At 61.4% G+C, this 113,254-nt stretch carries 105 protein-coding genes (1 of these 105 cut by a window edge); 60 read left to right on the plus strand and 45 right to left on the minus strand.

What is annotated here, in order from left to right:
• Positions 1-203 precede the first annotated feature (203 nt).
• Both rhtA and AC1RR7_RS24760 read left to right on the plus strand, forming a co-directional pair.
• Positions 204-1,091: a threonine/homoserine exporter RhtA gene (gene rhtA / locus AC1RR7_RS24755; RefSeq protein ID WP_102620395.1), complete on the plus strand. Its 888-nt coding sequence runs from the start codon at positions 204-206 to the stop codon at positions 1,089-1,091.
• Positions 1,092-1,259: 168 nt separating this feature from the next.
• On the plus strand, positions 1,260-1,541 hold the full coding sequence (locus AC1RR7_RS24760) for a hypothetical protein (RefSeq protein WP_096821152.1): 282 nt from the start codon (positions 1,260-1,262) through the stop codon (positions 1,539-1,541).
• 10 nt (positions 1,542-1,551) lie between these two features.
• Here AC1RR7_RS24760 and AC1RR7_RS24765 read toward each other — a convergent pair whose 3' ends face one another.
• A complete protein-coding gene (locus tag AC1RR7_RS24765; RefSeq protein ID WP_096821145.1) occupies positions 1,552-2,121 on the minus strand; it encodes a TetR/AcrR family transcriptional regulator in 570 nt (189 codons plus the stop codon).
• A gap of 92 nt (positions 2,122-2,213) precedes the next feature.
• Here AC1RR7_RS24765 and AC1RR7_RS24770 point away from each other — a divergent pair, with 92 nt between their 5' ends.
• Together AC1RR7_RS24770 and AC1RR7_RS24775 are read left to right on the plus strand one after the other, a co-directional pair.
• Positions 2,214-2,942 carry an SDR family oxidoreductase gene (locus AC1RR7_RS24770; protein WP_493158635.1) on the plus strand — a complete coding sequence of 243 codons (729 nt, stop codon included), beginning with the start codon at positions 2,214-2,216 and terminating at the stop codon, positions 2,940-2,942.
• Between the two features lie 33 nt (positions 2,943-2,975).
• A complete protein-coding gene (locus AC1RR7_RS24775) occupies positions 2,976-3,566 on the plus strand; it encodes a 2-hydroxychromene-2-carboxylate isomerase (RefSeq protein ID WP_493158636.1) in 591 nt (196 codons plus the stop codon).
• On the opposite strand, the gene AC1RR7_RS24780 is transcribed toward AC1RR7_RS24775, so the two are convergent.
• On the minus strand, positions 3,563-4,561 hold the full coding sequence (locus tag AC1RR7_RS24780; protein WP_493158637.1) for a zinc-dependent alcohol dehydrogenase family protein: 999 nt from the start codon (positions 4,559-4,561) through the stop codon (positions 3,563-3,565). The genes AC1RR7_RS24775 and AC1RR7_RS24780 overlap by 4 nt on opposite strands.
• A gap of 112 nt (positions 4,562-4,673) precedes the next feature.
• On the opposite strand from AC1RR7_RS24780, the gene AC1RR7_RS24785 reads away from it, so the two are divergent.
• The gene (locus AC1RR7_RS24785; protein ID WP_493158638.1) at positions 4,674-5,582 is read left to right on the plus strand and encodes a LysR family transcriptional regulator; all 909 of its coding nucleotides are present in this window, start codon (positions 4,674-4,676) and stop codon (positions 5,580-5,582) included.
• Here AC1RR7_RS24785 and AC1RR7_RS24790 read toward each other — a convergent pair.
• From AC1RR7_RS24790 to AC1RR7_RS24805, 4 genes are all read right to left on the minus strand, one after another.
• A complete protein-coding gene (locus AC1RR7_RS24790; protein ID WP_273539447.1) occupies positions 5,575-7,383 on the minus strand; it encodes an aminopeptidase P family protein in 1,809 nt (602 codons plus the stop codon). The two genes, AC1RR7_RS24785 and AC1RR7_RS24790, sit on opposite strands and share 8 nt — an antisense overlap.
• A 57-nt stretch (positions 7,384-7,440) precedes the next feature.
• A complete protein-coding gene (locus tag AC1RR7_RS24795) occupies positions 7,441-8,607 on the minus strand; it encodes an aminotransferase class V-fold PLP-dependent enzyme (RefSeq protein WP_493158639.1) in 1,167 nt (388 codons plus the stop codon).
• Between the two features lie 205 nt (positions 8,608-8,812).
• A complete protein-coding gene (locus AC1RR7_RS24800; protein WP_085710685.1) occupies positions 8,813-9,427 on the minus strand; it encodes a LysE family translocator in 615 nt (204 codons plus the stop codon).
• 101 nt (positions 9,428-9,528) lie between these two features.
• Complete coding sequence (locus AC1RR7_RS24805) at positions 9,529-9,798, minus strand: hypothetical protein (RefSeq protein ID WP_102620403.1); 270 nt, start codon at positions 9,796-9,798, stop codon at positions 9,529-9,531.
• Positions 9,799-10,186: 388 nt separating this feature from the next.
• Between AC1RR7_RS24805 and msuE the strand changes: the two genes are divergently transcribed.
• Genes msuE through AC1RR7_RS24825 form a run of 4 tightly spaced genes read left to right on the plus strand, consistent with a single transcriptional unit; the run spans position 10,187 to position 14,231 of the window.
• A complete protein-coding gene (gene msuE / locus AC1RR7_RS24810) occupies positions 10,187-10,750 on the plus strand; it encodes an FMN reductase (RefSeq protein WP_096821151.1) in 564 nt (187 codons plus the stop codon).
• Between the two features lie 10 nt (positions 10,751-10,760).
• Positions 10,761-11,906: an FMNH2-dependent alkanesulfonate monooxygenase gene (ssuD, locus tag AC1RR7_RS24815; protein WP_007955828.1), complete on the plus strand. Its 1,146-nt coding sequence runs from the start codon at positions 10,761-10,763 to the stop codon at positions 11,904-11,906.
• Between the two features lie 10 nt (positions 11,907-11,916).
• Positions 11,917-13,104 (plus strand): acyl-CoA dehydrogenase family protein, encoded by a 1,188-nt coding sequence (locus AC1RR7_RS24820; protein WP_493158640.1) that lies wholly within the window; start codon positions 11,917-11,919, stop codon positions 13,102-13,104.
• Positions 13,105-13,127: 23 nt separating this feature from the next.
• Positions 13,128-14,231: a sigma-54 interaction domain-containing protein gene (locus AC1RR7_RS24825; protein ID WP_096821136.1), complete on the plus strand. Its 1,104-nt coding sequence runs from the start codon at positions 13,128-13,130 to the stop codon at positions 14,229-14,231.
• Here the strand turns inward: AC1RR7_RS24825 and AC1RR7_RS24830 are convergent.
• A complete protein-coding gene (locus tag AC1RR7_RS24830) occupies positions 14,228-14,593 on the minus strand; it encodes an antibiotic biosynthesis monooxygenase (RefSeq protein ID WP_102620404.1) in 366 nt (121 codons plus the stop codon). The two genes, AC1RR7_RS24825 and AC1RR7_RS24830, sit on opposite strands and share 4 nt — an antisense overlap.
• Positions 14,594-14,683: 90 nt before the next feature.
• On the opposite strand from AC1RR7_RS24830, the gene soxR reads away from it, so the two are divergent.
• Positions 14,684-15,142 carry a redox-sensitive transcriptional activator SoxR gene (gene soxR / locus AC1RR7_RS24835; protein WP_493066416.1) on the plus strand — a complete coding sequence of 153 codons (459 nt, stop codon included), beginning with the start codon at positions 14,684-14,686 and terminating at the stop codon, positions 15,140-15,142.
• 36 nt (positions 15,143-15,178) lie between these two features.
• Here the strand turns inward: soxR and AC1RR7_RS24840 are convergent, their stop codons facing one another.
• The 3 genes from AC1RR7_RS24840 to AC1RR7_RS24850 form a co-directional block, all read right to left on the minus strand.
• On the minus strand, positions 15,179-15,949 hold the full coding sequence (locus AC1RR7_RS24840) for a MetQ/NlpA family ABC transporter substrate-binding protein (RefSeq protein WP_493158641.1): 771 nt from the start codon (positions 15,947-15,949) through the stop codon (positions 15,179-15,181).
• Positions 15,950-16,022: 73 nt separating this feature from the next.
• Positions 16,023-16,688 (minus strand): methionine ABC transporter permease, encoded by a 666-nt coding sequence (locus AC1RR7_RS24845; protein ID WP_493158642.1) that lies wholly within the window; start codon positions 16,686-16,688, stop codon positions 16,023-16,025.
• Between the two features lie 2 nt (positions 16,689-16,690).
• Complete coding sequence (locus AC1RR7_RS24850; protein ID WP_493158643.1) at positions 16,691-17,905, minus strand: SfnB family sulfur acquisition oxidoreductase; 1,215 nt, start codon at positions 17,903-17,905, stop codon at positions 16,691-16,693.
• Positions 17,906-18,177: 272 nt separating this feature from the next.
• Here AC1RR7_RS24850 and AC1RR7_RS24855 point away from each other — a divergent pair, with 272 nt between their 5' ends.
• The 10 genes from AC1RR7_RS24855 (at position 18,178) to AC1RR7_RS24900 (ending at position 26,020) form a co-directional block, all read left to right on the plus strand.
• Positions 18,178-18,636 (plus strand): VOC family protein, encoded by a 459-nt coding sequence (locus tag AC1RR7_RS24855; protein ID WP_096821131.1) that lies wholly within the window; start codon positions 18,178-18,180, stop codon positions 18,634-18,636.
• Positions 18,637-18,779: 143 nt separating this feature from the next.
• The gene (locus AC1RR7_RS24860) at positions 18,780-19,655 is read left to right on the plus strand and encodes an alpha/beta fold hydrolase (protein ID WP_493158644.1); all 876 of its coding nucleotides are present in this window, start codon (positions 18,780-18,782) and stop codon (positions 19,653-19,655) included.
• A 224-nt stretch (positions 19,656-19,879) separates the two neighbouring features.
• Positions 19,880-21,079, plus strand: coding sequence for a PepSY-associated TM helix domain-containing protein (locus tag AC1RR7_RS24865; RefSeq protein WP_096821129.1), 1,200 nt, complete (start codon positions 19,880-19,882; stop codon positions 21,077-21,079).
• Positions 21,080-21,093: 14 nt separating this feature from the next.
• Positions 21,094-21,618 carry a PA2404 family protein gene (locus AC1RR7_RS24870; protein ID WP_493158718.1) on the plus strand — a complete coding sequence of 175 codons (525 nt, stop codon included), beginning with the start codon at positions 21,094-21,096 and terminating at the stop codon, positions 21,616-21,618.
• Complete coding sequence (locus tag AC1RR7_RS24875) at positions 21,615-21,947, plus strand: hypothetical protein (RefSeq protein ID WP_096821127.1); 333 nt, start codon at positions 21,615-21,617, stop codon at positions 21,945-21,947. Before AC1RR7_RS24870 ends, AC1RR7_RS24875 begins: the two co-directional genes overlap by 4 nt.
• Positions 21,944-22,510, plus strand: coding sequence for a DUF6162 family protein (locus tag AC1RR7_RS24880; RefSeq protein WP_273540245.1), 567 nt, complete (start codon positions 21,944-21,946; stop codon positions 22,508-22,510). Before AC1RR7_RS24875 ends, AC1RR7_RS24880 begins: the two co-directional genes overlap by 4 nt.
• Before the next feature lie 35 nt (positions 22,511-22,545).
• On the plus strand, positions 22,546-23,475 hold the full coding sequence (locus AC1RR7_RS24885; RefSeq protein WP_102620413.1) for a metal ABC transporter substrate-binding protein: 930 nt from the start codon (positions 22,546-22,548) through the stop codon (positions 23,473-23,475).
• Complete coding sequence (locus AC1RR7_RS24890) at positions 23,472-24,215, plus strand: metal ABC transporter ATP-binding protein (protein WP_273540246.1); 744 nt, start codon at positions 23,472-23,474, stop codon at positions 24,213-24,215. The genes AC1RR7_RS24885 and AC1RR7_RS24890 overlap by 4 nt, the downstream gene beginning before the upstream one ends.
• A complete protein-coding gene (locus AC1RR7_RS24895) occupies positions 24,215-25,114 on the plus strand; it encodes a metal ABC transporter permease (RefSeq protein ID WP_096821123.1) in 900 nt (299 codons plus the stop codon). Before AC1RR7_RS24890 ends, AC1RR7_RS24895 begins: the two co-directional genes overlap by 1 nt.
• Positions 25,115-26,020, plus strand: coding sequence for a metal ABC transporter substrate-binding protein (locus AC1RR7_RS24900; protein WP_493158645.1), 906 nt, complete (start codon positions 25,115-25,117; stop codon positions 26,018-26,020).
• A 72-nt stretch (positions 26,021-26,092) separates the two neighbouring features.
• On the opposite strand, the gene AC1RR7_RS24905 is transcribed toward AC1RR7_RS24900, so the two are convergent.
• From AC1RR7_RS24905 to AC1RR7_RS24925, 5 genes are all read right to left on the minus strand, one after another.
• Complete coding sequence (locus AC1RR7_RS24905) at positions 26,093-26,317, minus strand: MbtH family protein (protein ID WP_192558608.1); 225 nt, start codon at positions 26,315-26,317, stop codon at positions 26,093-26,095.
• 83 nt (positions 26,318-26,400) lie between these two features.
• Entirely contained in the window at positions 26,401-27,813 is a 1,413-nt protein-coding gene (locus AC1RR7_RS24910; RefSeq protein ID WP_192552118.1) for an aspartate aminotransferase family protein, read from the minus strand.
• Positions 27,814-27,956: 143 nt separating this feature from the next.
• On the minus strand, positions 27,957-28,442 hold the full coding sequence (locus AC1RR7_RS24915; protein WP_102620418.1) for a GNAT family N-acetyltransferase: 486 nt from the start codon (positions 28,440-28,442) through the stop codon (positions 27,957-27,959).
• A gap of 100 nt (positions 28,443-28,542) precedes the next feature.
• Entirely contained in the window at positions 28,543-29,865 is a 1,323-nt protein-coding gene (locus tag AC1RR7_RS24920; protein WP_493158646.1) for an ATP-binding protein, read from the minus strand.
• A complete protein-coding gene (locus AC1RR7_RS24925; protein ID WP_085607085.1) occupies positions 29,865-30,545 on the minus strand; it encodes a response regulator in 681 nt (226 codons plus the stop codon). Before AC1RR7_RS24925 ends, AC1RR7_RS24920 begins: the two co-directional genes overlap by 1 nt.
• 153 nt (positions 30,546-30,698) lie before the next feature.
• Here AC1RR7_RS24925 and dsbD point away from each other — a divergent pair, with 153 nt between their 5' ends.
• The 3 genes from dsbD to dsbG are packed head-to-tail and all read left to right on the plus strand — an operon-like array spanning position 30,699 to position 34,053.
• On the plus strand, positions 30,699-32,432 hold the full coding sequence (gene dsbD, locus AC1RR7_RS24930) for a protein-disulfide reductase DsbD (RefSeq protein WP_493158647.1): 1,734 nt from the start codon (positions 30,699-30,701) through the stop codon (positions 32,430-32,432).
• A complete protein-coding gene (locus AC1RR7_RS24935; RefSeq protein WP_102620420.1) occupies positions 32,432-33,307 on the plus strand; it encodes a TlpA disulfide reductase family protein in 876 nt (291 codons plus the stop codon). Before dsbD ends, AC1RR7_RS24935 begins: the two co-directional genes overlap by 1 nt.
• Positions 33,283-34,053, plus strand: coding sequence for a thiol:disulfide interchange protein DsbG (gene dsbG, locus AC1RR7_RS24940; protein WP_096821115.1), 771 nt, complete (start codon positions 33,283-33,285; stop codon positions 34,051-34,053). The genes AC1RR7_RS24935 and dsbG overlap by 25 nt, the downstream gene beginning before the upstream one ends.
• 80 nt (positions 34,054-34,133) lie before the next feature.
• On the opposite strand, the gene AC1RR7_RS24945 is transcribed toward dsbG, so the two are convergent.
• Positions 34,134-34,946 (minus strand): alpha/beta fold hydrolase, encoded by an 813-nt coding sequence (locus AC1RR7_RS24945; protein ID WP_096821114.1) that lies wholly within the window; start codon positions 34,944-34,946, stop codon positions 34,134-34,136.
• A 122-nt stretch (positions 34,947-35,068) separates the two neighbouring features.
• Entirely contained in the window at positions 35,069-48,067 is a 12,999-nt protein-coding gene (locus tag AC1RR7_RS24950) for a non-ribosomal peptide synthetase (protein WP_493158648.1), read from the minus strand.
• A gap of 380 nt (positions 48,068-48,447) precedes the next feature.
• Between AC1RR7_RS24950 and AC1RR7_RS24955 the strand changes: the two genes are divergently transcribed.
• Positions 48,448-49,002, plus strand: coding sequence for an RNA polymerase factor sigma-70 (locus tag AC1RR7_RS24955; RefSeq protein WP_096821112.1), 555 nt, complete (start codon positions 48,448-48,450; stop codon positions 49,000-49,002).
• Between the two features lie 71 nt (positions 49,003-49,073).
• Here AC1RR7_RS24955 and AC1RR7_RS24960 read toward each other — a convergent pair whose 3' ends face one another.
• From AC1RR7_RS24960 to AC1RR7_RS24970, 3 genes are all read right to left on the minus strand, one after another.
• Positions 49,074-50,087 carry a GNAT family N-acetyltransferase gene (locus AC1RR7_RS24960; protein ID WP_493158649.1) on the minus strand — a complete coding sequence of 338 codons (1,014 nt, stop codon included), beginning with the start codon at positions 50,085-50,087 and terminating at the stop codon, positions 49,074-49,076.
• 87 nt (positions 50,088-50,174) lie between these two features.
• On the minus strand, positions 50,175-50,972 hold the full coding sequence (locus AC1RR7_RS24965; protein WP_096821110.1) for a substrate-binding periplasmic protein: 798 nt from the start codon (positions 50,970-50,972) through the stop codon (positions 50,175-50,177).
• A gap of 91 nt (positions 50,973-51,063) precedes the next feature.
• Complete coding sequence (locus AC1RR7_RS24970; RefSeq protein WP_096821109.1) at positions 51,064-51,687, minus strand: TetR/AcrR family transcriptional regulator; 624 nt, start codon at positions 51,685-51,687, stop codon at positions 51,064-51,066.
• 187 nt (positions 51,688-51,874) lie between these two features.
• Between AC1RR7_RS24970 and AC1RR7_RS24975 the strand changes: the two genes are divergently transcribed.
• From AC1RR7_RS24975 to ppnP, 8 genes are all read left to right on the plus strand, one after another.
• A complete protein-coding gene (locus AC1RR7_RS24975) occupies positions 51,875-53,665 on the plus strand; it encodes an acyclic terpene utilization AtuA family protein (protein WP_493158650.1) in 1,791 nt (596 codons plus the stop codon).
• Between the two features lie 10 nt (positions 53,666-53,675).
• Positions 53,676-54,545 carry an SDR family oxidoreductase gene (locus AC1RR7_RS24980; protein ID WP_102620426.1) on the plus strand — a complete coding sequence of 290 codons (870 nt, stop codon included), beginning with the start codon at positions 53,676-53,678 and terminating at the stop codon, positions 54,543-54,545.
• Positions 54,546-54,548: 3 nt separating this feature from the next.
• Entirely contained in the window at positions 54,549-56,165 is a 1,617-nt protein-coding gene (gene atuC / locus AC1RR7_RS24985) for a geranyl-CoA carboxylase subunit beta (protein ID WP_493158651.1), read from the plus strand.
• 29 nt (positions 56,166-56,194) lie between these two features.
• Entirely contained in the window at positions 56,195-57,352 is a 1,158-nt protein-coding gene (gene atuD / locus AC1RR7_RS24990) for a citronellyl-CoA dehydrogenase (protein ID WP_096821105.1), read from the plus strand.
• Positions 57,349-58,146 carry an enoyl-CoA hydratase-related protein gene (locus AC1RR7_RS24995; protein WP_273535389.1) on the plus strand — a complete coding sequence of 266 codons (798 nt, stop codon included), beginning with the start codon at positions 57,349-57,351 and terminating at the stop codon, positions 58,144-58,146. The genes atuD and AC1RR7_RS24995 overlap by 4 nt, the downstream gene beginning before the upstream one ends.
• Positions 58,147-58,210: 64 nt before the next feature.
• Positions 58,211-60,172, plus strand: a complete 1,962-nt coding sequence (locus tag AC1RR7_RS25000) for an acetyl/propionyl/methylcrotonyl-CoA carboxylase subunit alpha (RefSeq protein ID WP_493158652.1) — start codon at positions 58,211-58,213, stop codon at positions 60,170-60,172.
• 69 nt (positions 60,173-60,241) lie between these two features.
• A complete protein-coding gene (locus AC1RR7_RS25005) occupies positions 60,242-60,784 on the plus strand; it encodes a 3'-5' exonuclease (protein ID WP_493158653.1) in 543 nt (180 codons plus the stop codon).
• A gap of 81 nt (positions 60,785-60,865) precedes the next feature.
• The gene (ppnP, locus tag AC1RR7_RS25010; protein ID WP_007940055.1) at positions 60,866-61,150 is read left to right on the plus strand and encodes a pyrimidine/purine nucleoside phosphorylase; all 285 of its coding nucleotides are present in this window, start codon (positions 60,866-60,868) and stop codon (positions 61,148-61,150) included.
• Positions 61,151-61,221: 71 nt separating this feature from the next.
• On the opposite strand, the gene AC1RR7_RS25015 is transcribed toward ppnP, so the two are convergent.
• Positions 61,222-62,028, minus strand: a complete 807-nt coding sequence (locus AC1RR7_RS25015) for an MOSC domain-containing protein (protein ID WP_102620430.1) — start codon at positions 62,026-62,028, stop codon at positions 61,222-61,224.
• A gap of 112 nt (positions 62,029-62,140) precedes the next feature.
• Positions 62,141-63,076, minus strand: coding sequence for a chemotaxis protein CheV (locus tag AC1RR7_RS25020; protein WP_034155209.1), 936 nt, complete (start codon positions 63,074-63,076; stop codon positions 62,141-62,143).
• A 455-nt stretch (positions 63,077-63,531) separates the two neighbouring features.
• On the opposite strand from AC1RR7_RS25020, the gene AC1RR7_RS25025 reads away from it, so the two are divergent.
• From AC1RR7_RS25025 to AC1RR7_RS25035, 3 genes are all read left to right on the plus strand, one after another.
• Positions 63,532-64,002, plus strand: coding sequence for a hypothetical protein (locus AC1RR7_RS25025; RefSeq protein ID WP_096821100.1), 471 nt, complete (start codon positions 63,532-63,534; stop codon positions 64,000-64,002).
• Between the two features lie 490 nt (positions 64,003-64,492).
• Complete coding sequence (locus tag AC1RR7_RS25030) at positions 64,493-65,386, plus strand: sensor histidine kinase (RefSeq protein ID WP_096821099.1); 894 nt, start codon at positions 64,493-64,495, stop codon at positions 65,384-65,386.
• Complete coding sequence (locus tag AC1RR7_RS25035; protein ID WP_096821098.1) at positions 65,383-66,042, plus strand: response regulator; 660 nt, start codon at positions 65,383-65,385, stop codon at positions 66,040-66,042. Before AC1RR7_RS25030 ends, AC1RR7_RS25035 begins: the two co-directional genes overlap by 4 nt.
• On the opposite strand, the gene yegS is transcribed toward AC1RR7_RS25035, so the two are convergent.
• Positions 66,026-66,943, minus strand: coding sequence for a lipid kinase YegS (yegS, locus tag AC1RR7_RS25040; protein WP_096821097.1), 918 nt, complete (start codon positions 66,941-66,943; stop codon positions 66,026-66,028). The genes AC1RR7_RS25035 and yegS overlap by 17 nt on opposite strands.
• Before the next feature lie 314 nt (positions 66,944-67,257).
• On the opposite strand from yegS, the gene AC1RR7_RS25045 reads away from it, so the two are divergent.
• On the plus strand, positions 67,258-67,566 hold the full coding sequence (locus AC1RR7_RS25045; RefSeq protein WP_173861321.1) for a hypothetical protein: 309 nt from the start codon (positions 67,258-67,260) through the stop codon (positions 67,564-67,566).
• Between the two features lie 41 nt (positions 67,567-67,607).
• On the opposite strand, the gene AC1RR7_RS25050 is transcribed toward AC1RR7_RS25045, so the two are convergent.
• A complete protein-coding gene (locus tag AC1RR7_RS25050) occupies positions 67,608-68,834 on the minus strand; it encodes a molybdopterin molybdotransferase MoeA (RefSeq protein ID WP_102620433.1) in 1,227 nt (408 codons plus the stop codon).
• Positions 68,818-69,357 (minus strand): molybdenum cofactor biosynthesis protein B, encoded by a 540-nt coding sequence (gene moaB, locus AC1RR7_RS25055; protein ID WP_096821094.1) that lies wholly within the window; start codon positions 69,355-69,357, stop codon positions 68,818-68,820. The genes AC1RR7_RS25050 and moaB overlap by 17 nt, the downstream gene beginning before the upstream one ends.
• Before the next feature lie 81 nt (positions 69,358-69,438).
• Between moaB and mobA the strand changes: the two genes are divergently transcribed.
• Complete coding sequence (gene mobA / locus AC1RR7_RS25060) at positions 69,439-70,041, plus strand: molybdenum cofactor guanylyltransferase MobA (RefSeq protein ID WP_102620434.1); 603 nt, start codon at positions 69,439-69,441, stop codon at positions 70,039-70,041.
• 78 nt (positions 70,042-70,119) lie between these two features.
• Complete coding sequence (locus AC1RR7_RS25065) at positions 70,120-70,341, plus strand: YgdI/YgdR family lipoprotein (protein WP_085710733.1); 222 nt, start codon at positions 70,120-70,122, stop codon at positions 70,339-70,341.
• Between the two features lie 74 nt (positions 70,342-70,415).
• Here the strand turns inward: AC1RR7_RS25065 and AC1RR7_RS25070 are convergent, their stop codons facing one another.
• The 3 genes from AC1RR7_RS25070 to AC1RR7_RS25080 all read right to left on the minus strand — a co-directional run bounded on the left by AC1RR7_RS25070 (position 70,416) and on the right by AC1RR7_RS25080 (position 72,105).
• Entirely contained in the window at positions 70,416-71,309 is an 894-nt protein-coding gene (locus AC1RR7_RS25070; RefSeq protein ID WP_102620435.1) for a pseudouridine synthase, read from the minus strand.
• A gap of 69 nt (positions 71,310-71,378) precedes the next feature.
• A complete protein-coding gene (locus AC1RR7_RS25075; RefSeq protein ID WP_085730606.1) occupies positions 71,379-71,696 on the minus strand; it encodes a transcriptional regulator in 318 nt (105 codons plus the stop codon).
• A 172-nt stretch (positions 71,697-71,868) separates the two neighbouring features.
• On the minus strand, positions 71,869-72,105 hold the full coding sequence (locus AC1RR7_RS25080; RefSeq protein WP_007955734.1) for a glutaredoxin family protein: 237 nt from the start codon (positions 72,103-72,105) through the stop codon (positions 71,869-71,871).
• Positions 72,106-72,307: 202 nt separating this feature from the next.
• Between AC1RR7_RS25080 and AC1RR7_RS25085 the strand changes: the two genes are divergently transcribed.
• On the plus strand, positions 72,308-74,020 hold the full coding sequence (locus tag AC1RR7_RS25085) for a cation:proton antiporter (RefSeq protein ID WP_493158654.1): 1,713 nt from the start codon (positions 72,308-72,310) through the stop codon (positions 74,018-74,020).
• Here AC1RR7_RS25085 and AC1RR7_RS25090 read toward each other — a convergent pair.
• Positions 74,017-75,225: an ammonium transporter gene (locus AC1RR7_RS25090; protein WP_096821150.1), complete on the minus strand. Its 1,209-nt coding sequence runs from the start codon at positions 75,223-75,225 to the stop codon at positions 74,017-74,019. The genes AC1RR7_RS25085 and AC1RR7_RS25090 overlap by 4 nt on opposite strands.
• Positions 75,226-75,541: 316 nt before the next feature.
• On the opposite strand from AC1RR7_RS25090, the gene AC1RR7_RS25095 reads away from it, so the two are divergent.
• The 8 genes from AC1RR7_RS25095 to AC1RR7_RS25130 all read left to right on the plus strand — a co-directional run bounded on the left by AC1RR7_RS25095 (position 75,542) and on the right by AC1RR7_RS25130 (position 86,932).
• A complete protein-coding gene (locus AC1RR7_RS25095) occupies positions 75,542-75,856 on the plus strand; it encodes an ElaB/YgaM/YqjD family protein (RefSeq protein ID WP_085710739.1) in 315 nt (104 codons plus the stop codon).
• Between the two features lie 2 nt (positions 75,857-75,858).
• Positions 75,859-76,245: a phage holin family protein gene (locus tag AC1RR7_RS25100; protein WP_096821090.1), complete on the plus strand. Its 387-nt coding sequence runs from the start codon at positions 75,859-75,861 to the stop codon at positions 76,243-76,245.
• Entirely contained in the window at positions 76,242-76,580 is a 339-nt protein-coding gene (locus AC1RR7_RS25105; RefSeq protein WP_096821089.1) for a hypothetical protein, read from the plus strand. Before AC1RR7_RS25100 ends, AC1RR7_RS25105 begins: the two co-directional genes overlap by 4 nt.
• 124 nt (positions 76,581-76,704) lie before the next feature.
• Positions 76,705-77,868, plus strand: coding sequence for an EAL domain-containing protein (locus AC1RR7_RS25110; RefSeq protein WP_493158655.1), 1,164 nt, complete (start codon positions 76,705-76,707; stop codon positions 77,866-77,868).
• A 68-nt stretch (positions 77,869-77,936) separates the two neighbouring features.
• Entirely contained in the window at positions 77,937-79,265 is a 1,329-nt protein-coding gene (locus tag AC1RR7_RS25115) for a deoxyguanosinetriphosphate triphosphohydrolase (protein ID WP_102620437.1), read from the plus strand.
• Positions 79,266-79,658: 393 nt separating this feature from the next.
• The gene (locus tag AC1RR7_RS25120) at positions 79,659-80,285 is read left to right on the plus strand and encodes a response regulator transcription factor (RefSeq protein ID WP_096821086.1); all 627 of its coding nucleotides are present in this window, start codon (positions 79,659-79,661) and stop codon (positions 80,283-80,285) included.
• Positions 80,286-80,293: 8 nt separating this feature from the next.
• Entirely contained in the window at positions 80,294-83,938 is a 3,645-nt protein-coding gene (locus AC1RR7_RS25125; RefSeq protein WP_493158656.1) for a transporter substrate-binding domain-containing protein, read from the plus strand.
• 48 nt (positions 83,939-83,986) lie between these two features.
• Positions 83,987-86,932, plus strand: coding sequence for an HD domain-containing phosphohydrolase (locus AC1RR7_RS25130; protein WP_493158657.1), 2,946 nt, complete (start codon positions 83,987-83,989; stop codon positions 86,930-86,932).
• Here AC1RR7_RS25130 and AC1RR7_RS25135 read toward each other — a convergent pair whose 3' ends face one another.
• Positions 86,933-87,415 carry a GAF domain-containing protein gene (locus AC1RR7_RS25135; RefSeq protein WP_085710746.1) on the minus strand — a complete coding sequence of 161 codons (483 nt, stop codon included), beginning with the start codon at positions 87,413-87,415 and terminating at the stop codon, positions 86,933-86,935.
• Entirely contained in the window at positions 87,412-88,302 is an 891-nt protein-coding gene (locus tag AC1RR7_RS25140) for an ATP-binding protein (protein ID WP_096821083.1), read from the minus strand. The genes AC1RR7_RS25135 and AC1RR7_RS25140 overlap by 4 nt, the downstream gene beginning before the upstream one ends.
• 166 nt (positions 88,303-88,468) lie before the next feature.
• On the opposite strand from AC1RR7_RS25140, the gene AC1RR7_RS25145 reads away from it, so the two are divergent.
• On the plus strand, positions 88,469-90,790 hold the full coding sequence (locus AC1RR7_RS25145; protein WP_096821082.1) for a hybrid sensor histidine kinase/response regulator: 2,322 nt from the start codon (positions 88,469-88,471) through the stop codon (positions 90,788-90,790).
• Here the strand turns inward: AC1RR7_RS25145 and AC1RR7_RS25150 are convergent.
• The 3 genes from AC1RR7_RS25150 to msrB all read right to left on the minus strand — a co-directional run bounded on the left by AC1RR7_RS25150 (position 90,774) and on the right by msrB (position 92,214).
• Positions 90,774-91,235, minus strand: a complete 462-nt coding sequence (locus tag AC1RR7_RS25150) for a MarR family winged helix-turn-helix transcriptional regulator (protein WP_192558630.1) — start codon at positions 91,233-91,235, stop codon at positions 90,774-90,776. The two genes, AC1RR7_RS25145 and AC1RR7_RS25150, sit on opposite strands and share 17 nt — an antisense overlap.
• Positions 91,232-91,717, minus strand: a complete 486-nt coding sequence (locus tag AC1RR7_RS25155) for a glutathione peroxidase (protein WP_085730592.1) — start codon at positions 91,715-91,717, stop codon at positions 91,232-91,234. Before AC1RR7_RS25155 ends, AC1RR7_RS25150 begins: the two co-directional genes overlap by 4 nt.
• 101 nt (positions 91,718-91,818) lie before the next feature.
• Positions 91,819-92,214, minus strand: a complete 396-nt coding sequence (msrB, locus tag AC1RR7_RS25160) for a peptide-methionine (R)-S-oxide reductase MsrB (protein WP_096821149.1) — start codon at positions 92,212-92,214, stop codon at positions 91,819-91,821.
• A gap of 225 nt (positions 92,215-92,439) precedes the next feature.
• On the opposite strand from msrB, the gene AC1RR7_RS25165 reads away from it, so the two are divergent.
• Positions 92,440-93,651 carry a pyridoxal phosphate-dependent aminotransferase gene (locus AC1RR7_RS25165; RefSeq protein ID WP_085710751.1) on the plus strand — a complete coding sequence of 404 codons (1,212 nt, stop codon included), beginning with the start codon at positions 92,440-92,442 and terminating at the stop codon, positions 93,649-93,651.
• A 304-nt stretch (positions 93,652-93,955) separates the two neighbouring features.
• Entirely contained in the window at positions 93,956-94,843 is an 888-nt protein-coding gene (htpX, locus tag AC1RR7_RS25170; protein WP_102620441.1) for a protease HtpX, read from the plus strand.
• A gap of 52 nt (positions 94,844-94,895) precedes the next feature.
• On the opposite strand, the gene AC1RR7_RS25175 is transcribed toward htpX, so the two are convergent.
• The gene (locus AC1RR7_RS25175) at positions 94,896-95,552 is read right to left on the minus strand and encodes a thiopurine S-methyltransferase (RefSeq protein WP_493158658.1); all 657 of its coding nucleotides are present in this window, start codon (positions 95,550-95,552) and stop codon (positions 94,896-94,898) included.
• Between the two features lie 102 nt (positions 95,553-95,654).
• On the opposite strand from AC1RR7_RS25175, the gene AC1RR7_RS25180 reads away from it, so the two are divergent.
• Positions 95,655-96,422: a DODA-type extradiol aromatic ring-opening family dioxygenase gene (locus AC1RR7_RS25180; RefSeq protein ID WP_493158659.1), complete on the plus strand. Its 768-nt coding sequence runs from the start codon at positions 95,655-95,657 to the stop codon at positions 96,420-96,422.
• A gap of 90 nt (positions 96,423-96,512) precedes the next feature.
• On the opposite strand, the gene AC1RR7_RS25185 is transcribed toward AC1RR7_RS25180, so the two are convergent.
• Positions 96,513-98,186, minus strand: coding sequence for a DEAD/DEAH box helicase (locus AC1RR7_RS25185; protein WP_007955707.1), 1,674 nt, complete (start codon positions 98,184-98,186; stop codon positions 96,513-96,515).
• Between the two features lie 422 nt (positions 98,187-98,608).
• Between AC1RR7_RS25185 and AC1RR7_RS25190 the strand changes: the two genes are divergently transcribed.
• Entirely contained in the window at positions 98,609-99,400 is a 792-nt protein-coding gene (locus tag AC1RR7_RS25190; RefSeq protein WP_493158660.1) for a crotonase/enoyl-CoA hydratase family protein, read from the plus strand.
• A gap of 3 nt (positions 99,401-99,403) precedes the next feature.
• On the opposite strand, the gene AC1RR7_RS25195 is transcribed toward AC1RR7_RS25190, so the two are convergent.
• A complete protein-coding gene (locus tag AC1RR7_RS25195; protein ID WP_096821076.1) occupies positions 99,404-100,159 on the minus strand; it encodes a spermidine synthase in 756 nt (251 codons plus the stop codon).
• Positions 100,160-100,309: 150 nt separating this feature from the next.
• Between AC1RR7_RS25195 and AC1RR7_RS25200 the strand changes: the two genes are divergently transcribed.
• Positions 100,310-101,656: a class II 3-deoxy-7-phosphoheptulonate synthase gene (locus AC1RR7_RS25200; protein ID WP_493158661.1), complete on the plus strand. Its 1,347-nt coding sequence runs from the start codon at positions 100,310-100,312 to the stop codon at positions 101,654-101,656.
• Here the strand turns inward: AC1RR7_RS25200 and AC1RR7_RS25205 are convergent.
• Both AC1RR7_RS25205 and AC1RR7_RS25210 read right to left on the minus strand, forming a co-directional pair.
• Entirely contained in the window at positions 101,653-102,900 is a 1,248-nt protein-coding gene (locus tag AC1RR7_RS25205; RefSeq protein ID WP_493158662.1) for a winged helix-turn-helix domain-containing protein, read from the minus strand. The two genes, AC1RR7_RS25200 and AC1RR7_RS25205, sit on opposite strands and share 4 nt — an antisense overlap.
• 64 nt (positions 102,901-102,964) lie before the next feature.
• The gene (locus AC1RR7_RS25210) at positions 102,965-103,180 is read right to left on the minus strand and encodes a DUF1127 domain-containing protein (protein ID WP_192558634.1); all 216 of its coding nucleotides are present in this window, start codon (positions 103,178-103,180) and stop codon (positions 102,965-102,967) included.
• Between the two features lie 97 nt (positions 103,181-103,277).
• Between AC1RR7_RS25210 and AC1RR7_RS25215 the strand changes: the two genes are divergently transcribed.
• Complete coding sequence (locus AC1RR7_RS25215) at positions 103,278-104,132, plus strand: LysR substrate-binding domain-containing protein (RefSeq protein WP_007955701.1); 855 nt, start codon at positions 103,278-103,280, stop codon at positions 104,130-104,132.
• On the opposite strand, the gene AC1RR7_RS25220 is transcribed toward AC1RR7_RS25215, so the two are convergent.
• A complete protein-coding gene (locus tag AC1RR7_RS25220) occupies positions 104,122-104,871 on the minus strand; it encodes a sulfite exporter TauE/SafE family protein (protein WP_493158663.1) in 750 nt (249 codons plus the stop codon). The genes AC1RR7_RS25215 and AC1RR7_RS25220 overlap by 11 nt on opposite strands.
• 112 nt (positions 104,872-104,983) lie before the next feature.
• On the opposite strand from AC1RR7_RS25220, the gene AC1RR7_RS25225 reads away from it, so the two are divergent.
• From AC1RR7_RS25225 to AC1RR7_RS25240, 4 genes are all read left to right on the plus strand, one after another.
• Entirely contained in the window at positions 104,984-105,940 is a 957-nt protein-coding gene (locus AC1RR7_RS25225; protein ID WP_096821073.1) for a LysR family transcriptional regulator, read from the plus strand.
• An 83-nt stretch (positions 105,941-106,023) separates the two neighbouring features.
• Complete coding sequence (locus AC1RR7_RS25230; protein ID WP_102620446.1) at positions 106,024-106,488, plus strand: MarR family winged helix-turn-helix transcriptional regulator; 465 nt, start codon at positions 106,024-106,026, stop codon at positions 106,486-106,488.
• A gap of 282 nt (positions 106,489-106,770) precedes the next feature.
• Positions 106,771-107,190, plus strand: coding sequence for an organic hydroperoxide resistance protein (locus AC1RR7_RS25235; RefSeq protein WP_041069547.1), 420 nt, complete (start codon positions 106,771-106,773; stop codon positions 107,188-107,190).
• A 33-nt stretch (positions 107,191-107,223) separates the two neighbouring features.
• Entirely contained in the window at positions 107,224-108,237 is a 1,014-nt protein-coding gene (locus tag AC1RR7_RS25240; RefSeq protein WP_096821071.1) for an alpha/beta hydrolase, read from the plus strand.
• Between the two features lie 65 nt (positions 108,238-108,302).
• On the opposite strand, the gene AC1RR7_RS25245 is transcribed toward AC1RR7_RS25240, so the two are convergent.
• The gene (locus tag AC1RR7_RS25245; RefSeq protein ID WP_096821070.1) at positions 108,303-108,872 is read right to left on the minus strand and encodes an elongation factor P; all 570 of its coding nucleotides are present in this window, start codon (positions 108,870-108,872) and stop codon (positions 108,303-108,305) included.
• A 48-nt stretch (positions 108,873-108,920) separates the two neighbouring features.
• Complete coding sequence (earP, locus tag AC1RR7_RS25250; RefSeq protein ID WP_493158664.1) at positions 108,921-110,063, minus strand: elongation factor P maturation arginine rhamnosyltransferase EarP; 1,143 nt, start codon at positions 110,061-110,063, stop codon at positions 108,921-108,923.
• Positions 110,064-110,187: 124 nt separating this feature from the next.
• Here earP and AC1RR7_RS25255 point away from each other — a divergent pair, with 124 nt between their 5' ends.
• Both AC1RR7_RS25255 and AC1RR7_RS25260 read left to right on the plus strand, forming a co-directional pair.
• A complete protein-coding gene (locus tag AC1RR7_RS25255; RefSeq protein ID WP_102620449.1) occupies positions 110,188-110,595 on the plus strand; it encodes a hypothetical protein in 408 nt (135 codons plus the stop codon).
• 2 nt (positions 110,596-110,597) lie between these two features.
• Entirely contained in the window at positions 110,598-111,080 is a 483-nt protein-coding gene (locus AC1RR7_RS25260) for a GreA/GreB family elongation factor (RefSeq protein ID WP_096821067.1), read from the plus strand.
• Between the two features lie 8 nt (positions 111,081-111,088).
• On the opposite strand, the gene cysB is transcribed toward AC1RR7_RS25260, so the two are convergent.
• From cysB to AC1RR7_RS25275, 3 genes are all read right to left on the minus strand, one after another.
• The gene (cysB, locus tag AC1RR7_RS25265; RefSeq protein WP_007955684.1) at positions 111,089-112,063 is read right to left on the minus strand and encodes an HTH-type transcriptional regulator CysB; all 975 of its coding nucleotides are present in this window, start codon (positions 112,061-112,063) and stop codon (positions 111,089-111,091) included.
• Between the two features lie 113 nt (positions 112,064-112,176).
• Entirely contained in the window at positions 112,177-112,680 is a 504-nt protein-coding gene (locus AC1RR7_RS25270) for a universal stress protein (RefSeq protein ID WP_085730577.1), read from the minus strand.
• 98 nt (positions 112,681-112,778) lie between these two features.
• Positions 112,779-113,254, minus strand: partial view of a 5'-nucleotidase gene (locus AC1RR7_RS25275; RefSeq protein ID WP_096821066.1) — the 3' portion only. It continues 430 nt past the right edge of the window; only the last 476 of its 906 coding nucleotides appear in the window; its start codon lies off the right edge, out of view — the gene reads right to left on this strand; it ends in the stop codon at positions 112,779-112,781.

Below are 113,254 nucleotides of genomic sequence, written 5' to 3' on the forward strand. Positions count from 1 at the left end.
AAGGAGTTTTCCGTTTCGACTGCGCCGGAAGTGGGGCGAATTATAGGCCTCCAGAATCTGCCGTCAACCCCTAATTTGATTTTTCTATCAGTCGACTCAAAAAGCCCGCTTATATATAGACGCAACACAAGCGAATGCGCAGTATATTGCCCATCACTCAGTTAGTGCCTTCTACTGCCTTTACTATCGGACGATGCCGCGCAATGAACGACCAACCCCGCAGTCTTGTATCCATCCTGTTTCCGGTTGGCCTGATATTGATCGCCATGGCATCGATCCAGTCTGGCGCTTCTCTGGCCAAAAGCATGTTCCCCATCGTGGGCGCCCAAGGCACAACGACGCTACGTCTGATGTTCGCCAGCGTGATCATGCTGCTATTGCTGAGACCCTGGAGGGCAAAGCTGACGGCCAAATCGCTGCGCACCGTGATCGTGTACGGGATGGCGTTGGGCGGCATGAACTTCCTCTTCTATATGTCCTTGCGCACCGTGCCGCTCGGCATTGCGGTGGCGCTGGAGTTCACCGGGCCGCTGGCCGTCGCCATCTACGCTTCCCGTCGTGCAATCGACTTCCTCTGGATTGCCCTCGCGGCCGTCGGATTGCTGCTATTGATACCTACAGGTGCAGCGACAGCGGGTCTAGACCTTACCGGTGTGGCCTATGCGCTTGGTGCGGGTGTTTGCTGGGCGCTTTACATTCTCTTCGGCCAGAAAGCTGGCGCTGACAACGGCGTGACGACTGCAGCTCTGGGAGTGATGATCGCAGCCCTGTTCGTTGCGCCCATCGGGATCGTCCACGCCGGCGCCGCATTGCTGACGCCGTCATTGATCCCGATAGCGATTGGTGTCGCGATTCTTTCCACAGCTCTGCCCTATACCCTGGAAATGGTCGCCCTCACCCGCATGCCCGCTCGTACTTTCGGTACGCTGATGAGCATTGAGCCGGCATTTGGTGCGCTATCGGGGCTGCTGTTCCTGCAGGAATATCTCTCCTTGTCACAATGGATGGCCATCCTGTGCATTATTCTGGCTTCCGTCGGAGCAACGATGACCATGGGCAGCCATGCCAAGCCCGTGATTGCGGCGGATTGAAAGCGGTTGTAACGAAGGTCTGGCATTTGCCGCTCATTTAGGCCATGTTTAGCCTCGCAACTCAGTGCCAGATATGGACTTTTTCGGATAGGGACATCGGAACGCGTCAAGCGAGAGCGAATGCAGGCAGACCCGAGCGCCAGACTCGAGGCCGCCATAAGGACGGTAATGAAACGAATTTTGATACTGATCGCCGTACTCGCCATTTCGGGATGCGCGGCGACCTCCAAGGCTCAGGTAAAGCACGGCAAAAAAGGGCTGCACATCAACTGTTCAGGGCTCTCCTCCTCCTGGGACAAGTGCTACACCAGTGCCGCCAACTCCTGTGCGCCAAAGGGTTATAAAGTCATCGCCAAGTCCGGGGATGCGGTGGAAGAGCCGGGTGATTATCCCTTCGGTCTCAACCCCGCCGGCTATACCAGCCGAAGCATGATCGTCATCTGCAAATAAACCGCCGCCGCTATTGTGCTCGCTGAACGGCGAGCTGGCGGCCGATCTCTTCGTGACTGGACTCCAGCACCCGTTGCTGGATCTGCGGGGACGCCAACATCCGCGCCACCACCAACGCCCCGACACATTGCGACAGAATGGCCCAGGCCAGGCTGTCGCTCTCCAGAATCTGCGCCCAACTTTCCTGAAGCCGACAAATCCACAGTTCGGCCTGTTCCCGCACGACGACATCCGACCGAGCAATCTCAGCGCCCAGCGCAGGTAACGCGCAACCCAGCTCAGGCTGCTCGACATGAGCCATGTTCAGATAGAGTTTCAGGCATCGCTCCAAACGTTCACGATCCTGCTCACCGCGCCCACCCAACCGCTCCAGGCTCTGACACAACTCGCGCTCGACGATAGCCGCGAACAAGGCGTCCTTGGACGAGAAATGACTGTAGAACGCCGCGCCACTCAGGCCGATCGTCTTCATCAGGCCATCGACACCCATCGTTGAAAATCCGCTTTTTTTCGCAGACAGCGAGCTGCTTTGCAGCAGCTTTTCTTTGGTTTCAAGCTTGTGACCGGCGGAGTACCGCATGCATTCATCCTCGCAATTGACTGCCTTGACGCTGAGCAAATCCTAGCATAACGTTCGTTCACTTAACGATCGTTTACTAAAGGGATCCACCCATGAATAACAAGAAGGTCGTATTGATTGTCGGTGCAGGTGATGCCACAGGCGGCGCCATCGCCAGGCGGTTCGCCAAGGAAGGTTTCATCGCTTGCGTCACACGGCGCAGCGCCGACAAATTGCAACCGTTGGTGGAAGCCATCCAGGCAGACGGCGGCGAAGCCCACGGTTTTGCCTGCGATGCGCGCAAGGAAGAAGACGTCATTGCGCTGATCGAAGATATCGAAACCCGTCTCGGGCCAATCGAAGCGTTCGTTTTCAACATCGGCGCCAACGTGCCTTGCAGCATTCTCGAAGAAACGGCGCGCAAGTATTTCAAGATCTGGGAAATGGCCTGTTTCTCAGGGTTTCTCAATGCCCGCGAAGTGGCCAAGCGCATGGTGACCCGCCAACGTGGCACCATTCTGTTCACCGGCGCTACCGCCGGGCTGCGCGGCGCCTCCGGTTTCGCCGCATTCGCCGGGGCCAAGCACGGCATCCGCGCACTGGCGCAAAGCATGGCCAGGGAACTCGGCCCGATGAACATTCACGTTGCCCACATCGTGGTCGACGGCGCCATCGATACCGACTTCATCCGCAGCAACTTCCCCGACAAATACGCAACCAAGGATCAGGACGGTATTCTCAATCCCGAGCATATCGCCGAGAACTATTGGTACCTGCACAGCCAGCCAAGGGACGCCTGGACCTTCGAGCTGGATCTGCGCCCCTGGAACGAACGCTGGTAATCCCTTCCAATAACAACAACGAGTGCAGCGACCATGAGCAAAACCGTGGAGTTCTACTTCGACCTCGGCAGCCCCGCCACCTATCTGGCCTACACCCAACTGCCAGGAATCTGCGCCGAGACCGGCAGCCAGCTGATCTATATCCCGATGTTGCTGGGCGGCGTATTCAAAGCCACCGACAATGCTTCACCGGCGATGATCCCGGCCAAGGGCCGCTACATGTTTCAGGATCTGGACCGCTACGCCAAACGCTACGGCGTGCCCCTTAAATTCAATCCGCACTTCCCGATCAATACCCTGATGTTGATGCGCGCTGTCACAGGTATTCAACTGCGTCATCCAGAACGCTTCCTGGCGTTCATCGACTGCCTGTTCAAAGCGCTGTGGGTTGAGGGTCGTAGCCTCGATGAACCGGCAACGGTGGCAGCCGTGCTGACCGAACATGGCTTCAATCCTGAACAGGTACTGGCACTGACCAATGATGAAGCGGTCAAGGCTGCCCTCAAGGACAACACCGAGACGGCCGTGAAGCGTGGCGTCTTCGGCGCGCCGAGCATGTTCATCGGCAACCAGTTGTTCTTCGGTCAGGATCGGCTCGACTTCGTTGAAGAAGCCCTGCGTTAGATCTCTACTACAAGACGTCCCCGGGCTGCTTTCGATGAAAGCAGCTCATGGGCCTCGCCAGCTGACTCAAGCGTGAACCGACGCGCATCGAGCAGTGGCTTCACCTCTCCAGCTTCGATCAACAAGGCAACCTGGCGCAGGATCTCGCCATGATGCTCGCCACCCTTTCCAGTCAGCAGCGGCAACAAGGTAAACACGCCAGAGTAGGTCGCCCCCCTGAAGGACAGCGGCGCCAGACTATGCTGCCCCCAGCCCAGGCAACTCAAGACATGGCCGTGATAGATCCGTGCAGCCTTGAAGGACGCATCCAGCGTTTCACCGCCAACCGTGTCATAAACGATATCGAACCCCTCCCCCGCCGTGTATTGGCTGACATAGTCCTCGACCGACATTTCACGGTAATCAATGAACGTCGCGCCATAACCCTCAATAATTCCGCGCTTCCCCGCAGACCCCGTCGCAAAAACCTCGGCACCGAACGCGCGGGCAATTTGCACCGCCACATGCCCAACGCCACCCGCACCGCCGTGAATCAATACTTTTTGCCCGGCACTCACCCGAGCCCGATCCACCAGGCCTTCCCAGGCAGTAATCAGCACCAGCGGTAAACCTGCGGCCTCACGCATGCTCAGGTTGACCGGTTTACGCGCCAGAAGCCGCGCATCAACCACCGCAAATTCGGCCAGCGAACCCTGCACGCCGCCAATGCCGGTTGCCAACGCATAAACTTCATCGCCCGGCGCCCAGCCCTGCACGCCCTCACCCACCATCTCGATCACCCCCGCCAGATCCAGCCCCAACACCGCCGGCAACGGCTGTCGGGCATGAGCAGCCTGCCCCGCACGGATTTTAAGATCCAGCGGATTCACTCCACTGGCCTTGATCCGCACCAACACCTGCCCGACCCCGGCCGCGGGGCGTTCAAGGGAAACCAAGCGTAGCGGACCGTTAGCGGTGTCCACCATCAGCGCGCGCATGTGCAGTGAGTCAGTCATTTCGGTCATTCCTGTGGGAGAAAGTGAAGCCATGTTCTCCCAACCGACTCATGCCGATAAGACGCCGAATGACTATAGTGATCATGCCAAACCAGCATGAATGAGGCGCTCCGTGGACAAGCTCAACGCAATGGCAATCTTCGTCCGGGTGGTCGAGCGCGGCAGTTTTTCCGCCGTGGCCCGGGAGCTGCAGACCACCCAACCCACCATCAGCAAGGTTCTGCGCGCCCTTGAAATCCAGTTGGGCGGCAAGCTGATTGCCCGCAGTACACGCAAGTTGTCGCTGACCGATGAAGGTCAGCGGTACTACAACGAATGCCGAAATATCCTCGCAGCCGTGGATGCTGCCGAACACAGCTTCCAGTCCGGCAGAGAAACGGTGGCCGGGTCGCTGCGGATCGGCTCCTCGGTCAGCTTCGGTCGGCTACAGATCGCCTCGCGTCTGCCCGGTTTTCTTGAGCGCTACCCGCAAGTGCAGATTGACCTGCATCTGAACGACCAGAACCTGGATCTGGTCAGCGAAGGCCTGGATGTCAGCCTGCGCATCGGCGAGTTGAACGACAGCGGCATGATCGCCCGTCGAATCGGCACCACCCATCGCGTCACCGTCGCGGCACCTGCCTATCTGCAACGCCATGAACATCCGCAATCACCACAGGATCTTGTGCTGCACAACTGTCTGCAATTCAACCTGCTCGAATCGCAGAATCTGTGGACTTACGAAAAGAACGGACAACGCTACGAGGTGCGCATCAAAGGCAATGCACAGAGCAACAACTCCGAGGCAATCCGTGAAATGGTCTTGGAAGGGTTGGGTATTTCGCTGTCGCCGATCTGGCTGTTCAGCGAGGATTTGAAGGCCGGTCGAGTGGTCGCCCTGTTGCAGGACTACCAGACCCGATCACTGCCGATACACGCGGTGTCCCCGGCGAACCGTCGCCAGTCCGCCAGGGTCAACGCGTTTGTCGAGTACATGACTCAGGCGCTGGCAGCAGCGCCCGAGCTTCAACCTCTTAAATAGCGGCCGTGCGCGTGTTTAACCACGCCAGCGACTCACCACTGAGCAACGGGCTCAAACGCTCGCGCACTTCGGCGTGATAGGCGTTGAACCACTGCTTCTCTTCCTGCGTCAGCAAGGACGGTTCCAGGCAACGGGTATCGATCGGGCACAGGGTCAGGGTTTCGAACTTGAGGAATTCGCCGAACTCGCTGCTTCCAGCCAGAACGTTCATCGCCAGGTTCTCGATGCGCACACCCCAGCGGCCCGGACGGTAAGTGCCCGGCTCGATGGAGGTGATCATTCCAGGTTGCATGGCGGTTTGCGGCGCTGGCGCAGCCTGATAGGCGATCACCTGCGGACCTTCGTGCACATTGAGGAAATAACCCACGCCGTGACCGGTGCCATGGCCGTAATCCACGTTTTCGGCCCAGATCGGCGCACGGGCAATCGCATCCAGCAGTGGCGACAGAATGCCTTTCGGAAAATGCGCACGGGACAAGGCGATCACGCCCTTCAACACTCGGGTGCAATCGCGTTTCTGTTCTGCGCTCGGCGTGCCGACCGCCACCATACGAGTGATGTCAGTGGTACCGCCCAGGTATTGGCCGCCGGAATCGATCAGCAGCAAGCCGTCGCCCTCGATCACCGCGTGCTCTTCCGGGGTGGCGTGGTAATGCGGCATCGCGCCGTTGGCGTTGTACGCAGCGATGGTGTTGAAACTCAGCGACACATAATCCGGGCGACGCTCACGGGCCGCCGTGAGTTTCTCGTCGATGGTCAGCTCGGTAATGCGCTCGCGGCCCCAGGCCGATTCCAGCCAGGTGAAAAACTCGCACAGCGCCGCGCCGTCCTGTTCCATCGCCTGACGGATGTGCTCGGCATCCGCCGGGCTCTTTTGTGATTTGGCGAGGGTGGTCGGGTTCAGGCCTTCGACCAGTTTCACGCCACTGTCGAGGTTGCCCAGCAGGCCGCTGGTCACCCGTGCCGGGTCCACCAGCAGGCTCGCGCCGTTCGGGATCGCACGCAAGGCGTCAGCAATTTCGCTGTAGTCGCGCAGGGTCACGCCATCCTTTTCCAGGACTGCGCGCAGATCAGTGTCGACCTTGCTCAAGGCCACAAACAGCGTGGCTTGTTGCTGACCGATCAAGGCAAAAGAAACGAACACCGGGTTGAACGACACATCGCCGCCGCGCAGGTTGAACAGCCAGGCGATGTCGTCGAGGGTGGCGATGAAGTGCCAATCGGCGCCGCGTTCCTGCAGGGTTTCACGCAGTTGGGCGAGTTTCTCGCCACGGCTGACGGTCGCCTGCGGCGGCAAGTGTTGATAGATCGGCGCGTTCGGTAGGCCCGGACGGTCGCTCCAGACTTCGTTCAACAGGTCGAGGTCGGTCCGCAGGCTGGCGCCGCGCGCTTCGAGCTTGCTGCCCAGGGTCCGCGCCGACGCCACGGCCATTACCGCGCCATCGACCGCGACCACGCCACCTTCCGGCGTCTGCTCGGCCAGCCAGTCCAGCGGGCTCGGCTGGCCCGGTTGCAACTTGACCAGCTCGATGCCGCTGCCCTTGAGCTCCTTGGTCGCCTGTTCCCAGTAACGACTGTCGGCCCAGACCCCGGCGAAATCAGTGGTGACAATCAATGTCCCCACCGAGCCATGGAAACCCGACAACCACTGCCGCCCCTGCCAGTAACCCGGCAGGTATTCCGACAGGTGCGGGTCGGCGGACGGCACCAGCAGTGCGTGGATGCCTTCGCGACGCATCAGTTCGCGGGTGTGCGCCAGGCGCTGGGGAACCGTTCCTTCGGTCAAAGTCTGGGTACTCATCGTGTCTCCTGCCAATCACTTCATCGTTATTGTTCGGTGCCGTTCGAAGTCGGCTCGTTAAAGCCCTGTCGCCCAGAATGCCGGAGCACTGGCGCAGGCGGTCTTGATCAGATCTACAGCCTTGTCGATGTCCTCGGCGGTGGTGAAACGACCGAGGCTCAGACGAATGGTACGGCCGGCCAGATGCGCATCGTGCCCCAATGCCAGCAGTACGTGGGACGGTGTGTTGCTGGCAGAGTTGCAGGCCGAAGTCGCAGAGAACGCGATCGAATGGCTCAGCGCCGCCGGGTTGAACTCGCCTTCGCTGAAGGTCAGGCTCAGGGTATGCGGGATACGTTGGCTGGCGCTGCCGTTGAGGCGTACGCCGGGCAGGCTCAACAGTTGTTCGAGCAGTCGCTCGCGCAGCGCGACGATGGTTTTTTTCTCGTCATCAAAAGCCGCAGCAGCCAGGGCAAAGGCCGAGCCCATGGCGGCGATCTGGTGAGTGGCCAACGTCCCGGAACGCAATCCGCCCTCGTGGCCGCCACCGTGAATCTGCGCCTGCAAGCGCTGTTGCGCACGTGGGCCGACGTACAGCGCGCCGATGCCTTTGGGGCCGTAGAGTTTGTGCGCCGAGAACGACATCAGGTCCACTGGCCACTGCGCCAGATCGATCGCGACCTTGCCGGCGCCCTGTGCAGCATCAACATGGAACAGCGCTTCGCGCCCGCGCACCACTTCGCCGATGGCCGGGATGTCGTTGACGGTGCCGAGTTCGTTGTTGACCAGCATCAACGACACCAGAAAGGTGTCGTCGCGCATCGCTTCGCTGACCGCTTGCGCAGTAATCAGACCTTCCGCGTCCGGCACCAGATAGGTCACGGCGACACCGGCGTCCTGCAATTGCCGGGCAGTGTCGAGGATGGCCTTGTGTTCGATCTGACTGGTGATGATGTGACCGCCGGACACGCCACGGGCCTGGGCCACGCCTTTGAGAGCAAGGTTGTTGGATTCGGTGGCGCCAGAGGTCCAGACGATCTGTTGCGCCTGGGCGCCGACCAGTTCGGCCACCTGTCGGCGGGCGTTCTCGACGGTTTTTCGGGCCTGCTGGCCAAAGGCGTGGGAACTGGAGGCCGGGTTGCCAAAGTTACCGTTGAAACCCAGACACTCGACCATCACCTGGATGACCCGCTCATCCACCGGGGTGGTGGCGGCGTAATCGAAATACAGCGGACGTTCGTTCATAAAAAGACTCGCAGAGCGTGTTCCGGGATCAGGAAGCTCGTGTCTACAAACGGCACGGCGCAGCCTTGTGAGCTGCGCCCGGGTTCGAGAGCGTCATCAATACCTGATCGGATGCCGTTAAAGAAGTAGGGCTTCATTAAAAGTGCGTAGGAACGCTCCTGAACACGACTTTAACAGGCATCGGGCCGGCGGTTGTAGCACTGCGTCAGCTAAAGCTTTCAAGGAGTAACGGATAAAGCGAAATCACCAGCAGCGCGGCCATGCCCCAGTTGAACACCCGCAACCAGCGACGATCCTTGAGCACGTTGCGCAGCAAGGTCCCGCACGCCGCCCAGACGCCGACGCTCGGCAGGTTGATGATGGCAAACACCGCCGCAATCACGATCACGTTGGTGAAATAACCCTGCATCGGCGTGTAGGTGCTGATGGCGCCAATGGCCATGATCCAGGCCTTGGGATTGACCCACTGGAAGGCTGCCGCGCCGAGGTAGCTGATCGGTTTCGCCTCGCCTGACTCACTTTCCCCGACCGGGCCGGAGTGAGCAATTTTCCATGCCAGGTACAGCAAGTACGCCGCGCCGACGTAACGCAGAACCGTATAGAGAAGAGGATAAGTCTGGAACACCGCGCCCAAACCAAAACCCACCGCCACCACCAGCACAAAAAAGCCGCAGGTAATGCCGAGCATATGGGGGATGGTGCGGTTAAAGCCGAAATTCACGCCCGATGCCAGCAACATGGTGTTGTTCGGCCCCGGCGTGATCGAGGTGACAAGGGCAAACAGGGCAAAGCCCAGCAACAAGTCGAGCGAGAGGGTCATGGCAGGCAGTCCGTCAGGGTCATTCAGGTGTTGACCCTATCCCACGGCGCCGCGCAAACCCACGGACAGTTGGGTAAAACTTCGAGCAGTACAGTTGCGGATCAGCTAGGACGACCGTGCAGCTGTACGGTCCGCTCCGCGCTCATTTCACTCTTGTTATCAAACCCGAAAGTCTTCTGTGACTGGCCAAGCAGTTGGGCTTTCTTCGCGTGGTACTCCTCGAACGACAAGCCGCTGCGGTTCAGGGTTTCCAGCGCCAGTTCGCGGGTTTCTTCCGCGGTGTAAGGGCGCAATTCGGGGGAAACGTGGCTCGCGCAACCGGCGAGAACAGAGACAGCGAGCATCAGGGAAACAGTCAGTAAACGATTCATGGGAGCGTCCTGGCGAGCAGTGTGGGTCGATGGAGAAAGGCTACGCCCGGGCACGCTCCGGCAGAAATCAACGCTTTCAATAGTGGCTATCAGGATTCGAGCAGGTCAGTCCCGAATATTCACAAACGATCTATCAATATCAATTAACAGTCTTTTACGGAATAACAATCAGCCTTTATAAAACCTTCAGCACGTTCGGCACTGTTGTTCCAGCAACTGTTTCCCAGGCAACAGCGGTTCAACAAACCGGCCTGAAAGTCACATGAGCGCAGCCACCGATAACGCTCAAAGCCCCGGAATACGGGCCTCACAGGAATTGGTACAGCGCTTGCTCTGCTCCAGTGACTACTCACTGCTCGTCGAGCAACTGTTGAAAAAGGAACTGACCATGTCGCGTCCACTGAAAGTCGTCGCCCTGTCCGGCGGAACCTGGCGTCCGTCCCGCACCCTGGTGCTGACCCAGGCCCTGCTGACCGAATTGTCCGGGCACTTGCCCGTCGAGAGTCACCTGATCGAATTGGGCGACATCGCCCGCCCGCTCGGCGCCGCGCTGTCCCGTCAGGAACTACCGGCCGAGATCGAAGCCGAGCTGCAAGCCATCGAACAGGCTGACCTGTTGATCGTCGCCGCGCCGGTGTACCGCGGCTCCTATCCGGGGCTGCTCAAGCACTTGTTCGACCTGATTGATCTCAATGCATTGATCGACACGCCTGTGCTGCTCGCCGCCACCGGTGGCAGCGAACGCCATGCGCTGGTCCTCGATCATCAGTTGCGCCCGCTGTTCAGTTTCTTCCAGGCCGTGACCCTGCCGATCGGCGTGTACGCCACCGAGGCCGATTTCGCCGACTACCAGATCACCAGCGAGCAACTAAAAGCGCGCATCCGTCTGGCCGCCGAACGCGCCGCGCCGCTGTTTGGTGCTCACCTCAAACCGTTGCTGAAAATCGCTTAAGGAGCTGTTCATGGATGTTTTCTGGTTCCTGCCGACCCACGGCGACGGTCACTATCTGGGCACCACCCAAGGCGCGCGTCCGGTCACACTCAATTACCTGAAACAGGTGGCGCAAGCCGCCGACAGCCTTGGCTACCACGGCGTGCTGATTCCCACCGGGCGTTCCTGCGAGGACTCGTGGGTGATCGCTTCAGCGCTGGTGCCGCTGACCGAACGCCTGCGTTATCTGGTGGCGATCCGTCCGGGGATCATTTCACCGACGGTTTCAGCCCGCATGGCCGCGACCCTGGATCGACTGTCCAACGGTCGCTTGCTGATCAACGTCGTGACCGGTGGTGACCCCGACGAAAACCGTGGCGACGGCAGTTTCCTCAGCCACAGCGAACGCTACGAAGTCACCGACGAATTCCTCAAGATCTGGCGTCGCGTGTTGCAAGGCGAGGCGGTGGATTTCGAAGGCAAACACCTGAAGGTGCAGAACGCCAAAGCCCTGTATCCGCCGGTGCAGAAACCCTATCCGCCGCTGTACTTCGGCGGTTCCTCCGACGCGGCCCACGATCTGGCCGCCGAGCAGGTCGACGTGTACCTGACCTGGGGCGAACCGCCGGCCGCCGTCGCCGAAAAACTCGCCGACGTGCGTGAACGCGCCGCCCGTCACGGGCGCAAAGTGAAGTTCGGCATCCGCCTGCATGTGATCGTGCGCGAGACCGCCGAAGAAGCCTGGAAAGCCGCCGACAAACTGATCGAACACATCAGCGATGAAACCATCGAGGCCGCGCAGAAATCCTTTTCCCGCTTCGACTCCGAAGGCCAGCGGCGCATGGCCGCTCTGCACGACGGGCGCCGCGACAACCTGGAAATCGCCCCCAACCTGTGGGCCGGCGTCGGCCTGGTGCGCGGCGGGGCCGGCACCGCGCTGGTCGGCGATCCACAACAAGTGGCGGCGCGGATCAAGGAATACGCAGACCTGGGCATCGAGAGTTTCATTTTCTCCGGCTATCCGCATCTGGAAGAGGCCTACCGTTTTGCCGAGCTGGTCTTCCCGCTGCTGCCCGAGCCGTACGCGAGCCTGGCCGGACGCGGCGTGACCAATCTCACCGGGCCGTTCGGCGAAATGATCGCCAACGATGTACTGCCCGCCAAAGCCAACGCTTGAGGAAGACCGAGTGACTGCCAAACCGCAAAGCACCCTGCTCTCACCCTTGCAGACCGCCCGACAACTGGCCGCCGAATTCGCCCTGACCGCCGTCGAACGCGACGAGCGTGGCGGTACGCCGAAAGCCGAACGCGACGCCCTGCGCGACAGCGGTCTGCTGGCCCTGAGCATTCCCACCCGATACGGCGGCCTCGGTGCGCGCTGGAGCGAAACCCTGGAAGTCGTGCGCGAATTCGCCAAGGTCGACAGCTCGATCGCCCACGTCTTCGGTTTTCATCATTTGATGCTGGCCACCGTGCGCCTGTTTTCCCGCCCGGAACAATGGCAACCATGGTTCGAACAGACCGCGCGGCAGAACTGGTTCTGGGGTAACGCGCTCAATCCGCTGGACACCCGCACCGTGGTCAAGGACCTGGGCGGCTGGCGCGAGTTTTCCGGCAAGAAGAGCTTCTGCTCCGGCGCCAGCGATTCACAAATGCTGATCGCCTCGGCGGTGGACGAAAGCAACGGCGGCAAACTGCTGATCGCGGCGATCCCCAGCGGCCGCAGCGGCATCACCCTGCACAACGACTGGAACAACATCGGCCAGCGCCAGACCGACAGCGGCAGCGCCACGTTCGAACGGGTACGGGTCGAGGAATCGGAACTGCTGCTGGATCCGGGTCCGTTGAGTACCCCGTTCGCCTGTTTGCGCCCATTGATCGCACAACTGACGTTCACGCATATGTTTCTCGGTATCGCCGAAGGTGCCTTTGAAGAAGCGCGGCAATACACCCTCAGCGAAACCCGCGTCTGGCACAAATCCTCGGTGCGCGAGGTGCGCGAAGATCCGTATGTGCTGGCCCATTACGGCGATTTCTGGGTCTCCCTCGAAGGCATCCGTCTGCTGGTGGAACGCGCCGCCACGTTGCTCGACGAGGCGTGGGCCAAAGGCCCGAACCTCAGCGCCGAAGAACGCGGTCACCTGGCCACGGCGATTGCCACCGCCAAGGTCGCCGCCAGTCGCCAGGGCCTGGAGATTTGCAGCCGACTGTTCGAAGTCACCGGCGCCCGTTCGACCCACGCGTCGCTGCGCCTCGACCGACACTGGCGCAACCTGCGCACGCAAACCCTGCACGACCCGCTGGATTACAAACTCCACGAGCTGGGCGACTGGGCGCTGAACCAGTCCCTGCCGGTGCCGACGTTCTATTCCTGATTTCCTTTCGTGGAGCGAGACCCATGCAACTGCTGACCCTACCGCCCTCACCCGCCCTGGCCACGTCGATCCGCGCCACCGCCCAGGTCTTCGAAGACCCGAAGTCCCAGGCCCTGCTCGCGCATCTGCAACAAGTCGCGCCGAGCGAAGCCAGCGTGCTGATCATCGGCGAAACCGGCACCGGCAAGGAGTTGGTGGCGCGGCACATCCACAACCTGAGCAACCGGCGCAACCGGCCATTCATTGCGGTGAACTGCGGGGCGTTCTCCGAATCACTGGTGGAAGCCGAACTGTTCGGCCATGAAAAAGGCGCCTTCACCGGCGCCCTCAGCGCCAAGGCCGGGTGGTTCGAAGAGGCGGATGGCGGCACTTTGTTCCTCGATGAGATCGGCGATTTGCCGATGGCGATCCAGGTCAAACTGCTGCGGGTGTTGCAGGAGCGCGAAGTGGTCCGCCTGGGTTCGCGCAAGAGCATTCCCATCGATGTACGGGTGCTGGCGGCGACCAACGTGCAACTGGAGAAAGCCATCAACGCCGGGCATTTCCGCGAGGATCTGTATTATCGGTTGAACGTGGTCAATCTGGAGCTGAGCCCGTTGCGCGACCGACCCGGCGACATTCTGCCGCTGACCCGGCATTTCATCGAGGCTTACAGTCAGCGTCTGGGTTACGGACGCATCACCATCAGCCCCGGCGCCGAGCACAAGCTGCGCGGCTACAGTTGGCCGGGCAACATTCGCGAGCTGGAAAACGTCATCCATCACACGCTGCTGATCTGCCGTAACGGCGTGATCGAGCGCGATGATCTGCGCCTGTCGAACCTGCGTATCGATCGCCCGGACGACCAGCATTCCAATGTCGACGACTCACCGGAAGCGCTGCTCGAACGCGCTTTCCAGAAGCTCTTCGAACAACAGGCCGGCGCGCTGCATGAAAAGGTCGAGGACGCGTTGCTGCGTTCGGCCTATCGCTTCTGCCACTACAACCAGGTGCACACCGCCGCGCTGCTCGGCCTGAGCCGTAACGTGACCCGCACGCGGCTGATCAAGATCGGCGAACTGGCAGTCAACAAGCGACGACCCACAGAAAACCTGCAAGGCGAACGCTTGATCCAGTTGTCGATCTAGCCCACCAATTGGCAGTGCAAGCCATCGTCATGACTGCGGGCGATGCTGCTCAGCACCTGGAATGAACCGAAGGTCACGGTGCGCGCCTGATGGGTGCGGATCAACTGCCAGAAGTCCTGCTCGCCGGTTTCGAAACTCTGGAACGCCGCCTCCCCCGCCTCGCGGGATTGCCATTGCAGGAACCCCAACACACGCCGGCCATCGTCACTGGCCTGAACGCTGGCGCTGACGAATCCGGCATAACGCTGGGCCAGACGCTCGGTCTGCACGGTCAGCGCCGAGACCAGCGCCGGTTGTTGGGCGGGTTCGATTTCAAATTCGATCAATTGGGTGAAGCTGCGGTTTTTCGCTGGTGCTTGCATGACATCCCCACTCTGTCAGGTGAATCTTGCGGTTCGAAGGCCTGCAGGGTAAAACCTCGAGTTAACTAGAGGTCAAGGGGCAATGTTCAAATGGTCGCAGCGGAAAATGTGCACAGGCAACTCACCGTCGGCGAAGTCGCGGCCCGCAGTGGCGTGGCCGTCACTGCCCTGCATTTCTATGAATCCAAAGGTTTGATCAAAAGCCAGCGCAATGCCGGCAACCAGCGGCGTTACCCGCGGGAAGTGTTGCGGCGGGTGGCGTTGATCAAGGTGGCGCAACGGCTGGGCATTCCACTGGCGGAAATCGGCGAGGCGCTGAAACAGTTGCCGGACAACCGCGCACCGACGGCGGCGGACTGGAAAGTGTTGTCGGAACAGTGGCGGCGGGAGCTGGATGAGCGAATCAATCAGTTGATGCTGCTTCGGGATCGACTGACCGGCTGCATCGGTTGCGGATGCCTGTCGATGGAGGCGTGTCCGCTGCGCAATCAGGGGGATGTGCTGGGCGAACAGGGGCCAGGAGCGCACTTTCTCGATATCCCCACCTGAGGGCTCCCTTTTCGTGGGAGCCCTCAGATCACTCCATCAGAAGCCCGGCGCAATCTGCCCTTTGTAGCGGGTCAGAATGAACTGACGCACTTCATCGGAATTCAACGCCTTGGCCAGTTTCTGCAGGCCCGGATCGTTGATGTTGTCGGGACGTGCGACCAGAAACTCGATGTACAGGCTTTTGCCCTTCTCGACGATCAGCGCGCTGTTGGTGTCGATCCCGGCTTCCAGCGCGTAGTTGGCGAACACGAAGGCCAGGTCCACCTGACTCACGGAACGGGCCAGCAACGCACCTTCCAGTTCACGGATTTTCAGGTGCTTGGGGTTTTCGACGATGTCGCGCTGGGTGGCCAGGGTGTTGCTCGGATCCTTGAGTTTGATCAGCCCCGCCTCGTGCAACAACACCAGGGCGCGGCCAGTGTTTACCGGGTCGTTGGGGATCGACACGCTCGCGCCGTCCTTCAGCTCCGAAATGTTCTTGATCTTGGTCGAGTAGGCGCCGAACGGTTCGATGTGCACGCCGACCACCGGCACCAGATTGGTATGGCGGGTCTTGTTGAAATCATCGAGAAACGGCCGGTACTGATAGTAGTTGGCGTCGAGGTTTTTCAGCGCCAGTTGCTGGTTGGGCTGGATGAAGTCGGTGAAGACCTTGATGTCCAGATCCACGCCTTCCTTGGCCAGGGTCGGTTTGACGAACTCGAGGATTTCCGCGTGCGGCACCGGGGTGGCACCGACGATCAGTTTTTCGTTGGCGTAGGCGCCGAACGACAGAACGGCAGCCAGAACGGCCAGGGTCTTTTTCATGTTGTGCTCCAAGGCAGATTTGAGTGGCCGTCGTGGGGTGAACGTGGGGCCTTTATGGGTTGAAATTGTTTTGTCAGCGTCGGCTGAAGTGCGCCACCAGTCGGTCACCGGTCATTTGCAGGGCCTGCACCAGAATCAGCAGCAACACCACGGTGACCACCATCACGTCGGTCTGAAAGCGCTGATAGCCGTAGCGGATCGCCAGATCGCCGAGCCCGCCGCCACCGATCACGCCGGCCATCGCCGTGTAATCCACCAGCACGATGGCCGTAACGGTCACCGCGGCGAGCAACCCGCCCCGGGCTTCCGGCAACAGGGTGTGGCGAATGATCTGCCAGGTGTTGGCGCCCATGGCCTGGGTCGCCTCGACCACGCCGCGATCGACTTCGCGCAACGCGGTTTCCACCAGTCGCGCAAAGAACGGTGTGCAGCCGACCACCAATGGCGGAATGGTGCCCGGCACGCCCAGCGAAGTGCCCACCAGCAGCGTGGTCAGCGGAATCAACACGATCAGCAAAATGATGAACGGCAGCGAACGCAGCATGTTCACGATCACTGACAGCACCCGATACACGCCGACCGTTTCATGCAACTGGCGCTTGCCGGTGAGAAACAGCAGCAGCCCCAGCGGCAGGCCCAGCAACACCGTGAACAGCAGCGCCGCGCCGAGCATGCTCAGGGTGTCGAGACAGGCCTGGGCAATGTCGGCCCAGTAAATGTGTTTGAACCACTCGGCCATGATCAGGACCAGTCGTGACGCGGAGGTTTGATGCCGTTGAGCAGCCAGTTGCCGACCACGTGGTATTTCCAGCGCACCGGGTCATGCAGTGTGTGGACCCGGGCGTTGCGCCAGTGACGGTCGAAGTTGTGCTTCTTCAGGGTCGAGCGGGTGCCACCGAGTTCGAACAACTTGTTGCTGGCCTCGATGGCGATTTCGGTGGTCAGTACTTTGGCCTTGGCCACGGCCAGGGACGCCAGCGCGACGTTGTCTTCATCGGGGGCCGGGCGCGCGGCGTCGAGCGCCCAACCGGCGCGTTCGAGCAGGGCTTCGGCGGCTTCCAGACGGATTTCCAGTGCGCCGATCTGAATGATCGTCAGCGGATCTTCGCTGGCCTTGTCCACCCCCGCGTCGATCCATGGCCGGGCAAACTGACGAACGAATTCAACGGTGTCGCGCAGCGCCGCCCGGGCGATGCCGGCGTCGATGGCAGCGGTGGTCAACTGGGCGAACGGCCCGGCCAGGGTCGGGCTTTCGTAGGAGCGATAAGTCGGGAACAGATTGAACGGCGCCACCTGCAGATCTTCTGCCAGCACCATACCGCTGGACGTGGTGCGCTGGCCGATGCTGTCCCAGTCATCGACGATCACCAGCCCTTTCGTGCCGCGCTCGACAAAGGCCAACTGGCCCTTCTGTTCTTCATCCAGCGCCAGCACCGCCAGCCAGTGGGCGTAGAGAGAACCGGTGCAGTAACCCTTGCGGCCGTTGATCACGAATCCGTCGCCATAACGGCGGATGGTCGCCTGAATGTCCTGCACGTTCTTGCCGCCGGTTTCCGACAGCGCATTGGCGAAACGATGACCTTGCAGCGCCAACTCAAAAAAATGCGCCTGCTGCGCCGGCGTGCCTTGCAGGCGGATGTCTTCGAGCAGGCAGTAATGGTTTTGCGGGATCTGTCCGAGGGACGGATCGGCGGCGGAAATGATCGCGATCACCTGGGCCAGCACCGCGTAGGACACCTGGGCGCCGCCGTACTCCTTCGGCACGCTGATGCCCCACAGACCACTGTTGGAATACAGGTCGACGATCTCGGCGGGCACTTCACGGCTGCGGTCGCGCTCGGCGGCGTGCTCCTGCAAAACGGCGGCGACCTGTGCGGCCACGCGCAAGGCTTCGGCGGCGTCGGCGATACGGTGGGCGGCCGGCGGGTTGATCGGATAAACGGCAGATTCAGACATGGATGACTCTCGGTATCGGTGTTGTACCGGGTCATTGCAGCTTCTGTGCCTGACTGACAGGCTTTGTTTTTCGGGGCTTTCAGCGGACTTCCGCAGGATAGAACGATGAAAACCCGCGCATTCTGTTGCTTCACTGTCGATGGCTGAACACTGCTCGTCGGGTACTCGGTCGGGCCGGCGACACACGCCTATAGTTGAGCGACCGGTAACCCCGGCGAAGGCACACCTTCAACCCCCCATAAAATCAGGGCGACAAAAACAAGGAGTACGCCATGAGCGTTCAACCTATTCCCGAGGGGTATCACAGCATTACCCCGTATCTCGGCATCCATAAGGCCGCCGAGGCCATCGATTTCTATAAAAAGGCGTTCGGCGCCACCGAAGTCATGCGCCTGGCCATGCCCGACGGCGGTATCGGCCACGCCGAACTGCGCATCGGTGACAGCGCAATCATGCTCGGCTCGCCGTGCGATCAAGGTCCGTTGAGCAATCCGGACAAAGCCGTGTCCGTCGGCTTGCATCTGTACGTGACCGATGTCGACAAGTCGTTCCAGCGCGCACTGGATGCCGGGGCGACAGCCGTGTCCGAGGTCAAGGATCAGTTCTACGGCGACCGCAGCGGTACATTGAAAGATCCGTACGGGCATCTGTGGTTTCTGGCCACGCGCAAGGAGGACCTGACCCAGGAGCAGATCGAGCAGCGGGCGAAAGAACTGTTCCAGCAGGGTTAGCAACAACGAATGTCCATTCCCGCGCAACGCGCGGGGATGGGCGAACACGATTCATGAACCGTCGAACCACGCTTCACGCCTTGTCATGAACGCCCGGCGATTTCAGGATGCAGGCCAACCGCCTGAATAAAGGATCACCCCCGATGTTTGCCGGATTCGTCAAAGACCAGCGCCACGTCAACGGCGTGGACATCACCTACCGCATCAAAGGCAGCGGGCCGGGCCTGCTGTTGTTGCACGGGCACCCGCAGACCCACGTCATCTGGCACAAGGTCGCCGAGCAACTGGCGGAGCACTTCACCGTGGTCGCCGCCGACCTGCGCGGTTACGGCGACAGCGGCCGACCGCCGGCCGATGAGCGGCACACCAGCTATTCCAAACGCGAAATGGCCCGCGACGGCGTGGAACTGATGCAAGCGCTGGGCTTTACGCAGTTCTCGATCCTCGCCCACGACCGTGGGGCCCGAGTCGCCCATCGCCTGGCCCTCGATCATCCCGCCACCGTGCAACGCATGGTGTTGCTGGACATTGCGCCGACCCTGGCGATGTACAGCCAGACCAACGAAGCCTTCGCCCGGGCCTACTGGCACTGGTTTTTCCTGATCCGCCCGGCGCCGCTGCCGGAAACCCTGATCGAAGCCGATCCCGAAGCCTATCTGCGCAGCGTCATGGGCAGCCGCAGTGCCGGGCTCAAGCCGTTCACTGACGAAGCGTTCGCTGAATACCTGCGTTGCCTGAGCCTGCCCGGCAGCGCCCGTGGGATCTGCGAGGACTACCGGGCCAGTGCCGACATCGATCTGGAACATGACCGCGCCGACCTCGAGGCCGGCCATCATCTGAGCTTGCCGCTGCTGGTGCTGTGGGGCGCCGAAGGCACGGTCGGTCGTTGCTTCGACCCGCTCAGGGAATGGCAACAAGTGGCCACCGATGTGCGCGGCAAGCCTCTGCCCGCTGGTCATTACCTCGCTGAAGAAGTGCCGGAACTGTTGCTCGCCGAAGCACTGACGTTCCTGCGCTGAGCCATCCTTTCCTCCCGCTCACCACAACGCCGACCGGCGTCGTGGTGAGATTGCGGTCGCGAAACATTTACTTTCACATCCTTCATCGGGATTTGCTTCGGTCATCCGTCTTATAGAGATGCGGGCCAGTCGCGTAGGCAAAAGCCACGACCGGCCCATCAGGGACTCCCGCGCTGCGAAGCCCGTAGTGGCCGAGTCCTCTCACCGAATCAAGACCCGTCATCATGTCGAAGAAATCCCGCTCGAAACTGTGGTTCCTGGTACACAGCTGGCTAGCGTTGCCGATCTGGTTTTTTGTCCTGATTGTCTGCGTCACCGGCACCCTGGCGGTGGTCAGCCAGGAAATCGTCTGGCTGGTGAACCCGCAAATGCGCGCCACCCAACCCTCTGACGATGCCCCGCTACTGGGCTACGACCAGGTCATCGCCGCGATCAAGACTGCCGAACCGCAGTTGCTGGTCGAACGCATCAGTCGCCCCGACGAATCGCATTTCGCGCTGGAGGTGAACGTCAGTCAGCCTGACGGGCGCTCGGTGACGGTCTACGTCAACCCTTACACCGGTGTGATTCAGGGCACCGCACCAGACTTCAATTTCCGTGCCTTCACCCGAGCCTTGCACGGCTGGTGGCTGGTGCCGTTCACCAACGGTTACAGCTGGGGCTGGTATCTGGTGTCCTTCCTGGCACTGCCGATGCTGGCGTCACTGGTGACCGGGCTGGTGGTCTACAAGCGTTTCTGGAAGGGCTTTTTCAGCCCGACCCTGCGCCTGCGTCACGGTGCGCGGATTTTCTGGGGCGATTTCCACCGCCTCAGTGGCATCTGGTCGATCTGGTTCATCGCGGTGATCTCCGTCACCGCCGTGTGGTTTCTGATCGAAGCCATTCTTTCCGACAACCATATTTCCATCTCCAGCGAGCCAATCATCGCGGCCATGTCCCGTGAAGGCGTGCCGTTGTCCGCTGATGGTTCGCCTCCGCCACGGGTCAGCCTCGATCACGCCATCGAAATTGCTCAGCAACGGATTCCCGGGTTCGAAGCCAGCACCATCAATCTGCCCGGCAACGCCTACAGCCACCTCGATATCCGGGGACGCGGCTGGTATCCGCTGATGTTCCAGTCAGCCACGCTCAATCCCTACAGCGGTGAAGTGGCGGCCTCGCGCCTGCTCTCCGACCGAACCTCCCTAGAGTTCGTCACCGAGTCCATGCGTCCGCTGCACACCGGCGACTTCGGCGGACTGTGGATCAAGCTGATCTGGTTCTTCTTCGGGCTGGTGCTGAGCATGATGGTCCTCAGCGGGCTGTTGATCTGGACCAAGCGCACCGCGCTGGCCACCGCCAACGCCCTCAAGCGCGAGAACAAGAAACAGCGCGTTCAGGCACAACCGGCCCTGCACCGTGAACCGTCGGAGGCCAACCTGTGAGCAAGTTCACTCCCATGGCTCAGCCCTCACGGCTGAGCGTGATCTGGCATAAATGGCGCTTCCACATCAACGTGCTGCTGTTGCTGATTCCGCTGGGATTCATGCCCAGGTACTTCGCCGATCAGGCGTTGTTTCGCGGTGACAGCGGGCTGGGTGAGCGCGAGATCGGCGAAGTCCAGGTGGGTCCGTGGAGCCTGCGTCTGGCCGAGTTTCGCAACGAAGCGCCGCTTCCCGACGGTGCAGCCGGCTATCTGAAAGGGTTTAGCGCCGCGCTGTGCGAGGCCTGTGTCGAACAGGTCAAGGCCACCTACCTGCGCATCGGCAAGCCACGCAGCCTGCGCGCCGCCGGTTCGATCTTCTTCGGCACGCCTTACAGCATGGGCACGCAGATGCCCGTCCCGGACAAAACCAGAGCCGACGCCGAACTGTGGATCACCATGGAAGGCTGGGACGGCAGCATGCACCAAGCCTCGATTCCGCTGAGCCAGGCCTCACCCGCCACTATTGCCTGGCTGAACAAACAAGGAGCCAAACCATGAGCCGCCCCTCCCGTCTGAGCATGAGCACCGCATTGCTGGTGCTGTGTGCCGGTTTCAGCGCCAGTGCCCTGGCCCACAACCCGATGTGCGAGTGCAAGGCCATCGATGCCGAGCAGATCAAATGCACCGGCGGTTTCTCCGACGGCAGCGGCGCGCCGGGGGTGACCCTCGATGTGATCGGCTACGACGAAACCATCCTGGTGCCGGGCAAGCTCGGCGCCGATTCGACCCTGACCTTCAAGAAACCCGGCGCCGAGTTCTACGTGCTGTTCGACGCCGGCCCCGGCCATGTCGTCGAAATCGACCAAGCGGATATCGAAGCCCCATGACCACGCCGACCACTCAAGTTGTTCGCCCCGCCGGTGCCGGCCATGAAACCCTCAATGTGCTGCTGATGTGCCTGCTGATCCTCGCGGTCGCCGGCTCCGTGGTGGCGTGGCGCGGGGTGTCCCACGAACCCGAACCGGTTTCCAGCCATCAGCTCGACGCCCGCCGCGACCTCGGTGCCAGCGAGCAAGGCATCTACGCCGACCTGCGAGTAACCCTCGACGAGATCCACCTGTTGCGTGAAGAACAGCAAGCGCTGCCGACCCCACAGAACCTGGCGGATGAAGGTTTCGTGCCGTTCGCCCAGGACGCCAGCTCCGTGAGCCGTGGCGGCCATGCCTGGCAATTGCTGGCCAATGCCGCCTACTACGGCCACAGCCAGGCACCGGCCGTGGCCGGCTCGTTTCTGATGCGCCTGAACGACGCTGCGCCGGACATCTGGCTCAACCGCGCCGCCGATCTGCAAGCGCCGACAGACCTGTCCGACGCGGCACTGACCGCTGCCGGATGGAAACAGATCGTCGCGCAATTCGATGCCGGGGTGACCCGCGAACATCGTCATTGAACCCTCGCCTTCATTCGAGAGAAGACCGCTTGCCCATGCCTAGTTCATCTCAACGCCGTCCTTTCCTGCGCCTGCTGCTGATCGGCCTGTGCGCCTGCCTGCTGAGCCCGCTGGCCAGCGCCGATCCGGCCAAACGCCTGCGCATCGGCATCACCCTGCACCCTTATTACAGCTATGTGGCGAACATCGTCGGCGACAAGGCCGACGTCGTGCCGCTGATTCCCGCCGGCTTCAACCCGCACGCCTACGAACCCCGCGCCGAAGACATCAAGCGCATCAGCGGGCTGGACGTGATCGTGCTCAACGGCGTCGGCCATGACGACTTCGCCGACCGCATGATCGCCGCCAGCGAAACACCGAACATCAAGACCATCGAAGCCAACGAGAACGTGCCGCTGCTGGCCGCCACCGGAGTCGCAGCGCGCGGTGCCGGCAAAGTGGTGAACCCGCACACGTTCCTGTCGATCAGCGCCTCGATTGCCCAGGTCAACAACATCGCCCGGGAACTCGGCAAGCTCGACCCGGATAACGCCAAAACCTACACCCAGAACGCCCGCGCCTACGGCAAACGCCTGCGGCAGATGCGCGCCGATGCCTTGGCCAAACTGACCCAGGCGCCAAACGCCGAACTGCGGGTCGCCACGGTGCACGCCGCTTACGACTACCTGCTGCGCGAGTTCGGCCTGGAAGTGACGGCGGTGGTCGAGCCGGCCCACGGCATCGAGCCCAGCCCGAGCCAGTTGAAGAAAACCATCGATCAACTGCGCGAACTGGATGTGAAGGTGATCTTCTCCGAGATGGATTTCCCGTCCACTTACGTCGAGACCATTCAACGCGAATCCGGTGTGAAGCTGTACCCGCTGTCGCACATTTCCTACGGCGAATACACCGCCGACAAGTACGAAAAGGAAATGACCGGCAACCTCAACACCGTCGTTCGGGCAATTCAGGAGTCCGGCGCATGACGGCTCAGGAAAACCTCTCAATCATCAGCAGTGGCCCGACCCTGGAATTTGCCGAGGTCAGCCTGACCCTCGGTCGCACGACGATTCTGGACAAGGTGACCTTCCAGGTGCAGCCCGGCAGCGTGCACGCACTGGTGGGCCCCAACGGCGGCGGCAAGAGTTCGCTGATCAAGACCCTGCTCGGGCAGATGCCGCATCAGGGTCGGCTCAGCCTGCAATGGCCCGGCGAGCCCGGCACTATCGGCTACGTGCCGCAGGCGCTGGAATTCGATCGGGGTCTGCCGATGACCGTCGATGATTTCATGGCCGCCATGTGTCAGCGTCGCCCGGCGTTTCTCGGCCTGAGCAAACGCTACGCCGGCGCCATCGGTGAGGCGCTGGAGCGGGTCGGCATGCAGGACAAACGCAAGCGCCGGATGGGCGCGTTGTCCGGCGGTGAGCGCCAGCGGGTGCTGCTCGCTCAAGGCCTGATCCCCGCCCCGCAATTGCTGGTGCTCGATGAGCCGATGTCGGCCCTGGACGAAGCCGGGATCCAGGTATTCGAACGCCTGCTCGGCGACTGGCGCGCGGCGGGCATCACCGTGCTGTGGATCGAACACGATCTGGAAGCCGTCGGGCGTCTGGCCAATCGCGTCACCGGCCTCAACCGCCGGGTGCTGTTCGACGCCACCCCGCAACAGGCCCTGACCCCGGAACGCCTGCTGACCCTGTTCTCGACCCATCCACGGAGCGCTGCCTGATGAGTTACGAAGCCTTTCGTTTGATGGTGCAGGGCTGGGCCACCTCCGGTTACCTGCCGGAAGCCCTGGCCTACGGTTTTGTGGTCAACGCGCTGCTCGCCGGCCTGTTGATCGGCCCGGTGCTCGGCGGTCTCGGCACGTTGGTGGTGGTCAAGCGCTTTGCGTTTTTCTCCGAGGCGGTCGGTCACGCGGCGCTGACCGGCGTGGCCATCGGCATCCTGCTCGGCGAACCCTACACCGGGCCGTACGGCAGCCTGTTCGGCTACTGCCTGTTGTTCGGCATCCTGCTCAATTACCTGCGCAACCGTACCGGCCTGGCCCCGGACACGCTGATCGGCGTGTTCCTGTCGGTGTCCCTGGCGCTGGGTGCCAGCCTGCTGCTGATCCTGGCGGGCAAGATCAACGTGCACATTCTGGAAAACGTACTGTTCGGCTCGGTGCTGACGGTCAACGGCAATGATCTGGCGGTGCTGGCCATCGTCGGTTCGCTGGTGATGGCCCTGGCCTTGCCGCTGTACAACCGCATCATGCTCGCCAGTTTCAACCCACAACTGGCAGCGGTGCGCGGTGTTGCCGTGAAGACTCTGGATTACCTGTTCGTGATTCTGGTGACCCTGATCACCGTCGCGGCGGTAAAAGTCATTGGCGCGATTCTGGTCGGCGCGCTGCTGGTGATTCCGGCAGCGGCGGCTCGTTTGCTCAGCCAGTCGCTCAAGGGCTTTTTCTGGTGCTCGGTGCTGATCGCCACGGTCAGTACGCTGTGCGGGATTCTCGCGCCCATCGTGTTCGACCTGCCGATTCCGTCCGGCGCCGCGATCATCTTGGTCGCCGGTATCGGCTTCGCCCTCGCCGCCATTGCCCGGGGCGTCGTCCCCAGTCTGAAAGGGAACCTTGGATAAATGTCTTTCTCACTGCGACAACTGACCCTGGCCATCGCCCTGTGCAGCGTGACCACGACCACCGTATTCGCCGCCGAAAGCGCCAAACCGCTGCGGGTGCTGGCCTCGTTGCCAATCACCTACGGTCTGGGTGAAGTGCTGCTCAAGGGCACCGACATCAGCCTCGAACGCGCAGCGCCGGCGAATCTGCCGGGCAGCCGCCAGACCGCGTACTTCACCGGACGCGGTGCTCCAGAGCTGAGCAAACTGGCCACCGGCGCCGATGCGGTGATCGGCGTGCGCTCGCTGTGGGCCGATGATCCGCTGTACCCGATTGCCCGACGCAGCAACATCCGCATCATCGAAGTCGATGCCGCCCGCCCGGTGGACGGCGCCCTGCCCGGCATCGCCGTGCAACCGGGGCTGAACGTCGATGGCCTGAACAGCCAGCCGTGGCTGGCCAGCAACAACATGGGGCGCATGGCCGACGTGATGGCGGCAGACCTGGTGCGTCTGGCGCCGAAGGACAAACCGAAGATCGAGGCCAATCTGGCCGCATTGAAACAGCGCCTGCTGAAACTCAGTGCCGATAGCGAGGCGCGTCTGGCCAGTGCCGACAATCTGAGCGTGATGAGCCTGAGCGATCACTTCGGCTATCTGATCGGCAGCCTGAACCTGGAGTTGATCGGACAGGACCCGCGACCGGACGCCGAATGGACACCGGAAGACCTGAAGAAATTGACTGCAACGCTCAAGGACAACAACGTGGCGGTGGTGCTGCACCATCGGCAACCGTCGGACGCCGTGAAAGCGGCAATTGCCGAGTCGGGCAGTCATTTGCTGGTGCTGAGCACCGATGCGGCGGATCCTGTGGCAGAACTGGAAGGGAATGTGGATGCACTGCTCAAGGGCTTGAGCGGCGCGTAACACCGTTCCTCCGGACATGAAAAAACCCGCTGACTGTTTCCAGTCCAGCGGGTTTCTTTTTTGGCCGGTGACTTACTGTGCAGCCGTTTGCGCTTCCATCTTCTGGCGCAGGCTCAGCGGGCGCATGTCGGTCCAGGTTTCTTCGATGTAGGCCAGGCATTCCTTCTTCAGGCCGCTCTTGCCCACGGTGCGCCAGCCTTCCGGAATGGCCTTGTAATCCGGCCAGATCGAGTACTGCTCTTCGTGGTTGACCACGACCTGAAAGAGGATGTCCTCGCGGTCGAATACTGACGTCATGCTGTGTCTCCATCGTTGTAGGGGTGGGCTGCACGGTGGGTGCAGCCGGGTATGTAGAAGGAACGTTCGGCGCGGCGAAAAATTTACAGGGCAGCGGTCGCGGCACTCAGTGCACGACCGAAGATCTCGGCGACGCGGTCGATTTCAGCGGCGGTGATCACCAGTGGCGGCAGGAACCGCACCACCGCGCCATGCCTCCCGCCCAACTCCAGAATCAGGCCACGCTTGAGGCATTCGCGCTGTACCAGCGGCGCCAGACGGGCGAAGGCCGGTGGATGGCCCAGCGCGTCCGGCGCACCGTTCGGATCGACCAGCTCGACCCCGAGCATCAGGCCACGACCACGAATGTCGCCCAGTTGCGGGAAGTCACGCTGCAGGATGTGCAGGTGCTCGCTCAGGCGTTCGCCCATGGCGGCGGCGTGTTCGCAGACCTTGTGCTCGACCAGGTAACGCATCACCGCGGAACCGGCGGCCATCGCCATCTGGTTGCCACGGAAGGTGCCGGCATGAGCGCCCGGCTGCCAGGTGTCGAGCCAGTCGCGGTAAACCACCACCGCCAGCGGCAGGCTGCCGCCGATGGCTTTGGACAGCACGACCACGTCCGGGGTGATGCCGGCGTGCTCGAAGGCGAACATCTTGCCGGTGCGGGCGAAACCGCTCTGGATCTCGTCGACGATCAGTGCAACACCCGCCTTTTCGGTGATACGACGCAGACCGCGCAGCCACTCGATGTCCGCCGGAATCACACCGCCCTCGCCCTGCACCGCCTCGACGATCACCGCCGCCGGCAATTGCACACCGGCCTCCGGGTCGTTGAGCAGGTTTTCCAGGTAACTCAGGTTGGCCTTCACACCCGCCGCGCCACCGAGGCCGAACGGGCAACGGTAGTCGTACGGGAACGGCATGAACTGCACGCCGTTGCTGAGCAATGCGCCCAGCGGCTTTTTCGGCCCCAGGCTGCCCATCAGGCTCAACGCGCCCTGACTCATGCCGTGGTAACCGCCGGAGAACGACAGCACGGTGCTGCGTCCGGTGGCGGTACGTACCAGTTTCAGCGCGGCTTCCACGGCGTCGGTGCCGGTCGGGCCGCAGAACTGGATTTTCGCTTCCTTGGCCAATGCTGGAGGCAGCAACCCGAACAGGTCCTGAACGAATTGATCCTTCACCGGCGTGGTCAGGTCGAGGGTGTGCAGCGGCAGCTCATCGGCCAGCACCTGCTGGATGGCTTCGATTACCACCGGGTGGTTGTGCCCCAGCGCCAGGGTGCCGGCACCGGCCAGGCAATCGATGAACGTGCGGCCTTCAACGTCTTCGACATACAGGCCCTTGGCACGCTTCAGCGCCAGGGGAATGCGCCGCGGGTAGCTGCGGGCATTGGATTCCTGCTGGCTCTGACGGGCCAGCAGCGGCGACTCGTTGAACTGATACAGCGTTTCCGCCGGCGCGGAGGCGATCCGGGCCGACGACTCTTCGATAAGGCTGGTGGCGACTGACATCTCTCGACCCCTCAATTCGCTATGGATAGTGACCAAAACTGCACACCGCACAGGTGCGCGTTCCGGTCGCGGGGCGCACATGCAGGTTTTCCTGTTCTGGAAACGCACCAGCCCCTCAAGGATTTACACCCTTGAGCGAGTTGTCATGCCGACAGCGGCAGCGACTTGTGCATCGGCAGGCTGCGCATGCCGTGGCGAATGAGCGGCGGCGCCGATTCGCGATACCCCAGACGCCGATAAAAGGCTTCACCGGTGCGGGTGCTGGTGAGCACGGAACGGGGGCTGCCGCGAGTCAGCAGCCAGCCTTCAAGGTCAGCCATCAGGGCCCGGCCGACGCCCCGGCGAAACCATTCCGGCTGCACATGACAAAGGGTGACATCGCCGTCGGCCAGCGCCATGCCGACGCCCACCGGTCGGCCCTGCATCAGGGCGATGTTCAGATAGCGCTGTGGATCGGTGAGCCAGGCACTGATGTGTTCCGGCGATTGCTGGCGGATCCAGGCATCGACAAGGTGGGGGTCGTTACGATGGTCGAGCGCACAACCGACGCGGATCGAACGCTCGATGATGCGGCTGATGATGCCGGCATCAGCCGGGGTGGCCGGGCAAATGTAGATGGATGCATCCATGGCGCTGTTTCCCTCAATCCATTGAGTCAAAGGCTGGGGCGACAATAGCGTCGTGGCCGGCCGATGACCAATGGAGAGAGGTTACATTTGATGTGCCGGCTCAGGCCGGTTGCAGCGGCATGGTCAGCTCGACCCGCAAGCCATCCGGGCGACTGTCGAAATGCAGGGTGCAGGCACAGCGTTGGACAATTGCCTGGACAATCGCCAGCCCGAGCCCGCAGCCGGTGCTCTGGCCGTTGCGCCAGAAGCGTTGGGTCAGGTGTTGCAGATCGTCCGGCGCAATCCCCGGCCCATGATCGCGAACCACGAAGCGCACGCGGTTGCCGGTGGTTTCCAGGCTCAGCTCCACGGCGCCTTCCGTCGGGGTATGGCGCAGGGCGTTATCGAGCAGATTGCGCAAGGCCGCGATCGACAACACTGCCGGCATTTGCAGAGGCGCGCCGGACAACTTTTCGGGCAGATGCAGTTTGATCCGTTGACGCTCGCCGCTGGCGGAGTCCTGAATCGCCAGTTTCGCCACTTGCTCGGAGCTGCACTGCACGCCGTCGTCGAACGACAGACTGCCCTCGACCCGGGCCAGCAACAGCAATTGCTCCAGGGTCCGGTGCAAGCGATCGGCGCCCTCCTCGGCCCGGGCCAGGGACTGATCGCGGGCACTGCCTTCGGTCATGCGCGCCACTTGCAGGTGGGTCTTGATCGCCGTCAGCGGGCTGCGCAGTTCATGGGCGGCGTCACCGGTCAGGCGACGCTCGCGCTCGATAGTCTTGCCGATGCGCTGGAACAGTTGGTTCTGAGTTTCAAGCAGCGGTTTCAGTTCGCTGGGGAACGATTGCAACTGCAACGGTTCGAGCGAGTCGGCATTGCGCCGCATCAAGGCTTCGCGCAAGCGATTGAGCGGCGCCAGCCCCTGACCGATCCCCAGCCACAGCAGGCACAGGCAGCCAAGCAGCGCCACACCCACCGGCACCGAAGCCGCCAGCAGGATCGACATGTTCAAGGCTTCACGCTCGATCACCCGGTCAGCGGTGGTGATGCGCACATCGCCCCGGGCCAGGGTGAAGGTGCGCCAGGGTGCGCCGTCGATCATCTGGTCATGGAAGCCCATTTTCTGGGCTTCCAGTGCCTGTTCCGGATTGTTGTGGCTGCGGGCGAGGATTTCGCCGCGCAACGAGCTGACCTGGCAGGCCATGCCGCCGGGAATGTTCAGTTGTTCGGCGCTGAAGTGAGTGCCCTCGCCTTTGCTCGGTATCGCCGGCAATTGCTCCAGCAACCCGGCGACCATCCGCGCCGAAGCCACCAGCCGCTGGTCGAGGGAAAACATCATCTGGTTGCGCAGGTCGCTGAGCATCCAGGCCGCCGCCAAGGCCCAGATCAGCGCGAATGCGGCGCCGAGGGTCAGACTCAGGCGCAGGCGCAGACTCATCACTTGTCAGGTTCTCCACCATCGGCCGGGCCCAGGCGATAGCCCAGACCACGTACGGTTTCGACGATGCCCTTGCCGAGTTTGCTGCGCAGGTGGTGGATGTGCACGTTCAGCGCGTTGCTCTCCAGTTCATCGTTGAAACCGTAGACGCTGTCCTTCAATTGCTCGGTGGACAGCACCCGGCCACGGTTGTGCAGCAAGGCTTGCAGCAGGGATTGCTCGCGACGGGACAGGTCCACCGAACGGCCCGCCAGGGTGGTTTCGCGGCTGCTCGGGTCGTAAGTCAGCGCGCCGTGCTCGATCAGGTTGACGCTACGCCCGGCCACGCGGCGCAGCAGGGTTTGCAGACGAGCGAACAGTTCGCGCAAATCGAACGGCTTGAGCAGGTAATCGTCGGCGCCGGACTGCAAACCGTCGACCCGGTCGGTGACCGAATCCCGCGCAGTGAGGATCAGCACCGGAATTTCCAGGCCCTGCTGACGCAGTTGCTGCAGCAGTTTGAGGCCATCTTCGTCCGGCAAACCGAGGTCGAGCACCATCACGTCGAATTCGGCAACCTTGAGGATCGCCCGCGCCTTGGAGGCGGTGTTGACGTGTTCGACCGTCAAGCCCTGGGCCGTCAGCCCGGCGACGATGCCACTGGCGATCAACTCATCGTCTTCGCAAACCAGTACGTGCATGGTGAGTCCCGTAGAAAAATGCCGATTAGGCGGTTGGCCGATTAAGCTGACATTATGCCCCGAACGCCACAGCGACAAGGGCGCCGCGGTTAATCATCGGTTAATCGCCGCCGCCCATTGTGCTCATCACTTGCACAGGGACAAGGCTCCTCCATGCGTCATATTTTTTTATTGTTTGCACTGTTGATTTCGGGTCTGGCCCAGGCAGGGAACGATCCTTTTGCGACAAAACCGGAATTTCTCCCGGTCGACAAGGCCTTCGTGCTGACATCCGAACGTCTGGATTCCGGCGAAACCCAACTGTTCTGGCAAATCGCCGACGGTTACTACCTGTATCAGAAACGCCTGAAATTCGACGGGCTGGCGGCGGAAAACGCCCCAGCGCTGCCCGAAGGCGAATCCCACAGTGACGAGTATTTCGGCGAGCAACCGGTCTATCGCCAGGGCCTCGAACTGAAAATTCCTGCAGCAGCCAAAGGCCAGATCAAGGTCAGTTATCAGGGCTGCGCCGATGCCGGCCTGTGCTATCCACCGCAAACTCGCGTGATCGACCTCGGTGGCAAAGCGGCCGCTGCAGCGACGGATGAGGCGCAGGATCAAGCGCTGGCCAGCGGTCTGCAACAGCACTCGCTGGGCTGGAGCCTGCTGGTGTTCTTCGGTCTCGGCCTGTTGCTGGCCTTTGCGCCGTGCTCGTTACCGATGTTGCCGATTCTGGCCGGTATGGTGGTTGGCAGCGGTGCCACGCCACGTCGTGGTTTTGCGCTGGCCAGCAGCTATGTGGTTTGCATGGCGCTGGTGTATGCGGCAATGGGCGTCATCGCGTCCCTGTTGGGAGCGAACCTTCAGGCGTGGTTGCAAAACCCATGGCTGCTCGGGACGTTCGCAGTGGTGTTTGTGATTCTGGCACTGCCGATGTTCGGCTTCTTTGAACTGCAATTGCCGGTCGCACTGCGTGATCGACTGGAGCACGCCTCGCGCAGTCGCAGCGGCGGCAGCCTGGTTGGCGCCGGTGTGTTGGGCGCGTTGTCCGGCCTGTTGGTCGGGCCGTGCATGACCGCACCGCTGGCCGGTGCTCTGCTCTACATCGCGCAAAGCGGCAATGCGCTGCACGGTGGCTTGATCCTGTTTGCCCTCGGTATCGGCATCGGCATCCCACTGTTGGTGCTGGTGACGGTCGGCAATCGTTTCCTGCCGAAACCCGGCGCGTGGATGAACCTGCTCAAAGGCATATTCGGTTTCCTGTTCCTCGGCACGGCAGTATTGATGCTGCGTCCGGTGCTGGACTCGTCGCTGTGGCTTGCGCTGTGCGGCGCGCTGCTGCTGATCGCGGCCTACAGCGCCTGGAAACAGTCCGAAGGCTTCGGCCGGGTCGCCCAGTTGTTCGGTGCCAGCTCGCTGCTGCTGGGACTGTGGGGCAGTTTGCTGGTCGTGGGTGCAGCGGGTGGCAGCGATGATCCGTTCCAGCCGTTGCAGGTCTACAGCGCCGGACGCACCGGCACGGTTGCCCCCAACGGTCACGAAGCATTCATTACGATCAAAGACCCAGCCGCGCTGCAGCGCGAACTCGACACCGCCAAGGCTCAGGGCCAATGGGTGCTGCTCGATTACTACGCCGACTGGTGCACGTCGTGCAAAGTCATGGAGAAAAAGGTATTTGGCCAGGCGCGGGTACTGCAGGCCCTGAGCGAAGTGCGTTTGCTGCGCCTCGACGTCACTGATGACAATGCCGCCAGCCGCGAACTGCTCGGCCGCTACAAAGTGCCAGGGCCACCGAGTTTTGTGTGGATCGGTGCCGACGGTGAAGAGCGCCGCAGCCAGCGCATCACCGGCGAAGTCGATGCCGACACTTTCCTGCAACACTGGACCACCACCCGAGACGCCCGTTAATGCTGACTTTCACCCTCGGCACCTTTGCCATTGCGCTTAACCACCTGTTGCTGATCAGCGCCCTGGCGCTGGCGACCTTCGTCGGCTGGCGGGTGGCCAAGCGCGGTGGCGATAACCCCGAGTCGGCGCTGTTCAGCCTGTTCCTGCTCGGAATGCTCGCTGCGCGCGTCGCGTTTGTTGCCGTGTACTGGGGACATTACCGCAACGATCCGTGGCAGATCATCGACCTGCGCGACGGTGGTTTTCTCGCTTGGCCGGGGGTGATCGTATTGCTGCTGGCAGCGCTGTATCGCGGCTGGCGGCGGCCGGGTTTGCGTCGACCGTTGGGGTTCGGCGTGGTCAGTGGCGTGGCATTCTGGTTGCTGGCCACCCTGTCGCTGAGCCTCTACGAGCAAGGCACACGTCTGCCGGACATCACCCTGCGCAACGCCGCCGGCGAAACCGTGAAACTCGCTGACTATCAGGGCGGCCCGCTGGTGATCAACCTTTGGGCCACCTGGTGCCCGCCATGCCGCCGCGAAATGCCGGTGCTGGAAAACGCCCAGCAGCAACGCCCGGACCTGACGTTCCTGTTCGTCAATCAGGCCGAAAGCATGCAAAGCGTCGCGACCTTCCTCGAAACCCAGGGCCTGAGCCTGAACAACGTGCTGTTCGACCGCAGCGGTCATCTGGGCCAGGCCGTGGGTTCCATGGCATTGCCGACTACGCTGTTCTACAGCCCCGACGGTCAATTGCTGGCCAGTCATCTGGGCGAGTTGTCGAACGCCAGTCTGGCTCGAGCCCTGGAAAACTTCGACATCCCCAATCCGAATACGAACGCCGCACCGGCCACCTCTGCAAGGAAACTGCCATGCCCCGCCTCCGCCACCTGCTGACGCTGACTCTGGGCGCTGCCCTGCTGCACTTGCCGTCGGTGCAGGCCGCTGAAGAATTGCCTGACGCGATCAAGAAGATCGAAGCCAAGGGCGCAAAAATCGTCGGCCAGTTCGACGCGCCCGACGGCCTGCGTGGCTACGCCGCGCAATACCAGAACCGCGGCATGGCGCTGTACCTGACGCCGGACGGCAAGCACGTGCTACTGGGCAATCTGTACGACGCCGACGGCAACGACCTGAGCAGCGCACCGCTGCAAAAACTGGTCTACGCGCCGATGGCCAAGGAAGTCTGGGCCAAGTTCGAGGCCAGCAACTGGATTCAGGACGGCAACAAGGATGCACCGCGCACGGTGTACCTGTTCAGCGACCCGAACTGCCCGTACTGCAACATGTTCTGGGAACAGGCCCGTCCATGGGTCAAGGCCGGCAAGGTGCAGTTGCGCCACATCATGGTCGGCATCATCCGCGAAGACAGCCCGGCCAAATCCGCCGCGCTGCTGGCCGCCAAAGACCCGGCCAAGGCCCTGGAAGAACACGAAAAGGCCGGCACAGCCAGCACGCTCAAAGCCTTGAAGAACATTCCGGCCGCCGTGCAGACCAAACTCGCAGCGAACATGCAGTTGATGGAGGACCTGGAATTACAGGCCACCCCGGCGATCTTCTACATGGACGACAAGGGTGAGCTGCAACAACAGCAAGGCGCGCCGACGCCGGACAAGCTGGCGAAGATTCTCGGGCCGAAATAAGCAGGACCAAAAGATCGCCGCGCGTCGCAGCGCCTACAGGAAACACACACCTGTAGAAGCTGCGACACGCGGCGATCTTGTTAATGGCGCTCCGCCAGGAAGCTGAACAACACCTCCGTCACAAACTCCGGATTCTCCAGATTGGAGATATGCCCGGCCTCGGGCACCAGCACACTCGGGCAGCCGATCAGCTCGGCCATTTCCTTGGCTTCCGACGGTGGACGGGGTTTGTCCTGATCGCCGCAGACCACCAGTGTGGTCGCCGCATTCAGCTCGCCCAGACGCGGCAACAGGTCATCACGGCCAAACGTGATGCGCCCCATCGGCACGATGCTTTGACGCAGGCGATCAGCGGAATAACCCGCGAGTTTTGCGCGAAAATCCTGATACAACGCCGACTGCGGATCGATGCCCGGACGGAAGAAGATCGGCACCACGATATCGAGCAACTGCTCGGAGATCTCGCCGCTTTCTTCGATCTGCTTGAACAGGGAAAAGTAATACTGACGGGTCGGTTCCGGCTCGACGCCGACGTAGGTGTCCATCAGTACCAGACCGTTGAGCCGCTGCGGTGCCGACAGAGCAAGGCGCACGCCCCACATGCCGCCGACCGACAACCCGACCAGCGTCACCCGGTCGATGTCCAGATGATCGAGCAAGGCCAGCGCCTGGCGTGCGATGTCATCCAGTGATGTGGTGCCTTCAGGCAAACGCCCCGATTCACCATGGCCCCACAGATCCAGCGCAATCACCCGATAGTGAGGCGACAACGCAGCGATCTGCGGTGCCCACATGGCCTGATCCCACAGGTAGCTGCCGGCCAGCAACACCGCCGGGCCTGTGCCTTGATCAATGTAATGAAGCGCTTGTCCGTCCACCGTGAAGAAAGGCATCGACTACCCCCGCGACAAAAAAAAGAGAACCGGCAGCCTGAGCTGCCGGTTCTCGATCGTCAACCTTGGAAATGTACGTGAATGTACCGGTTGAATTGTGTTGAACGCACAGGCGCTGAAGACTACAAACCTTCCAGCGCCGCCATCAGATCATTCAACCGATCCACCTTCTCTTCGGTAATGTCACTGGCCGCCAGCCCTTCGATGTACTCGGCCAGTTCCTCCACCGTGCTGCACTCGAACATCGCTCGCAGCGGCACATCCCGTTGCAGGGTTTTCTGCACTCGCGAGGCGATTTGTGTGGCGAGCAGCGAGTGGCCACCGAGTTCGAAGAAGTTGTCGCGGACCCCGACCTTCTCGACCTTCAGCACCTCGGCCCAGATATCGGCCAGGGTCTGCTCCAGATCGCTGCGCGGCGCCAGGTAATCCTGGCTCTGCAACTGGCCGATCTCCAGCGCCGGCAAGGCCTTGCGGTCGAGTTTGCCGTTGGCGTTGAGCGGCAACCGGTCGAGCCACAACCAGTGCAGCGGCACCATGTATTCCGGCAGTTCGGCGCGCAGGCGCTGCTTGATCCGCTCCAGCCGTTCGCTCTGATTCAGTGCGGAATCTGCGGCCACCAGGTAGCCGACCAGATGCTTGCCGTTGACACCTTCCTGCACGCCGACCGCCCCGTCACGGACTTCCGGTTGCTCGTGCAGACGCGCCTCGATTTCACCCAGCTCGATCCGGTAACCGCGAATCTTCACCTGATGGTCGACCCGGCCGACGTATTCCAGCACCCCGTCGCTGCGACGGCGCGCCAGGTCGCCAGTGCGATACAGACGCTCACCCGGCGCACCGAACGGATTCGGCACGAACACCGGCGCAGTGCGCAGCGGATCGCTGACATAACCACGACCGACACCGGTGCCGGCCACGCACAACTCACCCACCGCACCCAGCGGCACCAGATCCAGCGCGCCATCGAGCAGGTACAGCAAGTTGTTGTCGGTCGGCGTACCGATCGGCAGATAACTGCCACGAGTCGAGGCCAGGTCGACGCGGAAGAACGCCACGTCGTCTGAGCACTCCGCCGGGCCATAGGCGTTGACCAGACCGATCTCCGGATAACGCAGCAGCCACTGGTGCGCCAGTTCCGGCGGCATTGCTTCACCGGTCGGCAACATCCAGCGCAGACCGTCGAGGCTCAAACGATCCGAGGCGAGCATGCCCTGGATCAACGACGGCACGCTTTCCAGCACGGTGATGACCTGCTGTTGCACATGCACCAGCAGGCCTTGCGGATCGTGGGCGATGGTGTTCGGCACGATGTCCACCCGCGCCCCGAACAGCGGCGCGGCGAGGAACTGCCAGACCGAAATGTCGAAGCTTTGCGAAGCGGTCTGGGCGATCACATCGGCGTCGCTCAGATTCAGGTACGGCACCTTGCTCAACTGGTTGTTGAGCATGCCGCGCTGCTCGACCATCACGCCCTTCGGCAAACCGGTGGAGCCCGAGGTGTAGATCACGTAGGCCAGGTTGTCCGGGCCGCTGAAGAGGCCCGGATTCGCCGACGACACCGCGCCCGCCTGAACCTCTTCCCACACCAGCAGGCGTGGACGGTTGGCGCAGCTGAATTCATCCAGCAAGGTCGTCGCCTGTTCACGGCAAGCCTCGGTGCACACCAGCACCGGCGTGCGACTGAGCTCGATGATGCGTTGCAGACGCTGGCTCGGCAGGCCTGGATCCAGCGGCAGGTAACCGGCACCGGCCTTGAAGCTGCCGATGATCATGCCCAGCAGATCCAGATTGCGCTCGCCCAGCAACGCCACCGGTTGATCGATCTGCACCCCGGCCGCGACCAACGCGTGGCCGAGACGGTTGGCGTTCTGGTTCAGCTCGGCATAGCTCAACTGCTGATCGAGGCAACTGGCGGCAGTGCGTTGCGGATGTTGCGCGACCTGGGCTTCGAACAGTTCGACGTAGCTCTGCTCCAGCGGATAGTCGTGCTCACTCTGGTTGCAACCGTGGAGCAGGAAGTCCTGTTCATCAAAGCCCAGCAGCGGCAGGTCAGCCATGTCGCCATGGAAGCCGTCGACCAGCGCCAGCAACAGACGCTTGAACTCGCCGAGCATGCGCTCGATGGTCGACTCGTCGAAGTAACGCTGGTCGTAAGACAGGTGCAGACCGAGGTCATCACCCGGATAGCACACCGCCGTCAACGGGAAGTTGGTGTGGGTACGGCCCGAGTCCGAGGTCGCGTTGAGGCTCTGCGCACGGTCCAGCACCGAGACTTCCACCGGGGCGTTTTCGAACACGAACAGGCTGTCGAACAGCGGCTGGCCTTTCGGCAGTTCGCTCTGCTCCTGGATGTTCACCAGCGGCAGGTATTCGTACTCGCGCAGTTGCATGTTGCTGTCGAGCAGACCGCTCAGCCACTGACGAACACTGGCCCGCTGATCGTCCGCCGGGATCTGCACCCGCAGCGCGATGCTGTTGATGAACAGGCCGACGGTGCGTTGCATCTCCGGCATTTCCACCGGACGCCCGGCCACGGTCACGCCGAACAGCACGTCGCGATCACCGCTCATGCGTCGCAGCACCAGTGCCCACGCCGCTTGGGCGAAGGTGTTGATGGTCAGTTGATGGGCCTGGGCCAGCTCGCGCAGACGGGCGCCGTCCTCGACATTGAGGCGGGTGTAGCGGTCGCCGACGATCATGCCGCCGCTTTCGCCAGCGTGTTCACGCAGGAACGGACGGTCGCTCGGGATCGGCGTGGTGCGCTCGAACCCTTGCAGGTTCTGCTGCCACCACTGACGCGCCTCGGCCAGGCTCTGGCGTTGCAGCCAGCCGATGTAATCGCGGTAACGCGGCGGCACCGCCAATTGCGCTTCGCGACCTTCGCCCAGAGCGGTGTAGATCTCGAAGAAATCGTTCATCAGCAGCGAGCGACACCAGGCATCGATCAGGATGTGGTGGTTACTCATCATGAACCAGTAGCGCGCCGCGCCAACCTTGATCAGGCGCAGGTGGAACGGTGCCTGATTGAGCAGATCGAACCCGGCTTCGCGCTCGGCCTTGAGCAGCGCTTGCAGCTTCGGCTCCTGCTCGGCGTCAGCGATGGCGCTCCAGTCCAGATACTCGATCGGCGTGCGACCCGGCGTATGAATCACCTGCAGCATGTCTTCGCCGACGTTCCAGCAGAACGACGCACGCAGCGCTTCATGACGGGCGATCACCGCTTGCCATGCCTGGGCGAAACGCTCGGGGTCGAGTTCGCTGTTGATGCGATAGCGATCCTGCATGTAGTACAGACCGGTGCCCGGCTCCAGCAAGGTGTGCAGCAGCATGCCTTCCTGCATCGGGGTCAGCGGGTACACATCTTCGATGTGCGCCGCCGGCACCGGCAGTGCGTCGAGTTGCGCCTGGGTCAGTTTCGCCAGCGGGAAGTCCGATGGCGTCAGACCACCGGCCTCGTCCTGCAGGCAATGTTCGATCAGGCTCTGCAACTCACCGACGTAGGCATCGGCCAAGTCGTTGATGGTCTGGGCGTCGTAACGTTCGGCGCTGAAGGTCCAGCGCAGCAGCAGCTCACCGCCGTACACCTGACTGTCGACGCTCAACTCGTTCGGCAGTGGTGCGTGCGGATCGTGGGCGGCACCGACCGATTCATCCAGCGGACGGAACAGCGCATCGCTGCCGAAACTCTGGTCGAACTGGCCGAGGTAGTTGAAGGTGATCGGTGCGTTCGGCAACGCTGCCATGCTCTGACGGCTGACGTCATCGGCCAGATAACGCAGCACACCATAACCGAGGCCTTTGTGCGGAACGGCGCGCAGTTGTTCCTTGATCGCCTTGATCGAAGCGCCCTGCCCGGCGGCTTCTTCGATGTTGTGCGGGGTCAGACGCAGCGGATAAGCGCTGGTGAACCAGCCGACGGTGCGGGTCAGGTCGATTTCGTCGAACAGGGTTTCGCGGCCGTGGCCTTCCAGTTGAATCAGCGCCGACGGCTGCCCGCTCCAGCGGCACAGCACGCGGGACAATGCGGTCAGCAGCAGGTCGTTGACCTGCGTGCGATAGGCACTCGGTGCCTGTTGCAGCAGTTGTTTGGTTTTTTCTGCATCCAGACGCACGCTGACGGTTTGCGCATGGCGATTCTGGCGGCCACCCTCAGGGCGTTCGCACGGCAAATCGGCAGTCGGACCGGCCAGTTGCGCCTGCCACCAGCTCAGTTCTTCACGCAGGGATTCGCTGCCGGCGTAGGCCTGCAAGCGCGCCGCCCAGTCCTTGAAGGCGCTGGTTTTCGCCGGCAGTTTCACCGACTGATCGGCGTCGAGCTGGCGATACACGGTTTGCAGATCGTCGAGCAGAACGCGCCACGACACACCGTCGACCACCAGGTGATGAATCGCGATGAACAGTCGTTGCTGACCCTCCGGCCCGTCAATCAACAAGGCGCGCACCAGCGGACCCTGCTCCAGATCGAGGCTGCGCTGGGCATCGGCGAACAGTGCGGCGCACTTGTCCATCGACGGCACGCGCACTTGCCACAACACCGCGGCATCGGTCACCGGTTGATGGGTTGCTTGCCATGCGCTGTTGATCTCGCTGAAGCGCAGACGCAAGGCGTCATGCTGCTCGATCACGGCCAGCAACGCCTGTTCCAGACGATGCGGTTCAAGCGCCACAGTCGGCTCCAGCAGCAACGCCTGGTTCCAGTGTTGACGCTCGGGAATCTCGGTGTCGAAGAACCAGTGCTGGATCGGCGTCAGACGCGATTCGCCAGTCACCAAACCTTGTTCGGCCGTCACGGTTTCACTGCGACTGGCGACAGCGGCCAGCGTCTGCACAGTCTGGTGCTGGAACAGATCGCGAGGGCTGAAGTGAATGCCCTGCTGCCGCGCACGGCTGACCACTTGAATCGACAGGATCGAGTCGCCGCCCAGTTCGAAGAAATTGTCGTTGAGACCGACCTGCTCGACGTTGAGCACTTCGCACCAGATCTGCGCCAGGGTCTGCTCCAGCTCGTTGCTTGGCGCCACGTAATCCTGACGATTGAGCTCCGGATCCGGCGCTGGCAAGGCGCGACGGTCGAGCTTGCCGTTGGCGGTCAGCGGCATGCTGGCCAACAGAATCAAATGCGTCGGCACCATGTAGTCCGGCAATTGCGTCTTCAGGTGCGCCTTGAGGGCTTCGCGCAGTTCTGCTTGCTCGGCTTCGCTTCGCGAAGCGACCTCGGTCACGAGATAGCCGACCAGTTGCTTGCCGCTCGGTGCATCCAGCGCCAGCACCACCGCTTCGCGGATCGAAGCGTGATCGAGCAGGCGGGTTTCGATCTCGCCCAGTTCGATCCGGAAACCACGGATCTTCACCTGATGGTCGATCCGCCCGAGGTATTCCACCAGACCATCGGCGCGCTGGCGCACCAGGTCGCCGGTGCGGTACATGCGCCCGCCATTGGCGGCAAACGGGTCGGCGACGAAACGTTCGGCAGTGATGCCGGCGCGGTCGTGATAACCCTGGGCCAGGCCGGCGCCGCCGACGAACAACTCACCAGTCGCGCCTTGCGGCACCAGTGCCAGATCGGCGTCGAGGATGTAGGCCACGCGATCTCCGATCACGCTGCCGATCGGCACACTACCGGCACCCTCTTCCAGCACCTCGGGTGCAAGGCTGGCCAGCGGCATGACCACGGTTTCGGTCGGGCCATAGGCGTTGAAGAACAGGCTCGGTTTGAACGCTGCACGAATCCGCTGCAGGTGTTCGCCGGTAAGCGCTTCGCCGCCGGTGATGATCATGCGCACCGGCAGGATGTCGTTTTGCGTCGCGAGGAACTGCGCCAACTGGCTGCCGTAACTCGGGGTGAAGCCGAGAATATTGATCCGATGTTCGCGGATCAGGCTGCAGATTTCTTCCGCGTCCCACTGTCCTTGCGCACGCAGCACTACCTGCGCGCCGCTGAGCAGCGGCACCAGCAGACGCTCGGTGGCGGCGTCGAAGTTGATCGAATAGAAGTGCAGCTCGCAATCGTCCGCACGCATGCCGAAGCGTTCGATCACGGCCTGGCAGTGCATGGCGATTTCACCGTGGGACACCACCACGCCTTTCGGTTTGCCGGTGGAACCCGAGGTATAGATCAGGTACGCCTGATGCTGCGGCAGGCTGATAAATGGCAGCTCGGTGGCCGGGTAATCAGCCAGCGCGGCGCTGTCGTCTTCCAGGCACCAGCGCGCCACGTTCGACGGCAGTTCGCCGAGGGCTTTGAACATCGCCCGGTCGCTGAGCAGCAGGCCGACGCGGCTGTCTTCGATCATGTAATGCAGGCGGTCGAGTGGGTATTCCGGGTCCAGCGGCACGTAGGCGCCGCCGGCCTTGAGGATCGCCAACAGGCCGACGACCATTTCCAGCGAACGCTCCAGCGCCAGACCGACCCGCACTTGCGGGCCGACACCGCGCTCGCGCAGGGCCCAGGCCAGACGATTGGCGCGGGCGTCGAGTTCGGCGTAGCTCAGGGTCTGCCCGGCAAAAGTCAGGGCCGGCGCATCTTTGCGCGCCAGTGCCTGCTCGGCGAACAGGTGATGAATGCACTGATCGAGACGACGCTCGCCCGGCTCGACGCCAAGGCTGTCGAGCAATTGTTGTTGCTCAGGCGCATCGAGCAATGGCAATTCGCTGAGGCGCTGTTGAGGGTCGGCGATCAACGCTTCCAGCAGGTTGCGCCAATGTCTGGCCATGCGCGCGATGGTTGGTTCATCGAACAAGTCGGTGCTGTAAGTCAGGCAGCAACCGAGGCGATGGTCGAGGTCGGTGACTTCCAGGTTGAGGTCGAACTTGGTCGCCCGCGCATCGTTGGCCAGGTATTCGACAGTCATCCCGGCGAGCATGCGGCTCTGCTGGAATTCCCAGCGCTGCACGTTGCACATCACCTGGAACAGCGGGTTGTACGCCGCGCTGCGCGGTGGCTGCAACGCTTCAACAAGATGATCGAACGGCAGGTCCTGATGGGACTGGCCTTCGATCACGGTGTGACGCACCTGCTCGAACAATTCGCCGACCGACATCTGGCCGTCGAGCTGGCAACGCAACACCTGGGTGTTGAGGAACGCACCGATCAGCCCTTCGCTTTCCGGACGGATGCGGTTGGCCACCGGTGCGCCGATGCGTAGATCGGTCTGGCCGCTGTAGCGATAGAGCAACGTTGCAAGTGCGGCGGTCATGGTCATGAACAGGGTCAGACCGTTCTGCGCGTTGAACGCCCGAACGCGAGCGGCAAGGTCATCGCTGAGGTCGAAACGGAACAGTTCACCCTGGTGACTTTGCACCGGCGGACGCGGACGGTCGCCCGGCAGTTCCAGCAGCGGATGTTCGCGGCCCAGTTGCGCAGTCCAGTAGTCGAGCTGACGCTGACGCTCACCGGACTCCAGCCAGTTGCGTTGCCACACGCTGTAGTCGAGGTACTGCACCGGCAGCGGCTCCAGCGGCGAATCGCGGTCATCGACGAACGCTTCGTACAGCGCGCTGAGTTCCCGGGCGAAGATGTCCATCGCCCAGCCTTCAGTGACGATGTGGTGCAGGGTCAGGACGAAGTAATGCTCGTGCTCGGCGGTCTTGACCAGGCAAGCGCGCAGTAGCGGGCCGGTTTCCAGATCGAACGGCAAATGCGCTTCATCGTCGGCCAGTTGCTGGACCTTCTGCTCGCGCACATCAGCGGCGAATTTCGAGAAATCCTTCCAGTCCATGCGCACGCCGGTCTCGGCATGCACGTGCTGACGGGCCACGCCGTCGACGCTCGGGAACGTGGTGCGCAGGGTTTCGTGACGCAGGATCAGCGCTTGCAACGCTGCTTCGAAACGCCCGACATCCAGCACGCCACGCAGGCGCGCCATGCCGCCGACGTTGTACGCCGGGCTGTCCGGTTCCATCTGCCAGAGGAACCACATGCGCTGCTGGGAATAGGACAACGGCACGGGCTTGCTGCGATCAACCTTGTCGATCGGCGGCTGTTTGTTGGTGCGGCCGCTGGCCTGGATCTGGCGGATCTGTTCGGCGAAATCACCCAGTTCGCTGTGTTCGAACAAGGCACGCAGCGGCAATTCGACGTCGCAGGCCTGACGGGTGCGGGAAATGATTTGCGTGGCCAGCAGCGAGTGACCGCCGAGGGCGAAGAAGTCGTCGCGCAGGCCGACCTGTTTCAGGCCCAGCACTTCACGCCAGATCGCGGCGATCTGTTGTTCCAGCTCGGTGACCGGTTCGACGTGTTCGCGCACCTGCCATTGCGGCTCGGGCAAGGCGCGACGGTCGAGTTTGCCGCTCGGGCTCAGGGGCATTGCGTCCAGGCACATCAGTTGTGCCGGAACCATGTATTCCGGCAGCTCGGCGGCCAGTGCGGTTTTCAGGCGAGCGATTTGCGCGTCCTGATCTTCATTGGCATCGGTGGCGGTGAAATAGCCGATCAATTGCGGACCGGCGACGGTTTCACGCACCAGCACGGCGGCCTGGGCGACGCCATCCTGAGCGAGCAGACGCGCTTCGATTTCTTCCGGCTCGACGCGGAAACCGCGCAGTTTGACCTGCTGATCGAGACGGCCGAGGTATTCGATCACACCATCGTTGGTCCAGCGCGCGCGGTCACCGGTGCGGTACAGACGCGCACCCTGCTCGCCCAGCGGATCGACCACGAAACGTTCGGCGGTCAGCGCCGGGCGACCGAGGTAACCACGGGCCAGGCCGATACCGCTGATGCACAGCTCACCCGGCACACCGGCCGGCACTGGATTGAGATCGTTGTCGAGCACGCGGCAGACCACGTTGCCCAGCGGACGGCCAATCGGCGAACGCTCGCCATCGGCCACGGTGCAATGCCAGTGGGTGACGTTGATCGCGGTTTCAGTCGGGCCATAACGGTTGTGCAGTTGCACCGCCGGCAGTTGCGCCAGCACGCGGTTGCGCAGTTCCGCCGGCAGCGCTTCACCGCCGGAGAACACGCGGCGCAGGCTGGTGCATTCGGCGCTCAACGGTTCGTCGATGAACAGTGAAAGCAGCGGCGGTACGAAGTGCAGCGTGGTCACGCCGTACTGCTGAACCAACTGCGCGATGCGATGCGGATCGCGGTGTTCACCGGGGCCAGCGATCAGCAGGCGCGCGCCGGTGATCAACGGCCAGAAGCATTCCCACACCGACACGTCGAAACTGATCGGCGCCTTTTGCATCAGCACGTCGGTGTCGTTCAGGCGATAGGTGTTCTGCATCCATTGCAGACGTTCGGCCAGCGCCGCGTGAGTGTTGCCCACGCCTTTCGGCTGGCCGGTGGAACCGGAGGTGTAAATCACGTAGGCGAGGTTGTCGCCGTGCAAGTGCAGGCCCGGTGCCTGGCTCGGCCAGTTTTCCAGGTGCAGGGTGTCCATGGCGATCACGCTGACGCCTTCGCTGGCCGGCAAGCGGTCGAGCAATGCAGTCTGGGTCAGCAGCAGTTCGACGCCGCTGTCGCTGAGCATGTAGGCCAGACGATCGGCCGGGTAATCCGGGTCCAACGGCACGTAGGCGCCGCCGGCCTTGATGATTGCCAGCAAGCCGATCAGCAGTTGCGGCGAACGCTCGGCGGCGATGGCCACGCACACGTCCGGGCCGACGCCTTTGTCGCGCAGGTAATGGGCGAGACGGTTGGCCTGGGCGTGCAGTTCGGCGAAGTCGAGGCTGCCGCCGTCCCATATCAGGGCGGTGCGATCAGGGATTTGCCGGGCTTGTTCGTTGAGCAGTTCTGGCAGCCATTGCTGAGCCGGCGTGCATGGGGCGACGCTCCACGCGTTTTGCTGAGTGTGTTCGTCGGCGGTCAGCAGTGGCAGGTCACCAATTGCCTGATCCGGGCGCTCGCAGACAGCGCGCAGCAGGTTGCTGAAATGCTCGGCGAGACGCTCGATGGTCGCGGCGTCGAACAGCTCATCGGCATAGTCGAAGAACAGCGTCAGACGACCATTTCGGTCTTCTTCGCTGTGCAGTTGCAGGTCGAACTTGGCCTCGCGACTGTGCCACGGCAGTTCCTCGGCGAGCACGCCCGGCAGACGCTTGAGCGCACTCAGGTCGCGTTGCTGGTGGTTGAACATGACCTGGAACAGACCTTGTTCTCGGGCCTGCGGGAAGGCTTCGAGCAGTTGTTCGAACGGCAGGTCCTGATTCGCCTGAGCACCGAGCGCAGCCTGACGGGTTTGCGCCAGCAGTTCGGTGAACGACAGACGCGAATCGACGTCAGCACGCAGTACCTGAGTGTTGATGAAGAAGCCGATCAGGCCCTGGGTTTCCAGGCGCGGACGGTTGGCGTTCGGCACGCCGATACGAATGTCGCGTTGACCGCTGTAGCGATGCAACAGGCTTTGGAACGCCGAGAGCAGCAACATGAACGGCGTGGATTGATAGGCCTGGGCGGTCTGGCGAATGGCGTCGCTGAGGCTGATTCCCAGACGAACGCTGTGGCGTGCGGCGCTGTGAATTTGTTTGGCAGAACGTGGATGGTCGGTCGCCAGTTCCAGCGTCGGATGCTCATTACCCAACTGCGCTTTCCAGTACGCCAGTTGCCGCTCGCCCTCGCCTTGCGCCAGCCACTGGCGCTGCCAACTGCCATAGTCGGCGTATTGGGTGGGCAGCGGCGCGAGTTCGGCACGCTGGCCTTGGGAAGCAGCGGCGTACAGGCGCGAGAACTCGTCGATCAATACGTTCAGCGACCAGCCGTCGGCGATGATGTGGTGCATGGTCACCAGCAACTGGTGATCTTCATCGTCGAGGCGAACCAGCGTCACCCACAGCAGCGGGCCCTTCTCCAGGTCGAACTGGGTGCGGGCTTCGTCTTCGCGAATCTGTTGTGCGCGTGCCTCACGCTCGGCGGCCGGCAGATCGCTGATGTCGATCAGTTGCAGGTTGAACTCGCCCGCCGCTTCGACCTGTTGCAGCGCCACGCCATCGCGCTCGAAGAAACGCGTGCGCAGGGATTCGTGGCGTTCGATCAGTTGCTGGAAACTGGCGCGCAATGCGTCTTCGTCCAGTTCGCCGCGCAGGCGCAGGGCGCCGGGAATGTTGTAGGCGCTGCTGTGCGGATCGAGTTGCCAGGTGATCCACAGACGGTTTTGCGCCAGCGATTGCGGCAGTGCTTCGTTGCGCGACAGTGCGGTGATTTCGCCCTGGGCGCTGCCGCCGTCCTGCTGCTGTTGCGCCACGGCAGCGGCGAACGCGGACAGGGTTGGGGCTTCGAACAGCAGACGCAGATTGAGCTCCAGGCTCAGTTCTTCGCGTACCTTGGCGATCACCTGAGTTGCGGCGATCGAGTTGCCGCCGAGCAGGAAGAAGTGATCGTCGGCGTTGACTTGCTTGACGTTGAGTTGCTCGGCCCAGATCTTGCCGATCAGGGCTTCCAGCTCAGAGGCGGACGCGGTCGATTCGCTGGTTTCAGCGGTGGCCGACGGGAACACCGCGTAACTGTCGAGGCTGCCGTCAGCCAGACGATTGCGGCAGGCCGAACGTTGCAGCTTGCCGCTGGAGGTCTTCGGCAACGCACCCGGATTGAGCAGCACCACCACGCTCGGTGCTTCCTGATAAGCCTCGGCCACCGCCTGACGGATGGCTTTGATCAGCGCTTCGGGCGGGAGGATTTTCTGCACGCTGCGGCTGATTTCCGCCGCGATGCCGATGCCTTCTTCGCCGTTCTGATTGACCGCGAACGCGGCGACGCGACCCTTGCGCACCACCTCCACTTCGCTCTCGACCGTCTTCTCGATGTCCTGCGGGTAGAGGTTGTGACCGCGTACGATCAGCATGTCCTTCAGGCGACCGGTGATGAACAGTTCACCGTCGCGAATGAAGCCCAGGTCACCGGTGCGCAGCCAGGTCTGGCCGGCGTGCTGGACGAAAGTCTTGGCGCTGGCCTCGGGGTTGCGCCAGTAGCCGTGGGCGATGCTCGGGCCGGTGGCCCAGACTTCACCGACGGCGTTGTCGGCCAACTCTGCCAGCGTGGTCGGCTCGACGATCAGCACCGCATGATCGGGCTGGCTGATGCCGCAACTCATGATCGGGCTGCCCTCGCCCGGCTCGGCACGGTTCTGGGCCAGGGCTTGATCGTCGACGCGCAGGGCCGGAATGCCCGTGCCGCGAGGTGTGCCGGCGACGAACAGGGTCGCTTCCGCCAGACCATAGGACGCCATGAAACTGTTTTCGCTGAAACCACACGCAGTGAACTTCTCGGCGAAACGCTCAAGGGTGTCGAGACGGATCGGCTCGGAACCGGAATAGGCGACGCGCCAGCGGCTCAGGTCGAGACGCTCCAGCGCCGATTCGCTGACCCGCTCGCTGCACAGTCGATAGGCAAAGTCAGGGCCGCCGCTGATGGTGCCGCCGTATTGGCTGATCGCTTCGAGCCAGCGCAACGGCCGGCCGAGGAAGTACGCCGGTGACATCAGGATGCACGGCACGCCGCTGAAGATCGGTTGCAGCAGACCGCCGATCAGGCCCATGTCGTGGTACAGCGGCAACCAGCTGACGATCACGTCGTCCGGGTTCACGTCGATGCCGAAGCCATGGCGGATCAACAGTTCGTTGGCCACCAGGTTGCCGTGGCTGACCTGTACACCCTTGGGCAGCGCGGTCGAACCCGAGGTGTATTGCAGGAAGGCGATGTGGTCTTGCGGCAAGGTCGGTTCGACCCAACGCTCGGCCAGCGAGGCGTCGAGGGTGTCGACGCACAACAGCGGCGGCGCACTTTCGATTTGCTGCAAGGCGTCGCGCAGGTCGGCGCTGGTCAGCAGCAGACGCGGTTCGGCGTCGGCAATGATCGACAGCAGGCGTTCCTGATGGTGACGCTTGGCCGATTCCGGCGGATAAGCCGGCACCGCGATCACGCCCGCGTACAGGCAACCGAAAAACGCCGCGACGTAATCCGGGCCGCTCGGGAACAGCAGCACCGCGCGATCACCGAATCCGGCCTCGGCCTGCAACGCTGCCGCGATGGTGCGCGCACGCTGATCGAGTTCGCGGTAACTGAGCACCACAGCCTGCTCCTCGGTTTCAGCGAGAAAACGCAAGGCCAGCCGATCCGGCGTCAGAGCCGCGCGGCGCTGGAGGGCTTGGACCAGGGTGCTGGGGAGTTCGAACGCGTCGGTCATGAGGTTTCCTGCCTGAATTCGGCTTGCTGGTGGAATCGGGTTGGCTGCGGCATGCCCGTGCAAGGCATGCGGGACACGGTCTTCGCCGACCGTGCAAGGCATTGGAATGCGGTATGGTCGGGGCTGTGTACCCGGAACCATTCACCAATGAGAACGGATGACGTCTTGAAATAATTAGTCGGCAGGCTGGATCGCCAATGGGGCTGGGCGCTTGGACGAGTGCGGCGGCGTGTCGCAGCTCACGGATCGCACCGTTATGGATCATTAGTTCTCTTTCTCAATTGACAATCATTATCATTCAACATAATTTGTCGCTCGATGTGTAGGACGGCCCCGTCCCCCAGGCGTCCCACTAACCTATTGGCAGCAAGGTGATTTCCATGACGGAACAAGTATCCACAAGCAGGTGCGATTCACCGCTACTTCAGGCATTCGTCGACAATCGACTGATTCTGGTCAAGATTGCAGCCCGCATTACCGGCTGCCGTTCACGCGCCGAAGATGTGGTGCAGGATGCGTTCTTCCGACTGCAATCGGCGCCGCCGATCACGTCGTCGATCAAGGCCCAGCTGAGTTATCTGTTCCAGATCGTGCGCAATCTGGCCATCGATCACTACCGCAAACAGGCGCTGGAGCAGAAGTACGCCGGCCCCGAGGAGGAAGGGTTGAACGTGGTCATTCAGGGCGCTTCGCCGGAAACCTCACACATCAACTTCTCGACCCTGGAACACATTGCCGATGCGCTGACCGAGCTGCCGGTCCGCACCCGCTACGCCTTCGAGATGTACCGTCTGCATGGCGTGCCGCAAAAGGACATTGCCAAGGAACTCGGCGTTTCGCCGACCCTGGTCAACTTCATGATTCGTGATGCGCTGGTGCACTGCCGCAAGGTGTCGGGCAGTCGTGCAGATGCCGTGACTGCGAACCGTCGCTGACAGCACACCGCAAAAAAAAAGATCGCAGCCTTCGCTGAAGGGCTGCGATCTTTTTTTGTTTCAGCGAGGCGTCACGCCAGTTTGCAGCGATCAAAAAACCGCTCACGCCCCAGGATCATCAACGCCGCGCGCTTGTGCGGGAAGTCGAACTCCTTTTCACAGTGGAAGCACTGGTTGTGCATGTGGCCGATCATCTTCGCGTTGTCGGCTCGCGGCTCGGCGACGACGTGCTGCGTACGCGGATCATCCAGAAACAGGTAGTGCACCAGCGCCGACAGCCAGCTCGCCACCTTGTGCGGACCGCGATGGTTTTCTTCCCCGACCAGCATGTGAATCCCGCGATCGTAGTTATCGGCATCGTAGAACGGCGCGATGCGATCTTCCTTGGCCCAGTAGGCTTCGAAATAGGCAAACGGCTGGTCGTCGAAACAACCGATCAGGGTCAGGGTGTGCGGATCGGCGTCGAGTTTGCTCAGGTACTCGCGATGCTGTTCGAGGCTGCCCTCTTCCTGCCAGAAACTGGCGACTCGCGGGCTGTTCTGCCAACGGTTGAAACGCGCAAGATCCTGCTCGATTTCTACCGTTCGCAGGGAAATCCACGCACCGAGACGTGCATCGAAACGCCGATAAACCTCACCACGCGGTTTCACCGGCCGCAGCGGATGACGCTTGCCGTTGCTGATGACCATCTGCTGCGGATAACTGCCGGTCAGCGAAGCCCCCAGCCACGGTTGCGGCAGTTGCCAGAACAGCGTGCGCTCGCAGCGATATTCGCCCGCCACTTCAGTGCTCACCAGCAAACCGCTGAGCAAGGCTTCGGTCGGTGGCTGATCCAGTTGCCAGATCAATTGCTGACGCGCCGGATCCCGGGCAAACAGCCAATAGCAGGCCGCCCACAGCGCCTGGCATGGCGGCAGCGCATAGCGTTCATCGATCTGGATCGGCCCCTGGCCTTCACGATCGAGGCGCAGGCGAATCAGCGGTTGCCCGTCCAGGCTGAGGCTCAGACGGCTTTCAGTGGCATCGGCTATCAGTTGACTGCCCGAAGGCAAGGCCAGGGCAGTCAGGTCATTCAGATTGGACATGGGTCGGGCTCACGATAATCGTCGACAGTTCAACGATGGGACGTGAGCCGGGGCGGGAAATTTAGGCCGGACGCGAAAAACCGCCCGTCATGGGTGAGGCACCGGCACCACGGCAATCTTGTACGGATCGAAGATCTTCAGCATCTGCCCGCTGTCGCGCAGCCCTTGCAGCAACTTGCCGAACGCCTCGCCGGTAATCGGCGCTTTCGGGCTGAGAATGGCGTAATGGTGATAGATCTGGTCGATGCGTTGCGACACCAGCAATTCGTCACGCACCTTGTCGTTGCGCAGCAGGTAATCGAACAGATACGAGCGAGTGACCAGGGCAATGTCCGCCCGACCGCGCAGCACCATCAACAGGTTGCTGTCGTGGGAATAGGTCAGCGTGGCGTTGTAGGTTTCCGCGAGGTATTTGGGGTCGGCATTGAAGTTGGCGAACTCGTAGTGATAGCCGCTGTACAACGCCAGGCGTTTGCCCTTGAGATCAGCGAAGTAATTCTGCTGGCGACCGGGTTCGTTTTCCGCGACGAAAATCTCCGCGTCCTCCAGTCCCATGTCGACCGTGGTATGGGGAATGTCTTTCCAGCCCCAGTCCGGATTCTCGAAGATCGCCATGTCCGTGCGGCCCTCCTTGAAATCGCCGAACCGTCGCGGAATCGAGGTGGGGACAAGCTCGAAACGGTAGTCGCTCTGCGAGCTGTTCAATGCAGCGACCAGCTCCGGCAGCAGCCCGGTGTCGGCACCGTTTTCCGGGCGAATGGTGTAAGGCGGGAAATGCGCCGCCCCCACCCGAACCACTTGCACCGCCTCAGCAGGCAAAACCCAGGATGCAGCCAGCGCTGCGAGCATCAGCCCGGCGGCCGTCCGATTTGACGAAGACTTCAAAACACCCCACTCCCCGAAAAAGTACCGTTCCATGCATTCAAGCTAGGCGGTTTCGCCCAGTTAGCCAGTTTCCCGGGCCGATAGAAAGTAATCAGCGTTCTTCGAGCACCAGGATCAGCGCTTCTTCGGCCAGTTGATCGAGGCTCAAACTGCCGCCGGCGCGGAACCAGGTGGTGGTCCAGGACAATGCGCCCGTGAGAAAACGTCGGGTAATGAACACATCGCCGCGGATGAACCCCGCTTCCTTGGCCTCGCCCAGCACTTGCAGCCAGATGTCCTCGTAAATGTCACGCAGCGCCAGCACCTTGGCCTGACCGTCTTCGGACAGCGAGCGCCACTCATACACCAGCACCGCCATCGCTTCGCCGCTGCCGCCCATGATCGACTGCAATTCGCAGCGGATCAGCGCCAGCACCCGCTCGCGCACATCGGCCGCTTCGGCCAGGGCTGCACGCATCAGCGCCGTGTTGTAGCGGATGGTTTCTTCCATCACCGCGCGCAGGATTTCGTCCTTGCTCTTGAAGTGATGAAAGATGCTGCCTGACTGAATGCCCACAGCGCCGGCCAGGTCGCGCACGGTGGTGCGTTCGTAGCCTTTGTTGCGAAACAGGTGGGCCGCCACTTGCAGCAGTTTGCCGCGAGCGCTGTCCGGGTCGGTCAACCGGCCTTCATCGACCAGTTCGCGCATGACCTTCAGGGCTTTTTGCTCGTCCACCCGTTCTCTCCTACAGTCGTTCAGTCGTCTGCCGCCCTGAAACCGCAGGGTTGCGCGGGCAATTTAAGCCGCCGGCCGCGACCAAGCAAGCGCTTGGGCAGAAGATAATCCAGCCTGTTTACAAACCAAGCGCTTGCTTGGTAGCCTCGATGCACTTCTGTCACAGGTTGCTGAGTCGGAGATGAAAATGCCCACCACCGTCCGCATCGGATGCGCCAGCGCATTCTGGGGAGATACCTCGACCGCCGCCGCGCAGCTCGTGGCCGCAGGACAGCTGGATTATCTGGTGTTCGACTACCTGGCCGAGATCACCATGTCGATCATGGCCGGCGCCCGCATGAAGGACCCGCAGGCAGGGTTTGCCGGCGATTTCATCGAAGTCCTGGCGCCCCTGCTGCCGCAACTGGCCGAACAGAAGATTCGCGTCATCAGCAATGCCGGCGGGGTCAATCCCCAGGCCTGTGCCGCCGCCCTGCAAGCGGCCTGCGACAAGGCCGGCGTAGCGCTGAAAATCGCCGTGCTGTCGGGCGATGACCTGCAACCACACTTCAAACAGCTCGCCACCCAAGGCATCACGGAAATGTTCAGCGGCGCCCCGCTGCCACCGATGTGCGTTTCGACCAACGCCTACCTCGGCGCACCGGGCATCGTCGAAGCCCTGCGCCTGGGCGCCGACATCGTCATCACCGGCCGCGTGGTCGACAGCGCAGTGGTCAGCGCCGCACTGGTGCATGAATTCGGCTGGTCGTGGCACGACTACGACAAACTCGCTCAAGCAGCCTTGGCCGGGCACATCATCGAATGCGGCGCGCAGTGCACCGGCGGCAACTTCACCGATTGGCGCGACGTACCGGATTACGAACACATCGGTTTTCCGATCGTCGAGGTCGGCGCCGACGGCCAGTTCATCGTCAGCAAACCTGAAGGCTCCGGCGGACTGGTCACGCCGCTGACCGTCGGCGAACAGATGCTTTACGAAATCGGCGATCCACAGGCCTATCTGTTGCCCGATGTGGTCTGCGACTTCAGTCAGGTCAAGCTTCAGCAGCAAGGCAAAAACGCAGTTCGCGTCCACGGCGCCAGAGGCTTGCCGCCCAGCGACAAATACAAGGTCAGTGCGACGTACCCGGACGGTTTCCGCTGCACCGCCAGTTGTCTGATCGCCGGCATCGATGCGGTGGAAAAAGCCCGACGCGTCAGTCAGGCGATCATCGACAAGACTTCTGAAATGCTCGAGCAACGCGGCTGGGGCCCCTACAGCGAAACCCATATCGAGCTGCTTGGTAGCGAAGCCACCTACGGCCCTCACGGCCAGCGTCGGGACAGCCGCGAAGTGGTGATCAAACTCGCCGTGCGCCACCCGAACAAACAGGCCTTGATCCTGTTCTCCCGGGAAATCGCCCAGGCCGCCACCGGCATGGCGCCGGGGCTGACCGGCATCGTCGGCGGGCGGCCGACGGTGTATCCGCTGATCCGGCTGTTCTCGTTCCTGATCGACAAAAGCGCCTGCAGCTTGCAGATCGACATTGCCGGCGAGCGCCACCCGTTTGCCCTGCCCGCCTCGGCCACCCTCGACAGCGAGGATTTGCCCCTGCCCTACGAAACGCCCAAACCCCATGGCCGCGCTGACGCCAGCGTCGCGCTGGTGAAACTGGCCGTGGCGCGCTCCGGCGACAAGGGCAATCACAGCAACATCGGCGTCATGCCACGTCGCCCGGAGTACCTGCCGTGGATCGCCGAAGCGCTGACCCCGGCCGTGATCGTCGACTGGATGAGCCATGTCCTCGACCCGATTCACGGCCGGGTCGAACGCTGGTATCTGCCGGGTACTCACAGCCTGAATTTCCTGCTGGAAAACGCCCTCGGTGGCGGTGGCGTGGCGAGCCTGCGCATCGACCCGCAAGGCAAAGCGTTCGCCCAACAATTGCTGGAAATCCAGATCCCGGTGCCGCAGAGCATCGCCGAGCAGTTCGACTAGAGGATTGTCCATGGCATACGAATCGATTTTCCGGGCTGACCTGTTCAGCGGCCAGACCGTCATCGTCACCGGAGGCGGCAGTGGCATCGGGCGTTGCACCGCCCATGAACTGGCAGCGCTCGGGGCCACCGTGGTGCTGGTCGGACGCAAGCCGGAAAAGCTGCAAGCCGTTGCTGCCGAAATCGCCGAGGACGGTGGCCGGGCGCACTGGAAGGCCTGCGACATTCGTGACGAAGAAGCCGTGAAGACGCTGGTCAGCGAACTGATCCGCGAACACGGGCCGATCCACGGGCTGGTCAACAATGCCGGCGGGCAATACCCGTCGCCGCTGGCCTCGATCAATCAGAAAGGCTTCGAAACCGTGCTGCGCACCAATCTGGTCGGCGGTTTCCTGATGGCCCGGGAAGTGTTCAATCAATCGATGAGCAAGCACGGCGGCAGCATCGTCAACATGCTCGCCGACATGTGGGGCGGCATGCCCGGCATGGGCCACTCCGGCGCCGCCCGTTCAGGTATGGACAACTTCACCAAGACCGCGGCATTCGAATGGGGTTATGCCGGCGTTCGGGTTAACGCAGTGGCGCCGGGCTGGATCGCCTCCAGCGGCATGGACACCTATGAAGGCGCGTTCAAGGCGGTGATCCCGACCTTGCGCGAACACGTGCCGCTCAAACGCATCGGCACCGAATCGGAGGTCAGCGCGGCGATTGTATTTCTGCTGAGCCCGGCGGCGTCGTTCATCAGCGGAAGCACCTTGCGCATCGACGGCGCGGCCAGCCTGGGCAGTCGCGCATGGCCGCTGCACAAGGCGACCCACAGCGAATCCTTCAACGGCTTCCACCGGGCCTATATGCCGGACGTCTTGAAGGACAAGGAGTAAGCCATGCCGCAGATCCAGTCCCAGCTTGACCCGCACAGCGAAGCCTTCGCTCGCAACCGCGCAGCGATGCTTGCGGCCATCGAGCAAGTCCAGCAGCTCGAACAGAACCTGCTGAACAAGGCCGCCGAAGCCAAACCGAAATTCGACAAGCGCGGACAACTGCTGCCCCGCGAACGCCTGAACCTGCTGCTCGACCCTGGCGCGCCATTCCTCGAACTGGCGAGCCTGGCTGGCTACAAACTGCACGACGACAAGGACGGCAGCTCGGCCGGTGGCGGCTTGATTGCGGGCATTGGCTACGTTTCCGGCGTGCGGGCGCTGGTGGTGGCGAACAACAGCGCGATCAAGGGCGGGACGATTTCCCCGTCGGGTCTGAAAAAATCCCTGCGCCTGCAACAGATCGCCCAGGAAAACAAACTGCCGGTGATCACCCTCGCCGAAAGCGGTGGCGCCAACCTCAACTACGCGGCGGAAATTTTTGTCGAAGGTGCACGCAGCTTTGCCAATCAGGCGCGCATGTCGGCGATGGGGCTGCCGCAGATCACCGTGGTGCATGGCTCGGCCACGGCCGGCGGTGCATATCAGCCAGGGCTGTCGGATTACGTGGTGGTGGTACGCGGCAAGGCCAAGCTGTTTCTCGCAGGCCCACCCTTGCTCAAGGCAGCGACTGGTGAAGTGGCCACCGACGAAGAACTGGGCGGCGCCGAGATGCACGCGCAAGTCGCCGGAACCGCCGAATATTTGGCCGAGAACGATGCCGACGGCGTGCGTCAGGTGCGGGAAATCATCAGCCTGTTGAACTGGAACGAGCAGCTTCCGTGGCTGCCCGAACCGCAATTCAAAGAGCCGCTGTATCCCATCGACGAACTGCTGGGCCTGATCCCGGACGACCCGAAAAAGCCCTACGACGTGCGTGAAATCATTGCGCGGATCGCCGATGAATCGCGCTTCCTGGAGTTCAAGGGTGAGTTCGATCAGCAGACCGTTTGCGGCCACCTGAAAATTCAGGGCCGCGCCTGTGGCTTCATCGGCAACAACGGCCCGATCACACCCAACGGTGCAAGCAAGGCGGCGCAGTTCATTCAGCTGTGCGACCAAAGTCAGACACCCCTGCTGTTTTTCCACAACACCACCGGGTTCATGGTCGGCACCGAATCGGAACAGCACGGCGTGATCAAGCACGGCTCCAAATTGATCCAGGCCGTGGCAAATGCACGGGTGCCGAAACTGACCATCGTGGTCGGCGGCTCCTATGGCGCGGGCAACTATGCGATGTGCGGGCGCGGGCTCGATCCGCGCTTCATCTTCGCCTGGCCCAACAGCCGCACCGCGGTGATGGGTGGCGCCCAGGCCGGCAAAGTGCTGCGCATCGTCACCGAAGCCAAGCAGTTGAAGGACGGTCTGGTGCCCGACCCGAAGATGCTCGACATGCTGGAACAGGTCACGGCGCAGAAACTCGACAGCCAGTCCACCGCCCTCTACGGCAGCGCCAACCTGTGGGACGACGGGCTGATCGATCCACGCGACACCCGCACCCTGCTCGGCTACCTGCTGGATATCTGCCACGAAGCCGACATCCGCACGCTGGCCCCCAACAGCTTCGGCGTCAGCCGGTTCTGATTGCCACGGACTCAAGGAGAACAATAAAAATGATCTTCACCCCGGAACACGAAGCCCTGCGCCGCACCGTCCGCCAATTCGTCGAGCACGAGATCAACCCGCACGTCGATGAATGGGAAAAGGCCGGGCGTTTTCCGATTCACGAGATTTTCCGCAAGGCCGGCGACCTCGGCCTGCTGGGGATTTCCAAGCCGGAAAAATTCGGCGGCATGGGCCTGGATTACAGTTATTCAATCGTCGCCGCCGAAGAGTTCGGCACCATCCATTGCGGCGGCATTCCGATGTCGATCGGCGTGCAGACCGACATGTGCACCCCGGCCCTCGCCCGCTTCGGCTCCGATGAGCTACGCGACGAATTCCTGCGCCCGGCCATCACCGGCGAGCAGGTCGGCTGCATCGGCGTCTCGGAAGTCGGCGCCGGCTCCGACGTCGCCGGGCTCAAGACCACCGCGCGCAAGGACGGCGACGACTACGTGATCAACGGCAGCAAGATGTGGATCACCAACTCGCCGAGCGCCGACTTCATCTGCCTGCTGGCCAACACCTCGGACGACAAGCCGCACGTCAACAAGTCGCTGATCATGGTCCCGATGAACACACCGGGCATCAGCCTCAGTTCGCACCTGGACAAGCTCGGCATGCGCAGCTCGGAAACCGCCCAGGTGTTTTTCGACAACGTGCGGGTGCCCCAGCGCAATCGCATCGGCCATGAAGGCGCCGGGTTCATGATGCAGATGCTGCAATTCCAGGAGGAACGCCTGTTCGGTGCGGCCAACATGATCAAGGGCCTGGAATACTGCATCGACAGCACCATCGAGTACTGCAAGGAGCGCAAGACCTTCGGCAATGCGCTGATCGACAATCAGGTGATCCACTTCCGTCTCGCCGAATTGCAGACCGAAATCGAATGCCTGCGGGCGCTGGTCTATCAGGCCACCGAGCAATACGTGAAAGGCCAGGACGTCACCCGACTGGCTTCGATGGCCAAGCTCAAGGCCGGGCGTCTCGGTCGCGAAGTCAGCGACAGCTGCCTGCAATATTGGGGCGGCATGGGCTTCATGTGGGACAACCCGGTGGCCCGCGCCTACCGCGACGTGCGGCTGGTGTCGATTGGCGGCGGTGCCGACGAAATCATGCTGGGAATCATCTGCAAACTGATGGGCATCCTGCCGGGGAAAAAGAAATGAGCACCCTGCCCGATTGCCAGACGCTGTTGCTGGAGCCGCATAACGGCGTGCTGCACATCACCCTCAATCGCCCGGAAAGCCGCAACGCCATGAGCCTGCAAATGGTCGCCGAACTGCGCGCAGTGCTGGCCGCCGTGCGCGATGACCGCAGCGTTCGCGCGCTGGTGCTCAGCGGCGCCGGCGGGCATTTCTGTGCCGGTGGCGACATCAAGGACATGGCCAACGCCCGCGCTCAGGGCAGCGATGCCTATCGCGAGTTGAACCGCACTTTCGGGTCGTTGCTGGAAGAAGCGCAGCACGCGCCGCAAGTGCTGATCACCGTGTTGCAGGGCGCGGTGCTCGGGGGCGGTTTCGGGTTGGCGTGCGTAAGCGATATCGCGATGGCCGATCATCAGGCGCAATTCGGTCTGCCGGAAACCAGCCTCGGCCTGTTGCCGGCGCAGATCGCGCCGTTTGTGGTGCAGCGCATCGGCCTCACTGAAGCCCGCCGCCTGGCCCTGACCGCCGCGCGTTTTGACGGCCATCAGGCGCGGCGCCTGGGGCTGGTGCATTTTGTCGAGCAGGATCCCCAGGCACTGGCCGAACGGCTGGATGAAGTGCTGCAACATGTCCTGTGCTGCGCCCCCGAAGCGAATGCCGCTACCAAGAAATTACTGCTGGCCAGCGCCGGCCAGCCGTCGAGTGAATTGCTGGATGAAGCGGCGCAGTGGTTCAGCGAAGCCGTGACCGGTGCCGAAGGCATCGAAGGCACGATGGCGTTCGTGCAAAAACGCAAACCCGGATGGAGCACCTGACCGTGTGGGAGCGAGCTCGCGATAAGGCCCTCCAATCCACCGCCTACATTCAGGAAAAACCACCATGCCCGCCCTCCACAAAATCCTGATCGCCAACCGCGGTGAAATCGCCTGCCGCATCCAGCGCACCGCCCAGGCCCTCGGCTATCGCACCGTCGCGGTGTTCAGCGACGCCGACGCCGATGCGCTGCATGTCCAAATGGCGGACGAGGCCGTGAACATCGGGCCGGCGCCAGTGCAACAGTCCTACCTGAACATCCCGGCCATCCTCGACGCCGCCCGGCGCAGCGGTGCCGACGCGATCCATCCCGGTTATGGCTTCCTTTCGGAAAACGCCGGGTTCGCCCGAGCCTGCGAACAGGCCGGCCTGACCTTCATTGGCCCCAGCGTCGAAGCCATCGAACTGATGGGCAGCAAACGCCAGTCGAAAATTGCCATGCTCGCTGCTGGGGTGCCGTGCATCGCCGGCTATCAAGGCGCCGAGCAGGACGACGCGACCCTGACACGCGAAGCCGAACGCATCGGTTATCCGCTGATGATCAAGGCCAGCGCCGGCGGTGGCGGACGCGGCATGCGCCTGGTGCATCACGCCGAGGAGCTGGCGGCGCAATTGCGCACCGCCCGCTCCGAAGCCTTGAACGGTTTCGGCAGCGATGAACTGATCCTCGAACAGGCGCTGATCGAACCGCGCCACGTCGAAGTGCAGTTGTTCGGCGATCACCACGGCAACCTGATCTACCTCGGCGAGCGCGATTGTTCGATCCAGCGTCGCCACCAGAAAGTCATTGAAGAAGCACCGTGCCCGGTGATGACCGAAGAACTGCGTCAGGCGATGGGCGAAGCGGCGCTCAAGGCCGGACGCGCGGTGAACTACGTGGGCGCCGGCACTGTGGAGTTTCTGCTCGACGCCCGTGGCCAGTTCTACTTTCTGGAGATGAACACCCGGCTGCAGGTCGAGCATCCGGTAACAGAGTTGATCACCGGGCTGGACCTGGTGGCGTGGCAACTTTTGGTTGCCGAGGGCCGTCCGCTGCCGCTGACGCAAGCGCAGGTGAAACTCGATGGGCACGCCATGGAAGTGCGTCTCTACGCCGAGGATCCGGCCCAGGGATTTCTTCCGCAGACCGGACGAGTCGAAGCCTGGGCGCCGGCACTGGATCGGGGGGCGCGGGTTGATCACGGACTGATCGAAGGTCAGTCGATCTCACCGTTCTACGACCCGATGCTCGGCAAACTGATCGCCCACGGCGCGACCCGCGAAGAGGCCCGGCGCAAACTGTTGTGCGCAGTGCAGGACAGCGTGTTGCTCGGCGTGCAGAGCAATCAGCGACTGCTCGCCAGTCTGTTGCAGCATCCGCAGTTCATCAGCGGTGAATTCAGCACCGGGTTTATCCCGCAACACTTCGCCGACCATCCATGCCTGCACCCGCATACACCGAGTGCCGAAGAACTCGCGGTGGCGGCGTTGCTGTTTTATCAATCCTGCGCCGGGGCGCATCGTTCACCCTTGGCCGGTTGGCGCAACAATGCCGGGGCGCCGTTGCACTATCAACTCGGTCTCGACGACCAGACGTGGAGCGTGCAGTTGCTCGCCGCCCCGGACGGCATCGTTCGGGTTCAGGTGGCTGAACGTGCCTTCGAACTGAAGCTCATCGAATACAACAAACGCTCGATATCCCTCGAAATCGAAGGCCTGCGCCGGCGCCACGCCTATCGGCTGTACGACGACCAGCTCTGGCTGTTCACCCGTCCCGGCAGCCTGCGCCTGGTGGATCGAACTCATGCCGTGATCGACAGTCAGACCAGCGTCAGCACCGGCACCTTGAAAGCCCCGATGGATGGCGCAATCATCGACGTGCTTGTCAGCGAAGGCAGTCCGGTCAGCAAAGGCCAGTTGCTGGTGGTGCTGGAAGCGATGAAAATGGAGCACCCGCTCAAGGCCGGCATCGATGGCGTGCTCAAGCGGGTGCAGGTCAAGGTCGGCGATCAGGTCAAAAATCGTCAGGTTCTGTTGCAGGTCGAGTAGTCGCCGCGCGCATCCGCAAGGTTTGACTACGCTCTGAATAATCAGGACGCGGAAATCAGGAACCCTGCGATGCCCCATTGGCTGGTCATTGATCTGGAAGCCACCACCGATGAAGGTGGCTGGCCGGTTACGGAAATGGAGATCATCGAGATTGGCGCCACCCTGGTGGACCGTGCCGGTCGCGAGCAGGATCACTTTCAACGCTTCGTCAAACCGATGCGTCGGCCACTGCTGACGCCGTTCTGTCGTGAGCTCACGCATATCACTCAGGCCAACATCGACGCGGCGCAACCGCTGACCGACGTCTGGCCGACGTTCGAGCGCTGGCTCGGTCAGCACCAGACACGCCTTGAAGGCTGGGCCAGCTGGGGCGATTACGACCGCAAGCAATTGCTTCAGGAATGGCAGCGCCTGCAACTCGACAGCGCCCTTAGCCGCGTGCCGCACATGAACCTCAAACAACGCTTTGCCAAGGCCCGACGCCTCGAACGGCCTCTGGGACTCAATGGCGCCCTGCAACTGGCGGGCATGCAGTTCACCGGTCAGCAGCATCGAGCACTGGAAGATGCGCGTAATACCGCCCGATTATTACCGCTGGTGCTGCCGCTCTAGCGCAGGTGACGGCGCCCTGAGCCTTGTGCATACTGGCCGACCTTTTTGACCCTTTTAAGCCCTTTTCGAGAGGAATCGCCCATGTTTAAAGTCAACGAGTACTTCGACGGCACCGTCAAGTCGATCGCCTTTGGCACTGCTGAAGGTCCTGCGACCATCGGCGTCATGGCCCCGGGCGAATACGAATTCGGCACCAGCCAGCGTGAAATCATGCACGTGGTGTCCGGCGCACTGACCGTCAAACTGCCGGACAGCAGTGACTGGGAAACTTTCGCTGCAGGCAGCCAGTTCAACGTGCCAGCCAACAGCAAGTTCCAGCTGAAAGTGGCCGTCGACACCGCTTACCTGTGCGAATACCGCGGCTGAAACCACGGTTTCCTGCGACAATAAAAAATGCCCGTGTCCTTGGACACGGGCATTTTTCGTTTCGGGGCAGATTACTCGAGGATTTCCACCGGCATGCCGACTTCGAGTCGACCGTTGCTGTCATTGACCAGGTTCTGACCGAACATCGCACCGTCGGCCTGGGCGCGGGTCTTCTGCAGAGTCGCCAGCGGTTCGCGGTCTGTGCTGCGCTCACCGGTTTTCGGGTCGATGGTGGTGAGAATGCACCGCGAGCAGGACTTGACCACGCGGAACTCGACATCACCGATGCGGATGCGCTTCCAGCCATCCTCGGCATACGCCTCACTGCCTTCGATCACCAGATTCGGCCGGAACCGCAGCATTTCCAACGGACGCCCGACTTCCTGCGACAGATGTTGCAGCGACGCCTCACCAATCAGCAGTAGCGGGAAACCGTCGGCGAACGCCACCTGATCGTCATCGTTGCCGTACCCGGCCGCAGTCGTGCGGGCGCGATCCAGCGGCACTTGCACCAGGCGCGTCGGTTTGCCGATGAATTCGCTGACCCAGCGGGCCGCTTCTTCGCCGGCATCCGGCACGCGCAGGGTGTCACGCCAGATGGTCACGCCGCGCAGTTCGGCTTCGTTGCCGGGCAACGCGATATCAATCGCCGAATGCCCCGGCGCATCGAGGGTCAGGCCACCGTCGGCATTCCACAGCGCCGACAACTGGCTCATCTTCGCTTCGGCACGTTGAGTCAGGAAACGCCCGCTGGCCTCGTCCACCAGCATCCAGCGTCGATCGCCCTCAAGCCCCAGTTTGTCCAGGCCGATCCCTTGCAGAACCTCGCCCTTGCCGGATTTCAACGGGTAACGATAAAGCGCGCTCAGACGCAGCATGGCCAGCTCCCTGATGGGTGAAAAACGCCACCCTATACGAGCTGGGTCGCCGAATCAAAGGCCAGAGATTGAGGAAGCGAACTTGCTCGCTTCCACTGCAACCGCTTTGTGATCAGGCCGGTACTTCGTCGAGCATCAGGCGCTGGCGCACCACGTCGACCAGTTTGTCCGGCTGGAACTTGGAGAGGAAGTTGTCGCAACCGACCTTCTTCACCATCGAGTCGTTGAAGCTGCCGGACAGCGAGGTGTGCAGCACCACGTACAGGCCACGCAGACGCGGGTCGTTGCGGATTTCGGTGGTCAGGCGATAGCCGTCCATTTCCGGCATTTCCGCGTCGGTGAAGATCATCAGCAACTTGTCGGTCATGTTGACCCCAGTGTCGGCCCAGGCCTTGAGCATGTTCAGGGCCTTCAGACCGTCGCTGGCGATGTGCATCTTCACGCCCAACTGGCCGAGGGTGTCGCGCAACTGCGACAGTGCAACATTGGAGTCGTCCACCAGCAGCACTTCGCGGCCACGGGCGCGCTCCAGGACCGGATCGTCGAGTTTGTCGCGGGAAACCTTGGCGTTGTACGGGACGATTTCGGCGAGGACTTTCTCGACGTCGATGATTTCCACCAATTGATCGTCGACCTTGCTGATGGCGGTCAGGTAATGCTGGCGGCCGGCGCTGGTCGGCGGTGGCAGGATGGCTTCCCAGTTCATGTTGACGATGCGATCCACACCGCCGACGAGGAAAGCCTGCACCGAGCGGTTGTACTCGGTGACGATGATCGTGCTGTTGGGGCCCGGCACCAGCGGACGCATGCCGATCGCCTGGGACAGGTCGATTACCGGCAGGGTCTGGCCGCGCAGGTTGACCACACCGCAGACAAACGGGTGACGCTGAGGCATCAGGGTCAGCTTCGGCAGTTGCAGGACTTCCTGAACCTTGAACACGTTGATCGCGAACAATTGGCGCCCGGCCAGCCGGAACATGAGAATTTCCAGGCGATTCTCACCCACCAGTTGCGTGCGTTGGTCTACCGTATCGAGAATGCCGGCCATCAATGACTCCTGGGCTTGTTCTGGTGAATTCACTAAAGGGGGTTATCGGCTGATTCCGGCCAATCTTGATCCCCATACAAATCACCTACAAAATGCCATGAGAAGGCATTGATGTCACATTAACATCATGCTTTACTGGCCCCGTGATTTCATCTGCTACATTCTCTGCGGCGCGACCTCGGTTTGCGCGGTAGGTTCCCGTGTCTAAGGGATTCCCCTAGTAACAATCAGGCCCAACCTGATGTTCGCAATATCCAATAGCCATTAATGTGACGCCATTCTCATTGCATGAACGGAGTCAGGCTTTTGTGTGCGATCGCAGGTCAGTGGAACCCCATCCTCTCGAAACCCCCGGCACAAGCCTCCTCGGCACTGCAGGGCGCGATCTCACGACGGTTCATGATCGTCGACACACACGACATTCGCTCATCAGACATGACGTTGTGGAGATAAGCATGCCGAACGACCGTAAAGAGTGGGCGCAGCGCTTCCCCGAATTTCTTGTCGAGGCTGAAACGCTCCTGGCCAAGTCCGAAGAGTGCCTGAGTCATTTGCAACTGATCAGCAATGACAAGGACGCCATCGACTGCATGCTCAGCACCCTGCTCAAACTGGCGAACAAGGCCGATGCCCTTGCATTGGTGGCCGTGTCCGAGTTCTGTCTGCACCTGCATGGCCTGCTCACTCAGACGCAGGATCATGTCGACCTGCATGCCCAGGCGCTCGACGCCCTGAAAGATTGCTTCACCTTGATGGCCTGGCAACTTGAACTGGTCGACCAGAGCACCGGCCAGTTGAGCCTGGACGAAAGCGAGCAGACGTCCCTCATCGAAGCGTTCGCCTTCCAGGTGGGTCAGAGCCAGTTTCAACCGCCGCTCAGTGCCAAGCCCTTGTCTCTCGTGTCCTATTCGGAGCGGCAAGCGTAATCGAGTGCACGCCGGGCCCATTGCAGCCCGTTAGTTCGAGCCATCGAATGTCGCAATTGAATAACTCATGCCTGCCAGCGACATCCTCAAATAAATAATTACGCGTCAACATGCAGACTGCCCAGCGCTGAAGTCAGGGTTTACCTGTGTATGAAAAATGAAAACTTCAGGTTTCATCGATAATTATCGATTCCAATAATTCAACTTTTTCCATTATGGAACTCGCGTCCAACATGGTGTATTTCCTGACTCTTTGGACATATAGGGCGAACGCGACCAACGGTATGTTAAGTGGTATTATGCCGCGCGTTAGTTGCTTTCACTTAATGGCACAGTGACTTCAATGATCGGTCTGCTCCGAAGTTGACAGTCAATTATCGATCACTGAACCGTATTGAAACCAACAACCTGAACCACAGATTTTCAGACAGAGACCGCCAGCCACTCTGACCGGTCTGCCCGCAGCGAACATCCATTGGCTCCATCCGCTATGTACGCCAGCCTCAAGTCAATCGCCACATGGCCACCCTCCCGAGAAAACGCGCGCAGGTTCACGCTCACGCTTTGCATTGGCGCGGCAGTGGGCAGTCTGCTGACTTATGGTTTGTCCGCGCCGCTGTCGTTTGGCCTGCTGCTGATCAATCTGGCAGCCGCCGCTTGCGTCTTTACCCAGCATCGCCTGTCGCGTAAATCGATCAAGTTCCAGCCTCAGGAACTGGCCGACCGATTACTCGAAGTCCAGGAAAACGAACGTCACCGTCTCAGTCGTGAACTGCACGATGATATTGGTCAGTTGCTGACCGCCGCCAAACTGCAAAGCGAATGGCTCAAGCGACGGCTGCCGGACGACTTGCAGGAACAGTGTTCGGCACTCTGCGACACCCTTGAGGAAACCCTCAACAAAGTTCGCGATGTTTCGGCCATTCTCAATCCACGGCAACTGACCAGCCTGGGGCTGGAAGCCAGTTTGCGCGCTCATCTGCTCAAGACACTGACCAACACCTCGGTGCACTGGAGCCTGGACTGTCAGCAGCGTTTGAACGGCATCCCTGAGGAAATGGCAGTCGCCGCCTTCCGCATCACCCAGGAAGCCGTGACCAACATCCTGCGTCATGCGCAGGCCAAGAACCTGCTGATCCGCGTGCAACGCCTTCCCCAAGGCTTGACCCTGCTGATCAGCGATGACGGTCTGGGCTTTGCCCCGGCCGCCAATCCGGGTCGTGAAGGACAACGAGGCATGGCCGGGATGGCCGAACGGATCGAGCAACTGGGCGGCACCCTGAGCGTGACGAGCGAACCGGGCAAAGGCACTCAAATCGAAGCACTATTCCCCTGGGCGCCCCGTGCACTCGAGCGGGCCAGTACGAATAAGGTTATGCGTTGACTTGTAACTTACTTCTGGTGGATGACCACTCGCTGATCAGAGCCGGCGTGCGCGCTCTGGTGCTGGATATTCCCGGTTATGCGGTAATCGGCGAGGCCAATGACGGCTCGCAGTTGCTTGAGATGGTCGAGCAACTGAACCCCGATATCGTCTTGCTGGATATTTCCATGAAAGAAACCGGCGGCCTCGAAGCGTTGCAACGGCTCAGACGGGTTCGTCCGCACAGCAAAGTGCTGATCCTCTCGATGCACACCGATCCTGCACTGATCATGCAGGCACTGGAATCCGGCGCTCACGGTTACTTGCTCAAGGACACCACGGCGACCGAGCTCGAACACGCGCTGGAAGCCCTGCGCAACAACGAGCGCTACCTGAGCCCGGCCATCGCCCACACGGTGATCAATCAGGCACTGACCCGCAATCAGAAGCTGCAACCGGAAGTCGCCGACTCACATAACCTGACAGCGCGCCAGCTGGAAATCCTGCGCCTGATCGTGCGCGGCAAGTCCACCCGCGAGATCGCCAATGGTCTGGGCCTGAGCATCAAGACCGTGGAAACCCACCGCTCGCAGATCATGAAACGCCTGCAGATCTACGATGTGGCCGGGCTGGTGCTGTTTGCCGTGCGGGAACAGATCATCAGTCTGGACGACTGAAGCACCGCGTCCTGCCCAACAGCGGCGAGTTCTCCGGCAAATGCACACGCAGTGCCGCCGGACGCGCCGCAAACCGCAGACTGTCTCCCTCCAGGGGCTCGCCATCAAGATTGATGCAGAGCCCTTCGGCCACCTTGATTTCGACCCACGGCAAACGCGTGCGCACAAACATGTTGTCGATGCCGAACCCGTCGCTGAGCAGGGTTTTCAGCGTGCCGACCAGCTCCTGAGGTGCCGGCAGGATACTGATATCCAGCAGGCCGTCATCGGCCAGTGCCTCTGGGCACAATACATGCCCTCCACCCGCCTGGCGGCCATTGCCGATACCCAGCGCGAGCAGCTCACCGCGCCAATGGAAATCCGGCCCCTGCAATTCGCCATAGGCGGCGTGCAACTCACTGAATCGCGACAGGCCCGTAAACAGATAGGCCGCGCCCCCCAGCACCTTTTTCAGATCTTCCGAGGTATTGGCGGTGACCTGACTGCCAAAGCCGCCCGTGGCCATGTTCAGGAATATCTGCCCGCCCACCTCCCCCAGATCGATGTCACAGGCAGGCGCATCAAGCAATTCGAGTGCCTCATCCGGTTCCAGAGGAACACCGGCCGCGCGGGAAAAGTCGTTGGCGGTTCCCAGTGGCAACAACACCAGACTGGCCTTGCCCGGGTGAGCCGCCAGGGCCTCGGCGATATCGCGCAAGGTACCATCGCCACCGCCAGCAATGATTTGCCCGAATCCGGCAGCCAGCGCTTCTTCGACCAGACGCTGGGCATCGCCGGCTTCCCAGGTCAGGCGCACCGCCAATTCCCAGCCCTGTCCGCGTTTGCGTTCAACAGCGGCGCGAACCGCTTCGTTGAGTGCCTGCTTGCCATGCAGAATCAACAATGCCCTGCGTTCACTCATTTTGGTCACTCCCGGAATTGAATCGGTTCGGGACATCTTGACCCTCACGGCACGCAAAAGAGCCGCGGCAATCCCAAGTATTTCCAGCCCCCCCTTTCACGCGTCCTACAAGGCGGTATTTTTTCGTACGGAATGTAAGGAATCGGCTCAATTGACCCGTCCTGGCCATTGGTACACCGTGTGTCGGTGGCAACAATCTTCAACCCGATCACACAAGGATGTGCAGGTAATGAGTCAATACATCATCAGGACTTTCGATCATTCGAGTAGCCGTTTCTGCCGGCAGAAACTCATGGCAGCAGGCGGGAATTTGCATGCACAGCCATGAAGCAAGAATGCCATTGGGCCCGGTTGCTCCCCTCTCCGACAGTCGTGCCAGTCAAAGGGCCGAATTCAACAGCTGTGCCAAAAACACTGGAGAAACCGTTATGGAACCTCGTGTCACCGAGCTGGAAACCCACCTCAAATACATCCGCCGTGACATGGACGAAGTAAGAGGAGACGTCAAAGCCATCAAGCACCGTCTCGCCTACTCCGCAGGTGCCACAGCGGTGGTTCTTGGATTGTTGGGCTGGGTTGCCAATAGTCGCTTCGATCAGCTCGTTGCACTGATCAGCCGCTGACGGACTGAAATGCAGGCCCACACGAGCCTGCATTTCAATGATCAGCCGAGAAGTTCACTCAGGGGAATGAAAGGCACCATATCTCCCTGGGTCAGGGTGCGCCCCTCCTGCACCTCCACCAATCCATCAGCCCAGGCGGCGCTACGCAGAACGCCCGAGCTCTGGTTTCGGTAGATCGTTGCCTGTCCCTGTTCCAGGCGCCCCCGCAGGAATTCACGCCGATTGCCGGCCTGGGGCCAGACGAATCCAGCCGGGACTGGAAACTTGAGTGGCTCGACATCCTGCACACCCTGACGACGCAGCAGATAGGGCTTGGTCAACAAGGCAAACGTCACCAGGGTCGACGCCGGGTTGCCGGGCAGGCCGATGACCGGAACACCACGGAAATGACCAACAGTCAAAGGCTTCCCGGGTTTGATCGCCAGCTTCCACAGTGTCAGCTCACCCTCTTCCCTCAGTGCAACACCGAGAAAATCCGCTTCACCAACCGATACGCCACCGGTCGACAGTATCAGGTCGGCCTCTTTGAGTTCCCCAAGACGTGCGCGGGTGGTGGGCAAGTCATCCGGAAGAATACCGGCATCCAGCACTTCACAGCCCAAACGCTGCAGCCAGCTGCACAGCACCACCCGGTTGCTGTTGTAAATCTGTCCCGGGCCCAGTGCCGTTCCCGGTTCGACCAACTCATCGCCGGTGGACAGCACTGCCACGCGGATCTGGCGGACCACGTCAAGACCGGCGCAGCCCAAAGACGCGGCCAGCCCTTGCTCGATCGGACCGAGCCGGGTTCCCGCGGACAGGATCAACTCGCCCACGGTGGTTTCCTGCCCCTGCGGGCGGATGTTCTGTCCGGACACCATGGTCTCGATGAACCGCACTCGTTCGTCGGCCTCGATCACCGCGTTTTCCTGCATCTCGACGCAATCGGCGCCCGGCGGAACGGGTGCGCCCGTAAAGATGCGGGCGCAGGTGCCCGGCTCCAGCGGTTCAGGCGACTGACCGGCAAAAATCTTCTGGCTGACCGGCATTGGCTCACCGGTCCAGTCGGCCAGGTTCAAGGCATAACCGTCCATGGCACTGTTGGGCCATGGCGGCAGATCCAGTGTCGAAACCAGATCCTGCGCCAACACGCGCCCCTCGACCTGCGCCAGTGGCAGATACTCGGATTCGACAATCCGCGAGGCGTCAGCCATGTCCAGCAGACGCGCCAGGGCCACCTCGACCGGCATCAGGCTGCCGGTCTTGCCAGGCTTACCCGCGGGATTCACAGGGAGCCGCCTGTTTCAGATGAGGGACGAAATTGCACGGGCGGTGCCGCGAATCCAGTTGTTCAGCCAGGATGCCATCCCAACCGGTACGTACCGCGTTGGTCGAACCCGGCAGACAGCAGACCAGCGTACCGTTGGCCAACCCTGCCAGGGCACGGGACTGCACAGTGGAGGTGCCGATGTCGGCAACCGAGATCTGGCGGAACAGCTCACCAAAACCATCGACTTGCTTGTCCAGCAGGCACCCAACGGCTTCGGGTGTACTGTCGCGCCCGGTGAAGCCAGTGCCCCCGGTGATCAGCACCACTTGCACGACGTCTTCGGCAATCCAGTGGGCGACTTGCGCACGGATTTTGTACAGGTCATCTTTGAGCAATACCCGCTCCGCCAGGTTGTGGCCGGCAGCCGTCAAACGGTCGACGAAGACCTGGCCGGAGGTATCGGTTTCCAGAGTGCGGGTGTCGCTGACCGTCAGTACCGCGATATTGAGCGGTGCGAAAGGTACATCAGCCTTGGCTTTCATAGGCTCATCCAGTTGTAGGAGAAACAGCCCGGTGTTATATCACAGCGCCCCCTTTTTTCGCCGAACCTGCGGAGAGTTGCCATGACTTCCAATACCCGATTGCCGCCCTGTTCCGTCCTGTTGCTGGCCGGTGGACGAGGCCAGCGCATGGGCGGTCAGGACAAGGGGCTGATCGAATGGCACGGGGAACCACTGATCGCTCATTTGCAGCGCAAGGTTCGTCCGCTGACCGACGACCTGATCATTTCCTGCAACCGCAATCGCGAACGCTATGCACCCTTTGCCGATCAATTGGTCTCGGATGACGAGGAAGATTTTCCCGGACCATTGGCCGGTATTCGTGCAGGTTTGCGAGCCGCCCGCCATACGCATCTGCTGGTGTTGCCATGCGACGTACCGCGAATCGACCTTCCCTTGTTGCAGAGCATGCGCGAGGCCGCCAGCCTGCACCCTGAAAATCCTCTGATGCTGCGTCACGACGAGCACTGGGAACCGCTGCTTTGCGTGATTCCCGTGGCGCTTTTGCCCGCATTCGAAGAGGCCTGGCACGAGGGGGAGCGCAGTCCTGGCCGGCTCATGCGCAGCCTTGGCGCCCAGGCCCTGATTTGCCCGGACAACGACCCACGGCTGGCCAATCTCAATACCCCGGAACTGTTAAGCTCTCATAACACTGTGTCAGACTGACCGCGTTCAAGGAACTCTCACGCCTTGTATACGTCTACAAGCTCAGTAACCAAAAGAATTCCCTTCGGAGACAAACACATGACTCAACGGACTCTCGCCACTTTCATGCTCGCACTGGGCCTGGCCACCCTCGCCGGTTGCGCTTCGCCAACTGTGATCACCTTGAATGACGGTCGCGAAATCCAGGCCGTCGACTCGCCTAAATACGACAAGGATTCGGGCTTCTACGAATTCGAACAACTGGACGGCAAGCAGACTCGCATCAACAAAGATCAGGTTCGCACCGTTAAAGAGCTGTAAGCGACGCCAGATACAAAAAAGCCCGCATTTTGCGGGCTTTTTCGTGGGCGGTTGAAAGTGGATTGCGCTATGGATCACCAGTCCAGCGTGATCCGGCTTTCAAATTCACGCGCCTGACCCGTGACCGGATCGATGAACCGCAAACCCTGCGCCAGAAGCTTGAGCGGTTTGGCGTAATCATCCTCAACGTCCTTCAGCACCTCGGGATAGAACGGATCGTTACAGATGCTGGCGCCCAGCGACGTCATATGCACCCGCAACTGGTGTTTCTTGCCGGTCACCGGATACAGGCCGTAGCGCCAGAGGTCACCGTTCTTTTCCCGCACTTCCACTGCCGTTTCGGTGTTGCTGACACCTGGGCCTTCCTGCATACGGAAAAACGGCTCGCCATCGACCATGCGGCTCTTGTGCACCAATGGAAAATCCAGCTCCGGCAATGCAGCAGCGATGGCTTCGTAGCGTTTTTCGATTTGCCGTGTCGGGAACAATGACTGATACGCCGAGCGCGTCTGCGGATTGGCCGAAAAAATCACCAACCCGGCGGTGTGCCGGTCAATCCGGTGCAGCGGCACCAGGTGCGGATTGTCCAGTCGGCGAATCAACCGGCGCAGCAGCGTTTGCTCCACGTACTCCCCTGCCGGTGTCACCGGGAGGAAATGAGGTTTGTCTGCGACGACCAGATGTTCGTCCGCGTAGAGAATCGACTCGACCACCGGAATCGGCTTTTCATCCGGCACTTCGCGAAAATAATGGATGCGCAGGCCTTCCTTGTACGGCAAGTCCAGCGCAATTGGCTGGCCTTCACCATCCAGCACCCGACCTCGGGCAATCCGGTCCAGCCATTGATCGCGTCCGATGGCACTGAAGTGATCACACAGACAATCGAACACTGTCCGCCAGTCGCCGGGAGGCAGATAAAGCGTGCTGGCCTGATTCTGTGCGGCGGAAAATGTAGATGTGCTGGACATACGGAGAACTCGAACCCTTAAAGCAGAGCGGCATTATCCAACACAGAGAGCAGCAGACCTAGCGCAGAATCAGGCGGGAATCGATTTGAGGGCCGCCGCCTCAGTGAATTCCTTCAGCCAGCGCAATACATCGACGGCCTCCCAGCGGCCCGGATCGTACAAGGCGTACAACAAGCCCTGATAACCCACCACATCCAGTTGCTTGTGATATCCGGCGCGCTGGAACAACGCCTCGATCTCGGCAAAACAGGTATTGAAATGCAGCTTGTTGAACGGCGTCTTGCCTTCCGTGACCAGACCGTCCAGGCGCAATTCGTGGACGGCTTCGCGCACCACGTCAACCGACATCCGGTTCACGCTGCTTTTCAACTGTTCGACATTGACCACGGTTCATCCCTCTGACGTCCTGGCTGCCCTGCCTGATGCCCCAAAAGGACACAGCACGACGAGCCCACTCAATTACTGTATGAACATACAGTAACCGAATAAACCCGAGAGTGCCAAGGATCGATGACCGTCGCGATGAATGGCCAGGTCGGAACAACGTCGAGGGAAAAGGCTAACGCAGGAATGCCACAACCTGATCGGCGCTGAACGGCCACCCCAGCTCCGCCCCGGTATCGACCCGGCGCAGCACAGGAATCCGCAGGCTGTAGGCCTCGAACCAGGACTCATCGTCAGCAATGTCCACCAGTTCCACCAGCAGGCCATGCTCGACAAACGGCATCAGCTCGGCTTCAGCGACTTCACACAGATGGCACCCCAGGGTGCCGAACAACTGGCATTCAGGAAGCATGCGCGTTCAATCCCAAAATTTGATTGGCCATTTTAGGCCTCACCTGTGAACCCGTCGACCCATCAGAGGCCTCAAGCCATCGAGCGGGTTTATCCTCGCAAAACCCTGACTCAAATCAGTCCGCACAAATGCGTTTTCCAGCATGCTCCGGTGTTTTTTGCCTCTACGCTTGAAGAGCCTGACCCTGCCGCCGGAGTGTTTTGTGTTTGCCAATCTGTTGATCATTCTTGCCTCGTCCCTGGTGATGATTGCCCTGTTCCGCCGCCTGCGCCTGCCGCCAGTGCTGGGCTACCTGTGCGTCGGACTGATGGTCGGACCGAAGGCGTTCGACTGGATCAACGAAAGTGAACACCTGCCGGACCTTGCCGAGCTGGGTGTGGTGTTTCTGCTGTTTTCGCTGGGGCTGGAATTCTCCCTGTCGAAAATGATTGCCCTGCGCCAGGTGGTTTTCCGTCTGGGCAGCCAACAGGTGCTGATCAGCACGGCGCTGCTGGGAAGTGTGCTGATGCTGCTGGGCATGCCCCTCACCCCGGCGCTGTTGCTCGGCGCGGGGCTTTCGCTTTCATCCACGGCGATCGTCACCAAGGAACTGGGCAGCCTCGGCGAAATCTTCAGCAGCCACGGCCAGAACGCCGTGGGTGTCCTGTTGTTTCAGGATGTGGTGGCCGTGTTGTTGCTGACGCTGGTACCCGTTTTCGCCGGTAGCAGCGATCAGGCCTGGTATTGGGCATTGCCGCTGACACTGCTCAAAACGGTTGTGCTGTTCATCGGCTTGCTGCTGGCCAGTCGCTGGCTGTTGCCACGTCTGTTTCAGGAGGTGGCGGCCTCGCGTTCGGCCGAGCTGTTCGTGCTGCTGGCGCTGGTGATCGTGTTGCTCACGGCGTGGCTGACTCACCTGCTCGGCCTGTCCCCTGCCCTCGGCGCCTTCCTGGCCGGCATGCTGCTGGGGGAAAGTCATTATCGGCATCAGATCGAAGCCGATATCCGGCCGTTCCGCGACATCCTGCTCGGCCTGTTCTTCGTCAGCATCGGCATGCTGATCGACCTGCAATTGTTTGCCAGCCACAGCCTGCTGATACTCGCCATGACCCTGGGTTTGCTGGTAATCAAGGGGTCAGTGGTGGCGCTGCTGGTGAAATGGCGCGGCAACGACAATGAAACCGCGTGGCGCAGCGGCCTGGCACTGGCTCAGGGTGGCGAGTTCTGTTTCGCCCTGATGGCGCAGATGCAGCAAAACCAGCTGATGCCGGCCGAGCTCGGCGCGCTGCTCCTCGCTGCTACATTCTGCTCGATGCTGCTGACGCCGCTGATGTTGCGTGCAGCACCGCGTATCGCCGCCGCCCTGCACCGCAAACCCAATCAGGAAGCACAGATCGAGCACATCAGCGCCCTCAATGCCGGACTCGATCAGCATGTAGTGATCTGCGGTTACGGCCGTGTCGGTCAGTCGATCGGACGCTTCATGCGCAATGCCGGGCAACCTTACATCGCCCTGGATAACGACCCCGTACGTATACAGGAGGCCGCCACCGTCGAACGCGACGTGCATTACGGCGACTCGGCACGCGGCGACCTGCTGACTGCCGTCGGTTTGCTGCGCGCCAGGCTGCTGGTGATTGCCGTGGATAAAAGCGATGTGGCGTTGCGGGTGCTCAAGGAAGCCCGGCGACTCAACTCGAAGGTGCCGATTCTGGTGCGCACCCGCGATGACAGTCAGTGGGCCGAACTGAAAGCCGCCGGCGCCAGTGAGGTGGTGCCGGAGCTGTTGGAGTCAAGCCTGATGCTCGCGTCCCATGCCTTGATTCTGCTCGGTCTGCCGGCACACCAGGTGCAGGAGAAAGTCGATCGGGTGCGCATCGACCGCTATCGCCTGCTGCATGGCTTCTACCCGGGTGCCAAAGATGAAGAGACTTAGTCCTGACTTACCGCGCCAATCTTGTGCAGCGACAGATCAGCGCCGTAATACTCCTGTTCCTGACTCAGGCGCAGACCATGCAGCGCCTTGATCGAACCGTAGACGGCGAAGCCACCGACCAGCGCCACCAACACGCCCAACGCCGTGCCGATCAACTGGCTGATCAGGCTGACGCCACCGAGCCCGCCCAGCGCGGTCGAGCCGAAGATCCCGCAGGCGATGCCACCCCACACGCCACACAAACCGTGCAGCGGCCAGACACCCAGCACGTCGTCGATCCGCCATTTGACCTGCGCCGCCGTGAAGCACCAGACAAACAGGGCACCGGCAATCGCACCGGTCACCAGCGCGCCCACCGGATGCATCAGGTCGGAGCCGGCACACACCGCCACCAGACCGGCCAACGGACCGTTGTGCAGAAAGCCCGGGTCATTGCGCCCGACGATCAACGCCGCCACGGTACCGCCCACCATCGCCATCAACGAATTGACCGCCACCAGACCACTGACGCCTTGCAGGGTTTGCGCGCTCATCACGTTGAAGCCAAACCAGCCGACGATCAGGATCCACGAGCCCAGCGCCAGAAACGGAATGCTCGACGGCGCGAACGCCACCAGCCGGCCATCGCGATAGCGCCCATTGCGCGGCCCCAGCAACAGCACCGCCGCCAGCGCCAGCCAGCCGCCCATGGCGTGAACCACCACGGAGCCGGCGAAGTCATGGAAGGATGCACCGAACCGCGCCGCCAGCCAGGCTTGCAGACCGAAGTTGCCGTTCCAGATCATGCCCTCGAAAAACGGATAGATGAACGCCACGATCAGCGCCGTCGCGCACAATTGCGGAACGAACCGTGCCCGCTCGGCGATGCCTCCGGAAATGATCGCCGGAATCGCTGCCGCAAAGGTCAGCAGGAAGAAAAACTTCACCAGCCCGTAACCATGATCGGCGCTGAGCACCGCCGCCGGTTGCAGGAACGTCACCCCGTACGAAATCCAATAGCCTATAAAGAAATAGGCCAGCGTCGACACCGCGAAGTCGCTGAGGATCTTCGACAAGGCGTTGACCTGATTCTTCTGGCGAACCGTTCCGACCTCCAGAAAGGCGAAACCGGCGTGCATGGCCAACACCATGACCGCACCGATCAGAATGAACAACGTGTTGGAACTATGAACGAGCGTATCCACAGCGCTTTGCAGATTTTCCATGAAGAGGCAGACCCAAGGCTGAAAAAGGCACCAAAGCGGTTCATGCAGACATTTCATGCACCAAGTTGCGACCGCGCAGTCACCGATCCACTGGTCCGGCGAACCGCTTTGGCGCACAAGGTCGATGTCCTGATATGAACCCGTGTCATCCGGGCTATGATTTCCCGGCTTCGCGCCCGGCAACAGCGCACTGCTGTCCGGTGACGCACCACGACACAGCAAAAGATGTACCAGTCATTTGTACTGAACCTTCACGCAAGGCTCATACTCGAAAGTTTCAGAAGCCGTTTCAGACAGCCACTTACGGAGATTCCCCATGGCCAGCACCAAGGCAAAGACTGCTCAAGAAATCCTGATGAACGACTTCCAGACCCTGGTCAGCGACACCGAACGGTTGCTGGAACACACCGCCACGCTGGCCGGTGATCAGGCGGATGAGTTGCGCGAACAGATCCACGAAAGTCTGCTGCGCGCACGGGAAACCCTGAAACTGACCGAAGACACCCTGCGCGAGCGCGGTCAGGCAGCGGTCACCGCCACCGAAGATTATGTCTCGGCCAACCCGTGGCAATCGGTGGGTATCGCGGCGGGCGTGGGCTTTCTGATTGGCCTGCTGGCCACGCGGCGCTAATCATGTCGATCGGTGAATCCGGCCCGACTTCGGGCACCACTTCCTCCACGCGGCGCCTGGGCGCAGCCGTCCTTGGTCTGTTGCACAGTCATGTCGAACTGTTCGGCATCGAACTGCAGGAGCAGAAGGCACGCACCGTCAGCCTGTTGCTGTTTGCAGGCCTGGCGCTGGTGTTTGCATTGCTGTTGCTGGTCGGCCTGTCGACCCTCGTCCTGATCGTGTTCTGGGACACGTATCGTCTCGCCGCGATCATCGGCCTGTGCGTGTTCTACACCCTGGCGGCGATCTTCTGCGCGCTGCGTCTCAAGGCTGCGATCTTCGATGAATCCTCGCCCTTCCACGGCACCCTGGAAGAACTGGCCAACGACCGGGAGCGCCTGCTGCCATGAGCCTGCCTGAACTTCCACAAAACAGCTCGCGCCAGGAAATGCGCAAGGCCCTGATCCGTCTGCGCATGGAAATGCATCGTCAGGAAATCCGTCACGAAGCCGGCCAGGTCCTGCAACCCTTGCAACGCATGCGCGGCATGACGCAAAACCTGCAGGACGGTTTCGGCATCAAGCACGCGCCGTTGTGGGGCGTGGCGGCCGTGACGCTGCTGGGCTTCCTCACCGGCAAAGGCGCGAAAAGCGGGGGCGTCGGCGGTCTGAGTCGGTTGATCCGTCTCGGCACCAGCCTCGCTCCGCTGATCAAACTGGTCATGCAGAACACCAGCAAGCGCTGAGCTGCACATCTGGCTGCATTCTTGCAGTGCTGGCGGGATTGAATCTCTCCATCCGGAGATTCAATCCCGCTCGTCTATCCGGCCGGCAGGGTCCCACCCGAACAACAACGACCAAGGAGGCCCCGTGATCGACGGGCAACCGCTCGCCTGCTTTCAGCCTTTCATCGATACCGCCACCGGACGCATTGCAGGCGTCGAAGCGCTGGGCCGCCTGCGCCAGGCGCAAGGGCAACTGACATCGGTCGGGCCGCTGTTCGCCGATCCACGAACGCCAGCCACCGCGTTGCGCCGACTCGACCGGCAGGTTCGCGACAATGCGCTGAGCCGATTGCACGAAGCGCCACCGGACTGGTTTCTCAGCCTGAACATGTCGCCGCGCTGGATCAGCCGTCTGCGCGCCGACCAGGCGCTGCCGAGCCTCAAACAACTCGCCCGGCATGGCGTCGACCCGCAGCGGATTGTCTTCGAGATCACCGAGCTCGGCGGCAACAGTCAACGCCTGTCTGAAGTGGTCGCGCGCTATCGCGATGCCGGGGCGCGAATCGCCATCGACGATTTCGGCGCTGGATACTCACAACTTGATCGTGTGCTCGCATTGCAACCGGACATCCTCAAGCTCGACATGCGCCTGTTCCAGGCCGCCGCGCTCGGCGGGCCCAGCAGCGATGTGGTCAAGGCGCTGGCACAGATGGCGGAAAAAACCGGCTGCTGGATCATCGCTGAAGGCGTGGAGACCGAAGCGCAGCTGAATTTCGCGCTGGAGTGTGGCTCACGCTACGTGCAGGGTTTTCTGTTCGCCCGGGCGCAGGAGGCTTTCTTTGCGACGGATGCGTTCGTCCAGCGCTTCGCTGAACTGCGCCAGTCCTATGTGAAGCAGAAACTCACTGAGCGCGGCAAGTTGATGTCGATGCGCCAACAGCTCGGCGAGTTGATGACGATCCTGCAGACCTGGGCCCAGGCTCGCGCGCCGCTCAGCGCCTTGCCGCAACTCGATGCCTTTCCGTGGTTGCTGCGGTTTTATCAGTGCGACCGCCAGGGCACGCAATTGACCCCGAATCTGGAATGGCGCCAAAGCGGCTGGGTCGCCGACAATCGCTACCTGGGCCACAACTGGTCGTGGCGCCCCTATTTCTACCACCTGCTGGCCGAAGGCTGGGAAGAACGGCGGCTGACGCTTTCCAACACCTACCGCGATGCCACCAGCAACCAGTATTGCCTGACCGCCGGGCAATTCTTCGACAATGGCGAACGCTTGCTGTTGATCGACATTGACGCTGCCGGACTGTAGTTGCGCTTGCAGACACTCGCTCGAACCGGGAAGCTAGGGCACCAGTCACCCGACGGAGAGAATCAGCCTTGGATTGGCAAACCCTGCTCAACCGCGAACGTCTCGGCAAGCCGCTGCACAGTCCGCAGGAACTCGGCCGCAGCCCGTTCCACAAAGACCATGACCGCATCATTTTCTCTGGCGCCTTCCGCCGCCTCGGCCGCAAGACCCAGGTGCACCCTGTGTCGAGCAACGACCACATCCACACGCGTCTGACCCACTCGCTGGAAGTCAGTTGCGTCGGTCGTTCGCTGGGCATGCGCGTCGGTGAAACCCTGCGTCGCGATCTGCCCGAGTGGTGCGAGCCGAGCGATCTGGGCATGGTCGTTCAGTCCGCCTGCCTGGCCCACGACATCGGTAACCCGCCGTTCGGCCATTCCGGCGAAGACGCCATTCGTCACTGGTTCCAGCAGGCTGCCGGGCGCGGCTGGCTGGATGCGATGAGTGACGCCGAGCGCGGTGATTTCCTGAACTTCGAAGGCAATGCCCAAGGCTTCCGGGTCCTCACGCAACTGGAATATCACCAGTTCGACGGCGGCACCCGGTTGACCTATGCGACCCTCGGCACCTATCTGAAGTACCCGTGGACCGCGCGTCACGCCGACTCCCTGGGCTACAAGAAACACAAGTTCGGTTGCTATCAGAGCGAGTTGCCACTGCTGGAACAGATCGCCCACAAACTGGGCCTGCCGCAACTCGAAGAGCAGCGCTGGGCACGCCATCCACTGGTGTATCTGATGGAGGCCGCGGATGACATCTGCTATGCGCTGATCGATCTGGAAGATGGCCTGGAGATGGAGCTGCTGGACTACGCCGAGGTCGAGTCGCTGCTGCTGGGTCTGGTCGGCGACGATCTGCCGGAAACCTATCGCCTGCTGGGCCCTCAGGATTCGCGCCGGCGCAAACTGGCGATCCTGCGGGGCAAGGCCATCGAGCACCTGACCAACGCCGCCGCCCGGGCCTTCGTCGAGCAACAGGACGCACTGCTGGCGGGAACGCTGCACGGGGACCTCGTGGAGCACATGCATGGCCCGGCCAAACGTTGCGTCTTGAACGCCAAGGACATCGCCCGCCGAAAGATCTTCCAGGACAAGCGCAAGACGCTGCACGAGATTGGTGCCTACACGACACTGGAAATTCTGCTCAACGCGTTCTGCGGCGCGGCCCTGGAACAGCACAACGGCCGTACGCCGTCGTTCAAGAGCCGCCGAATCCTCGACTTGCTGGGCAACAATGCACCGGATCCGCACGGCCCGTTGCACGCATCGTTCCTGCGCATGATCGATTTCATCGCGGGCATGACTGACAGCTACGCCAGCGACATGGCCCTGGAAATGACAGGCCGCTCCAGCCAATGATACCTCGTGCTCCGACCGGTCAGGCGCTGATCGGTCGGGCGCACGCATCACACAAGACAGGATTCAGGACAGGGTCTGTTGCAGGTTCCGATTTTTCTTTATATGCATCGTCCAAATATTGCGAAGAATCACTAAAACAAAAAACCGAAGCCCCTTAACATCCTATAAATATTAAACAGCCAGGCCTTTCAATAATGCACGGCGCTCCATTGACGAAACCCAATTAACGCGCCACTCCCTCTACCTACGCCAAAACTAGTTCACGCGTAGTCTCATTCTTCTTTATATGTAGGAATAATCCTAGATTGCCGCTGAGGCACTGTCGGTTCATGCGACCACTCATCCATCTGAGCTAAGGTGCGCCCTTTATTCGCGCTCGCATGGGACTTTATTATGAACTCCGTTTTTATCGTCGATGATCACCCGGTTATCCGTCTTGCCGTTCGAATGCTGTTGGAACATGAAGGCTACAAAGTCGTCGGTGAAACCGATAACGGGGTCGATGCCATGCAAATGGTCCGCGAATGCGCGCCTGACCTGATCATCCTCGACATCAGTATTCCGAAGCTTGACGGCCTGGAAGTCCTTGCCCGCTTCAATGCCATGAGCTCGCCGTTCAAGACACTGGTCCTGACCGCACAGTGCCCGACATTGTTCGGCATTCGTTGCATGCAGTCCGGCGCGTCGGGTTATGTCTGCAAACAGGAAGACCTCAGCGAACTGGTCAGTGCCATCAAGGCTGTTCTATCCGGTTACAACTATTTTCCCAGTCAGGCACTGAACCCGGTTCGCAGCGACGATGTGCGTTACACGGAACTGGAACTATTCAAAGCCGTCAACGACCGGGAATTAATGGTATTGCAACTATTTGCCCAAGGTCGCACAAACAAGGAAATTGCCAAAGGCATGTTCCTCAGCAACAAGACCGTCAGCACTTATAAAAAACGCCTGATGCAGAAACTCAAAGCCAAATCCCTTGTAGAACTTATCGAAATGGCCAAACGTAACGCACTCGTGTGAGAGCCAACATGCCCAGTCGCTTGAAAACCTGTCTGATTGTATTGAGTGCATGCCTTGGCTTAAGTGCTCATGCAACAGCCACGCCCGTCACTTCACAAGACCTGGCCCTGCTCAGTCGTTCGTCCGACAAGTTGCTGCCGGTCCTGCTTGAACATTCGCAACGGGACTGGCTGCACAATCGCAACGAGTTGATTCTGGGCACGTCCGCTCCCGACTATCCGCCTTTTGACATGACCGCCAGTGGCCGCGACTACGAAGGTTTCACGGCCGATTATGCCGGGCTCATTGGCCAGACAACCCGTCTTCCGGTCAAGGTCAAGCGCTTTGCCACACGGGACGCCGCGATTCGGGCATTGATCGATGGCAGCATCGACATGCTCGGTACGTCCAACGGGCTGGAGGCGGAAAACGCCGACATCGTGCTGTCCAGCCCTTACGCCATCGATCAACCGGTACTGGTCACCCGCGTCGTTGAAACCCGCTCACTGACCGATGGCCTGGCCGGCCTGCGGCTGAGCATGCTGTATCACTATCTGCCGCTGGACGAGGTCAAGGCCCTGTACCCCAAGGCCCTCATCACGTCCTATCCGTCGTACCAGAACGCAATCAACGCGGTTGCTTTCGATCAGGCGGACGTGTTTCTCGGCGACACCATTTCCACCCACTACATGATCAGCAAGGGGTATCTGAACAACATCCGCATGGCCAATTTCGGCAAGCACGAGGCCCACGGTTTCAGCTTTGCCGTTCGCCGCGACAATCCTCAACTGCTGGGCATCATCGATAGCGTGCTCAAGGCCGTCCCGGGCAGCGAGCGGGAAAACATCGCCAAACGCTGGAGTGCCGGCAGCGATACCTTGCTGACCGATCAGAAACTGCAACTGACCCATCGCGAAGAACAATGGCTGAAAAAACACCCGGTGGTGAGCGTGGTCGTCAACGAGGCCTTTGCGCCCCTGAGCTTCTTTGATACCGATGGCAACTTTCGCGGCATCAGCGCCGACCTGCTCGAACTCATCCGCTTGCGCACCGGCCTGCGCTTCGAAGTCCGCCGCAGCCGCAGCGATGCCGAGATGATCAAGCAGATAGAAAACCATCAGGCCGACCTGATCGCCGCCCTGCTGCCAACCGCCCTGCGCGAGGAAACGCTCAAGTTCAGCCGCCCCTACCTTGAAAACTCCTACGTCCTGCTGACTCGGAAGGCTGCCGACAGTCCGACGCACCTGGGCCAGCTCAAGCGCAAGCGTCTGGCCATCGCCCAGGGCAACCCGATGATCGAGTACCTGCGCCGCGAGTTTCCTTACATCCAGTTGATCGAAACCCCGGACACCTTCAGTGCGGTGGCATTGCTCGACGAAGGTCAGGTCGAGGGCGCGGTGAACTCGCTGGTGATCGCCAACTATTTCATCGCCTCACACATCTTCGAACAGCCCTTGCAGATCACCACCACCATCGGCACACGACAGGCAGCCTTTTCCCTGGCAACCGCCCGGGACAACACGGAACTGGGCTCGATCATCGACAAGACGCTGATGAGCATAACGCCCGAAGAACTGGGCATCATCAACGGTCGCTGGCGGGGCTACTCCAGCCTGTCGCAAGGCACCTGGCATCAGTATCGACGCTTGTTCTATCAGGTGATCGGGGGCGCCAGCCTGCTCTTGCTGCTGTCGATGCTCTGGAATGCCTACATGCGTCGCCAGATCAAACAGCGCCAATCGGCCGAACGCGCCTTGAACGATCAACTGGAGTTCATGCGTTCGCTGGTCAATGGCACGCCCCACCCGATCTATGTGCGAGATCGACAGGGCCTGCTGCAAAGCTGCAACGACAGTTACCTCGAAGCCTTCAATGCCCGGCGCGAAGACGTCATCGGCAAGAATGTAATGGAAGGCGCCCTGAGCAATGCCTTCGAAGCCCGCGCCTATCAGGCCGACTATCAACGGGTGGTGACCGAGGGCAGGCCGCTGGTGCTCGACCGCCCGTTGCATATCGGCAACCGGCGCCTGACGATTTATCACTGGATCCTGCCTTACCGCGACTCCGGCGGCGATGTCCAGGGGATCATCGGCGGCTGGATCGACATCAGTGAACGTCACGAGCTGCTCGACGAACTTCGTACTGCCAAGAAACGGGCGGATGATGCCAACCGGGCCAAGAGTACTTTCCTGGCGACCATGAGCCACGAAATACGTACACCGATGAACGCGGTCATCGGCATGCTCGAACTGACACTCAAGCGCATGGACAAAGTGCATCCGGACCGCTCCAGCATCGAAACCGCCTACAGTTCGGCCAAGGATCTGCTGGGGCTGATCGGCGACATTCTGGATATCGCCCGGATCGAGTCCGGGCGCCTGAGCCTGAGCCCCGAGCGGGTCAACCTCATCGATACCATCGCCTCGGTGGTCCGGATCTTCGAAGGCCTGGCCCGGCAGAAACGGCTGACGCTGGTGGTGAACGTCTCCCCTCCCGAACTCAACGTCGACGTACATCTGGATCCCTTGCGCTTCAAACAGGTGCTGTCGAACCTGATAAGCAATGCCATCAAGTTCACCGAAAAAGGCCAGATCCGGATCACGCTGCACCTGCTGGCCAGCGTTGTTCCTGATTGCTCGCAGGTACAACTGACGGTTCAGGACAGCGGCATCGGCATCTCTGCCGAGGATCAGCAACGGCTGTTCGAACCTTTCGCCCAGGCCTGCCAAGGCAGGGATCGGGCAATCAGTGGCGCAGGGCTGGGACTGGTCATCAGCCGCAGCCTGTGCGAGATGATGGGAGGTCAGTTGCAATTGAGTAGCCAGCCCGGGATCGGTACACAGGTAAGTGTGTCGCTGCCGCTGGCTATCCTGCCCGCGGAAGTGACAGGCCGAAAACACGAACCACAGATCCAGACCGCCCTTGTCCCGCTGAACGTTCTGGTGGTCGACGATCATCCGGCCAATCGCCTGCTGATGTGTCAGCAACTCGAGTTCCTGGGGCACCACTTCAGCATCGCCGAAGAAGGCCAGAGCGCACTGGAACAATGGAAAAACGGTGCATTCGATCTGGTCATCGCCGATTGCAACATGCCCGTCATGAATGGCTATGAGCTGACCCGAGCGATCCGGCGCCACGAACGACTCACGCAGCGCCCCCCTTGCACCGTGCTGGGGTTTACCGCCAATGCCCAACCGGAAGAGGTGCTTCGCTGCAAGCAGGCCGGCATGAACGAGTGCCTGTTCAAACCACTGAGCCTGAGTGTCTTGAGCCAATGGGTCGACAGTGTCCAGCCAGCGCTCATTTCGCCTGCGTTCAATCTGCAAGGGTTGCACGCCCTGACAGGAGGAAACCCCGCTCAGACCCGCCGACTGCTGACCGAACTGCTCAACAGCAGTCGGCTTGACCGTCAGGATCTGCTGGCGTTGTCCCCGGGGCGGGATCACCAGGCTCTGGCCGAGATGGCGCACAAGATCAAAGGCGCCGCGCGCATTGCCCAGGCGTCACGCCTGATCGACAGTTGCGACGCTCTGGAACAGGCCTGCCTGCAAGCGTTGCCGGTGGACGAGATCAAACGCCGCTGCAAGGCGAGCAGCTTCGCCATCCTTGAACTGGAGAAGGCACTGGAGCAACAACTGACGCTGACCGACCAGAGCAGAATGAACGGGCCTTAACTATGCTTGGGCGCTGAGCAGTGTGTTTACCAACACGGAGAGTCCGCAATGCCCAGCCCACTGCGCCCGGATCAACGCCGGTTCCCTTTGCACGTGCACATCAGCGTCATGTTCACCTTTCTGCTGCTGCTCACCGGGGTCGTGCTGGGGCTGTTCAACTACCGGCAGACCACACAGATCATTCTGTCGAGCAGTGAAAAACTGTTCGAACGCATCGAACAGGATGTACGCGTCGACCTGCAATCGACCTACGCGCCAATCCGGCACCTGCTGAGCCTGCTCGCGGACAACTCCGGGACTCAGGCCTCAACGCTTGAAAAACGCCTGACGCTGCTCAAGCCGTTCAGCCAGTCACTGGCGGACAACCCGGACCTGGCCTCGTTGTATCTGGGTTACGACAACGGCGATTTCTTCATGGTGCGCCCCTTGCGCACCGCGTCACTGAGAACCTTGCTGAAAGCTCCGGATGCAGCGGCGTATCAGGTCTGGAGCATCGAACATGACGCCGATGGCGGCGTCAGATCGCAATCGCTGTTTTTCGATCAGGCGTTGTCAGCGGTGGGTCGTCACGACAATCCGGACGATGCCTACGACCCGCGCAGCCGCACCTGGTACACCCGCGCGCAGCAACAGAACGAACAAATCACCACCGAACCCTATGTGTTTTTTTCCACCCACAATGTCGGCACCACCCTCGCCCGGCGCAGCAGCGTGCACGCGGTGATCGCTGCCGACCTGACCCTCGACGCACTGTCGGCGACCCTGACCAAACACGTGGTGACGCCAGCGACAGAAATCGTCCTCTTCGATGCCGAAGGCAACGCCGTGGCCTATCCCGACAGCAACCGGCTGATCGTCGATGACCGTACGGCGCGCCTGGCCAAGGCGGCTGACCTGAGCCCGAGCCTGCATGCCCTGCTGTCGGCCGATCATCAGGGCAAACGCCTGAAAGCTGAGGGGCGACGCTGGATCGTTGCCCGCAGCAGCCTGCAGGAAGGCGGCCCGAAAGGTTTGCAGATGGCCTTGCTGGTGCCGGAGGACGAGTTACTGGTCGATGCCTATCGCATGCGCTGGCAAGGTGCGCTGATCACCCTTGCCACCCTGTTGTTGTGCCTGCCGCTGGGCTGGCTGATCTCGCGGATTCTGGTCAAGCCGCTGCATGCACTGGTCAAGGAAGCCGATGCCATCCGCAGCTTCGATTTCAACTTTCCCGTGACCCGCCGCTCACCAGTGCTGGAGGTCGACCAGTTGAGCCTGTCGATGGCGCGGATGAAGGACACCCTGGCCAGCTTCTTTCGCATCACCGACAGCCTGACCGCCGAAACCCGGTTCGCCCCGCTGCTGCAACGGGTATTGTTCGAAACGGTGCAGATTGCCCAGGCCCAGGCCGGTCTGATCTACCTGCGCGAAAGTGATGGCAACCGCATGGAACCTTACGGGCTGGTGGTCGACGGCACTTCCCGGCCGCTGGCAGCGTTCGATATTCAAGGCCACAACCTTGATACCGCGCAGGGTCCGGCCTGGTTCGAGCAATTGGCGCATGCCGACAACGTGGTCAGCAACCTTGGCTTCGAACAGGCCGCCGATCTGCAAAAGGTCCTGCTGGCCATGGACACGCCGCGCGTCCACCTGATCGGGATCCGCCTGCACAACCAGCACAACGAAACAATCGGCCTGCTAGTGTTGCTGATCAATGACAGCGGCACCCCGGCCGACCTGGAGAAGCTGCGACCCGACCGCATCGCGTTCCTGCAAGCGGTGTCCGGTGCGGCGGCGGTGAGTATCGAGAGCCAACGTCTGCAAGCCCGGCAGAAACAACTGCTGGATGCGTTCATTCAACTGCTCGCCGGCGCCATCGATGCCAAGAGCCCTTACACCGGCGGGCATTGCCAACGCGTGCCGGAACTGACCCTGATGCTCGCCCACGCCGCCGCGGCCAGCGAGGCCCCCGCCTTCAGCGACTACCAGCCCAGTGAGGACGAATGGGAAGCCTTGCACATCGCCGCGTGGCTGCACGACTGCGGCAAAGTCACGACGCCGGAATACGTCGTCGACAAAGCCACCAAACTGGAAACCCTGAACGATCGCATCCATGAAGTCCGCACCCGGTTCGAAGTGCTCAAGCGCGATGCGTGGATCAGCTACTGGCAAGCCCTGGCGTCGGGTGGCGACGAACGACAACTGGCCAGCCTGCGCGACGCGATGCTGACAGCGCTGGATGATGACTTCAGTTTTGTCGCCCGCTGCAATCTGGGCAGTGAGGCCATGGCGGACGCCGACCTTCAGCGTCTTGAGGGCATTGCGCAGCGCACCTGGACACGTACGCTGGACGATCGCCTGGGCGTGTCCTGGGAGGAAAACCGGCGCCAGGCACGCACATCGGCGCCTACCCTTCCGGTCAGCGAAAGGTTACTGGCGGACAAGCCCGAGCATCTGCTCGAACGTGCCGACAGCGAACTGATTCCGGAAGACAACCCATGGGGGTTCAAACTCGACGTCCCGCGCTACAAATACAACCGTGGCGAGCTGTACAACCTGAGCATTCCTCGCGGCACGCTGACCCGAGAGGAGCGTTACATCATCAACCACCACATGGTGCAGACGATCCTGATGCTCAGTCATCTGCCCTTCCCCGGGCATCTGAACAACGTGGCGGAGATTGCCGGCGGCCATCACGAAAAAATGGACGGCACCGGGTACCCGAAACGTTTGAAACGCGAGGAGATGAGCCTGCCGGCACGGATGATGGCGATTGCCGACATCTTCGAAGCGCTGACCGCCGCCGACCGCCCGTACAAAAAGGCCAAGACCCTCAGCGAAGCGCTGGGAATCATGGCCACCATGTGCCGCGAGGCACATATCGATGCCGAGCTGTTCGGCCTGTTCATCCGCGAAGGCCTGTATCTGCAATACGCCAGCCGTTTCCTCGACCCGCAACAGATCGATGCTGTCGACCCTGCCGGCGTGCTGCGCAAGGCGGGGCTTGCGGCGTGATCAGCAGTCGGTCAGGCGCAGGAAGATCGCCGCCAGTCGTTCGATACCAGCCTGATCGTCTGCGCCGAAACGCGAAAGCTTCGGGCTGTCGAGGTCGAGTACGCCAATCAGCCGACCATCCTTGACCAACGGCACCACCAGTTCGCTGTTCGACGCGCTGTCACAGGCGATGTGGCCGGGGAATGCATGAACGTCTTCGACCCGTTGTGTCTGCAGACTGGCCGCCGCCGCGCCACACACACCGCGACCGAACGGAATGCGTACGCAAGCGATCTGGCCCTGGAACGGGCCGAGCACCAGCTCTTCATTGCGATTGAGGTAGAAACCGGCCCAGTTCAGGTCATCGAGCTGGTTGAACAGGAACGCCGAAAACTGCGCGGCGTTGGCGATGAAATCGCGCTCGTCCGCCAGCAGCGACTCCAATTGCGCGGCCAACATGCCATAGCCTTCGAGGCCCTGGCCGCTCTGTTGCAAATCAATCATGCCTTGTGCTCCAGCAATTTCAGTCCCACCCAGTAACGGGCGAATTGGTACGCGCAACGTCCGTTGCGGTTGCCACGGCCGGTCGCCCAGCGCACGGCGAGAATGTCCAGTTGTTCGTCGCGCTGCCAGCTCAGGCCGGCCTTGGCGGCCAACTGGCCGATCCAGTGTTCGACGACGTTGAGGAAATGTTCCTGGGTGAACGGATAGAACGACAGCCACAGGCCAAAGCGGTCCGACAGAGCGATCTTGTCTTCCACCGCTTCGCTCGGGTGCAGTTCGCCATCGACGCGCTTCCAGTTTTCGTTGTCGCTTTCCTTTTCCGGCACCAGGTGGCGGCGGTTGGAGGTGGCGTACAGCAACACGTTGTCCGGCGCCTGCTCCAGCGAGCCATCCAGCACGCTTTTCAGCACACGGTAATCACCTTCGCCGGACTCGAACGACAGGTCATCGCAAAACAGCACGAAACGTTGCGGCAGTTTGCCGATCTGCTCCACCACCCGTGGCAGGTCGGCCAGGTGATCGCGCTCGATCTCGATAAGGCGCAGACCGGCCTTGGCGTGCTCGGCCAGCAGCGCCCGTACCAGCGAGGATTTACCGGTACCGCGCGAACCCCAGAGCAACGCATGGTTGGCCGGCATGCCGTCGAGGAACTGTTGGGTATTTCGGCCCAGTTGCTCCAGTTGCCGATCGACACCGATCAAGTCCGAAAGACGCATGTCGAGGCTGACTTCCAGCGGCAGCAGATAGCCGCTGCGACCGTCACGCTGCCAGCGTGCGGCCAGGCAAGTGCCCCAGTCGATGACCGGGCGTGGTGCCGGCAGCAGCGGTTCGATCCGCGCCAGAACCGACTCGGCGCGCTCAAGAAAAGCATTCAATCGGGAATCCACGTCTTCTCCTCGGGCTGGTTCACAGTAATGATGGCGATACAGCGACGACCGATAGCGTTCGACACCCGCCCCGGCCCTTGTTACAAGGCGATTCGGGAACCACGGTATCCATACATGATCGACTATGCTTGAGCAGCGAAGGGAAACGGAAGTGGTTCAACACCCCATGGATATCAAATTCACCCACCGGCTGTCGTACAAACAGGCCCGGCTTACCGTGCTGGTCGGGTTCATTCTGGGCACGCTGCTCAGCCTGCTGCAAATCGGCATCGATTATGCCAGTGAAGACGCGTCCATCAACCGTGAAATCCTGTCTTTGCTGGAAATCAGCCATAACCCGGCCTCGCGTATCGCCTATAACATCGACGCCGAACTGGCCCAGGAACTCACGCTGGGCCTGCTGCGCTCGCCGGCCATCATTTCCGCACAACTGACCGACAACAATCAGACGGTTCTGGCCAGCGTGAAGCGCCCGGAGCTGCAAAGCGGCTATCGGTTGATCAGCGACTTTCTGTTCGGCGCCAAACGCGAGTTCGAAGATCGGCTCTATCTCGACCATTTGCCCAACGAATCCCTCGGCACCCTGAGCCTGGAAGTCGACACCTATGCCTTCGGCAGCCGCTTCCTGCGTCGGGCCGAAGTCACGCTGCTCAACGGTTTTGCCCGCAGCCTGATCCTGACCGGCATCCTGCTGGCACTGTTCTACGTGATGCTGACCAAGCCGCTGGTGCGGGTGATCCGTGAACTCAGCGGGCGCGATCCGCGCAGTGCCGAACCGACCACGCTTGAATGTCCGAGTGGACACGCCAACGATGAGATCGGCGTGCTGGTGAAGGTCGCCAACCAGCAGTTCGAGAACATCGCCACGGAAATCCAGCAACGGCGCACCGCGGAAAACCGTCTCACCGACTACCTCGCTCAACTCGAAGACATCGTGTCGGCACGCACCGCCGAACTCAAAGCGATCAACGCCCGCCTCAGCCAGTCCAACGAGGAACTGGAGGTCGCCCGCAGCACCGCACTGGACATGGCAGAGGCCCGCTCGGCGTTCCTTGCCAACATGAGCCACGAGATCCGCACCCCGCTCAACGGCCTGCTGGGCATGATCGCGCTGTCCCTCGACGGCCCGCTCAATGGCGAACAGCAGCAACAACTGTCCATTGCCCACGACTCGGGCAAAGTGCTGGTGGAGTTGCTCAACGATATTCTCGACCTGTCGAAATTCGATGCCGGGCAACTGGAACTCGAACACATCCCGTTCGACCTCGGCTCGTTGATCGAAGACACCGCCAACCTGCTGTCGCAGAACGCGGCGCCAAGCGTGGAGCTGACGTGTCTGATCGATCCGCACTTTCCGGCGCTGGTGCTCGGCGACCCGACCCGGGTCAGGCAGATCGTCAGTAATCTGCTGTCCAACGCCCTGAAGTTCACCCGTTTTGGTCGGGTCGATGTGCGTTTGTCGACTTGGAAGGATGGCGTGCGCATCGAGGTCTGCGATACCGGCATCGGTATCGCCCAGGAAGCCCAGGTGAAGATTTTCCAGCCCTTCACCCAGGCCGGGGCCGGTATCACCCGCCAGTACGGCGGCACCGGGCTGGGCCTGGCCTTGACCTACAACCTTTGCGAGGCCATGCAGGGGCGCCTGACGATCAGTTCCGAAGTCGGTTTCGGCAGTCAGTTCTGTGCCGAACTGCCGTTGCCCTGCCACACCCGCGCAGTCATCCCGGCCCCGCTGCATGGCAGCGTGCTCGCCATCACCACGGCGGCCAGCGGCCTGTCAGAGCTGCTCGGCAGTCTGTTGCCGGTCTGGGGTCTGTCGTACGAACAGCGCACGATTGAAGCGTCACTCCTCGGCCCGTCACCGGACATCATCATCACCGATTGCCCCGAATGCCTGTTTGGCCTGCGCCCGACCATGACCGCACCGATTCTGCTGGTGACCGCTTACGGCAGTTTCATGCCGGGCGAAGAAGCTGCGGCCCTTGCCCCGCTACAGCAGCAGGCTCGTCCCCTGGCACGCAACGCGCTGTATCAGAATCTGCGCAGAACCCTGCAACCGGACATCACCACCATCGACCGTGCGCGTCTTGAAAGCGTGCCATCTCAGCGTCGCGGGCGGGTGTTGCTGGTGGAGGACAACCCGGTCAACCAACTGGTGGCCAAGGGCATGCTCGGTAAACTCGGCTGCGAGGTGGTGGTGGCGGCCCATGGCGCAGAAGCGCTGGATCAACTGGAACACCATGAGTTCGATCTGGTGCTGATGGACTGCAACATGCCGGTGATGGACGGTTACGAAGCAAGCCGGCAGATCCGTCAGAGCGGTCGCTGGCCACACTTGCCGATCGTGGCGTTGACGGCCAACGCCATGTCCGAGGAACGGGAGCGCTGCCGGGCGGCGGGCATGAGTGACTACCTGGCCAAACCGTTCCGTCGCGAAGAACTGGCAGCGCTGCTGGATCAGTGGATACCGACTACGACAGCGCTTTGATTTGCCCCAGCAGATGATCGAGCCCGGTACGCAGTTCGTTGAGACGATCCAGGTCCACGCCACTGTCGCACAGCAACCGGTCCTTCAAAGGCCCGACCTGCTCGCGCAGCGCCTGGCCCTGAAGCGTGAGGCTCAGGTGAACCTCACGCTCGTCCCGCGCCGAACGTTGACGCTGCACCAGTTGCAGTTGCTCCAGACGCTTGAGCAGCGGCGTCAGCGTCCCGGAATCCAGCGCCAGACGCTCGCCCAGTGCCTTGACGGTCGGTTGTTCCGGCGCCGCGCCCTGCCATTCCCATAGCACCAGCATCGCCAGGTATTGCGGGTAGGTCAGGCCGAGCTGATCGAGCATCGGCTTGTAGGCACGAATCACGGCCCGGGACGCGGCGTACAGCTTGAAGCACAACTGACTGTCGAGCTTCAGCGCATCGGCTGACAGATCGTTCATTTGAGCAGGGCTTCGATCTCGCGGCTCAGATCCTGCGGCTTGGTGGCCGGGGCGAAGCGCTTGACCAACTGGCCGTCCTTGCCGATCAGGAATTTGGTGAAGTTCCACTTGATGCCCTGGGAACCCAGTACACCCGGCGCACGTTTCTTCAACTGCACGAACAGCGGATGCGCACCGTTACCGTTGACTTCGATCTTCTTGAACAGCGGGAAGCTGACGCCGTAATTGAGCTCGCAGAACTCGCTGATCGCACCCTCGTTGCCGGGTTCTTGCTTGCCGAACTGGTTGCACGGAAAGCCCAGCACCACCAGCCCCTGATCCTTGTAGGTCTGCCACAGCTCCTCAAGGCCCTTGTATTGCGGGGTGAAGCCGCACTTGCTGGCAGTGTTGACCACCAGCACCGCTTTGCCGGCGAAATCGGCCAGGGTCTTTTGCTCACCCTTGATGGTGGTGCACGGAATGGTCAGCAGGTTATCGCTCATGGTGCGCACTCTGGAAAGTTGAGAAGCTGTAAAAATAGCGAGCAATTGAATTGTGTGCAATTTAATTATCCGAATGGCGATCCAGGGATCGCCCGCATCGGCTATTCGCGTGGCACCAGGTCCAGGCACACCGAGTTGATGCAGTAACGCAGACCGGTCGGCGGAGGGCCGTCGGGGAACACGTGACCCAGATGCGCATCGCATCGGGCGCATTTCACTTCGGTGCGGATCATGCCGTGGCTGGTGTCACGGATTTCAGTCATGGCGCTCTCGCCGATCGGTGCGTAGAAGCTCGGCCAGCCGCAACCGGAGTCGAATTTGGTCTTGGAATCGAACAACGGCTCATTGCAGCAGATGCAGTGATAGACACCGTCGGTCTTGGTGGCGTTGTATTTGCCCGAGAACGGTCGCTCGGTGGCACTGAGACGGCACACGTTGTATTGCTCCGGGTCGAGCATCGCGCGCCATTCTTCCAGGGTCTTTTCAATCTTTTCCATCATCACACCTCAACGGCTGAAAAAGCCCGATCTGTACCTTTTCCACGGATCGGGTGGCACGTATGATTGCGCCTCGTCACACGCCAGTCTGGCAGCGGGATCCTGCGCATTCAAACGGATTGTTGGAAACCGCCGCTCAAGACGCTTGCCTGTGTGAAGACGCAGGATTCCCAGCACGGTTGTCCATTCGCCGCCTGGATCGTTCATTTTCGGGATCACATCGCCATGCAGTTCAGCAAATCGAACAAGCTCGCCAACGTCTGCTACGACATTCGCGGCCCAGTGCTCAAGCACGCCAAACGCCTGGAAGAGGAAGGCCATCGCATCCTCAAGCTGAACATCGGCAACCCGGCGCCCTTTGGTTTCGAAGCGCCGGACGAAATTCTCCAGGATGTGATCCGCAACCTGCCGACCGCCCAGGGCTACAGCGACTCCAAAGGCCTGTTCAGCGCGCGCAAGGCCGTGATGCAGTACTACCAGCAGAAACAGGTCGAAGGTGTCGGCATCGAAGACATCTACCTGGGCAACGGCGTATCCGAGTTGATCGTGATGTCGTTGCAGGCCCTGCTCAACAACGGCGACGAAGTGCTGGTGCCGGCGCCGGACTATCCGCTGTGGACCGCTGCCGTAAGCCTGGCCGGTGGTAACGCGGTGCACTACCTGTGCGACGAAGGCGCCGACTGGTTCCCGGACCTGGCCGACATGAAGGCCAAGATCACCCCGAACACCAAGGCCATGGTGATCATCAACCCGAACAACCCGACCGGCGCGGTGTATTCGAAGGAAGTGTTGCTGGGCATGCTGGAACTGGCTCGCCAGCACAACCTGGTGGTGTTCTCCGACGAAATCTACGACAAGATTCTTTACGACGACGCCGTGCACATCTGCACCGCTTCGCTGGCGCCGGACCTGCTGTGCCTGACCTTCAACGGTCTGTCGAAGTCGTATCGCGTGGCGGGTTTCCGTTCCGGCTGGATCGCCATTTCCGGGCCGAAACACAATGCCCACAGCTACATCGAAGGCATCGACATGCTGGCCAACATGCGCCTGTGTGCCAACGTGCCGAGCCAGCACGCGATCCAGACCGCCCTCGGCGGCTATCAGAGCATCAACGACCTGGTGCTGCCGCAAGGTCGCCTGCTGGAACAGCGCAACCGCACCTGGGAGTTGCTCAACGACATTCCCGGCGTGAGCTGCGTGAAGCCGATGGGCGCCCTGTATGCCTTCCCGAAGATCGACCCGAAGATCTGCCCGATCCACAACGACGAGAAATTCGTCCTCGACCTGCTGCTGTCCGAGAAGCTGCTGGTGGTTCAGGGCACGGCCTTCAACTGGCCGTGGCCGGATCACTTCCGTGTCGTGACCCTGCCGCGTGTCGATGACCTGGACATGGCCATCGGGCGCATCGGCAACTTCCTCAAGTCCTACCGCCAGTAACCGGCGATCCGTGCGCAACGAGCCTTTCGTTGCGCACTGTCTGATTCAGCAACACTTCTGCCCCGCCCCCTTCCGTACGCCTTCTACACTGTCGATTCGTACCGATCACATGCGCCTGATGCAATGCCGGTGGGTGGCGCGCGGCTGTCATCCTTGTCGTCTTCAGGGGTGGGAATTGTCCCGCACACCGGAGAATCCGATGTAGGACACAGTTTGAAATAGTCACTCGGTTGAATCGCCCGGTGCCGCACCTTATATACCCCGCAGTACGCTACATCTTTAGCTTGAGGAGATTTCTACAACCATGATGCGCATCCTGCTGTTTTTGGCCACTAACCTGGCGGTCGTGCTGATAGCCAGCATCACCCTGAGCCTGTTCGGCTTCAACGGGTTCATGGCGGCCAACGGGGTTGACCTCAACCTCAGTCAGCTGCTGGTCTTCTGTGCCGTCTTTGGTTTCGCCGGTTCGCTGTTCTCGCTGTTCATCTCCAAGTGGATGGCGAAGATGAGCACGAGCACCCAGATCATCACCCAGCCGCGCACCCGCCACGAGCAATGGCTGATGCAAACCGTCGAGCAACTGTCCCGCGAAGCCGGGATCAAGATGCCCGAAGTCGGGATTTTCCCGGCCTACGAAGCGAACGCCTTCGCCACCGGCTGGAACAAGAACGACGCGCTGGTCGCGGTCAGCCAGGGCTTGCTGGAGCGTTTCTCTCCGGATGAAGTGAAAGCCGTTCTGGCCCACGAGATCGGCCACGTGGCCAACGGTGACATGGTCACCCTGGCACTGGTCCAGGGCGTGGTGAACACCTTCGTGATGTTCTTCGCGCGGATCATCGGCAACTTCGTTGACAAGGTGATCTTCAAGAACGAGGAAGGCCAGGGCATCGCGTATTACATCGCGACCATCTTTGCCGAACTGGTTCTGGGCATCCTGGCCAGCGCGATCGTGATGTGGTTCTCGCGCAAACGGGAGTTCCGTGCCGACGAAGCCGGCGCGCGCCTGGCCGGTACCAGCGCGATGATCGGCGCTCTGCAACGCCTGCGCGCCGAGCAGGGACTGCCAGTGCACATGCCTGACACCCTGAATGCCTTCGGCATCAACGGTGGCATCAAACAAGGGTTCGCCCGCATGTTCATGAGCCACCCGCCGCTGGAAGAGCGTATCGACGCCCTGCGTCGTCGCGGCTGATCAGCCCGGCTAAAAAAAGGCCCGCAGTGATGCGGGCCTTTTTTTGTGCCTGTTACTGACCAGTCAGGCGGTACACCCTCTCCTCCAGGCGCGTCACTCCCGCCTGCAGGAACTTCCCGCTTTCGCTCAACACGTCCTGTTCTTCCAGCGCCTGCACCTGCCAGCCGCCACCGAACAGACGCTGCACCTCGGCATCTTCCACCGCAAACGGCGGCCCGGGCATTTGCGCCTGATCATAATCCAGCGTGATCAGCAAACCGCGTACGCCCGCCGGCAAGATATTCTGCAAGTGCGTCGCGTAGCACTCACGCATCGGTGGCGGCAAGGCGATCAGCGCCGCGCGGTCATACAGCGCCGTGCAATCGGCCACATCGCTCGCGGACAAGGCGAAGAAATCCCCGCACCACAACTCGATCGCCCCAGCCCGATAAACCTTGAAGCCGCCCTCTTCGCTGATCTGCGGCTGCAATTGCTGTTCACGGAAGAAGTCTTCGACAGCCCTCTGCGACAGCTCGACGCCGAGAACCCGATGCCCACGACCGGCCAGCCACAACAGATCCAGGCTTTTCCCGCACAACGGCACCAGCACACGCGCCTGCGCCGGGATCGCCAGATCGGGCCAATGCCGTTGCAAATACGGGTTCACCTCGGGTTGGTGAAAGCCGATCTGGTTCGATTCCCACTTCTTGTGCCAAAACTCCGGCTGCATGGTTCCTCCTAAGAATTCGATCAAAAAGCGTTAAAACTTATATTGGAATTAGATCAATGAACTGACTGAAGATGAACCATCTTAACGCTCAGGAACCCTTCCATGCTTCCCAGCCTGTTTATCTCTCACGGCTCGCCCATGCTCGCGCTGGAACCCGGCGCCAGCGGCCCGGCCCTGGCGCGCCTGGCCGCCGAACTGCCACGCCCGAAAGCCATCGTCATCGTTTCCGCCCACTGGGAAAGCCATGAGCTGCTGGTCAGCAGCCATCCGCAACCGGAAACCTGGCACGACTTCGGCGGCTTCCCCCGCGCATTGTTTGAAGTGCAGTACCCGGCACCGGGTAATCCGCAGTTGGCGCAAGAGGTCGCCGAACTGCTGACCGCCAACAACCTGCCCGCGCGTCTCGACCCGCAACGACCGTTCGACCATGGGGTGTGGGTGCCGCTGTCGCTGATGTATCCGCAAGCCGACATCCCGGTGGTTCAGGTTTCCCTGCCCAGCCGTGGCGGCCCGGCGTTGCAGACCCGCGTCGGCCAGGCGCTGGCCAGCCTGCGCGGCCAGGGCATTCTGTTGATCGGCTCCGGCAGCATCACCCATAACCTGCGTGAACTGGACTGGCATGCCGGCCCGGAAAGCGTCGAGCCGTGGGCCAGGGACTTCCGTGACTGGATTATCGAGAAGCTGGCAGCCAATGATGAAGCCGCCCTGCACGATTACCGCCAGCAAGCGCCAAACGCTGTGCGCAGCCATCCGAGCGACGAGCATCTGTTGCCGCTGTACTTCGCTCGCGGCGCCGGCGGTGAGTTCAGCATTGCGCACCAAGGGTTCACCATGGGCGCGCTGGGCATGGACATCTACCGCTTCGGCTGACGAGTTCGTTCCCACCTCAAATCGCAGGCAAAAAAAATCCCCGAACCAGTCGGGGATTTTTTATGTTCGATCAATCAGCCCAAGGGCGGATCAATCTTCGCGGTAGCGACGCAGCTTCAACTGCTTACCGGCAACGCGAGTGTCCTTCAGTTTGGTCAGGAGCTTGTCCAGACCATCTTCCGGCAGCTCGACGAGGCTGAAGCTGTCACGCACCTGGATGCGACCGATGGCTTCACGTGCCAGACCACCTTCGTTGAGGATGGCGCCCAGCAGGTTTTTCGCCGCGATACCGTCACGCGCGCCCAGCGCGGTACGGCAACGGGCACGGCCTTCGCCCAGTGGCATCGGAGCACGACGCTCGCGATCACCACGGTCCGGACGATCACCGGAACGCTCAGGACGGTCGCCACGTGGAGCGCTGTTCGGCACCAGTGGACGTTCCTTCTCGATCGCTGCCAGGTTCAGCGCCTGACCATTGGTGGCCTTGCGCAGCAGAGCAGCAGCCAGGGCACGTGGGGTGCAACCGATGTCGGCGGTCAGGCGATCCAGCAGATCACCGTGAGTCGATTCGGCGTCAGCCACCAGCGGCGACAGGCTGTTGGTCAGTTTCTTGATGCGGGCATCGAGAACGGCCTGGGCGTCCGGCAGACGTACTTCGGCAACTTTCTGACCGGTTACACGCTCGATCACTTGCAGCATGCGGCGCTCACGTGGAGTCACCAGCAGCAGCGCGCGGCCTTCGCGACCGGCACGGCCGGTACGGCCGATACGGTGCACGTAGGATTCCGGATCGTACGGCATGTCCACGTTGAATACGTGGGTGATGCGCGGTACGTCCAGACCACGGGCGGCTACGTCGGTCGCCACAACGATGTCCAGACGGCCATCTTTCAGCGAGTCGATGACGCGCTCACGCTGGTTCTGGGCGATGTCGCCGTTCAACGCTGCGGCTTTGTAGCCTTTGGCGTCGAGGGCGCTGGCCAGATCCAGGGTCGCTTGCTTGGTGCGCACGAACATGATCAGAGCGTCGAAATCTTCCACTTCCAGCAAGCTGAGAACGGCAGAGGTCTTCTGGTCAGCGTGAACCAACAGGTGAGCCTGTTCGATCGCGGTAACGGTCTGGGTCTTGCTCTGGATCTTCACGTGCTTTGGATCGCGCAGGTGACGCTCGGCAATGGCACGGATCGATTGCGGCAGGGTAGCCGAGAACAATACGGTCTGACGGGTTTCCGGCATGGCCTTGAAGATGACTTCGAGGTCGTCCATGAAGCCCAGTTTGAGCATTTCGTCTGCTTCGTCGAGAACCAGGTGGTTCACGGTCTGCAGCACTTTTTCGTCGCGACGCAGGTGGTCGCACAGACGGCCCGGAGTGGCGACAACGATCTGTGCGCCATTACGGATTGCTTTCAATTGTGGGCCCATCGGCGCGCCGCCGTAGACAGCCACAACAGTTACGCCCGGCATTTGCTTGGCGTAGGTTTCGAAAGCGGTTGCAACTTGTAGCGCCAACTCACGAGTTGGGGCCAGGATCAGAGCTTGCGGCTCGCGCTTGGACGGATCAATGCGGTGCAGGATAGGCAGGGCAAAGGCAGCGGTTTTACCGGTACCGGTTTGCGCCTGACCAATCATATCGTGACCGGCGAGGATGATCGGGATCGACTGCTGCTGAATGGCCGAAGGCTCTTCATAGCCGGTAGCGACTACTGCAGCGACAATATTGGGATGAAGTTCAAGAGCGGCGAAGCCGCCGATTTCCTGGGTCATGGGTCTGCCTCTAAGTGCATCCGCAAAGACCCATGCTCCAAAGCTGCACATGCCGTGTTGAGACTCAAGAGTCGCCCTGGCAGCTTTGTCGGCGGGGATTTGCGAAAACGAATGAATGAAAAAGAATCGTCAAGGAAGAGCCCGCAGTGCGGACGTGCAGCCGAAGCTGACTTCGGGGAATTGCGCTACCTAAACGCGGCCCGGTTAAAGGCCGGCGCGCACTATACCGGAATTTGCCAAAAAAGGGAGCTTTTTTTATCGGTGAAATACAGTTGTCACCGCTGTGTAACGGGGTTTTGCGGATAATCGGGCAAAGGTCTATTTTTCAAAGACCCCGGCCCTGCGGGCGATGGCGCTTAAACGATTCACCGACGTGCGGCATCTGGTCGCTGCACCCTTTCTTCCCGTCCGAGGAAACACCCATGAATCAGCCCTGCCCCGGCCGCGTCAGACGTGCGCGCCACGGTCACGTCCATTTGATTGGCCTGGACCGTGCAGCCAAGCGCAATGCTTTCGATCTGGATTTGCTCAATGACCTGGCCCTGGCCTACGGTGAATTCGAGGCCGACAGCGACGCGCGGGTGGCCGTGGTGTTCGGGCATGGTGAGCATTTCACCGCCGGGCTCGATCTGGTCAACGCCAGTTCCGCCCTCGCCCAGGGCTGGCAGGTGCCGCCCGGCGGTTGCGATCCGTGGGGCGTATTTGTCGGGCCACGGGTCAGCAAACCGGTGATCGTCGCCGCGCAAGGCTATTGCCTGACCATCGGTATCGAGCTGATGCTCGCCGCCGACATCAACCTGTGCGCCAGCAACACCCGATTCGCGCAGATGGAAGTGCAGCGCGGGATCTTTCCGTTCGGCGGTGCGACGTTGCGCTTTCATCAGATCGCCGGCTGGGGCAATGCCATGCGCTGGCTGCTGACCGGCGACGAGTTTGATGCCCATGATGCGTTGCGCCTGGGCCTGGTGCAGGAAGTCATGGCCAGCGAAGACTTGCTGCCACGCGCCATCGAACTGGCCGAACGGATCGCCCGACAGGCGCCGCTGGGGGTGCAGGCGACGCTGATGTCGGCACGTCAGGCGCGCTATGAAGGCGAGACCGCCGCGGCGCAGAGCTTGCCGCCGCTGGTGAAGAAGTTGCTGGCCAGTGAGGATGCCAAGGAGGGCGTGCGCTCGCTGGTGGAGCGCAGACCGGGGGTCTTCAAAGGCATTTGAGGCTCAGGTTGCCGGGCGAATAGCCTTGATCAACGACTGCAACGAGTACCCCAGCTTCGGCGCCAACGCTTCAGCCCGGGCGGTGAGCGCCTGCATGTCCAGCACCTGATCGAGATCCGCCGGCACAATCAGAATCACGTTGCCCTCCTTCACCGGCAGTTCCCAGTAATGCCGGTGATAGAGCCCGCGCAACAGCGCCGCCCCGAGAGGTTTGCCGTCATCGGTGGCCCATTGGTTGATCACCAGCCAGCCGCCGGGATTCAGACGTTTCTGACAGTCACCGAGGAAATTCCACGCAAGGTGCGCGGCACCCGGGCCAACGTCAGTGTAGAGGTCGACGAAGATCAGATCCGCCGGTTCGGCCGTCGGCAGCAGTTCGATTGCGTCGCCAACGCGGATATACAGCCGCGGATCGTCATCGAGACCGAGGTATTCGATGGCCAGACGCGGCACATCCGGGCGCAACTCGATGGCTTCGACATCTTCCAGCGGCAGGAACTTGAGGCAGGCCTGGGTCAGCGTGCCAGCGCCAAGGCCGAGAAACAGTGCACTCTCCGGTTGCTCATGGCACAACGCGCCAATCAGCATCGCCCGGGTGTAGTCGTACTCCAGCCAGCTCGGGTCGGCGGTAAACACGCAGCTTTGCTCGATGGCGTCGCCGAACTCCAGAAAGCGGTAGTCGGCCACTTCCAGCACGCGAATCACGCCGAACTCATCCTGTACCTCGGCGAGCAACAGCTCGACGCGCTCCTCAGTCATTTCGTCTCCTGGTGGTCACCGGGCGCGGTGACGCGATGGCACCGCTGTGGCGCCGTGGCAAAGCGGCGATTGTCGGCGATGCGGCGGGAGCAGGTCACGCACTAATTGCTGCTAACATGGCCGTCCGTGCGTAGAACCATAGAGACCGTGATGAGCCAACCCTGGAGCCCTGACAGCTGGCGCGCCTTGCCGATCCAGCAACAACCCCAATACCCCGACGCCGCGCACCTGCGCCAGGTCGAGCAGACGCTGGCCAGCTATCCGCCGCTGGTGTTTGCCGGCGAAGCGCGGGAGCTGCGTCGTCAGTTTGCCGAAGTCACCCAGGGCCGGGCGTTCCTGCTACAAGGCGGCGACTGCGCGGAAAGCTTCGCCGAGTTCTCCGCCGCGAAGATTCGCGACACCTTCAAAGTGCTGCTGCAAATGGCGATCGTCATGACCTTCGCCGCCGGTTGCCCGGTGGTGAAAGTCGGGCGCATGGCCGGCCAGTTCGCCAAGCCGCGCTCGGCCAACGACGAGACCATCGACGGCGTGACCCTGCCGGCCTACCGTGGCGACATCGTCAACGGCATCGGCTTCGACTCGGCCAGCCGCGTGCCGGATCCGGAGCGTCTGCTGCAGTCCTATCACCAGTCCACCGCCACCCTCAACCTGTTGCGCGCCTTCGCCCAGGGCGGTTTTGCCGACCTGCATCAGGTGCACAAGTGGAACCTCGATTTCATCGCCAACTCGGCGCTGGCGGAGAAGTACAGCCACCTCGCCGACCGCATCGATGAGACCCTGGCGTTCATGCGCGCCTGCGGCATGGACAGCTCGCCGCAACTGCGCGAGACCAGTTTCTTCACTGCCCACGAAGCGCTGCTGCTGAACTACGAAGAAGCCTTCGTGCGCCGCGACAGCCTGACCAACGATTACTACGATTGCTCGGCGCACATGCTGTGGATCGGCGACCGCACCCGTCAGCTCGACGGCGCCCACGTCGAATTCCTGCGCGGCGTGAACAACCCGATCGGTGTCAAAGTCGGCCCGAGCATGAACCCCGACGACCTGATCCGCTTGATCGATGTGCTCAACCCGGACAACGATCCGGGCCGCCTCAACCTGATCGCGCGGATGGGCGCGAACAAGGTCGGCGATCACCTGCCGGCGCTGATCCGCGCGGTGCTGCGTGAAGGCAAGCAGGTGCTGTGGAGTTCCGACCCGATGCACGGCAACACCATCAAGGCCAGCAGCGGCTACAAGACCCGCGACTTCGCGCAGATCCTTGGCGAGGTGAAGCAGTTCTTCCAGGTTCACGAAGCGGAAGGCAGCTACGCTGGCGGCATCCACATCGAAATGACCGGGCAGAACGTCACCGAATGCATCGGTGGTGCGCGGCCGATCACTGAAGATGGTTTGTCGGATCGCTATCACACCCATTGCGACCCACGGATGAACGCCGATCAGTCGCTGGAACTGGCGTTTCTGATTGCCGAGACGCTGAAACAGGTCAAACGCTAAACCGCGATGACGTTGGCTCGGTCGTTTTCGACTTGAGCCAACGCCACCCGCAACCGCCCGGCACTTTCGCGCTGGCAATTGAGCTGCACCTGCTCCAGCCCCAACCAATCCGCCATCCGCCGCAAATTCCCCGCCAACGCCAGCATCCCCGCCTCATCCAGCCCCGGCTCTTCCTCGTGCACCGCATGCACCGCCAATCGCCCCACCGCCCGCTCGGCGCGCAGATCAACCCGCGCAGCAATCCGTTCGTTGTGCAGGAACGGCAGCACGTAATAGCCGTAGACCCGCTTGTCCTGCGGCGTATAAATCTCCAGCCGATAGCGGAAGTCGAATAACCGCTCGGTGCGACTGCGCTCCCAGATCAGCGAATCGAACGGCGACAGCAATGCGCTGGCCTCGACTTTGCGCGGGACTTTCGGTTCGGGCAGGCAGTAAGCAATCTGACGCCAGCCAGCAACTTCGCAGGTCAGCAGTTGCCCGGCCTCGACCAGCTCCGCCAGGCGCGGACGGGCATCGGCAGGGTTCAGGCGGAAGTAATCGCGCAGGTCTTTTTCCGTGCCTACGCCCAACGCTTCAGCCGCGTGCAGCAGCAAACCGCGCTGCGCTTCAGCCTCATCGGGCAATGACTGTTGCAGCACGGACGCCGGAATCACTCGTTCCGGCAGGTCATACAGCCTTTCGAAGCCGCGCCGCCCGGCCACGGTGACTTCGCCGGCGGCAAACAACCATTCCAGCGCATGTTTTTCCGCACTCCAGTCCCACCAGGGGCCGGCCTTTTCCTCGCGGGTCGACAGGCTGCCGGCGCCCAGTGCGCCCTGCTCTTCGACCGACGCCAGCACCCGGCGAATGGTGTCCTGTTGCTCACGGCCGAAACGCGCCAGTTGCTGATAGATATCTTCGCCCCGCTTGGCTCGCTGCATGCGCCAGCCCATCAATGGGTACATCGACAGCGGCAGCAATGACGCTTCATGGCCCCAGTATTCGAACAGCGAACGACGTCGCCCCGAACTCCAGGCAGCCTGGTCGAGCAAGTCGGTAGGATAGGAACCGAGACGGGAAAACAGCGGCAGGTAGTGCGAGCGCACCACGGCGTTGACGGAGTCGATCTGCAACAGGCCGAGGCGTTCGATCAGCCGATTGACGTGCATCGCCTTGACAGCCGGCGGCTGGCGCCCGTGAAACCCTTGGGCAGCCAGTGCCAGACGTCGAGCCTGTTTAAGGGAAAAGGACAATGTCGCGGGCATGTGTTCCTCCATGTCTGCTCGCAACCTACCTCACCTGAAAGTGGTTTGTGTAGCGATGGCCTCATCATTTATGCATCGGATCGTCCCAGAACGGCCGAATTGCTTCGTGCTCGACATCGGCACGGCTGACCCCGATGTCCTTCAACGCTTCGTCGCTCAGACTGGCAAGCAACTCGCGTTCGCGGTGAAGTTCGTACCAGCGGCTAAACTTGTGCAGCAGATCGGAAATCAGATGGACCGGCATTTTTTCATCGCTCACATACAGTTTTTGACCTTTCATCGTGTTGCCCTCCTTTAGGGATGGCTCAAGTCTCGCGCCGGGGCTACGATCAATCCAACGAATGTTTCTGATGGCAAGCATCACGGAGATTCATCAATTGTCGGCGTACCCCAGTATCGATACCGATGTCCTGCGTACCTTTGTCGCAATTGCCGATCAGGGCGGTTTTACCCGCGCCGGCGAAATGGTCAACCGCACTCAGTCGGCGGTGAGCATGCAGATGAAGCGTCTGGAAGAGGACGTGTTGCAGCGCCAGTTGTTCGAGCGCGACGGGCGTCAGGTGCGCCTCACCGCCGAAGGCCAGGTGTTGCTCGGCTACGCGCGGCGCATCCTGAAATTGCACAGCGAAGTCTTCAACACCCTGCGCGAACCACACATGGTCGGCACGGTGCGGATCGGTACGCCGGACGATTACGTGATGCGGTTTCTGCCGGGGATCCTGTCGCGCTTTGCCCAGTTCTATCCACTGATCCAGATCGAAGTGCATTGCGAGTCGACCAAACAGTTGCTGCAGCGCACGGACCTGGATCTGTCGATCGTCACCCGCGAGCCGGGCAACGAGATTGGCCAGTTGCTGCGCAAGGAGCGTTTCGTCTGGGCCGAGGCGCAGAATTTCAGCGCCCACGAGCAGACGCCGTTGCCGCTGGCGATGTTCAACAGTGATTGCTTCTGCCGCCTGTGGGCCTGCAATGCGCTGGACGCCATGGGCCGTGAATACCGGATTGCCTACAACAGCACCAGCCTGTCGGCGTTGATGGCGGTGGTGAGCGCAGGTCTGGCGATCACCGCGCAACTGGAAAGCCTGATTACCCCGGACCTGCGAATTCTCGGTGCCGCCGAAGATCTGCCGCTGTTGCCCGAGGCCAGCATCATGCTGATCCGTAATCTGAACAATCCGTCACCGATCACCGAATGCCTCGCCGAGCACATCGTCGAAGGCTTCAAACTTTAAAGGCGAGCATCACCGCACACAGCACCAGGAACCCGCAGAACAACCCACGCAGGAGTTTTTCCGGCATCGCGTGGGCCAACTTCACGCCCCAACTGATACTGGCCAAACCGCCGATGGCCAGCGGCAGGCCGATCATCCAGTCCACTTCGTGGTGCACCGCGTACGTCACCAGCGTGACACCGGTGCTCGGCAATGCCAGCGCCAGCGACAGGCCTTGAGCGACCACCTGAGTGGTGCCGAACAGGCTGGTCAGCACCGGCGTCGCCACCACTGCCCCACCGACACCGAACAAACCGCCCATGGTGCCCGACGCCGCGCCGAGCACGCCCAGCCACGGCCATGAATAACGCATCTCGGAAGTCGCCGCCGGACGCGCGCCGAACATGCGCACGAGGTTGTACGCTGACAACGCCACAAGGAACGCGACAAAACCGATGCGCATGGTTTGCGCGTCGATGCCCACGGCCCAGATCGAGCCGATCCATGCAAAGCAGAACCCCATCACTGCCAGCGGCAACGAGTGCCTGAGTTCGATGCGATTGCGCTGGTGATAACGCCACAGCGCCAGCATCACGTTCGGCACCACCATCACCAACGCCGTGCCCTGGGCGATCTGCTGATCGAGCCCGAACCACACACCCAGCAGCGGAATGGCGATCAAGCCGCCGCCGATTCCGAATATCCCACCCAGGGTGCCGAGGGCGGCGCCAAACAACAGGTACAGCAAAAACTCGATCACAGCAGAATTCCTCATACGTCAGGGGATTCATCCTACGCAGTCGGCGCTGGCACGGAAACGCACAGCAACGCACAATGGCTGTGCCAAATCCGCATAGGCACTGAGCTGATTCATGAATCCCAATCAATTGACCGAACAACTCGGGCTGTTTCTCGATGTGCTGGAGAGTGGCAGTTTTTCCGCCGCCTCGCGCCGGCATCCGCTGACGCCATCGGCCGTCGCCCGGCGTATCGACAGCCTGGAAAGCGCTGTCGGCAGCCAGTTGTTCATCCGCAGCACTCATGCGGTGCGCGCCACGCCGGCCGGCCTGGCGTTTGCCGAACGGGCGCGGCGGATCGTTGCCGAACTGCAACTGGCCCGCGCTGAAGCCGTTTCCCTGAGCAGCGCGCCGGAAGGCTTGATTCGGGTGGATGCGCCGGCAGCGTTCGGACGTCGGCATCTGGCGCCAGTGATTGCCGACTTTCTGGTGCTGTATCCGGGGCTGGACGTGCAACTGCATCTGATCGACAGCTTCGTCGACATGGACGGCTCGAACCTGGGCAAGGTCGATCTGGTGTTGCGCGCCGGGCAAATGGCCGATACCCGACTGGTCGCCACACCGCTGGCGAGCATGGTGCGCATCGCTTGCGCCAGCCCCGACTATCTCAAGCGTCGGGGTGTGCCGAGCGAGCCGGCACAACTGGGTGAACATGACGGCCTCGATTGGGACGGCCTCGCCCCGCCCTTCGCCTGGCGATTCGAACAGGACGGGCAGATGCAGTTGCACCGCCCGGCGCGGGTCCGCATGAGCGCCAACAACGCCGAGGCGCTGGTTTGCGGGGCGCTTGCGGGCCTCGGGATCGCGCATCTGCCGACCTGGCTGGCCAGCGAATACTTGCTGCGCGGCGAACTGCTGCCGCTGTTCTGTGAAAACGGCCTGCCAAAACCGGAGAGCACCGGTATCTATGCGCTGCGACTGGAACAGCAGGCCAGCTCCCGCAGCCGCCTGCTGCTGGAATACCTCAAGACCCGCTTCAGCCCCGTGCCACCGTGGGATCTGGCACTGCAACGGGAACTGGGCCGGCACTGACCGACTCGCCACCGGGCACAATTGTCTGGCGCATTAAAGATTCGAGCGCTAGATTCATCTGCATCACTGTTCAAGGCACCGACATGACCACCACCCGCGACACCACTGACCACTGCGAAGAGCTGCTGCTCGACAATCAGGCCTGCTTCGCCCTGCATTCCACTTCGCTGATGATGACCAAGGTCTACAAACCGCTGTTGCAAGCGCTTGGCCTGACCTATCCGCAGTATCTGGCGATGATGGTGCTGTGGGAGAAGGATGGTTTGACCGTCGGAGAAATCAGCACGCGCCTGCTGACCGATCCGGGTTCGCTGACCCCGCTGCTCAAGCGCCTGGAAGGTGAAGGTTTGCTGAGCCGAACTCGAAGCCGCGAGGATGAACGGGTGGTGATCGTCGAATTGACCGCACAGGGCCGCGCCTTGAAAGACAAGGCCCGAACCGTTCCGCAATGCATTCTGGGGGCCAGTGGCTTCACGCTGGAGCGCCTGCAAAACCTGCAAGCCGAGTTGCAGGCCTTGCGCGGTCATTTGCAGGACAGCCTCACTTAAGCCTCCCCCTTTCCCTGTAGGAGCGACCTCGCACCTACAGGGAAATCGCGCCTCTCTCTGCTTTCCCCCTCTCCCGCAAAATTTTTTCTCTCTCGTTTTCCCTTCGTAAAAACCTTTCATATCAAAGAGTTGAGATCTCTTCTCAGCCTGATCCATGTCTCGATTTCATCATTCTTTAAAAATTTATCTTGCACGCTAAATATTCGCGCAGTACATTTATTTCGCACCTAGTTAGCGCGCAAACAATTAGCGCAACAAATCACACTCAATGAGGCTCACACCATGCAAACTCTCTACACCGCAATCGCAACCTCCACTGGCGGCCGTGACGGTCGTGCGATCTCCAGCGACAACATCCTCGACGTCAAACTGGCCACTCCGAAAGAACTCGGCGGTGCCGGCGGCGCAGCCACCAACCCTGAGCAGCTGTTCGCTGCCGGCTACTCGGCCTGCTTCATCGGCGCGCTGAAATTCGTTGCCAGCCAGACCAAACGCAAAATCCCGGACGACGCCTCGATCACCGCTCACGTCGGTATCGGTCAGATTCCTGGTGGTTTCGGTCTGGACATCGACCTGCACATCAACCTGCCGGGCCTGGAACAGGCTGACGCACAAAGCCTGGTCGACGCCGCCCACCAGGTCTGCCCGTACTCCAACGCCACCCGTGGCAATGTCGATGTGCGCCTGCACGTCACCGTGTAATCACTGACACCCAGGCCCGAACAGGAAATGAACATGAACACTTTCAGCAAAGTCTTGACCGGTACCCTTCTCGCCCTGTCCGTTCACAGCGCATTCGCCGGTGACGTCGAGCACAACACTCAGGCGTTCCTCGATGTGCTGAACGCCGGCACCGGCAAACCGATGGAACAACTGACGCCCAAGGATGCCCGCGCCGTCCTGACGGGCGCTCAGTCGGGGGTCAAACTGACGCTGCCCAAGGCAGACGTCAGCGAGAAGACCATCCAGGTCGATGGCCAACCGTTGAGCCTGACCATCGTCCGGCCGGCCGGGGTCAAGGGCGAGTTGCCGGTGTTCATGTTCTTCCACGGCGGCGGCTGGGTGCTGGGAGATTTCCCGACCCACGAACGTCTTGTGCGGGATCTGGTGGTCGGCTCGGGGGCCGCGGCGGTGTTCGTCAACTACACCCCTTCGCCGGAAGCGCATTACCCGGTGGCGATCAACCAGGCTTACGCGGCAACCAAATGGGTGGCCGAACACGGCAAAGAGATCAACGTCGACGGCAAGCGTCTGGCGGTGGCGGGCAACAGTGTCGGCGGCAACATGGCGGCGGTCGTCGCCCTGATGGCCAAAGACAAAGGCACCCCGGCGATCAAGTTCCAGGTGCTGTTGTGGCCGGTGACTGATGCCAGTTTCGACACCGGTTCGTATAACCAATATGCCGAGGGGCACTTCCTCACCCGCAACATGATGAAGTGGTTCTGGGACAACTACACCACCGACGCCAACCAGCGTAACGAGATCTACGCCTCGCCGCTGCGGGCCACGACTGCACAATTGAAAGGTCTGCCGCCCGCATTGGTGCAGACCGCCGGGGCCGACGTGTTGCGTGACGAAGGTGAAGCCTACGCCCGCAAACTCGACGAAGCCGGCGTGCCGGTGACCTCGGTGCGCTACAACGGCATGATCCACGACTACGGTTTGCTCAACGTGGTCAGCCAGGTGCCGGCGGTGCGCTCGGCGATGTTGCAGGCCTCGGAAGAACTGAAACAACACCTGAAGCAGTAATTTTCATCAGGCACAAAAAAGCCCGACTCAATGGTCGGGCTTTTTCTTTCCGCAAAAACCAGTGCTTATTTGGCACGGCCTTTGTAGGAACCGCCTTCGCGGGTATCGATCTCGATCTTGTCACCGATTTCGATGAAGTCGGCAACCTGCAACTCAGTACCGTTGCTCAGCTTGGCTGGCTTCATGACTTTGCCGGAAGTGTCGCCACGAGCCGAACCTTCGGTGTAGTCAACTACGCGCACGATGGTGGTCGGCAGCTCTACGGAAACCAGACGCTCTTCGAAGAACACGGCTTCGCAAACGTCGGTCATGCCTTCTTCAACGAAAGGCAGAACGCTTTCGATGTCTTCGGCGTTCAGCTCGTACATGGTGTAGTCGCTGGTGTCCATGAACGTATAGGTGTCACCGCTGATGAAGGACAGGGTCGCTTCTTTGCGGTCCAGGATCACGTCGTCCAGCTTGTCGTCCGCACCGTAAACGGTTTCGGTCTTGTAACCGGTCAGCAGGTTCTTCAGCTTGGTCTTCATGATCGCGCTGTTACGGCCCGATTTGGTGAATTCAGCTTTCTGAACCAGCCAAGGATCGTTGTCGATACGGATCACGGTACCGGGTTTGAGTTCTTTACCAGTTTTCATTGCGAATATCCGAATTTGGATGGGATTTACAAAAATCTAGGCCGCGTATCATATCCAATTTCGGTAAAACTGTACCAGCGCCGTCGCAAGATCGGCCTGCAAGGCCTGTTCCAGACACCATGCTTCGGCATTTTTCTGCAGTTCGGGCCAGTATTTACGGGCCTCAAGCCAGTGCTCGCCGATAGGCTGCCCGGCACTCCAGGCCCGCCAGAGACCGTTCATCGCCTCGGCAGCTTCCGTCGAAAGGCCTTTTGTGTAGAGCGCGAGGAAGGCATCGAGCTTGTCCAGATGGATATCTTCGTCCTGCTGATAGATGTGCCACAGCATCGGCCGCCCTGCCCACTGCGCCCGGATGAACGAGTCTTCGCCGCGCACCGCGTTGAAATCGCAGCACCACAACAGTTGATCGTATTGATCCTGCCGGATGAACGGCAGCACCTGCACAGTCAGCGATCGATCGACATGCACAGCGCCGACAGCCAGCGAGTCGACGCCGAGCCAACGTGCGACATCACCGAGAATCCGCCCTTCCGGCACCAGCAGATGAGTGGGCGTCGAATCGGCCGCGAGTACATCCAGCCAACTGGCGAGCCCGGCATTCTCGTAGGCGAACAGCGAAATCAGTTGCGTACCGGGTGCAGGATCGACCCCCAACGCCTGCAGGAATTGTCGCTGCGACTCGGGATCCTGCTGAAACCGCTGACGTCGCTCAAGCAATCCGCTTTCACGCAATAACCCGCCAGTGCCCGCCTGGAATCCCGGGAAGAAAAAGATCTTCTGCACGGACTTGTACTTCACCGAAGGCAGGCCGTGGCAGCCGGCCACCCAGTCTTCGGCGCTGAGATAGTCGAGGTTCATCCACAATGGCGGCTTTTCCCGCTCGGCCATGGCGTCCATGTAGGCACCCGGCAACTGGCAGGCGAACGCGGCGATCACTACATCGGCGGCGTCCGTTTCCGGCCATTCTGCCGGCCAGTGCCGGACTTCAACGCCCTGTTGCCATTGCGCGTCGAGATTGATGTCGAGTTCCGGGCAAATCCGTTCGAACGCGCGCAGATCATCGACCCACAGCCGCACTGCCAATGCATGCTCGGCCACCAGTTGCCGGGCCAGACGCCAGGTCACCCCGATGTCGCCGTAGTTGTCGACCACGGTGCAAAAGATGTCCCAGCGGGTTTTCGGTTGCGGCATTCAAGACTCCCGTTGGCAAAAGCGACGATTGTCCGCATAAATGTCTGCGTGCAGAAGAGCCGACGACGATTAATCTTCGTGCGACAATCGCCACTTGCCCGCAATCATCCGCCAGGAGGCAGCCATGCCCTACCGCCCAAACCCGCGTCGCCCCTTGCCTGTTCAGCTTAGCGCGCTGCAATTGACCGGCAGCATTGCCTTGGGCCTGTGGCTGGGTTTCCTGGCCATTGCGCTGACCTGCTGGCTCATTTCACGCTTTGTCTTCAATGAACAACTGGCGCCGGTTGCCCAGGCCGTACAACAACTGGCCAATCCACCGGCGGTACGAGCGGTGCCGGATATTCCTCCACAAAGCCCGTTGTTCGAGCAGTACGAAGAAAACCTGCGCAAGAACGAGCAGCAGAACCGCCTCGATCAGGCCCGCAGCAGCACGCGCAACCAGTCGAATCCTAAATGCCAGTTCTGGCTCCAGCAGGATCAGACGGCCCCAAGCGAAAAAAGCCGCGCCAACGTCCTGCAATTCTGCGATTGATCATGAACAAGCACGCCGTCCATCAACTGATTCTCGACAAACTGCGCGTCGACCTCGATATCGCCGAGCGCGCCGCGCAAACCGCTTACGAAACCGCGACCCACGAAGAGAACATCGCCGAAAACAAGTACGACACCCTGGGACTTGAGGCGTCGTACCTGGCGGCCGGGCAAGCGAAACGGGTCGAGGAGATCCGCCAGTCACTGGCGGTCTGCCAGAACCTGACGCTTCGGGCCTATGACGATCAACGCGGAATTGAAATCGGCGCCCTGCTCGGTCTGGAAGACGAAAAGGGTCGCGAGCAATGGCTGTTTCTGGCACCGGATGCGGCGGGACTGAAAGTCGACGTGGTCGGTCAGCCGATTACCGTCATCACCCCGCGCTCGCCGCTGGGCAAAAGCCTGCTGGGCAAGTTCGAGGGCGATGAGGTGGAGATTCTGGTGGCGGGCACCCGGCAACAGTTTGCTGTCACCGAGGTGCTGTAGACAGGGACTTAGTGGACCGGCAGTTCAACGCCTTCGAACAGCTCTTCGAGTTCCTGCTTGTTGTGGCACTGAATGGCCTTGGCCATGACTTCGCGGGTCAGGTGTGGCGCGAATTTCTCGATGAAGTCGCACATGAAACCACGCAGGAAAGTGCCGCGACGGAAACCGATCTTGGTCACGCTGGACTCGAACAGTTCGCTGGCATCGAGTACCACCAGGTCGTTGTCGAGTTTGGTATCGACGGCCATTTTCGCCACGATGCCGACACCCAGCCCCAGGCGCACGTAGGTTTTGATCACGTCGGCGTCGGCGGCGGTGAACACCACTTTCGGCGTCAGGCCACGATGGCTGAAAGCCTCGTCGAGTTTCGAACGGCCGGTGAAGCCGAACACGTAAGTCACGATCGGGTATTCGGCCAGCGCTTCGAGGGTCAGCTTCGGCAGCTTGGTCAGCGGGTGGCCCTGAGGTACAACCACGCAGCGGTTCCAGCGGTAGCACGGCATCATCACCAGATCGCCGAACAGCTCCAGCGCTTCGGTGGCGATGGCGAAATCGACGGTGCCATCAGCGGCCATTTCGGCGATCTGCATCGGCGAACCCTGGTGCATGTGCAGCGCCACGTCCGGGTATTGCTTGATGAAATTGCTGATCACCGGCGGCAGTGCATAACGTGCCTGGGTGTGAGTGGTGGCGATCGACAGGGTGCCTTTTTTCTCGTTGGAGAATTCCTGGGCGATCTGCTTGATGCTCTCGACCTTGCGCAGAATCTCACCGGCGGTGGTGATGATGCGCTCGCCGGCCGGAGTGACACGGGTCAGGTGCTTGCCACTGCGGGCGAACACTTCGACGCCCAGTTCGTCTTCCAGCAGACGGATTTGCTTACTGATGCCCGGTTGCGAGGTGTAGAGACTTTGGGCTGTAGCGGAAACGTTGAGGTCGTGGTGCGCCACTTCCCAGATGTAGCGCAATTGTTGAAGCTTCATATGAATCCCTCAAAGCAGGTAGACGCCACGGGCATCAGCGACGGTATATAACTATATTAATGGTTTGAAGAATAAATCTAGAACTTTTTTATCAAAACGCCATTATTCCCGCCTCAGCGATCCTCCCGACGCCGACGCTCCACCAGCGGCACCATGTAAACCGGCACCTTGGACAATTGCAGCAAGCGAGTCGCCGTGCGCCCCAACGGTGTTTCCGCCCCAACCCCGTGGCTGTGACTTCCTACGATCAGCAAATCGACGGAGAGTTTCTGTACCTGGTCGAGAATCACCTGCGACGGATCACCCTGCAGCACCCGCACCGCACGAATCCGCAGCAGATCCTGCTCGCCTTCGTCCCCCAGTTCCTCGCGAAAACTGTCCAGCACCCGCTGCTCGATATTGGCGATGACGGTTTTCAGACCCTGACTGTGAAATTCGTTCAACGCCTGCTCGTCGAGATAGCTCTGCAACACCGATTCGGCAAACAGCCCCATGGGTTCCACCGCGTGCACCACATACAAGTCGGCATTGAATATTCGAGCCATCGCCAAGGCATGCTGCATCACTAACGGTGCGTACAGACCGAGGTCAGTGGCATACAGCATCGAACGAATCATATGACCTCCTCGCTAGCCAACATGGCGGAGATTTGATTCAGCTTAGCAGTGCCTTGGCGAGTACGACGTGCGACGCAACGTCTTGAACCACGTGGGCTTTAGACCGCCGGTTCGTTGCTGATGCCGTGCGGGACATGGCCGGTGGCAACCACCTCCCGGGCCAGCTCGCAGTGACCGGCCTGATCGTCGAAAAACACGTCGGCGGCAAAGGCTTCGAGGAACGCCGATTTGGTCAGGCCGCCGAGGAACAGCGACTCGTCCAGACGGATGTCCCACTCGCGCAAAGTGCGGATCACCCGCTCGTGAGCCGGCGCCGAACGTGCGGTGACCAGTGCGGTGCGGATCGGGCAAGCGTCGTCCGGGAACTCGCGCTGCAACAGATTGAGCGCCGCGAGGAAGCCTTTGAACGGCCCGCCACGCAACGGCTCACGAGCGGATTCACGCTCCTTGGCCTGGAAGGCTTCGAGGCCACCGGATTGATAGACCCGCTCCGATTCGTCGGAAAACAGCACCGCATCGCCGTCAAAGGCGATGCGCAATTCATCGCTGGCCGCACGGCTGGCGCCGCCGGAAA

The sequence above is a fragment of the Pseudomonas sp. GW821-FHT11G12 genome, assembly GCF_058808055.1.

What these genes read in the sequence shown, in the direction of transcription:
- AC1RR7_RS25000 (WP_493158652.1), top strand. Translation starts at nt 58,211, where the DNA reads ATGCCCGCCCTCCACAAAATCCTGATCGCCAACCGCGGTGAAATCGCC.
- htpX (WP_102620441.1), top strand. Translation starts at nt 93,956, where the DNA reads ATGATGCGCATCCTGCTGTTTTTGGCCACTAACCTGGCGGTCGTGCTG.
- AC1RR7_RS24805 (WP_102620403.1), bottom strand. Translation starts at nt 9,798, where the DNA reads ATGAATCGTTTACTGACTGTTTCCCTGATGCTCGCTGTCTCTGTTCTC.
- AC1RR7_RS24875 (WP_096821127.1), top strand. Translation starts at nt 21,615, where the DNA reads ATGAGCCGCCCCTCCCGTCTGAGCATGAGCACCGCATTGCTGGTGCTG.
- rhtA (WP_102620395.1), top strand. Translation starts at nt 204, where the DNA reads ATGAACGACCAACCCCGCAGTCTTGTATCCATCCTGTTTCCGGTTGGC.
- AC1RR7_RS25230 (WP_102620446.1), top strand. Translation starts at nt 106,024, where the DNA reads ATGACCACCACCCGCGACACCACTGACCACTGCGAAGAGCTGCTGCTC.
- AC1RR7_RS24945 (WP_096821114.1), bottom strand. Translation starts at nt 34,946, where the DNA reads ATGCCTTTCTTCACGGTGGACGGACAAGCGCTTCATTACATTGATCAA.
- soxR (WP_493066416.1), top strand. Translation starts at nt 14,684, where the DNA reads ATGGTCGCAGCGGAAAATGTGCACAGGCAACTCACCGTCGGCGAAGTC.
- AC1RR7_RS25150 (WP_192558630.1), bottom strand. Translation starts at nt 91,235, where the DNA reads ATGAACGATCTGTCAGCCGATGCGCTGAAGCTCGACAGTCAGTTGTGC.
- ssuD (WP_007955828.1), top strand. Translation starts at nt 10,761, where the DNA reads ATGGATGTTTTCTGGTTCCTGCCGACCCACGGCGACGGTCACTATCTG.
- AC1RR7_RS25205 (WP_493158662.1), bottom strand. Translation starts at nt 102,900, where the DNA reads ATGCCCGCGACATTGTCCTTTTCCCTTAAACAGGCTCGACGTCTGGCA.
- AC1RR7_RS24830 (WP_102620404.1), bottom strand. Translation starts at nt 14,593, where the DNA reads ATGCAAGCACCAGCGAAAAACCGCAGCTTCACCCAATTGATCGAATTT.
- AC1RR7_RS25225 (WP_096821073.1), top strand. Translation starts at nt 104,984, where the DNA reads ATGAATCCCAATCAATTGACCGAACAACTCGGGCTGTTTCTCGATGTG.
- AC1RR7_RS24760 (WP_096821152.1), top strand. Translation starts at nt 1,260, where the DNA reads ATGAAACGAATTTTGATACTGATCGCCGTACTCGCCATTTCGGGATGC.
- AC1RR7_RS25210 (WP_192558634.1), bottom strand. Translation starts at nt 103,180, where the DNA reads ATGAAAGGTCAAAAACTGTATGTGAGCGATGAAAAAATGCCGGTCCAT.
- AC1RR7_RS25200 (WP_493158661.1), top strand. Translation starts at nt 100,310, where the DNA reads ATGAGCCAACCCTGGAGCCCTGACAGCTGGCGCGCCTTGCCGATCCAG.
- cysB (WP_007955684.1), bottom strand. Translation starts at nt 112,063, where the DNA reads ATGAAGCTTCAACAATTGCGCTACATCTGGGAAGTGGCGCACCACGAC.
- AC1RR7_RS24920 (WP_493158646.1), bottom strand. Translation starts at nt 29,865, where the DNA reads ATGAGTCTGCGCCTGCGCCTGAGTCTGACCCTCGGCGCCGCATTCGCG.
- AC1RR7_RS24915 (WP_102620418.1), bottom strand. Translation starts at nt 28,442, where the DNA reads ATGGATGCATCCATCTACATTTGCCCGGCCACCCCGGCTGATGCCGGC.
- AC1RR7_RS25130 (WP_493158657.1), top strand. Translation starts at nt 83,987, where the DNA reads ATGCCCAGCCCACTGCGCCCGGATCAACGCCGGTTCCCTTTGCACGTG.
- AC1RR7_RS25180 (WP_493158659.1), top strand. Translation starts at nt 95,655, where the DNA reads ATGCTTCCCAGCCTGTTTATCTCTCACGGCTCGCCCATGCTCGCGCTG.
- AC1RR7_RS24865 (WP_096821129.1), top strand. Translation starts at nt 19,880, where the DNA reads ATGTCGAAGAAATCCCGCTCGAAACTGTGGTTCCTGGTACACAGCTGG.
- AC1RR7_RS25165 (WP_085710751.1), top strand. Translation starts at nt 92,440, where the DNA reads ATGCAGTTCAGCAAATCGAACAAGCTCGCCAACGTCTGCTACGACATT.
- AC1RR7_RS25255 (WP_102620449.1), top strand. Translation starts at nt 110,188, where the DNA reads ATGCCCTACCGCCCAAACCCGCGTCGCCCCTTGCCTGTTCAGCTTAGC.
- AC1RR7_RS24905 (WP_192558608.1), bottom strand. Translation starts at nt 26,317, where the DNA reads ATGACGTCAGTATTCGACCGCGAGGACATCCTCTTTCAGGTCGTGGTC.
- ppnP (WP_007940055.1), top strand. Translation starts at nt 60,866, where the DNA reads ATGTTTAAAGTCAACGAGTACTTCGACGGCACCGTCAAGTCGATCGCC.
- AC1RR7_RS24855 (WP_096821131.1), top strand. Translation starts at nt 18,178, where the DNA reads ATGAGCGTTCAACCTATTCCCGAGGGGTATCACAGCATTACCCCGTAT.
- AC1RR7_RS24870 (WP_493158718.1), top strand. Translation starts at nt 21,094, where the DNA reads ATGGCTCAGCCCTCACGGCTGAGCGTGATCTGGCATAAATGGCGCTTC.
- AC1RR7_RS24935 (WP_102620420.1), top strand. Translation starts at nt 32,432, where the DNA reads ATGCTGACTTTCACCCTCGGCACCTTTGCCATTGCGCTTAACCACCTG.
- AC1RR7_RS25080 (WP_007955734.1), bottom strand. Translation starts at nt 72,105, where the DNA reads ATGCTTCCTGAATGCCAGTTGTTCGGCACCCTGGGGTGCCATCTGTGT.
- AC1RR7_RS25240 (WP_096821071.1), top strand. Translation starts at nt 107,224, where the DNA reads ATGAACACTTTCAGCAAAGTCTTGACCGGTACCCTTCTCGCCCTGTCC.
- AC1RR7_RS25175 (WP_493158658.1), bottom strand. Translation starts at nt 95,552, where the DNA reads ATGCAGCCGGAGTTTTGGCACAAGAAGTGGGAATCGAACCAGATCGGC.
- yegS (WP_096821097.1), bottom strand. Translation starts at nt 66,943, where the DNA reads ATGAGTGAACGCAGGGCATTGTTGATTCTGCATGGCAAGCAGGCACTC.
- AC1RR7_RS24790 (WP_273539447.1), bottom strand. Translation starts at nt 7,383, where the DNA reads ATGAGTACCCAGACTTTGACCGAAGGAACGGTTCCCCAGCGCCTGGCG.
- dsbD (WP_493158647.1), top strand. Translation starts at nt 30,699, where the DNA reads ATGCGTCATATTTTTTTATTGTTTGCACTGTTGATTTCGGGTCTGGCC.
- AC1RR7_RS25105 (WP_096821089.1), top strand. Translation starts at nt 76,242, where the DNA reads ATGAGCCTGCCTGAACTTCCACAAAACAGCTCGCGCCAGGAAATGCGC.
- AC1RR7_RS24900 (WP_493158645.1), top strand. Translation starts at nt 25,115, where the DNA reads ATGTCTTTCTCACTGCGACAACTGACCCTGGCCATCGCCCTGTGCAGC.
- atuC (WP_493158651.1), top strand. Translation starts at nt 54,549, where the DNA reads ATGCCGCAGATCCAGTCCCAGCTTGACCCGCACAGCGAAGCCTTCGCT.
- AC1RR7_RS25090 (WP_096821150.1), bottom strand. Translation starts at nt 75,225, where the DNA reads ATGGAAAATCTGCAAAGCGCTGTGGATACGCTCGTTCATAGTTCCAAC.
- AC1RR7_RS25045 (WP_173861321.1), top strand. Translation starts at nt 67,258, where the DNA reads ATGCACAGCCATGAAGCAAGAATGCCATTGGGCCCGGTTGCTCCCCTC.
- AC1RR7_RS24850 (WP_493158643.1), bottom strand. Translation starts at nt 17,905, where the DNA reads ATGTCTGAATCTGCCGTTTATCCGATCAACCCGCCGGCCGCCCACCGT.
- AC1RR7_RS25125 (WP_493158656.1), top strand. Translation starts at nt 80,294, where the DNA reads ATGCCCAGTCGCTTGAAAACCTGTCTGATTGTATTGAGTGCATGCCTT.
- AC1RR7_RS24885 (WP_102620413.1), top strand. Translation starts at nt 22,546, where the DNA reads ATGCCTAGTTCATCTCAACGCCGTCCTTTCCTGCGCCTGCTGCTGATC.
- AC1RR7_RS24975 (WP_493158650.1), top strand. Translation starts at nt 51,875, where the DNA reads ATGCCCACCACCGTCCGCATCGGATGCGCCAGCGCATTCTGGGGAGAT.
- AC1RR7_RS24800 (WP_085710685.1), bottom strand. Translation starts at nt 9,427, where the DNA reads ATGACCCTCTCGCTCGACTTGTTGCTGGGCTTTGCCCTGTTTGCCCTT.
- AC1RR7_RS25120 (WP_096821086.1), top strand. Translation starts at nt 79,659, where the DNA reads ATGAACTCCGTTTTTATCGTCGATGATCACCCGGTTATCCGTCTTGCC.
- AC1RR7_RS25065 (WP_085710733.1), top strand. Translation starts at nt 70,120, where the DNA reads ATGACTCAACGGACTCTCGCCACTTTCATGCTCGCACTGGGCCTGGCC.
- AC1RR7_RS25135 (WP_085710746.1), bottom strand. Translation starts at nt 87,415, where the DNA reads ATGATTGATTTGCAACAGAGCGGCCAGGGCCTCGAAGGCTATGGCATG.
- AC1RR7_RS24925 (WP_085607085.1), bottom strand. Translation starts at nt 30,545, where the DNA reads ATGCACGTACTGGTTTGCGAAGACGATGAGTTGATCGCCAGTGGCATC.
- AC1RR7_RS25155 (WP_085730592.1), bottom strand. Translation starts at nt 91,717, where the DNA reads ATGAGCGATAACCTGCTGACCATTCCGTGCACCACCATCAAGGGTGAG.
- AC1RR7_RS24795 (WP_493158639.1), bottom strand. Translation starts at nt 8,607, where the DNA reads ATGAACGAACGTCCGCTGTATTTCGATTACGCCGCCACCACCCCGGTG.
- AC1RR7_RS25025 (WP_096821100.1), top strand. Translation starts at nt 63,532, where the DNA reads ATGCCGAACGACCGTAAAGAGTGGGCGCAGCGCTTCCCCGAATTTCTT.
- msuE (WP_096821151.1), top strand. Translation starts at nt 10,187, where the DNA reads ATGTCGCGTCCACTGAAAGTCGTCGCCCTGTCCGGCGGAACCTGGCGT.
- AC1RR7_RS25270 (WP_085730577.1), bottom strand. Translation starts at nt 112,680, where the DNA reads ATGATTCGTTCGATGCTGTATGCCACTGACCTCGGTCTGTACGCACCG.
- AC1RR7_RS25005 (WP_493158653.1), top strand. Translation starts at nt 60,242, where the DNA reads ATGCCCCATTGGCTGGTCATTGATCTGGAAGCCACCACCGATGAAGGT.
- AC1RR7_RS24995 (WP_273535389.1), top strand. Translation starts at nt 57,349, where the DNA reads ATGAGCACCCTGCCCGATTGCCAGACGCTGTTGCTGGAGCCGCATAAC.
- mobA (WP_102620434.1), top strand. Translation starts at nt 69,439, where the DNA reads ATGACTTCCAATACCCGATTGCCGCCCTGTTCCGTCCTGTTGCTGGCC.
- AC1RR7_RS24960 (WP_493158649.1), bottom strand. Translation starts at nt 50,087, where the DNA reads ATGTCCAATCTGAATGACCTGACTGCCCTGGCCTTGCCTTCGGGCAGT.
- AC1RR7_RS25195 (WP_096821076.1), bottom strand. Translation starts at nt 100,159, where the DNA reads ATGACTGAGGAGCGCGTCGAGCTGTTGCTCGCCGAGGTACAGGATGAG.
- AC1RR7_RS24770 (WP_493158635.1), top strand. Translation starts at nt 2,214, where the DNA reads ATGAATAACAAGAAGGTCGTATTGATTGTCGGTGCAGGTGATGCCACA.
- AC1RR7_RS25235 (WP_041069547.1), top strand. Translation starts at nt 106,771, where the DNA reads ATGCAAACTCTCTACACCGCAATCGCAACCTCCACTGGCGGCCGTGAC.
- AC1RR7_RS25185 (WP_007955707.1), bottom strand. Translation starts at nt 98,186, where the DNA reads ATGACCCAGGAAATCGGCGGCTTCGCCGCTCTTGAACTTCATCCCAAT.
- AC1RR7_RS24890 (WP_273540246.1), top strand. Translation starts at nt 23,472, where the DNA reads ATGACGGCTCAGGAAAACCTCTCAATCATCAGCAGTGGCCCGACCCTG.
- dsbG (WP_096821115.1), top strand. Translation starts at nt 33,283, where the DNA reads ATGCCCCGCCTCCGCCACCTGCTGACGCTGACTCTGGGCGCTGCCCTG.
- AC1RR7_RS24880 (WP_273540245.1), top strand. Translation starts at nt 21,944, where the DNA reads ATGACCACGCCGACCACTCAAGTTGTTCGCCCCGCCGGTGCCGGCCAT.
- AC1RR7_RS24910 (WP_192552118.1), bottom strand. Translation starts at nt 27,813, where the DNA reads ATGTCAGTCGCCACCAGCCTTATCGAAGAGTCGTCGGCCCGGATCGCC.
- moaB (WP_096821094.1), bottom strand. Translation starts at nt 69,357, where the DNA reads ATGAAAGCCAAGGCTGATGTACCTTTCGCACCGCTCAATATCGCGGTA.
- AC1RR7_RS25030 (WP_096821099.1), top strand. Translation starts at nt 64,493, where the DNA reads ATGTACGCCAGCCTCAAGTCAATCGCCACATGGCCACCCTCCCGAGAA.
- AC1RR7_RS25245 (WP_096821070.1), bottom strand. Translation starts at nt 108,872, where the DNA reads ATGAAAACTGGTAAAGAACTCAAACCCGGTACCGTGATCCGTATCGAC.
- AC1RR7_RS24845 (WP_493158642.1), bottom strand. Translation starts at nt 16,688, where the DNA reads ATGGCCGAGTGGTTCAAACACATTTACTGGGCCGACATTGCCCAGGCC.
- AC1RR7_RS25095 (WP_085710739.1), top strand. Translation starts at nt 75,542, where the DNA reads ATGGCCAGCACCAAGGCAAAGACTGCTCAAGAAATCCTGATGAACGAC.
- AC1RR7_RS25020 (WP_034155209.1), bottom strand. Translation starts at nt 63,076, where the DNA reads ATGGCCGGCATTCTCGATACGGTAGACCAACGCACGCAACTGGTGGGT.
- AC1RR7_RS25190 (WP_493158660.1), top strand. Translation starts at nt 98,609, where the DNA reads ATGAATCAGCCCTGCCCCGGCCGCGTCAGACGTGCGCGCCACGGTCAC.
- AC1RR7_RS24780 (WP_493158637.1), bottom strand. Translation starts at nt 4,561, where the DNA reads ATGACTGACTCACTGCACATGCGCGCGCTGATGGTGGACACCGCTAAC.
- atuD (WP_096821105.1), top strand. Translation starts at nt 56,195, where the DNA reads ATGATCTTCACCCCGGAACACGAAGCCCTGCGCCGCACCGTCCGCCAA.
- AC1RR7_RS24825 (WP_096821136.1), top strand. Translation starts at nt 13,128, where the DNA reads ATGCAACTGCTGACCCTACCGCCCTCACCCGCCCTGGCCACGTCGATC.
- AC1RR7_RS24980 (WP_102620426.1), top strand. Translation starts at nt 53,676, where the DNA reads ATGGCATACGAATCGATTTTCCGGGCTGACCTGTTCAGCGGCCAGACC.
- AC1RR7_RS24860 (WP_493158644.1), top strand. Translation starts at nt 18,780, where the DNA reads ATGTTTGCCGGATTCGTCAAAGACCAGCGCCACGTCAACGGCGTGGAC.
- AC1RR7_RS24895 (WP_096821123.1), top strand. Translation starts at nt 24,215, where the DNA reads ATGAGTTACGAAGCCTTTCGTTTGATGGTGCAGGGCTGGGCCACCTCC.
- AC1RR7_RS24840 (WP_493158641.1), bottom strand. Translation starts at nt 15,949, where the DNA reads ATGAAAAAGACCCTGGCCGTTCTGGCTGCCGTTCTGTCGTTCGGCGCC.
- AC1RR7_RS25015 (WP_102620430.1), bottom strand. Translation starts at nt 62,028, where the DNA reads ATGCTGCGTCTGAGCGCGCTTTATCGTTACCCGTTGAAATCCGGCAAG.
- AC1RR7_RS24775 (WP_493158636.1), top strand. Translation starts at nt 2,976, where the DNA reads ATGAGCAAAACCGTGGAGTTCTACTTCGACCTCGGCAGCCCCGCCACC.
- AC1RR7_RS25070 (WP_102620435.1), bottom strand. Translation starts at nt 71,309, where the DNA reads ATGTCCAGCACATCTACATTTTCCGCCGCACAGAATCAGGCCAGCACG.
- AC1RR7_RS24950 (WP_493158648.1), bottom strand. Translation starts at nt 48,067, where the DNA reads ATGACCGACGCGTTCGAACTCCCCAGCACCCTGGTCCAAGCCCTCCAG.
- AC1RR7_RS25100 (WP_096821090.1), top strand. Translation starts at nt 75,859, where the DNA reads ATGTCGATCGGTGAATCCGGCCCGACTTCGGGCACCACTTCCTCCACG.
- AC1RR7_RS25260 (WP_096821067.1), top strand. Translation starts at nt 110,598, where the DNA reads ATGAACAAGCACGCCGTCCATCAACTGATTCTCGACAAACTGCGCGTC.
- AC1RR7_RS24765 (WP_096821145.1), bottom strand. Translation starts at nt 2,121, where the DNA reads ATGCGGTACTCCGCCGGTCACAAGCTTGAAACCAAAGAAAAGCTGCTG.
- msrB (WP_096821149.1), bottom strand. Translation starts at nt 92,214, where the DNA reads ATGGAAAAGATTGAAAAGACCCTGGAAGAATGGCGCGCGATGCTCGAC.
- AC1RR7_RS24955 (WP_096821112.1), top strand. Translation starts at nt 48,448, where the DNA reads ATGACGGAACAAGTATCCACAAGCAGGTGCGATTCACCGCTACTTCAG.
- AC1RR7_RS25145 (WP_096821082.1), top strand. Translation starts at nt 88,469, where the DNA reads ATGGATATCAAATTCACCCACCGGCTGTCGTACAAACAGGCCCGGCTT.
- earP (WP_493158664.1), bottom strand. Translation starts at nt 110,063, where the DNA reads ATGCCGCAACCGAAAACCCGCTGGGACATCTTTTGCACCGTGGTCGAC.